Source organism: Amycolatopsis sp. NPDC057786 (genome assembly GCF_042797905.1).
Classification (GTDB): Bacteria; Actinomycetota; Actinomycetes; order Mycobacteriales; family Pseudonocardiaceae; genus Amycolatopsis.
On the sequence record NZ_JBHVKW010000014.1, the window covers coordinates 1 to 86880 of the forward strand.

The 86880-nt window shown below is 70.4% G+C and carries 57 protein-coding genes; 35 read left to right on the forward strand and 22 right to left on the reverse strand.

Annotation, left to right across the window (positions count from 1 at the left end; all coding sequences use genetic code 11):
• The first annotated feature begins 165 nt into the window (after positions 1-165).
• Positions 166-1530: an aspartate aminotransferase family protein gene (locus ACFVM3_RS11395; protein WP_378437807.1), complete on the forward strand. Its 1365-nt coding sequence runs from the start codon at positions 166-168 to the stop codon at positions 1528-1530.
• Positions 1531-1597: 67 nt separating this feature from the next.
• A complete protein-coding gene (locus ACFVM3_RS11400) occupies positions 1598-2590 on the forward strand; it encodes a phosphotransacetylase (RefSeq protein ID WP_378437809.1) in 993 nt (330 codons plus the stop codon).
• On the opposite strand, the gene ACFVM3_RS11405 is transcribed toward ACFVM3_RS11400, so the two are convergent.
• Positions 2568-3563 (reverse strand): YeiH family protein, encoded by a 996-nt coding sequence (locus ACFVM3_RS11405; protein ID WP_378437811.1) that lies wholly within the window; start codon positions 3561-3563, stop codon positions 2568-2570. The two genes, ACFVM3_RS11400 and ACFVM3_RS11405, sit on opposite strands and share 23 nt — an antisense overlap.
• 72 nt (positions 3564-3635) lie before the next feature.
• Between ACFVM3_RS11405 and ACFVM3_RS11410 the strand changes: the two genes are divergently transcribed.
• On the forward strand, positions 3636-4523 hold the full coding sequence (locus tag ACFVM3_RS11410) for a LysR substrate-binding domain-containing protein (protein WP_378437813.1): 888 nt from the start codon (positions 3636-3638) through the stop codon (positions 4521-4523).
• A gap of 194 nt (positions 4524-4717) precedes the next feature.
• Complete coding sequence (locus ACFVM3_RS11415; protein ID WP_378437931.1) at positions 4718-6097, forward strand: amino acid permease; 1380 nt, start codon at positions 4718-4720, stop codon at positions 6095-6097.
• Positions 6098-6343: 246 nt separating this feature from the next.
• Here ACFVM3_RS11415 and ACFVM3_RS11420 read toward each other — a convergent pair whose 3' ends face one another.
• The gene (locus tag ACFVM3_RS11420; protein WP_378437815.1) at positions 6344-7252 is read right to left on the reverse strand and encodes an RNA polymerase sigma-70 factor; all 909 of its coding nucleotides are present in this window, start codon (positions 7250-7252) and stop codon (positions 6344-6346) included.
• Between the two features lie 72 nt (positions 7253-7324).
• Positions 7325-8221 carry an alpha/beta fold hydrolase gene (locus ACFVM3_RS11425; RefSeq protein ID WP_378437816.1) on the reverse strand — a complete coding sequence of 299 codons (897 nt, stop codon included), beginning with the start codon at positions 8219-8221 and terminating at the stop codon, positions 7325-7327.
• 61 nt (positions 8222-8282) lie between these two features.
• Between ACFVM3_RS11425 and ACFVM3_RS11430 the strand changes: the two genes are divergently transcribed.
• The 3 genes from ACFVM3_RS11430 to ACFVM3_RS11440 all read left to right on the forward strand — a co-directional run bounded on the left by ACFVM3_RS11430 (position 8283) and on the right by ACFVM3_RS11440 (position 11374).
• Positions 8283-8924: a winged helix-turn-helix transcriptional regulator gene (locus tag ACFVM3_RS11430; RefSeq protein ID WP_378437818.1), complete on the forward strand. Its 642-nt coding sequence runs from the start codon at positions 8283-8285 to the stop codon at positions 8922-8924.
• Positions 8925-8931: 7 nt separating this feature from the next.
• Positions 8932-10167: an acetyl-CoA hydrolase/transferase family protein gene (locus tag ACFVM3_RS11435; RefSeq protein WP_378437820.1), complete on the forward strand. Its 1236-nt coding sequence runs from the start codon at positions 8932-8934 to the stop codon at positions 10165-10167.
• A 469-nt stretch (positions 10168-10636) separates the two neighbouring features.
• Positions 10637-11374, forward strand: a complete 738-nt coding sequence (locus ACFVM3_RS11440) for an ANTAR domain-containing protein (RefSeq protein ID WP_378437822.1) — start codon at positions 10637-10639, stop codon at positions 11372-11374.
• A gap of 26 nt (positions 11375-11400) precedes the next feature.
• Here ACFVM3_RS11440 and ACFVM3_RS11445 read toward each other — a convergent pair whose 3' ends face one another.
• The 3 genes from ACFVM3_RS11445 to ACFVM3_RS11455 form a co-directional block, all read right to left on the reverse strand.
• Entirely contained in the window at positions 11401-12375 is a 975-nt protein-coding gene (locus ACFVM3_RS11445) for a GAF domain-containing protein (RefSeq protein WP_378437824.1), read from the reverse strand.
• Positions 12376-12395: 20 nt separating this feature from the next.
• A complete protein-coding gene (locus ACFVM3_RS11450; protein ID WP_378437826.1) occupies positions 12396-13112 on the reverse strand; it encodes a GAF and ANTAR domain-containing protein in 717 nt (238 codons plus the stop codon).
• Between the two features lie 289 nt (positions 13113-13401).
• The gene (locus ACFVM3_RS11455; protein WP_378437828.1) at positions 13402-14124 is read right to left on the reverse strand and encodes an SDR family NAD(P)-dependent oxidoreductase; all 723 of its coding nucleotides are present in this window, start codon (positions 14122-14124) and stop codon (positions 13402-13404) included.
• Between the two features lie 61 nt (positions 14125-14185).
• Here ACFVM3_RS11455 and ACFVM3_RS11460 point away from each other — a divergent pair, with 61 nt between their 5' ends.
• On the forward strand, positions 14186-14743 hold the full coding sequence (locus ACFVM3_RS11460) for a MarR family winged helix-turn-helix transcriptional regulator (RefSeq protein ID WP_378437829.1): 558 nt from the start codon (positions 14186-14188) through the stop codon (positions 14741-14743).
• Here ACFVM3_RS11460 and ACFVM3_RS11465 read toward each other — a convergent pair.
• Positions 14654-15517, reverse strand: coding sequence for a MerR family transcriptional regulator (locus tag ACFVM3_RS11465; RefSeq protein WP_378437831.1), 864 nt, complete (start codon positions 15515-15517; stop codon positions 14654-14656). The genes ACFVM3_RS11460 and ACFVM3_RS11465 overlap by 90 nt on opposite strands.
• A 28-nt stretch (positions 15518-15545) precedes the next feature.
• Positions 15546-16325, reverse strand: a complete 780-nt coding sequence (locus ACFVM3_RS11470; RefSeq protein ID WP_378437833.1) for an alpha/beta fold hydrolase — start codon at positions 16323-16325, stop codon at positions 15546-15548.
• Between the two features lie 210 nt (positions 16326-16535).
• On the opposite strand from ACFVM3_RS11470, the gene ACFVM3_RS11475 reads away from it, so the two are divergent.
• The 4 genes from ACFVM3_RS11475 (at position 16536) to ACFVM3_RS11490 (ending at position 19528) form a co-directional block, all read left to right on the forward strand.
• Positions 16536-16802 (forward strand): hypothetical protein, encoded by a 267-nt coding sequence (locus ACFVM3_RS11475; RefSeq protein WP_378437835.1) that lies wholly within the window; start codon positions 16536-16538, stop codon positions 16800-16802.
• A gap of 126 nt (positions 16803-16928) precedes the next feature.
• Positions 16929-17729 carry an SAM-dependent methyltransferase gene (locus ACFVM3_RS11480; RefSeq protein ID WP_378437837.1) on the forward strand — a complete coding sequence of 267 codons (801 nt, stop codon included), beginning with the start codon at positions 16929-16931 and terminating at the stop codon, positions 17727-17729.
• Positions 17730-17790: 61 nt separating this feature from the next.
• Positions 17791-18528: a methyltransferase domain-containing protein gene (locus ACFVM3_RS11485; RefSeq protein WP_378437839.1), complete on the forward strand. Its 738-nt coding sequence runs from the start codon at positions 17791-17793 to the stop codon at positions 18526-18528.
• 49 nt (positions 18529-18577) lie between these two features.
• Positions 18578-19528 (forward strand): DMT family transporter, encoded by a 951-nt coding sequence (locus ACFVM3_RS11490; protein ID WP_378437841.1) that lies wholly within the window; start codon positions 18578-18580, stop codon positions 19526-19528.
• Positions 19529-19564: 36 nt separating this feature from the next.
• Here ACFVM3_RS11490 and ACFVM3_RS11495 read toward each other — a convergent pair whose 3' ends face one another.
• A complete protein-coding gene (locus tag ACFVM3_RS11495; RefSeq protein ID WP_378437843.1) occupies positions 19565-20560 on the reverse strand; it encodes a LacI family DNA-binding transcriptional regulator in 996 nt (331 codons plus the stop codon).
• A gap of 94 nt (positions 20561-20654) precedes the next feature.
• Between ACFVM3_RS11495 and ACFVM3_RS11500 the strand changes: the two genes are divergently transcribed.
• From ACFVM3_RS11500 to ACFVM3_RS11540, 9 genes are all read left to right on the forward strand, one after another.
• Positions 20655-21506, forward strand: a complete 852-nt coding sequence (locus ACFVM3_RS11500; RefSeq protein ID WP_378437845.1) for a phytanoyl-CoA dioxygenase family protein — start codon at positions 20655-20657, stop codon at positions 21504-21506.
• A gap of 787 nt (positions 21507-22293) precedes the next feature.
• Positions 22294-25722 carry an amino acid adenylation domain-containing protein gene (locus ACFVM3_RS11505; RefSeq protein WP_378437847.1) on the forward strand — a complete coding sequence of 1143 codons (3429 nt, stop codon included), beginning with the start codon at positions 22294-22296 and terminating at the stop codon, positions 25720-25722.
• Positions 25719-29177, forward strand: a complete 3459-nt coding sequence (locus tag ACFVM3_RS11510) for an amino acid adenylation domain-containing protein (protein ID WP_378437849.1) — start codon at positions 25719-25721, stop codon at positions 29175-29177. Before ACFVM3_RS11505 ends, ACFVM3_RS11510 begins: the two co-directional genes overlap by 4 nt.
• A gap of 13 nt (positions 29178-29190) precedes the next feature.
• Positions 29191-34506 (forward strand): SDR family NAD(P)-dependent oxidoreductase, encoded by a 5316-nt coding sequence (locus tag ACFVM3_RS11515; RefSeq protein ID WP_378437851.1) that lies wholly within the window; start codon positions 29191-29193, stop codon positions 34504-34506.
• A gap of 112 nt (positions 34507-34618) precedes the next feature.
• Positions 34619-37651 (forward strand): amino acid adenylation domain-containing protein, encoded by a 3033-nt coding sequence (locus ACFVM3_RS11520; RefSeq protein ID WP_378437853.1) that lies wholly within the window; start codon positions 34619-34621, stop codon positions 37649-37651.
• On the forward strand, positions 37648-43077 hold the full coding sequence (locus ACFVM3_RS11525) for an amino acid adenylation domain-containing protein (protein ID WP_378437855.1): 5430 nt from the start codon (positions 37648-37650) through the stop codon (positions 43075-43077). The genes ACFVM3_RS11520 and ACFVM3_RS11525 overlap by 4 nt, the downstream gene beginning before the upstream one ends.
• Positions 43074-44345: an ATP-grasp domain-containing protein gene (locus ACFVM3_RS11530; RefSeq protein ID WP_378437856.1), complete on the forward strand. Its 1272-nt coding sequence runs from the start codon at positions 43074-43076 to the stop codon at positions 44343-44345. The genes ACFVM3_RS11525 and ACFVM3_RS11530 overlap by 4 nt, the downstream gene beginning before the upstream one ends.
• Entirely contained in the window at positions 44342-45619 is a 1278-nt protein-coding gene (locus ACFVM3_RS11535) for an ATP-grasp domain-containing protein (protein WP_378437858.1), read from the forward strand. The genes ACFVM3_RS11530 and ACFVM3_RS11535 overlap by 4 nt, the downstream gene beginning before the upstream one ends.
• Complete coding sequence (locus ACFVM3_RS11540; protein ID WP_378437860.1) at positions 45616-46551, forward strand: TauD/TfdA family dioxygenase; 936 nt, start codon at positions 45616-45618, stop codon at positions 46549-46551. Before ACFVM3_RS11535 ends, ACFVM3_RS11540 begins: the two co-directional genes overlap by 4 nt.
• 4 nt (positions 46552-46555) lie before the next feature.
• Here the strand turns inward: ACFVM3_RS11540 and ACFVM3_RS11545 are convergent, their stop codons facing one another.
• On the reverse strand, positions 46556-46951 hold the full coding sequence (locus ACFVM3_RS11545) for a hypothetical protein (protein WP_378437862.1): 396 nt from the start codon (positions 46949-46951) through the stop codon (positions 46556-46558).
• A gap of 395 nt (positions 46952-47346) precedes the next feature.
• Here ACFVM3_RS11545 and ACFVM3_RS11550 point away from each other — a divergent pair, with 395 nt between their 5' ends.
• Genes ACFVM3_RS11550 through ACFVM3_RS11585 form a run of 8 tightly spaced genes read left to right on the forward strand, consistent with a single transcriptional unit; the run spans position 47347 to position 57720 of the window.
• Positions 47347-49260, forward strand: a complete 1914-nt coding sequence (locus ACFVM3_RS11550; RefSeq protein ID WP_378437864.1) for a Xaa-Pro dipeptidyl-peptidase — start codon at positions 47347-47349, stop codon at positions 49258-49260.
• Between the two features lie 51 nt (positions 49261-49311).
• Positions 49312-50523, forward strand: a complete 1212-nt coding sequence (hemA, locus tag ACFVM3_RS11555) for a 5-aminolevulinate synthase (RefSeq protein ID WP_378437865.1) — start codon at positions 49312-49314, stop codon at positions 50521-50523.
• Between the two features lie 34 nt (positions 50524-50557).
• A complete protein-coding gene (locus ACFVM3_RS11560; RefSeq protein ID WP_378437867.1) occupies positions 50558-51403 on the forward strand; it encodes a TauD/TfdA dioxygenase family protein in 846 nt (281 codons plus the stop codon).
• The gene (locus ACFVM3_RS11565; protein ID WP_378437869.1) at positions 51400-52359 is read left to right on the forward strand and encodes a 3-oxoacyl-ACP synthase III family protein; all 960 of its coding nucleotides are present in this window, start codon (positions 51400-51402) and stop codon (positions 52357-52359) included. Before ACFVM3_RS11560 ends, ACFVM3_RS11565 begins: the two co-directional genes overlap by 4 nt.
• On the forward strand, positions 52356-53543 hold the full coding sequence (locus ACFVM3_RS11570) for an acetyl-CoA carboxylase biotin carboxylase subunit family protein (RefSeq protein WP_378437871.1): 1188 nt from the start codon (positions 52356-52358) through the stop codon (positions 53541-53543). The genes ACFVM3_RS11565 and ACFVM3_RS11570 overlap by 4 nt, the downstream gene beginning before the upstream one ends.
• Positions 53540-55498, forward strand: a complete 1959-nt coding sequence (locus ACFVM3_RS11575) for a phenylacetate--CoA ligase family protein (RefSeq protein WP_378437873.1) — start codon at positions 53540-53542, stop codon at positions 55496-55498. Before ACFVM3_RS11570 ends, ACFVM3_RS11575 begins: the two co-directional genes overlap by 4 nt.
• A complete protein-coding gene (locus ACFVM3_RS11580; RefSeq protein WP_378437875.1) occupies positions 55495-56715 on the forward strand; it encodes an MFS transporter in 1221 nt (406 codons plus the stop codon). The genes ACFVM3_RS11575 and ACFVM3_RS11580 overlap by 4 nt, the downstream gene beginning before the upstream one ends.
• Before the next feature lie 15 nt (positions 56716-56730).
• On the forward strand, positions 56731-57720 hold the full coding sequence (locus ACFVM3_RS11585; RefSeq protein WP_378437877.1) for an NADP-dependent oxidoreductase: 990 nt from the start codon (positions 56731-56733) through the stop codon (positions 57718-57720).
• Between the two features lie 141 nt (positions 57721-57861).
• Here ACFVM3_RS11585 and ACFVM3_RS11590 read toward each other — a convergent pair whose 3' ends face one another.
• Positions 57862-59250, reverse strand: coding sequence for an MFS transporter (locus tag ACFVM3_RS11590; protein WP_378437879.1), 1389 nt, complete (start codon positions 59248-59250; stop codon positions 57862-57864).
• Between ACFVM3_RS11590 and ACFVM3_RS11595 the strand changes: the two genes are divergently transcribed.
• A complete protein-coding gene (locus tag ACFVM3_RS11595; RefSeq protein ID WP_125682962.1) occupies positions 59249-59599 on the forward strand; it encodes a metalloregulator ArsR/SmtB family transcription factor in 351 nt (116 codons plus the stop codon). The two genes, ACFVM3_RS11590 and ACFVM3_RS11595, sit on opposite strands and share 2 nt — an antisense overlap.
• Positions 59600-59622: 23 nt before the next feature.
• Here ACFVM3_RS11595 and ACFVM3_RS11600 read toward each other — a convergent pair whose 3' ends face one another.
• The gene (locus tag ACFVM3_RS11600) at positions 59623-59964 is read right to left on the reverse strand and encodes a metalloregulator ArsR/SmtB family transcription factor (protein ID WP_340681308.1); all 342 of its coding nucleotides are present in this window, start codon (positions 59962-59964) and stop codon (positions 59623-59625) included.
• 135 nt (positions 59965-60099) lie between these two features.
• On the opposite strand from ACFVM3_RS11600, the gene ACFVM3_RS11605 reads away from it, so the two are divergent.
• Positions 60100-62001, forward strand: coding sequence for a heavy metal translocating P-type ATPase (locus tag ACFVM3_RS11605; RefSeq protein ID WP_378437933.1), 1902 nt, complete (start codon positions 60100-60102; stop codon positions 61999-62001).
• 3 nt (positions 62002-62004) lie between these two features.
• On the opposite strand, the gene ACFVM3_RS11610 is transcribed toward ACFVM3_RS11605, so the two are convergent.
• The gene (locus ACFVM3_RS11610) at positions 62005-63093 is read right to left on the reverse strand and encodes a saccharopine dehydrogenase NADP-binding domain-containing protein (RefSeq protein ID WP_378437881.1); all 1089 of its coding nucleotides are present in this window, start codon (positions 63091-63093) and stop codon (positions 62005-62007) included.
• Positions 63094-63184: 91 nt separating this feature from the next.
• Between ACFVM3_RS11610 and ACFVM3_RS11615 the strand changes: the two genes are divergently transcribed.
• Positions 63185-64114: an NAD(P)/FAD-dependent oxidoreductase gene (locus tag ACFVM3_RS11615; RefSeq protein ID WP_378437883.1), complete on the forward strand. Its 930-nt coding sequence runs from the start codon at positions 63185-63187 to the stop codon at positions 64112-64114.
• A gap of 8 nt (positions 64115-64122) precedes the next feature.
• On the opposite strand, the gene ACFVM3_RS11620 is transcribed toward ACFVM3_RS11615, so the two are convergent.
• The 9 genes from ACFVM3_RS11620 to ACFVM3_RS11660 are packed head-to-tail and all read right to left on the reverse strand — an operon-like array spanning position 64123 to position 83323.
• The gene (locus tag ACFVM3_RS11620) at positions 64123-66090 is read right to left on the reverse strand and encodes a condensation domain-containing protein (protein ID WP_378437885.1); all 1968 of its coding nucleotides are present in this window, start codon (positions 66088-66090) and stop codon (positions 64123-64125) included.
• The gene (locus ACFVM3_RS11625; RefSeq protein WP_378437887.1) at positions 66087-67211 is read right to left on the reverse strand and encodes a class I SAM-dependent methyltransferase; all 1125 of its coding nucleotides are present in this window, start codon (positions 67209-67211) and stop codon (positions 66087-66089) included. Before ACFVM3_RS11625 ends, ACFVM3_RS11620 begins: the two co-directional genes overlap by 4 nt.
• Complete coding sequence (locus tag ACFVM3_RS11630) at positions 67208-68575, reverse strand: methyltransferase (RefSeq protein WP_378437889.1); 1368 nt, start codon at positions 68573-68575, stop codon at positions 67208-67210. Before ACFVM3_RS11630 ends, ACFVM3_RS11625 begins: the two co-directional genes overlap by 4 nt.
• Positions 68560-69957, reverse strand: a complete 1398-nt coding sequence (locus tag ACFVM3_RS11635; RefSeq protein WP_378437891.1) for an ABC transporter ATP-binding protein — start codon at positions 69955-69957, stop codon at positions 68560-68562. The genes ACFVM3_RS11630 and ACFVM3_RS11635 overlap by 16 nt, the downstream gene beginning before the upstream one ends.
• Positions 69954-70730 carry an ABC transporter permease subunit gene (locus tag ACFVM3_RS11640; RefSeq protein WP_378437893.1) on the reverse strand — a complete coding sequence of 259 codons (777 nt, stop codon included), beginning with the start codon at positions 70728-70730 and terminating at the stop codon, positions 69954-69956. Before ACFVM3_RS11640 ends, ACFVM3_RS11635 begins: the two co-directional genes overlap by 4 nt.
• On the reverse strand, positions 70727-71686 hold the full coding sequence (locus tag ACFVM3_RS11645) for an ABC transporter permease subunit (protein WP_378437895.1): 960 nt from the start codon (positions 71684-71686) through the stop codon (positions 70727-70729). The genes ACFVM3_RS11640 and ACFVM3_RS11645 overlap by 4 nt, the downstream gene beginning before the upstream one ends.
• Positions 71683-73185 carry an ABC transporter substrate-binding protein gene (locus ACFVM3_RS11650; RefSeq protein ID WP_378437897.1) on the reverse strand — a complete coding sequence of 501 codons (1503 nt, stop codon included), beginning with the start codon at positions 73183-73185 and terminating at the stop codon, positions 71683-71685. The genes ACFVM3_RS11645 and ACFVM3_RS11650 overlap by 4 nt, the downstream gene beginning before the upstream one ends.
• The gene (locus ACFVM3_RS11655; RefSeq protein ID WP_378437899.1) at positions 73182-79523 is read right to left on the reverse strand and encodes an SDR family NAD(P)-dependent oxidoreductase; all 6342 of its coding nucleotides are present in this window, start codon (positions 79521-79523) and stop codon (positions 73182-73184) included. Before ACFVM3_RS11655 ends, ACFVM3_RS11650 begins: the two co-directional genes overlap by 4 nt.
• Positions 79520-83323 (reverse strand): amino acid adenylation domain-containing protein, encoded by a 3804-nt coding sequence (locus tag ACFVM3_RS11660; protein WP_378437901.1) that lies wholly within the window; start codon positions 83321-83323, stop codon positions 79520-79522. The genes ACFVM3_RS11655 and ACFVM3_RS11660 overlap by 4 nt, the downstream gene beginning before the upstream one ends.
• 147 nt (positions 83324-83470) lie before the next feature.
• Here ACFVM3_RS11660 and ACFVM3_RS11665 point away from each other — a divergent pair, with 147 nt between their 5' ends.
• The 3 genes from ACFVM3_RS11665 to ACFVM3_RS11675 all read left to right on the forward strand — a co-directional run bounded on the left by ACFVM3_RS11665 (position 83471) and on the right by ACFVM3_RS11675 (position 86542).
• Positions 83471-84223, forward strand: coding sequence for a thioesterase II family protein (locus ACFVM3_RS11665; protein ID WP_378437903.1), 753 nt, complete (start codon positions 83471-83473; stop codon positions 84221-84223).
• A complete protein-coding gene (locus ACFVM3_RS11670) occupies positions 84220-84948 on the forward strand; it encodes a class I SAM-dependent methyltransferase (protein WP_378437905.1) in 729 nt (242 codons plus the stop codon). The genes ACFVM3_RS11665 and ACFVM3_RS11670 overlap by 4 nt, the downstream gene beginning before the upstream one ends.
• Positions 84949-85126: 178 nt before the next feature.
• Complete coding sequence (locus tag ACFVM3_RS11675; RefSeq protein WP_378437907.1) at positions 85127-86542, forward strand: pentapeptide repeat-containing protein; 1416 nt, start codon at positions 85127-85129, stop codon at positions 86540-86542.
• The last annotated feature ends 338 nt before the right edge of the window (positions 86543-86880 follow it).

Sequence of the window (86880 nt, forward strand, 5' to 3'; positions counted from 1 at the left end):
GTGTCGCGAAAGCCACTTTCGGGACATCAGACGTCGCGAAAGTGGCTTTCGCGACACACCACCCGGCCAACTGGACCCATCGATCGTCGCCGCTCTGGTGCTGGGCCGGTGCCAGCCGGGTTGCGAAAGTCAAAGCACAGACTCGTGTCTCGAAGGAGGTCTCCGGTGGACGTCACCCAGCTGCGAGCGCAGGCTCGACGGCATCTCGGCCCGCACTTCACCCGCAAGGACACCTGGGCCTCGGATTTCCCGGTGTTCGTACGCGGCGAGGGAAGCTACCTGATCGACACCGAAGGGCGCCGCCATCTCGACGGTCTCGCCGGGCTCTTCTGCGTCAACATGGGCCACGGGCGCGCCGACATCGCCAAGGCCGCGGCCGACCAGGTGGGCACCCTGGCGTACGCGAGCAACTGGGGTTCGGCCCACACCCCGGCGATCGAGGCGGCCACGTTGCTGGCCGAGCTCGCGCCCGGCGACCTCGGGACGACGTTCTTCGTCAACTCGGGCTCGGAGGCGGTGGAAACCGCGCTGAAGTTCGCCCGGCAGTATCACCGCAGCCAGGGGCAACCCGAGCGGACGAAGATCATCAGCCGCGACATGGCGTACCACGGCACGACCATCGGCGCCCTCTCGGTGACCGGGCTGGCGAAGATCAAGGAACCTTTCGGTCCGCTCATGCCGGGAGTCCGGCATGTGCCGAACACGTTGGGGCTGCTGGGAGACTGCGGTCCGGCGTCCGAATTGGACTGTGTCACGGCGATCGAGCGGGTCATCCTCGAAGAGGGACCGGAGACGATCGCGGCGCTGTTCGCCGAACCGGTCCAGAACGGCCGCGGCGCGCTGGTGCCGCCGAAGGGATATTGGCCCGCTTTGCGCGCCCTGTGCGACAAGTACGGCATCCTGCTCGTGTCCGACGAGGTCATCTGCTCGTTCGGCAGGCTGGGGCACTGGTTCGGGCACGGGGTCACCGGGGTCGTGCCGGACCTGATCACCTTCGCCAAGGGGTCGACGTCGGGGTACGCGCCGCTCGGCGGGGTGATCGTGCGCGAGAAGCTGGTCACCGAGCTGTACGACTCACCCAAGGGCGGCGTCTTCACCCACGGCGCGACGTGGGGCGGGCACCCGGTCGCCACCGCCGTTGCCGTCGCGAACCTCACCGCGATGCGGGACGAGCGGGTGCTCGACAACGTGCTCACCGAGGGGCCGGAGCTGTTCGCCGCGCTGAACTCGCTCAAGTCCGCGCACCGTTGCGTCAAGGATGTCCGCGGCACCGGCTTCTTCTACGCCATCGAGCTGATGGCCGACCGCCACAGCGGCCGGGAGCTGACCGAGGCCGAGTCGTTGAAGGTGCTTCGCGAGGTGCTCCCGGAGGCGTTCCGGCGCACGGGCGTCATCCTTCGCGGTGACGATCGCGGCGCGACGATGCTGATGATCTCGCCGCCGCTCGTCGCCGATCGCGAGGTGCTCACCGAGCTTCTCCACGGCGTCGACGCGATGCTCAACGACGTCGAGAAGGCCGTCCAGCCCTGATCCTCTTTTCACCATGTGGGGGTCGCCGTCTTCCGGCGGCCCCCACTTCGTCCGTGGAGGTACTTCGATGAGCCTGACCACCGAGGTCACGCCGGACGCCACGCTCGACGGCTGGCGGGAGGCGTTGCGCGGCCGGAATCTCCGCGTCGCCTTGCCGGACGGCGACGACGAGCGCGCCGTCCGCGCCGCGATGAAGCTCCGGGACGAGGGGATCGTGCAGCCGCTGCTTTTCGGTGACGGGGCACGCCTTCGCGCGGCAGGGGCCACTGAGGACGTGAACGTGGACATCTCGGACGCCCTCGCCGACGACGGGATCGAGGCCGCCCTGGCGGCGGGATTCACGCGTCGTCCGGAGAACCTCGACGCCGCCCGGCGCGATCCGGTGTTCGTGGCTGCCGCGGCCTTGCGGGCGGGTGTCGTGGACGCTTGTGTCGCCGGCGCGACCCGGCCGACCGCCGACGTCCTGCGCGCGGGGCTGCGGGTCGTGGGCCTGGCCTCGGGAGTGTCCACTTTGAGCAGTTGCTTCCTGTTGCTGCTCCCGGACGGGCGGCGGCTGACCTTTTCGGACTGTGCCGTGGTCCCCGAGCCGGGCGCGGAGCAGCTGGCGGACATCGCCCTCGCCGCCGCGGCGACCCACCGCGGCCTGACGGGCGAAGACCCCGTGGTCGCGATGCTGTCGTTCAGCACGCAGGGGAGTGCGGCCCATCAGCGCGTCGACGTCGTCCGCGAGGCGACTTCCCTGGTGCGGCAGCGGGAACCCGGCCTTCCGGTGGACGGCGAGTTGCAGTTCGACGCCGCGCTGGTGGCGTCGATCGCGGCGGCCAAGGCACCCGGATCCGCGGTCGCCGGCCGCGCGAACGTCCTCGTCTTCCCGAATCTGGACGCCGGCAACATCGGTTACAAGATCGCCGAGCGGCTCGGCGGGGCCGTCGCGCTCGGCCCGATCCTCCAGGGCCTCGCCGCGCCGCTCAACGATCTCTCCCGCGGTTGCTCGTCCTCCGACATCGAAACGCTCGCCCTGCTGAGCGCGGTCCAAGCTAGCCGAGCAGGGCGAGGGTGACGTAGGCGATGGTGCCGACGAGCACCGTGGAGAGCAGGCCGAGCAGGAGCGCCCGGCCACCGGTGCGGACCAGGGTGCCGATCCGGACCGCGCAACCGAGCCCGAAGAGCGCTCCCGCCAGCAGCAGCGTGCAGACCACCTTGGCGACGTCGAGCGCGACGCCCGGCAGGATCCCGGTGCTGCGCACCACCACCATCGCCAGGAAACCGAGGACGAACAGCGGGACCAGTGGCGCGCGCTTCCCGCCCGCGGACGGGCGGCGACGGCGTTCGTGCACGCTGACCGCGGCGACCATCGGGGCCAGCAGGACGACACGGCTCAGCTTCACCACCACGGCGACCGCGACGGCGGCGGTCCCCGCCGGGGTGGCGGCCGCGACGACCTGCGCGACCTCGTGCACGCCCAACCCGGCCCAGCCGCCGATCCGCAGCGCGTCCATGCCCAGCCAGCCGCCGAGCAGCGGGACCGCCGCGATCGCCAGGCCTCCGTAGAAGGTGACCAGGGCGACCGCGGTCGCGACGTCGGAGTCTTCACGCTCGACGACGCCTTCCATCGCCGCGATCGCCGACGCGCCACAGATGGAGAACCCGGTCGCGACCAGCATCGCGAGACCGCGCGGAACGCCGATCAGCCTCCCGAGCCCGATCGTGCCGAGGAACGTGAGACCGACCGTCAGCACGACCGCGAGCAATGTGCCAGGACCGAGGGAAAGCACCGAAGGGAGCGCGAGTTGCAAGCCGAGAAGGACGACACCGGCGCGCAGGAGCTTCTTCGTCACCTTCGCGATGGCTTGCCGGGTGCCGTCCGAGAGCACCGGGAGCGAGCCGGCGACCACCCCGAGCACGACCGCGAGCGTGAGGGCGCTGAGCACGGGAACGGCGGTGCTCAGCAGGTACGCGACGGCCACACCGAGCGCCGTGATGGCGAGACCGGTCAGATGCGGCTTCGTCCGCCGCGCATACGTGGTGCTCATGCTGACGAGCGTCGTCCGGAGAGGACGGTGCCGGTAGCCGCGAATGCGGCGGGTAGGTCATGCAGTTTGGCTATGACTGCACCGGAGCTGGACTTGTTGCGCCTGCTCGTCCTCGTCAGCGAACTGGGCAGTATCGGGCAGGCCGCCGCCACGCTCGGGCTCGCGCAGGCGTCGGCGAGCAAGCGGCTGTCCTTTGTGGAACGACGGCTCGGGCTGGTGCTGATGGACCGGACTCGCCGCGGATCCGCGCTCACTCCCGACGGTCGCGTGATCGTCGGCTGGGCGCGCCGCGTGCTCACCGAACTCGACGGGCTGCTCGACGGCGCCGAGGCCCTGCGGACCCGCCACGAGGCCGGACTCCGCGTCGCGGCGAGCATGACACTGGCCGAGCATCTGGTCCCGGTCTGGATCGGCGAGCTCAACCGCGCGAACCCCGGCCTCCACCTCGGACTCGAGGTCACGAATTCGGACCAGGTGGCCGTACTGGCCCGCGACGGCAAGGTCGACCTGGGCTTCGTCGAGTCGCCCGGGGCGCTGCCCGGTCTCGCATCGCGGAAAGTCGCCAGGGACCATCTGGTGGTGGTCGTTTCCGGCACTCATCCCTGGGCGCGTGAACGTCGCCCGCTGACCCCGGCGGAGCTGGCGAGCACGCAGCTCGTGGTGCGGGAACACGGCTCCGGAACCAGGGAGACCGTCGACGCCGCCTTGCGCCGGGCCGGGGTAGGGCCGGTGAAACCGTTGCTGGAGCTGGGTTCCGCGTCCGCCGTCCGCAACGCCGTGCTCGCGGGCGCCGGCCCCGCGGTGATCAGCGCACTGGACGTCGCCGGACATGATCTCGTGGTGGTCCCGGTGGAAGGTGTCCACTTCGGCCGCGTTCTGCGCGCGGTCTGGCCCGCCGGACGGCGGCTCGACGGCCCGGCGGCGGAACTGCTGGCCTTGGCGACGCGCAAGAAGTCCTGAGTGGTATCTGGACCCCTTTCCCACATCGTAACTGGCACTCGCTCAGGGCCCGACTTGTTCTTACGGTGACCGGAACCACAATGGAGCTCCCAGCGCCACCGCCCCGGCGGTGCGTGCGAGAAGGAGGAGACGTGACTTCAGCGTCCGACCCGGCACAGAGCAGCGGCCTGAAACCAGGGCTCAAGCAGCGACATATGAACCTGATCGCCCTCGGCGGCGTCATCGGGGCAGGGCTGTTCGTCGGCAGCGGCGTGGTCATCCAGTCGGCCGGTCCGGCCGCGGTGGTCTCGTTCCTCATCGCGGGCCTGATCACCGTGCTGATCATGCGCATGCTCGCGGAGATGACGATCGCCAAACCCGCGCTCGGCTCGTTCTACGTCTACGCGAGGGAAGCGCTCGGCAATCGCGCGGGCTTCGCCGTCGGCTGGATGTACTGGTACTTCTTCGTCATCGTCGTGGCGGTCGAAGCCGTCGCGGGCGGCCGGATCCTGCAGCTGTGGGTACCGGACGTGCCACTGTGGGTGCTCAGTCTCGGCCTGCTCCTGATCCTCACCGGCACCAACATGGTCTCGGCCAGGTCCTACGGCGAGTTCGAGTACTGGTTCTCCTCGATCAAGGTCGTCGCGATCGTCGTCTTCCTGGTCGTCGGTGCCCTGTACCTGTTCGGTTTCTGGCCGGGTGCCCAAGGTGGACTGACGAATCTGGTCTCCCACGGGGGATTCGCGCCACTCGGGATCGGCGCGGTACTCGCGGCGGTGGTCCCGTGCATCGGTTTCTACACCGGCGCGGAGATCGTCACCATCGCCGCCGCCGAGTCCGCGGAACCGAAGAAGGCGATCGCGAAGGCCATGCGGTCGATCGTCTTCCGGGTGGTGCTGTTCTACGTCGGTTCGGTGTTCCTCGTCGTCGCGATCAAGTCCTGGGACGACCCGGCGACCGCGGTGAGCCCGTACGCGGCCGTGCTGGAGGTGCTCGGCATCCCGGCCGTGGCCACGATCATGAACGCGATCGTCCTGACCGCGGTGCTCTCCTGCCTGAACTCGGCGCTGTACACGTCGTCGCGGATGCTGTTCGCGCTCACCAGCAACGGCGACGCGCCGAAGGCCTTCACCAGGCTTTCCCGCAGCGGTGTCCCGCGGCGCGCGATCCTGGCGGGGACCGTGATCGGGTACGTGTCCGTCATCGCCGCCTACACCTCGCCGGACCTGATCTTCCAGTTCCTGGTCAACTCCTACGGCGCCGTCGCGCTGTTCGTGTACCTCTCGATCGCGCTCGCGCAGGTGCGGCTCCGCCGCAGGCTGGAACGAGAGGATCCGGACAAGCTCACGCTCAAGATGTGGCTGTTCCCGTGGCTGAGCTACGCCACCATCGCGCTGATGGCCGCGGTGATCCTGGCGATGGCGCTGCTGCCGTCGACGCGCTCGCAGTTCTGGCTCAGCGCGGTGACGCTCGCGTTGATCCTCGCCGGATTCGAGATCCGCAGGCGGCGGGGGCGGCCGATGGCCAAGGTGCCGTCGGGACCCGTCGATCCCGAACCCGCGCGGGACGCGGCATCGGCCGCCGTCCGGGAGTGACCCGGTGAAGCTCGGCCCGCCCGCGGGTTCCCTTTTCGAGGGGTAAGGCAAAGGTGGCGTGGTCGGTACAGGTGGTCGTGAGTGGCGTTTCGGGTTCTAAGCCGAAACGCCATTCACGACCAGGGCCGAAGGCTCCCATCACCGCATCGGACGCGCCGAAGGGAGCCTTCACCTCGCCGCCGACCCCGCCCACGAGCACGACACGTTCGCCTTGCCACTCAAATCCCGCGGGCGGGCCGTTGCCGTTCACCGGCTCACGGTAATCTCCCTTGTCACGCTGGAAAGTTTCTCGGGATTGCGGACGTGGTACGCGCCGGTGACGTAGCCGTTTTCGACCCGGACCGCCAGTACGCCGTCGATCTCTCCGCCGACGCGGATCAGCAAGCCGGGACCACCGTTGACCTGTACCGGTTCGACGGACCTTTCCGCGTCGCGTTTCCACCAGCCGACGGCGAGGAGACGAGCCACCTTGTCCGCGCCCACGATCGGCCGCAGGAGTGCGTGTTTCACCCCGCCGCCGTCGCTGAGCGCGACGACGTCCGGCGCGAGGATGTCGAGCAGGCCCTGCAGATCCCCGGTTTCCACAGCTCTCTGGAAGGCCTGGAGCGCGGCGCGGTGTTCGGCCGGTGACCCGGTGCCGCGCGGTCTGCGCGCGGCGACGTGGGCCCGCGCCCGGTGGGCGATCTGGCGCACGGCGGCGGGAGTCTTGTCGACGGCCTCGGCGATTTCGTCGTAGCCGACGGCGAAAACCTCCCGCAGCACGAAGACCGCTCGCTCGGTCGGCGCGAGTGTTTCCAGTACCAGCAGCATCGCCATCGAGACGCTGGCGGCCAGCTCCACGTCCTCGGCGACATCGGGCGCGGTCAGCAGCGGTTCGGGCAGCCACGGGCCGACGTAGGACTCCTTGCGCCTGCCGAGCGTCCGTAGTCGTTTGAGTGCCTGCCGGGTGGTGATCCGGACCAGGAACGCGCGCGGGTCCAGCACCGTGCCGAGGTCGACGCCCGCCCAGCGCAACCAGGTCTCCTGCAGGACGTCCTCGGCGTCGGTGGCCGAACCGAGCATCTCGTAGGCCACGGTGAACAGCAGATTGCGATGGGTCACGAACGCTTCGGTCGCCGGGTCCATGGCGCCGCGCGCCTCGTGTCGTTCACTCATCGCTGGTCCTCGCTCAGGTCGTATCGATCGTGCTCTGCCCATACGACCCCGGCCGGCACCGGTTTGTGACAGTCAGCCCGTTTCTGGCCGCGTCCCCAGCCAGTCGCGGACCGCGGCGACGAATTCCTCCGGGGCGTCGGACTCGACGTAAGTGCCGGCGCCCTCGACGATCACGGTCCGATGGTCGGGGAAGGTCGCCTCCAGGCGTTCGCGTTCCTGGGGGCGGAAGGCGATGTCGGCGTCGCCCCACACGATCAGCGCCGGCAGGTGAGCGACGTCGGCTAGTCCCGCCTCGACTTCGGTGAAGAAGGCTCGGCTGGCGAGGGTCCGGCCGGGGAGCACGGCGGACGCCTGCCGCCGCGCGGGGGTGGCCAGCGCCCGGCGGTACTGGGTCATCTCGGCCGAGGTCGGCTTCCGCCTCCGGTGGCCGGTGGGGATGAACCCGTTGACGAGGAGGTTGAACCGCCGGACCAGGAAGCGGACCACGGGCCCGCCGATGACGCGGGAGAAGGCCTCGAAATGCAGGATCCCGTTGACCGGCCAGGCCCAGGTGTTCGCGAGCACGAGCCGGTCGAACGCACCCGGCCGTCGCTGGGCGGCGGCCAGGCCGATCAGGCCGCCCCAGTCCTGCCCGACCAGGGTCGCTCCCTCGATGCCGAGCGCGTCGAGGAACGCGGTGACCACGTCCGCGTGCTCCTCGGGCCAGTAGCGGTAGCCGGGTTTCGGTGTCGACAACCCGAAGCCGGGGTAGTCGAGGGCGACGCACCGGAAGTCTTCGCGCAGCGCGCGGATGACGTCGCGCCAGAGGAACGACCAGGTCGGGTTGCCGTGCAGGAACACCAGCGTGGGACCCGAGCCCTCGTCGATGTAGTGCACGGCGTGCCCGTCGATGTCGACGAAGTGGCTCTCGAACGGGAACAGGTCGTCGTCGACCCAGGAAGGCCGGACGCTCTCGGTGATATCGGCCATCGCGGCCTCCTCCAGGTTCGGTAGGCTTGAGTTTTTCACGGTCACTTGAGAAACTCAAGCGATGCGGAGTTACGGCCAGTACTGCGGGCTCGCCCGTGCGCTCGACGTCGTCGGCGATCGGTGGAACCTGCTCATCGTCCGCCAGCTCCTCATCGCCCCCGCCCGCTATCGGGAGCTGCTCGACGGGCTCCCCGGCGTGGCCACCAATCTGCTCGCCGACCGCCTCCGCGACCTGGAGAACGCCGGCGTGGTCGAACGGCGGCTGGCCGAGGGGACCAACGCCGTCGTCTACGCCCTCACGGAGTGGGGCGCCGGGTTGCGCGAGCCGATCGAGGGTCTCGTCCGCTGGTCCACGCCGCTCATGACGCGCGGACCGGACGGCGACCGCTTCGACGCCGCGTGGCTCGTCGTCGCCCTTCGAGCGTTGCTGCCCGGCGAACCCGCCGGGCGCCGGTCGTCGACGATCGGCATCGAAGTGGACGGCAGCGTGATCCGGCTGCGGACGACACCCGGCGGCACGCAGGTCGAGAAGCACGACGGCGGGGAACTCGACGCCGTCCTCCGAGCGGACGCGGCGATCGTCCTCGGGCTGGCCGCGGGTGCGCTCAAGCTCGACGACGTCGCCGGGCTCGTCGCCATCGAAGGAGACGAAGCCGCGGTGCGGGATATCCTCCGGACCCGCCACCCGGCCCCTCGGGCATGATCGGCTCATGCGCGTCCTGTCGGAGAGTCAGCTCGGTTCCGTCCTGGCGGGCGTTCCCGCGTCACACCCCCGGGTGGTGGTGAGCGGGAACTTCGCCACCCCGATGCGGGCGCTGAACGTGCTGGACGCGGCGCTGGCGGAGTACCGGTTGTTCGCGTTGAACGCGCAGGCCGGAATGCCGGACCGCGAAGGTGTGCTGCTGGAGACGCCGTTCGTGGGGGCGGGGATGCGCGGCCGCGCCGGGCTGCGGTACTTCCCTTCGCGCTTGTCGCTGGTGCCGCAACTGCTCAAGACCGCGTTGCCGCCGGACGTCGTCCTGCTGCACACGTCGGTGCCGGTGGACGGCGTGGTGTCGCTGGGCACGGAGGTGAACATCCTGCCCGCGGCCGTCGAGGCGGTGCGGGCGCGCTGTGGCCTGGTCGTCGCGCAAGTCAACCCCGAGATGCCGTTCGTCCACGGTGACGGACTCCTTCCGGTCAGTGAGATCGACTACGCCCTCGATGTGGCCGAGCCGCTCCTGTCGCCGGTCCCGCGGCCGGTGGGGGACACGGCGCGGACCATCGGTGAGCGGGTGGCGAGCCTGGTCGAGGACGGCGCGACCCTGCAACTGGGCATCGGCGGGATCCCGGACGCGACACTGGCCGCGGTGACCGGAAGACGCGGACTCGCGATCTGGTCGGAGATGTTCAGCGACGGCGTCCTCGCGCTCGACCGCGCCGGTGCACTCGATCCGGCGGTGCCGGTGACGGCGTCGTTCGTGTTCGGTACCGCGGAGCTGTACCGGTGGCTCGACCGCAATCCGCGGATCCGCTTGCTGCGCACGGAAAAGACGAACGATCCCGCCGTGATCGCCCGGCAGCGCGGCCTGGTGTCGGTGAACAGCGCGCTCGAGGTGGACCTGTTCGCGCAGGCCAACGCGAGCCGGGTGCGCGGGGCGATCTACTCGGGCTTCGGCGGGCAGACCGACTTCGTGGTCGGGGCGCTGCATTCACCCGGCGGGCGGGCGATCATCGCGCTGCCGTCGTGGCATCCGAAGGCCGACGTCTCGACGGTGGTGCCGCGGCTGGCCGGGCCGGTGACGTCGTTCCAGCACAGTTTCCTGGTGAGCGAACACGGCGTCGCGACCATCTGGGGCAACGACGCGAGCGAGCAGGCGCAGCAGATCGTCGACCGTGTCGCGCATCCCGCGGCCAGGGACGAATTGGTGACGCGGGGCAAGGAACTGGGCTTCACGCTTTCGTAGCGGTGCCGGATTTGGACGTGTGTGCCGGAGCGTGGCCTGGAGTCTTTGCTGCGAGGGTGAATGTTGTGTCGCGAAAGCCACTTTCGCAACCTTCAGCGTTGCGGAAGTGGCTTTCAGGACGTGTCGGGGGAGTGGCCCCGAATGCCTGATCCGGAAGTCTCTGTTGTGACGTTGAATGTTGTGACAGGTCGCCTGGGTCTTTGTTTGTGTCGCGAAAGCCACTTTCGGGGCATCTGACGTCTCGAAAGAGGCTTTCGCGACATGAGCGCCGGTGCCCGACGCGGGAACCCCAAGTCCCGCAGCCGGACGGCGGAAACGCGCGCAAGGCCAACAGGAGTGTGTGACGTATCGGGTCGAATCGTCACTTCGCGGCAGGCATCGGGCGAGACCGGTGGCCTTGACACACCCCGATCTCCCCATAGCGTCAAAGGCAGGCACTGAACGCAGGTTCAGGGGAAGGGGAACCGCCATGTCCTCGCCTGACGAACCCGCCGTCATCCGCCGCCAGCTGGACGAGGTGACGACGGCGCTGGAAGCGCTGATCCGGTCTCTGGAGGACGATGGCGGGCTGGATACCGCCCTGGAGGTGATCTCCCGTCAACTGCTGCACGTCATTCCCGGAGCCGACATCGTCAGTGTCACCCTGTTGAAGGACGGGACCCCGACCACGGCCGCCTGCACCGATCGCCGCGCCCTGGGCATCGACATCGACCAGTACCGCGCCGGTGCCGGGCCTTGCCTGGAGGCGGCCACGGCGAGACGGGTGGTCCGGGTGGATGTCGAGACCGCCCGCGCCCGCTGGCCCCGGTTCGCCGAGCACGCGACGTCCGCCGGAGTCGCCAGCTTCCTCTCCGCGCCGCTGGCTGTCGACGACGAGCACACCGGATCGCTGAACCTCTACGGATTCCACGTCCACGGCTACCGCGAGGTCGACGCCGTGTTGCTCGAACTCTTCGTCACGGCCGTCGAAGGCGCGATGCGAGCCACCGCCCGGTACCGCATCGCCCGGCGGGAAGCAGACCAGCTGGCCACCGCGCTGGTGTCCCGGGCCGTGATCGACCAGGCCAAAGGCGTCCTCATGGGCGCGCACGGCGTCACCGCTGACGAGGCGTTCCAAGAGCTGGTGGCGCAATCGCAACGGGAGAACGTCAAGCTCCGCGACTGCGCCGAGCGGCTCGTCACCGCGATCGTTCGGCCTCGGTCATGAGGGCCGCCCGTGATCCCGACCCGGAGTCACTCGAGATCGCGGCGCGCCTTCTCCGGGCGCTCGCGGCGCGGGCGGCGGTCAACGAAGCCGTCGGAGTCCTGCAAGGCTGGCAGGGCTGTGACTCCGCCCAGGCGCTCGACGGCTTGAGCGGCGGCGCCGGACGCGAAGCGGAGGCCTCCCGGATCGCGGCGATCGTCGAAGCGCAGGCCGACGGCACCGCCGACCCCGACTACGGAGGCTGGACTTAGGCCCCGGCCACGACGGCGGGGTCGAGGACGCCGCTCGTGATCGCCCCCCGTCACCTCGCGCACCATCCGGCCGTTTTCGGAGACGTAGGCGAGAATCGCGGCTTGGGCCGCCGCGGGCTCGATCCCGAGTGTTCCCGCCACGACGCCGACGGCCTGGCCGAGCTGGGCCCGGTCGTTCACCGCGGTGACCGTGGCCTCCAGGAACCGGTCGGAGCGGCGGCCACCGCGTTCCTGCACCAGCGCGAGCACCGCGAGATCGGACACCACCTGCGCCAGCTCCAGCTGCCACCGCTCCAGTGTCCTTTCGATGTCGTAGAGCAGGTTGAACCCGCCCACCGCCCGTCCGTCCAGCCGCAACGGGATCGCGACCGCCGCGCGGAATCCGGCCGCGAGCGCCGCCGGGACGAACTTCGGCCATCGCGAACCGTCGGCCGCGAGATCGGGTGAGGTGATCACGGCGGCCGTGGCGATGGAATCGACGCACGGTCCCTGATCGATGTCGGTCTGCAGCGATTCCAGGAATCGCATCTTCCCGTCGGAGGCCGCCACCACGTCCAGCCCGCCACCGGGTCGCGACAGGAGCACACCGGCAGCGGACGCCCCGAGCAGTTCGGTACCCACCTCGAGGGTCAGTCGCAGCACGGTGTCGTTGTCCGGCGTGCCGACCAGCCGCGCGGTGATGGCGCCGAGTGCTCCGGTCAGGTCGGACGGCAGCGTGCCGGGATCGCCGCCAGCCCTTCGGTGACGACTCATGTTTCCTCCAGGTCGACGGTTCATTCGGCGAGCTCGTCCAGGACGATGCGCCGTTCCAGCACATCACGGGCGACTTCCAGGATCGACCGGTTCCGCCCGTAGGCATGGGCGCGCAGGCGGGTGAAGGCGTCATCGAGACCGATGTGCAGCTGGGCGGCCAGCATTCCGGTGGCCACATTGACATCCTGGAACGACCGCACCGGGTCCGGGGCGAATTCGTGGCCCTCGACCTCGGCCGACCTCGCCTGCCGCAACAACGCCGCGGCGCCGAGATCCGCCGCCAGCACGGCATCCCTCAGCTCGTCGCTGGGCAGTCCGCCGGGACTGTGGCGAATCAGTTCCAGGGTGCCCAGCCGGATGGCCCCGAGCTGGAGCGGGAACGCGAACATCGCCGTCACCCCGCCGGCGAGGGCCGCCTGCGCGAAACCCGGCCAGCGGACCTGCTCGATGTTCAGATCCGGCACCAGCACCGGTGATCCGCTCGTGAACGCTTCCACGCCGGGCCCCTCGCCGACGGTGTACTGCGCTTCGGCCAGGTCGGCGGCCCACCGGTCGCTGGCACCCAAGACCTCTTCGGCGTGCGAACCACCCCGCAACGCCAGGATCGCCGCGTCCACCTGACCCATGGTTTCCACACAGGCGAGGCAGACGGTCTGTGCCCAGCTGTCACGACGACCCGCCACTTCGGCGGCGGAGGCGATGGCCCGCCACAACGGTCCTCGATGCCGCCCATCCACCGCCGTGCTCCTTGTCCGCCTGGGCAATCCGGGCTGAGGCCCCGGAAATGCAACCCTACGAGATGACACCGGTGACGGCAGCTTCATCCCGGGCGGAACTCGCGCTGAACGGCCGGCTCGCCCCCCGGGAGTTCCACCCTCACCAAGGGAAAGCCGGCCGCCCTGTGACGCGGTGGGGACGTGTGCACGCCACCCACCGCCGTCGTGTGCCTGTCGGCCTGGGCAGTGGCTACCCGCGCGTGAGGCGTTCAAACCGATGGTTACGAGCGGGCCTCACCGTTCTGATCCATCATCTGCTCGGGTGGGCGCCGCCGTTGACTCCAAGGGTCTGTCCGGTGATGTGCCGAGCGCCCGCGGAAGCGAGGAAGTACACCGTTTCGGCGATGTCGGCGGGAATCCCGGCACGGCCGGTGCAGGTCGCGTCGACCAGTTGCTCCGCCCGCTCGGCGGGGAGCCTGTCGCGGAAGAACTCGGTTTCCCGGATGTAGCCGGGCGCGACCACGTTGGTGGTGATCCCGCGTGCGCCGAGCCTGCGGGCCAGGTCGATGTTCCATGACGCCAGCCCGGCCTTGGCCGCGCCGTACGATCCGGCACCCTGGTCGGCGGCGATGGACCCGATGTGGATCACCGATCCGCCTTCGGACAGCCTGCTTTCGGCGGCGGTGGTGGTCAGCACCGCGCTGATCAGATTGGCGTCCAGATTGGCCCGCCACCGCGCGAGGACTCCGGCGAGGCCGTCCCGCTCGGGGAGATCGAAGTCGGTGTTGCCACCGGCGTTGTTGACCAGCACGTCGATCGGTCCGTCGAGCTCGGCCAGCGCGGCGACGACCTGCTCGGGGTCGGTGCTGTCGCAGACGAGTGGCCGGACCGACGAGCCCAGCTCCGCCGCCGTCGCGACCAGTACGTCCTTGCGCCGTCCGGTGATGTGCACGACGGCGTCCGCCGCGAATTTCGCCGCCACGGCCTTGCCGATGCCGGTGCCCCCGCCGGTGACCAGGATTGTCCGAGTCATCTGCCTTCTTTCGTGTTCGTCGATCCCGTCACGTTTAGACCTAAATGATAGGGTGGGGGTCGTGTGGCGACAAGAGGATCCAAGGCCGGACGCGGCGGACGAGATCGAGGCGGCGTGGCAGCGCGAACGGCCGGGAACGTCGACCGAGTCCATCGGCATCGTGACCAGGGTGTGGCAGCTGGCCAAGGTGTTCGGCGAGGACCGTCGCCGCGTCCTCGCCGACTCCGGCGTCGATTCGGCCACGTTGGACCTGCTCAGCGTGCTCCGGCGCAGCTCCCCGCCGTACTCGTTGACGACCAGGGAGCTGGCGAGGTCGACCCTGGTCACGGCGGGCGCGATCTCACAGCGGGTGGCCCGCGCGGAACGTGAGGGGCTGGTCGAGCGGCACACCGAACCGCCCGGCCGCAGCGTGTACGTGACACTGACCCCGGCCGGGCACGCGCTGGTGGAGCAGACCGTCGACCGGGTGCTCGAGCGGGAACTCGACCTGATTTCCGGGCTTGGCGACGAGCAGCGGGCCCAACTCGCCTCACTGTTGCGGGTGCTGCTCGCCGAGGTGCAGAGCCGGTGCGGCGATCACGGCGTTTCCCATGTCGGCGATGTCGGTACGGCCTTCTGAATCCGCCGGGGCCACGCGTTCGAGCTTCGTCCAGCCGGTCCAGCCTCGCGTTCTCATCAGCTCGATCAGGCGGCGGGCCGGCGGGGCGGTGTCGAAGGCCAGTGTGTCCATCAGTTCGGCGAACGGCGGGCTGACCTCGGTGTCGCCGACATAGGCCTCGTTCCGCTCGTCGGCCATCCGCGTGATGTAGACGGCCAGCCTGTCGGCCAGCTCGACCAGTCCGGGATCGTCGCCCTCCCGGTCGAGAGCCTGCCCCAGGGTGAGATAGAAGTCGATGAGCGGTGGATCGGTGATCCGCTCCCTCTTGCGCGCCGCCCATTCCGGGACCCGTTCGGGTGAGTGCGCGGCCAGAAGGATCCAGCCGTCCCGCTCGACCTGGACGATCCGCTCGTCGACGCCGTGCGCCCGCAGCCGGTCGAGGATCTCGACCACCTCCTGGGGCAGCACCAGACTTTCTCCGGCGGTGAGCCGGGCGATCCGCTCGCGATGCCGCTGCCGCTGCCGGATCTCGGCCCGCAGCCGCTTGTCGATGTCGGTGACCGCCGCGGCGAATTCCTCCTCCCCGGCCTGGAGCAGTTCCCGCACCCGCGACAGCGGGACCCCGGCTTCGGCGAGAGTCCTGATCCTGATCAGCTCCACCACGGCACCGGCGTCGTACCTCCGGTAGCCGGAGTGGTCGCGTCCGGGCTCCGGCAACAGACCCTTGGCGTGATAGTGCCGCACCGCGCGCACCGTCACCCCCGCGTACGACGCCAGCTCGCCGATGGTCAACATCTGCCCAGTGTCCTCGACCGCGTGCTGGTCAGAAGGTCGCCTCGCGGATCAACCGGGCGATGTCCCGAGCGTGGGTGACGACGAGCCGGTGGTCGGCGTCGAGCCACGACGTGGTGAGGTGCGGCCGTTCGCGGACGAGCCGTTCGACTCCGGCCCGCCAGTTCTCGTTGCGCCACCGCGTTCGACCGTCTTCGCCGTCCCCGGCCATCGAGGTCGACATGATCAGGTGGATCGGACGGTCGATCTTCCGGTACCGGTCGAGGATTCCGGAGCGCACCGTTTCGATCTCCAGGTTCAGGTCGAGGAAGTCCTGAGGGGCCAGCAGTACCTGACGCTCGGTACCCGCGGCCCGCTCGAATTCGTGCCGCAGTCCTTCCGCCATCGCACGGAACTCCGGCAGCTCGGCCTCGGTGAGGAACGGTTCGGGTACCGGGTTCGCACCGTCGATGAGGACGAGCCCGGATACGGCGTCCGGATGGCCGGCGGCGTAGTGCACGGCCAGATCCGCGCCGAGCGAATGCCCCACGAGCAGCGGCGCGTGGACGTCCAGTTCCGCCAGGACGGCGCCGAAATCACCGAGGAACGCCTCGAAGCTGTACCGGTCGGCGGACGAGGAGAGGCCATGACCTCTGAGGTCGAAGGTCACCACATCGTGGTCGCGGCGCAGCAGCTCGATCAGTTCGCGCAGGTCGGCCTGAGTCGTGAGGAGTCCGGGACACAGGACGAGCGGCCGTCCCCGGCCGCCGCGGGAGACCTGGATCGTGACGCCGTCGCGGTGGATCGTGAAAGGGCTGTCTTCCGTGCTCATGGCGGCCATGCTGACGGGTTGACCCTGCGTCAGGGTCAACCCGCCAGCGGCCGAGCTCGATACGTTGGGCGCCTTGGGAACCACAGCGCGAAAGCAGCAGCAGGATCGGCTCCGCCAAGCGAGCGGCCGCCGCGCCCCTCGCCTCGCCCGCCGTCGCGAGCGCCGCACCCGCCGCGGGGTGCTCGGCGTTCATGAACTCGGCGGTCAGTGGTGGGTGGTTACCAGGCCACACTCACCTGCGACGGTATCGGGCGTTCGTTCATCGACGGCCTCGGCACCACGCTCACCGATGCAGGCGGAGAAGCGCGCGCTCCGGCGCAGATCGCGCTCGGCGGCGGCGACACCTGTAGCGCTTTCCTGCACACCACGGCTCCCGGCGGCTACAAAGTCACGCTTACGTGTGACGGCGCCGGGCTGGTGTCCGGTTTCGGCGCCACCTTGACCGACGCCTCGCGAGCCGCTCTCGCCGCCATCTGAGAGACGCAGTTCGCAGGCGCGGCTCAGCCTCCCGTGTGCGGAACGGTGGTTTCGAGCGAGGTGTCGCTCTCGGTACCGTACTGGCGACGGCGGTGTACGGGGAGTCGAGGCATTGCGAGGTGCGGGGTGTCCGTGGCGGGTGGACGGGTTCCGGAGGGTGTCGACATCCGAGTGCCGAGTGCGGCACGGGTCTACGACTGGCTGCTCGGCGGCAGCCACAATTTCGACGCCGACCGCGCCGTCGGGGAGAAGGTCATGGCGGTCCTGCCAACGGGCCGCCAGGTCGCCGCGTCCAACAGGGCGTTCCTTCGCCGCGCCGTGCAGTACATGGTCGGGCAGGGCATCACCCGGTTCCTCGACCTGGGCTCGGGAATCCCGGCCGTCGGGAACGTGCACGAAATCGCCCAGGACATGGATCCCGGATGCCGGGTGGTCTACGTCGACTACGACAAGGTCGCCGTCGCCCACAGCCGCCTCATCCTGGACGGCAACCCGAACGCCGCCGTCGTGGAGGAAGATCTCTGCGATCCTCAGGCGGTCCTGAATTCGCCCGCGGTGCGGGAACTGCTGGATTCCGGACAGCCGATCGGGCTGCTCATGGTGGCCGTGTTCCACTTCATTCCGGACAGCCTGTACCCCGGCGAGATCGTCGCCCGGTACCGGGAGGCACTGCCGGCAGGCAGCCTCGTCGCGCTGTCGCATCTGACCGCCGACCACGCGCCCCGGGAAATGGCGGCGGTCACCGAGGCGATGAAGAACAGCAGGGATCCCATGTACTTCCGCCCTTACGCCGAGGTCGCCGCGCTCTTCGACGGACTGGAGCTGATCGATCCCGGCGTGGTGAGCGCGCCGCTGTGGCATCCGGAACCCGGCCTCCGCGACATCGAACCGGACGACGTCTACGCCGGCGTCGGACGCAAGGTCTGAGCCCGTTCACGACGCCGGATAACCGATTGTCCGCGCCATCCGGACCTGCCATGGTCTCCGGATGCAGCGTGAACGGATCTCCCGGCTTGCCCATGCGCGTCACCCGGTGGCTTCGCCGTTGGGTGACGAGTCGGTACGACAACTGCTGGAGCGCGGACTGGGAGACGGGGACGGGCACGTCCTCGATCTCGGTTGTGGTGGTGGTGAATGGCTGCTGCGGGCTCTGGTCGCCTATCCGAAGTTGCGGGCCGTGGGCGTCGACGTCTCCGATGGCGCGCTGACGCGTGCTCGGCATGCCGCGCGGGATCTCGGCGTGGCGGACCGGCTCGATCTCCAGCACGCCGACGCCGCGGATTTCACGTCCACACAACGATTCGACCTGATCCTCAGTGTCGGAGCCGCGCATGCCTTCGGTGGTCTGCTCGCCACCCTCGCGGCCGCCCGTGAGCATCTTGCTCCCGGCGGGCGCGTCCTGGTCGGTGACGGTTTCTGGGAACGCGATCCGTCACCGGAGGCGGTGGAGATGCTCGGTGATTTCACCGATCTGGCCACCACGGTCGACCGTGTCGTCGCCGATGGATGGGTGCCCGTCTACGGGCACGTCAGCACTCGCCACGAGCTGGACGCTTACGAATGGGACTGGACGGGGACACTGGCCTCGTGGGCGCTCGACCACCCCGACGATCCGGACAGTCCGTACGCGCTCGCCGCGGCCGCCACCCATCGAGAGGAATGGTTGCGCGTCTACCGGGAATCTTTCGGGTTCGTATGCCTCGTTCTCCGCCCGACCACCGGGTGACGTCGCGGTCGAGGCGACCGTGCTCGGGTCCGTTTGCCATGCTGCCGGTGTGGTGACAAAGGAAACGCAGCCTGTCCAGGCGCCCGCCGGCCGGGGGAGAGCACTGGTTCTGGTGTGCCTGGCCGGCGTGCTCTGGGGCACCATCGGTCCGGTCATCCCGGTCGTCCACGACGCTTCGGGCCTTTCACCACTGGCCATCGGCGGGTACCGCGCCTTGGTCGCGGTCGTCGTCCTGGTGATCGCCGCCGCCGTGCTGCGGCGGTTGCGCGACTGCGTACGGCTCGGCAGGCGGAATTGGCGGCGGGTGGCCGTGGTCGGGGTTTCGACGGCGATCTTCCAGCTGCTCTTCTTCGTGGCCGTCCTGTGGGCGGGAGTGAGCATCACTACCGTGGTGTGTCTCGGGTTCGCGCCGGTGCTGTTGCTGATCACCGGAAGCGTCCGGCGTCGCCGACGGCCTTCCGCCGCCCAGTTCCTCACGGTCACAGTCGCGCTCGCGGGGCTTCTCCTGGTCAGCGTTGTCGGCAGCCCTGACGGCGAAGCGCCGTACCCGGTGCTGGGTGTGCTTACCGCACTGGCGTCCGGCGCCGCCTACGCCCTCTCCGCCGAAGCAGCCGGGCCGTTGTCTCTACGGCTCGACACGCTGACCATGACCACGACGACGACCTGCGTCGCGGCGATGGTCCTCGTTCCCGCCGGACTGATCGTGCCGTTGGCGAACGGAGGCGGGGTGTGGACCGGCGACATCGGGTCGTGGGCGCTGATCGGCTACCTCGGGGCCGTGACGATGGCGCTCGCCTACGCGCTGCTGTTCACCGGCCTGCGGACCACACCCAGCGGCGCGGCGGTGGTGGCGACCCTGCTGGAGCCGGTCACCGCTGTCGTGATCGCCGTCGTCTTCCTCGGCGAGCGGCTGACGGTGGCAGGCGTCGTGGGAATCGTGCTGGTCATGACCGCGATCGGCAGCCTCGGACGTCACTCGAAGGAACCGGCACCGCAGTGATCCACCTGTTGTTCGCCGGAACGACGAGCGACCGGCTCAGCTCGTTTCCCGGACGATCAGCCGGTGCGGGGCGACGATCGAGCGCGGCGACCGCGGGCTCGCCATCTGTTCGGCCAGCCGGTCGAGGGCGAGTTCGGCGATGCGATCCTTGTCCGGGGAGACGGTGGTGAGCGCCGGGACCGCGAACCTGCCGTCTTCGATGTCGTCGAAGCCGATCAGTGCCAAGGAATCCGGTACCGCGACGCCGCGGTCGGCGGCGGCTCTCAACGCTCCCAGCGCGAGTTCGTCGGTGAAGCAGAAGACCGCGTCGGGCGGCAGGGGAGAGTCGAGCAGCCGCAGCATCGCCCGATGGCCGTCGGCGCGGTGCAGGCGTTGCACGGGCACTTCGAGTCCGGGGTCGGCCGGTAGTCCGGCCTCGGCGAGCGCTTCCCGGTAGCCTGCCAGCCGCTGGCGGGCGGTCGCGTTGAGCGAGCGCGGCTGGCTGCCGACCGCGGCGATCCGCCGCCGTCCGCGCGCCAGCAGGTGCGCGGTGGCCTCGCGTGCGGCCGCGATGTTGTCGATCGCGACGTGGTCGACGCCGGCGGTACCGTCGTGCTCGCCGAGAAGCACGAGAGGGGCGGTGTCGGTCCGGGAGGCCAGTTCCGCCGGGGCCACCGCCCACGGACTGAACAACACGCCGTCGACCAGTTGGCTGCGTTGTCCGTGCAGCAGTTGCGTTTCCCGTTCGGCGTCGCCGTCGGTCTGGTCGATGAGCACCGTCAGTCCCCGCGCGTCGGCGATACGCACCGTCCGCGCGGCGAGCTCGGAGAAGTAGGGCGAATCGATCTCCGGGATCACCAGCGCGACCAGCCCGGTCCGGCCCTGCCGGAGCGTCCGGGCGGCCATGTTGGGCCGGTAGCCGAGGGCATCGATACTCGCCTGCACCCGCTCCCTGGTCGCCGGAGCGACGTACCGGAAGCCGTTGACCACGTTCGACACCGTCCGCACGGACACCCCGGCGTGCTCGGCCACATCCCGCAGCTTCGGGTTCATCCTCTTCCTCTCGCTCCCCGCGAGGATAGCTCTTGCAACGTGGCATGCCACGTTGCAAACTGGAGAGACGCTGCCGTGTCGCCCGGAGGTCGAGATGCCTGTCCACCACACCGCTCCCGCCCCGCTGCCCGCCGACGAACTCGAATCCCTGACCGCCCGCCTGTACCGGGAGGGCATCATCGGTCTCCCGCAGGCGTTCACTCGTGACTGGGTCGGACGCCTGGGCGAAGACATCGAGACCGCGTTCGCCGAAGCGCGCGGGCGCGAAAACGGCGCGGTCGGTCGCGGGCCCAACCGGTTCTACGTCGAAATCCATCCCGAACAGCTGCGCGGGTTCGCCGAGTTGGTGTCCCATCCGTGGATCACCGCCGTCGCCGAGGCCGTGCTGGGGCCGGACTACCGGATCGTCGAGGTCGGTTTCGATGTCCCGCTGGCAGGCGCGATCGACCAGCCGTGGCACCGCGACTTCCCGATGCCCGAGGAGACCGCACTCCATCGCAGGCTGAACTCGTTGGCCGTCAACGTGACCGCCGTCGACACCGAACCGGATATGGGACCTTTCGAGATCGCGCCCGGCACGCATTGGGACGACGGCGGCGCGTTCGAGCACGGGATGTTCCCGCCACGGGCGGCGTACCCGCGCTACCGGGAACTGGCCGTACGCAAATTCCCGCGCATGGGCGACATTTCGATCCGGTCGGCGCTGACCGTCCACAGAGGAACCGCGAACCACTCGGCCAAAAGCCGTCCTGTCCTGGTCCTCGGTCTCGACGCGCCGGGAGCGGGCAACGACGCCCGGCACGACACCGCCGTGACCCGCGAATTCTGGGCTACCCTGCCGGATTCGGTGCGCGCCCACCTTGATTGCCCGATCGTCGATTCCCTGCGGCCCATTACTCAGAAGCACACCATCGAAGGTCTTGTGATGGGCGAATCCGACTCCTGAGCCGCTTTCGAGCGGGAGAAAATCGCATCGAAGTAATTGTCTCCTCCGGATCGCGAATTCGCCTGAATGGATACGCGCCGATTCGCTGTGGGCGTCCTGCGAGTCTGTGTCTTCCCTCAAATGTCCACAAGGATGCGTTTTGTCGACTGGATGTTCATAGGTACGGTTTTCACGTGGGGGCGTGAGTCGGCGGGGTGAAGGCTCCCTTCGTCGCGTCTGGCGCGGTGATGGGAGCCTTCACCCCCCCTGGTCGTGCGCTGGTCGTGCCACCTTGCTCAAACCGGCCTGATCGGGCGCCGCCCTCCCGAAGAGAGGCCTTCGTGGACAGTCGGGTCCGCGGGCATCTGCGTGCCGACCCATGTCGGCTGTCTGCTTGACGCCGCTGCCGCAGGCTTGGCGGGGTTCACTCGTGCGACCGGATCCGCATTTCTGAATCGATTGCGGAAATCGGTCGACCGGTTGCCGGTAAACGTGGCTCATGACATGGTGTCGGTTAATATCCGACGTGTCACCGAAAGTGATCAACCGAGTGTCGTTGGTGTCCGAACGATGGTCGCCAAGTGCTGCTCAGGATGCGGATTCCAGCGTAAGCCGTGGAAAATTGCGACGTATGGTCCAATATGGATGGATCGTTCGGACTAAATCCACGGAAATCGTATTCCTCCGCGCGGCAGGTCGTCTTAACCTTGCGTGATTCTTCACCTGAATCTGCACTGGGGAGCAAGATGAAGTCCACGCCGTTGTTGTCGCGCGCCCGAAAAACCTCGGAGCGACTGCTCGACGCCCGATGACGGAACCCGGCTGCGTCAGCCGATTCGACAGGCACGTCCGGCGAACGCCCGACCACGTCGCGGTCTTCGAGCACGGCACAGGGCTCACCTACACCCGGCTCGCCGGGCTCGCGGGCGGCCGCGCGCTGCGGCTACGCGACGCCGGTGTCCGGCCGGGGGAGCGGGTCGGGCTCGTCACCGGGCACGGCAGCGCCGCGATCGCGGCGATCTTCGGCACCCTCGCCGCGGGTTGCACCTATGTCCCCTTGGACCCGACCTTCCCCCAGGAGCGTCTCGAGTACCAGCTCACGGCCGCGCGGGTGACCGCCGTGCTCGCGGATCCGGAGTACGTCGAGCTGGCAGAGTCCTTGTGCGGCAACGGATCCGTGCGGCTCGTGCGCACGGGCACGGAGACCGCGCCGCTCCCCGTGCCGGAAGCCGATCCGGACGACTTGGCGTATGTACTGTTCACCTCCGGGTCCACCGGCCGTCCGAAGGCCGTCGCGCAGACCCACCGCAACCTCCTGCACGTCGTCGACAACCAGATCGCCGCGCTCGGCATCACCGCGGCCGACCGGCTCAGCCTGCTCGCGTCGTTCGGCTTCGACGCGGCGATTCCGGACCTCTACCCGGCACTGCTCACCGGCGCCGCGCTCGTGCCGGTCGACCTGCGCGCGCACGGTCTCGCCCACGCCGCGCGCGAGCTGGCCCGGCACGAGGTGACCGTCTACCACTCGACGCCCACGGTCTACCGGCACTTGCTCGACATCCTCGGCGAGACCGGCCTCCCGTCCGTGCGGACCGTGCTGCTCGGCGGCGAACAGGCGACCCACGCCGACGTCCGCCGCGGCCGGTTCGCGCCGGAATGCGTGTTCGTCAACGGCTACGGCGCCACCGAGGTGACGTTCGCCGCGCACTACCGGACGACCGCCGCCGAGCTGAGCCCGAACGCCGAGGGACCGCTGCCGATCGGGCGCCCGCTGCCAGGGTTCACGCTCACCGTGCTGGACAGCGGCGAACTCGAAGTGAGCGGGCGGCATCTCGTCGACGGCTACCTCGACCAGCCGAGTCCGGCGTTCGAGGTGACCGCCGACGGCGACCGTCGCTATCGGACCGGCGACCTCGGCAGGCTGCTGCCGGACGGGAACCTCGTCTGCCTCGGACGGCTCGACCGGCAGGTCAAGGTCCGCGGCTTCCGGGTGGAGCTGACCGAGATCGAAGCCAAGCTCGCCGAACAGCCTGACGTCGCCGAAGCCCGCGCGATCGTGCGTGACGGCGACTTGCTCGCCTACGTGACCGCGGCGGGCCCGCGTCCGGACGGCCGAGTGCTCCGAGCCGCGCTGGCGGACGCCCTGCCCGGCTACTCGGTGCCCGCAGCCGTCGCGGTGCTGGACCGCTTTCCGCTGACAGTCACCGGAAAGCTCGACGAACTGGCGCTTCCGGACCCGCGGGTGGCCGCGACCGTCCCGGCCGAGCGGCTGACCCCGGCCGAGGAACGTGTGCACCGGATCTGGTGCGCGGTGCTGGGTCGTGACCGGATCGGGCGTACCGAGGCGTTCTTCGACGCCGGCGGTGACTCACTGCGGCTGGGCCGGGTGCAGGCTCGGCTGGCCGACGAGTTCGGGGTGGACGTCCCGCTGCTCGTCCTGTTCGAGCGCACGACGATCGCCGGACAGGCCGCCTGGTTCACGGAATCCACTTCGGACACTCAACCGCCGCCTGCCGCGGAGGAGCAGGCCGGGGATCTCATCGCCGTCGTCGGGCTGGCCTGCCGGTTCCCCGGCGCGCCGGACGCCGCCTCGTTCTGGTGGAACCTCTGCGCGGGTGTCGATTCGATCCACGACTACACCGACGAAGAGCTGGCAGCGCTGGGCATCGGGCCGGGTCTGCGTGCCGACCCGGCGTACGTGCGGGCAGGCGGCCGGATCGAGGGCGTCGAGGAGTTCGACGCCGGGTTCTTCGGATTCACCGCCGACGAGGCCGCGCGGACCGACCCGCAGCATCGGCTGTTTCTCGAAACGGCCTGGCAGGCACTCGAAGACGCGGGACGCGACCCCGCCGCCGAGACCGGGCCGGTCGGGGTGTTCACGGCCGCCTCGGTGAACCGCTACTTCCTGTTCCACCTGTTCGGCAACCCGGCGGTGACCGGCGACGTCGACCCGGACGACTGGGAGGGGCGGCTGACCGGCCGCCAGCTCACCGACCACCTGCCCGGCCAGGTCGCCTACCGGCTCGGGCTGACCGGGCCGGCGGTGGCCGTGCAGAGCGCGTGCTCCAGTTCGCTCGCGGCGGTGGCGCTGGCCGCGCAGAGCCTCGCGGACTACCGGTGCGACGTCGCGCTGGCCGGCGGGACGAGCGTGACTTGGCCGCGGTACCGCAGTGGCGGGCTCGCCTCACCGGACGGCCGGTGCCGCGCGTTCGATGTCGCCGCGGAGGGCGCCGGGTTCAGCTCGGGCGCCGGGGTGGTCGTGCTGCGGCGGCTGGCGGACGCACTCGCCGACCGCGACCACGTCTACGCCGTGCTGCCCGGCTGGGCGATCACCAACGACGGCCCGGACCGCGCGGGTTACGCCGTGCCGGGACCGGCCGGGCAGGCGGCCGCGGTGGCCGAGGCGCTGGCCGTCGCGGAGGTCGCGCCGGACGAGGTCGCGCTGCTCGAAGCCCACGGCAGCGGCACTCCCCTGGGTGACGCGATCGAGGTGGCCGCGCTCAACCGCGTCTACGGGGACACGCTGCCGGAAACGTGTGCGCTGGGTTCGGTGAAGACGAACATCGGGCATCTCGACGCGGCGGCGGGTATCGCCGGGCTGATCAAGGCCGTGCTGTCCGTACGGCACGGCGTCATCCCGCCGAGCCTGCACTTCACGGCCCCGCATCCGGAGGTCGACCTGGCGGGCGGCCCTTGGTACGTCCCGGCGAAGGCCACCGACTGGCCCGTCCGCGAGCGGCGGGTGGCCGGGGTCAGCTCGTTCGGCATGGGCGGCACGAACGTGCACGTGATCGTGGAGGAGGCACCTGCCGTCCCACCGCGGCAAGCGGCGAACGGTCCGTTCGTACTGCCGGTGTCCGCGCGTGACCCGAAGGCCTTGCGCGAGGCGGTTTCCCGGCTGCGTGACCGGCTCGCCACGGACACGCCGGACCTCGGGGACGTGGCGTACACGCTTTCGGCGCGGCGGGCTTTCGTGTGCCGGGCCGCCGTGGTGGCGGACTCGGTCACGTCGGCGGTCGCCGCGCTCGATGCGGTGCTGGCGAACGGAACCGACGTCGAGGGCCCGGCAGGGGCGGAGCGAGACCTGGCTGCCCATTGGGCCGCAGGCGGCGAGATCGGATGGGTGGCGGACGGCGATCCCGGCCGCGTCCCCTTGCCGGGTTATCCGTTCCAGCGGGAGCGGCACTGGATCGACCCACCACATCACCACACAACCGACCAGGAGACCCCTCGGTGACCGACACCTTGCCCGTCGTGGGAGGCCACGGACCGCCACTGTCCTATCCGGACACCACGATCACCGGGCTGATCCTCGCCCAGGCCGCGCGCACCCCCGATGCCGTCGCCGTCCGGCAGGGTGACGTCCGGCTCACCTACCGAGAACTGGTCGCGTCGGCGACCGGGGTCGCGCGGTTGCTGTGGGCCAGGGGTGCCGGGCCCGGCACCCGCGTCGGCGTTTGTGCCGACCGCCGGCCGGAGCTGATCTCGACCGTCGTGGGTGTACTGCTGTCCGGAGCCGCCTACGTGCCGCTCGAACCCGGCGGCCCGAAGGCACGGCTGGCCGAAATCGCCGCGGACGCCGGGATCTCCCTCGTCGTCGGTGACCGCGCGCGGGCCGAATTCGGTGCCGCGGAAGGCATCGAGGCGCTCGACGTGCCTCCGCCCGCGGACGGGCCCGTCGAGTGCCCCGCCGGGCCGGACGACCTCGTCCACCTCCTCTACACCTCCGGCTCCACTGGCAGGCCCAAGGGCGTGCTGACCAGTCACCGCAACGTGGTCGCGTTCGTGACCGGGTTCGCCGCCGCCCTCGGGATCCGGCCCGGTGCCCGGGTGTTCGGCATCTCCTCGCCTGCCTTCGACGCCTTCACCATGGACGTGTTCGTCCCGCTGGCCCACGGCGGATCGGTCCAGCTCGCCGGCACCGCCGATCGGGCCGACCCCGAACGGCTGCGGCGATTCCTCGTCGAGCACGACGTCGAGTGGGGTTTCGTCACGCCGACGCTGCTGTCCATGGTGGACCCCGCGGCCGTACCCGGCTGGCGCGTCATCGCCTGCGGTGGCGAGCCGGTGCCCGCCGAGCTCGCCGCGCGCTGGCTGCCGGGCCGTCGGTTCTTCAACGCCTACGGGCCGACCGAGACCACCGTCGTGGTCGTCACCGACGAGGTCACCGGTATCCCCGCAGACCCGCTGCCGCTCGGCCGCCCGACGCCGAACCACCGGGCGTATGTCGTGGACGCCGAGCTGCGGCCGGTCGCGCCAGGCGAGATCGGCGAGTTGCTCATCGGCGGCCCGGGCCTCGCGCACGGCTACCTCGGCAGCCCCGAGCTGACCGCCGCGAAGTTCGTCGACGACCCGATGACGCCGGGGGAACGGCTCTACCGCACCGGCGACCTGGCCCGTGAGCTCCCCGACGGCCGTCTCGAGTTCGCCGGCCGTGCCGACCGCCAGGTGAAGGTCCGCGGCCAGCGGATCGAACTGGGCGAGGTGGAGGCCGCGCTCGCGACCCATCCCGACGTCGACGTCGCTGCCGTGGAGGCCGTCCCCTGGCAGACAGGCACCCGGCTGGTGGCCTTCCTGACGCCGGCGTCCGCACCGTCCGATGTGGACGAACTCGGCCGGGACCGGCTCACCGCGGCGATGCGCCCGGCCGCGGTCCGGGTGCTCGACCGCCTGCCGGTCAACCCCGTCACCGGCAAGATCGACCGGCCTGCGCTGCGAGACCTGGCCGAAGCGGTGCTGGCGGGACAACGGGGGGAGGACCTCGGCCCGCTCGGCACCCCGGCCGAGCGGGCGGTCGCGGCCATCTGGCGGCGAGTGCTCGGCGGCGGCGCGGGGACGGATTTCCTGGCCTCCGGCGGCAACTCGATCGCCGCGATGCGCCTGGTCGCGGCGTTGCGGGCGGAGCTGGCCGCGGACGTCGCCACGGAGGACGTGCTCGCGAGCGGCACTCTCGACGGGCTCACCCGGCGGGTCGCGGCCGCAGCGCCGCTGACCGGGCCGGGGCTGACCACCGGGCACGCGCCCGCGCTGTCCCCGCAGCAGCGGCGGCTGTGGTTCCTCGACCAGCTCGCCCCGGACGCCGCGCCGTACAACATCGCGATGGCCTTCCGGCTGACCGGTGCGCTGGACGTCGACGCCCTGCGCCGTGCCTTGCGCGCGGTCGCCGAGCGGCACGACGTACTCCGCTGGCGGATCCGGGCCGTCGACGGCGCGCCGGTGGCGGATTGCCTGCCGTCGTCGGACGTTCCGTTGCCGGTGGCGCCGGTGACCGAAGACGCTCTGCGGGCACGGCTGGCCGCCGACGCCGCCACGCCGGTGCGTCTCGACCGCGAGGCTCCCTGGCGCGTAAGGCTTTACCGGATCGGCGAGTCGGAACACGTGCTCGGCTTCACCCTGCATCACGCGGTGTTCGACGGCTGGTCGCAGGACCTGCTGTGTGCCGATCTGTCGGCGGCCTACCGGGGCGAGCCGCTGCCGCCGCCGGGGGCGTCCTATGCGGACTACGCGGTGTGGCGGGCCGGCCGCGACGAACGGCGGGAGGCAGTGGACGTCGCTTGGTGGACCGGACATCTCACCGGCGCACCGACCATAGTGGACCTTCCGAGGGACCGGCCGCGCCCTGCCGTGCAGACCTACCGGGGCGCGAGCCTGCGTCAGTCCTTTTCGGACGGTGTCGCCGATTCGGTCCGGGCACTGGCCGCCCGCACCGGCACGACCCGCGCCGGAGTGCTGCTCGCCGCGTTCGGACAGCTGCTGCGGCGGCTCACCGGCGCCACCGACCATCTGGTCGCGACGGTCGTCGCGGACCGGCAGCTCGCCGAGTGCCAGGAGATCGCGGGCTTCTTCGTCGACATCGTGCCGGTGCGGCTGCGGGCCGACGACGCCGCGGACTTCGCGACGCACGTCCGTGACGGCGGAGCGGAACTCCTTGCCGCGACCGCACATCCGGCCGCGCCGGTCGAGCGGCTCGTCGAGGCGCTCGGTGTGCCCCGCGATCCCGCGCACGCCCCGCTCGTGCAGGTGATGTTCAACGTCCTGAACTTCAGCGAGCCGCGGCTTGACCTGCCCGGCGTGGCCTCGGCGTGGCTGCCGGTCGACAAGCCGGGTTCGCCGTTCGACCTCACGGTGTACGTCCACGACGACGGCGTCGAACTGCTGTACAACCCGGACCTGTTCGACCACTCCCGGATGGCCGGGTTCGCCGAGGACTACGTCGCTCTGCTCGGCGCGCTGGCCGCGGCGCCGGACGCGCCGGTCGGGACGAGCGTGCCGGAGCTGCCGCGGGCGGACGTCCGCACGGCCGCGCCCGCCGCGACGACCCGCTCCAGGGCACGGCCGCCGTCGGTGGCCGCGGACCCGGCGGCGGCCGCCGCGACCGAAGCCGTGATCGCCCGTGCGTGGTGCGACGTCCTCGGCGTCGCGGAAGTCGGGCACACCGAGAACTTCTTCGACGTCGGCGGGAATTCCCTCGCCTTGGCCAGGGTGCACGCCCAGCTCACCACCCGGCTCGGCCGCCGGATCCCGATGGTCGACCTGTTCACCCACCCCACCGTCCGTGCCCTCGCCGCGCATCTGCACTCCGGTGGAGCCGCCGTCCCGGAACTGGCCCGCGCCGCCGAGCGCGTCGCCGCCCGCCGAGGCCGGACCCAGACCAGAAGACCCCGTCGCACCGCCGGCCCGGCCGGCCCCTGATAGGAGCACCACCGTGAACCACCTCCCCGAAACCGGCACCGGCGATCCCGGAGCCGAACCGATCGCGATCGTCGGACTCGACATTCGCGTGCCCGGCGCGCGTGACGCGCGGCAGTTCTGGCGCAACCTCGTCGACGGCGTCGAGTCGATCCTGCCGGCCACGCGCGAGGAGATGATCGCCCGCGGCGCCGCACCGGACACAGTGGACGATCCGAGTTGGGTGAACGCCACCGCCGTGGTCGACGGCTTCGACGAGTTCGACGCCGAACTGTTCGGTATGACCAGCCGCGAGGCCGAGATCACCGACCCGCAACATCGGCTGTTCCTCCAGTCGTGTCACGCCGCGCTGACCGACGCGGGCTACGACCCGGCGCGCTTCGACGGCGCGATCGGTGTCTACGGCGGGTCCGGGGGCACCGGATACCTGACCGAGAACCTGATGCGCAACGAGCGGCTCCTCGCCTCGCAGCACGGCGGTATCGGCATCTCGACCGGCAACCAGCCGAGCTACCTGACGACCTCGGTGTCGTACAAGCTCAACCTGCGCGGCCCGAGCCTCGCGGTGTTCACCGCCTGCTCGACGTCACTGGTCGCGGTACACCTGGCCTGCGAGGCACTGCGCAACGGCGAGTGCGACATGGCGCTGGCAGGCGGGGTCAACGTGGAGATGCCGCACGGCGTCGGCTACATGGGCGTCGACGGGTTCACCTCGCCCGACGGCCACGTGCGCGCGTTCGACGCCGGCGCCAACGGCACGGTGTGGAGCAGCGGCGTCGGAGTCGTGCTGGTGAAGCGGCTGTCGCAGGCGATCGAGGACGGCGACCACATCCGGGCCGTCGTGCTGGGCAACGCGATCAACAACGACGGCGCCACCAAGGTCGGCTTCTCCGCGCCCAGCGTGTCCGGGCAGACCGAGGCGGTCGCGCAGGCCGTCGGCATGGCCGGTGTCGACCCGCGCACCATCGGCTACGTCGAGGCGCACGGCACCGGCACCGCGCTGGGCGACCCGATCGAGATCACCGCACTGTCCACTGTGTACGGAGACAGGGTCGCGGACACCGGCTGGTGCGCGATCGGCTCGGTGAAGTCCAATATCGGCCACCTGTCGCAGGCGGCGGGCGTGGTCTCGTTGATCAAGGCCGTGCTCGTCATGGAGCACGGGCTCATCCCGCCGACCATCAACTACCACGAACCCAACCCGGGTATCGACTTCCCGGCGACGCCGTTCTACCCGGCGCGCGAGGTGACGAAGTGGGAGGCGGGCCAGGCACCGAGGCGGGCGGGCGTCAGCTCGTTCGGCGTCGGCGGCACCAACGCGCACGTCGTGCTTGAGGAAGCGCCGGTCGTCGAGCGATCCCGGACGCCGCATCCGGCGCACCTGCTACGGGTGTCGGCCAACACCCCGGAAGCGCTTTCGACCGCGGTCGACCGGCTGGCCGAGCGGCTGGCCGGGGATGTCGACCTCGACCTCGCCGACGTGGCGCACACCCTGGCCGCCGGGCGCACCGAGTACCCGCACCGCGCGGTCGTCGTCGCCCGCGACGCGGAGGACGCGGTCGACGGGCTGCGGGATCCCCGGCGTCTCGTGTCCGCACAGGCGGGGGAGACGAACGTGGCGTTCCTCTTCCCCGGCCAGGGTTCCCAGTACGCCGGGATGGGCGCGGAGCTGTACGAGGCCGAGCCGGTGTTCGCCGCGGCCGTCGACGAGTGCCTGCGGCTGCTCGAATCCGAGCTGCCGGAGCTGCGCGAGCTGATCTTCGGACGCGGTGGCGAGCAGGCACTGCGGGAAACCCGTGTGACCCAGCCCGCGCTGTTCGTCGTCGAGTACGCGCTGGCGAAGCTGTGGCAGAGCTGGGGCGTGCGGCCCGCGGCGATGATCGGCCACTCGGTCGGCGAATATGTCGCCGCCACCGTCGCCGGGGTCTTCACCCTGCCGGACGCGCTGAACCTGGTCGCCACGCGTGGCCGCCTGATGCAGTCGATGCCCGCCGGGGCGATGCTGGCCGTCCAGCTCGACGAGGAGAGCGTCACCACGCGGCTGCCGGGCACCCTCGCGATCGCCGGGGTGAACGGGCCCGGCACGTGCGTCGTGGCCGGGCCGTCCGACGCGATCGCGGACTTCGCGGCGACACTCAAGGCCAGCGGCGTGCAGTGCCGCGAGCTGGTGACTTCGCACGCGTTCCACTCGCCGATGATGGACCCGATCCTCGCCGAGTTCACCGAGGCCGTCGCCGCCGTCACCCGCACCGCGCCCGCGCTGCCGTTCCTGTCGAACGTCACCGGCGACTGGATCACCGACGCCCAGGCCACCGACCCCGCCTACTGGGCTTCGCACCTCCGTCAGGCCGTCCGGTTCGGCGACTGCGTCAAGAATCTGTTCGCGCGGGGCGGCCGCTGGGCGCTCGTCGAATGCGGCCCGGGGCATCAGCTGTCCGGGCTTGCCCGCGGCCAGGTCCCGAAGGGGATGCCAGCGCCGCAGCCGAGCCTGCCGGGCCGGACCGAGCGCATCGGCGACGTCGAAACGCTGTACGGCGCGGCCGGTCTCTTGTGGACGAACGGCGTTTCCCTGGAACCGCGCATGTTCGGCGCGCCCGGCCACCGGGTGCCACTGCCCGGCTACCCGTACGCGCGCAAGCGGTACTGGGTCGATCCGGACCCGGTCACGGCCGCCCAGCCGGTGCGGCGGACTGGTCCGCTGCCGCTGTCCGAGTGGTTCGCGGTCCCGGCGTGGCGGCAAGCGGAACCGGACCTGAGACGCGAGCCTTTCGCGGACGCGCTCGTCTTCGCCGCAGACGACTTCCTGCCCGGCCTCTTGCGCGACGCGGGTGTGACGGTCACAGAGGTGCGACCCGGCGACGGGTTCTCCGCGACAGAGACCGGATTCACCGTCCGGCCGGGGGTGCGCGAGGACTACGACGCGCTCGTGGCCGCGTTGTCCGCCCGGCCCGAGCGGGTCGTGCACGCCTGGACGCTGGCCGGGGATGAGCGCGGCATGGCCGCCCAGGAGCACGGTTTCTTCAGCGTGCTCAACCTCGTCCAGGCCTGGGGCGAGCCGGTGCGGATCGACGTGGTGAGCACCGGTACCGCCGACGTCACCGGCACCGACCTGACCCGCCCCGAGCACGCGACCCTCGCCGGTATCGCCAGGGTGGTGCCGCTGGAGGTCGCGGGCACGGTGGTACGGCGGATCGACGTAATCGACGTCATGGACGCCGTCGCCGAGCTGTTCCGCCCGGCCGACGCGGCGGCCGAGGTCGCGTTGCGTTCCGGCCGTCGCTGGGTGCTGGACTACAGCCAGCTCGAACTGTCCGCGAACACGGAGCCGGTGCTGCGGGACGGCGGCCGGTACCTGATCACGGGCGGGACCGGCGGTATCGGCATCACGCTCGCCGAGGACCTCGCCCGCCGGGTGCGCGCGAAGCTCGTGCTGCTCACCCGCGCCGGGCTGCCGCCGCGGGCGGAGTGGGACGCGCACCTCGCCGCGCACGGCGGCACCGACCGCGCCGGACGGGCGATGCTCGCCGTGCGGCGGATGGAGGCCGCGGGCGCGGAGGTGCACGTCGTCGCCGCCGACGTCACCGACGCCGCGCGCCTGCGCGAGGTGCGTGAGCTGGCCGAGCGCGAGTTCGGCGGTCTCGACGGGATCGTGCACGCCGCCGGGCTGCCCGGCGGCGGCGTCGCCGAGGTGAAGGAACGAGCGGCGGCCGAGGCCGTGCTGGCCCCGAAGATCGCCGGGACACTCGCGCTGGCCGAGGCGTTCGCCGACCTGCCGATGGACTTCGTCGCGCTGTGCTCGTCGATCACCGCGGTGGCGGGCGGCATCGGGCAGGTCGACTACTGCGCCGCCAACAACTTCCTCGACGCCTACGCTCGGGGCGGTCACGGCTGGCGGGCGCGGCTCGTGTCGCACGCCTGGGGTGGCTGGGAAGAGGTCGGTATGGCCGCGGAAGTGGCCGCGCCGACCGCGATCCGCACCGCCCGGTCACGGGCCCTCGGCGCGGTCGAGCATCCCGTGGTCACCACGCGCACCGAGGACGGCGCGCACGGGCTCGTCTCGGCGGCCACGCATTGGCTGCTCGACGAGCACCGGATCGCCGGGGTGCCGGTGGTCCCGGGAACGGGACACCTGGAGACCGTCCGCGCGGCCGTGGTCGCGGCGCTGCCGAAGCCCGGGGACGGGCACGTCGTCGAGCTACGGGACGTCGCGTTCCTGGAGCCGTTCGGCGTCCCGGACGGCGCCACCGCGGAGTACCGCGTGGAGTTCGACGGCGACGACTTCACCGTGACCAGCCACGTCGCCGGCGCGAGCCGGACCCACGTGCGCGGATCCGCCGGATGGATCGAGCCCGGCTCGGCGTCCACTGTGGACATCGAGGCGGTGACCGGGCGGACCGAGCCGATCGACGACGGAAACGGCTTCGGCACCGGCCGCACCAGCATGGTCACCTTCGGCCCGCGCTGGGCGGCACTGCGCGAACACCGCATCGGCGCACAGGAAGAGCTGGCCACGATCACGGCTCCCGACGCGGCGGCGGGTGACGTCGGCGCGTGGGGGCTGCACCCGGCACTGCTCGACGTCGCGACCGCGTTCGGCCGCGGCCGGGGGAGCGGCACCTACCTGCCGATGAGCTACGGCCGGATCGTCGTGCACGACGCGCTCCCGGCGAGTTTTCGCAGCCACCTGCGCTACCGCGACTCCGACGGCGATCAGGTGGTGGCGGCCGACCTCTCACTGTGCGACGACACCGGCCGCGTGCTCGTCACGATCGAGGACTTCGTGCTGCGCCAGGTGGATCAGGACGCCGTCGGCGGCGGCCTGGCTTCCGCGTCCACTGTGGACACTGCTGGGACGTCGACCGGGATCCGGCCGGTGGACGGCGCCGAGGCGTTCGTCCGGGCGCTGGCCCCCGGCCTCGGCGGGCAGGTGGTGATCAGCACCCTCCCGGTGCGGGAGCTGATCGAGCACCAGGTCACCGTCGAGGAGCTGGACGAACCCGACGAAGCGGCGGTGAAGGTGTCGGAGGACGACTACGTCGCCCCGCGTACCGAACTGGAGGCCGAGATCGCCCGCCAGTGGACCGAGTTGCTCGGTGTGGAGAAGATCGGCATCCACGACGACTTCTTCGCCCTCGGCGGCAACTCGCTGGTCGCCATCCAGCTCATCGCCCAGGTGCGCAAGGCCACCGGCACGCGGCTGGCGATGAAGACGCTGTTCGAAGCGTCCACAGTGGCCACTCTGGTCGAGCGGATCGAGGAGCTGCGCGCCGGCAAGGCCGAGGCGCCCGCCGAAGAACCCGCCCGGACCACCATCCCGAAGCTCGAGCGCTGAGCCGTGGGTCAGGCCTCGTGAGTGTTGAGGACGGTTCTAACCGTCCTCAACACTCACGACCACCTGTACCCACGACGCCACGTTCGCTTGACCTCTCACTGAACAGGAAATCATGAGCGACACGAAGGAATGGACGTTCCCGGCCTCGTTCGGCCAGGAGCGGATCTGGCTGTCCGGCCAGCTCGACCCGGCGTCCCCGGTGTACAACCTGCACTGCCAGGCCCGGCTGGACCGCCCGCTGACCGCGGAGCAGTGGCGCGCCGCGCTCGGCGTCATCGTCGGGCGGCATGAGGCACTGCGCACGTCGTTCCGCATGGACGGCGGCGCGCTCATGCAGGTGGTGCACGCCGAGGTGCCGATCGAACCCGAGGTGCACGACCTGCGGAACCTGCCCGACGGCGCCCGTGACGACCGGCTCGCCGAACTCGTCGGCGCCGTGACGAGCGGGGCCATCCCGCTCGACTCGCCGCCGCCGTGGCGGGCCCAGGTGTGCCGGATGGCCGACGACGAGTGGGTGCTCACGTTCGTCGTGCACCACACCGTGTTCGACGCCGGCTCGGTGCTGGTGCTGGGGACCGAACTCGGCGAGGCGTGCGACGCCGTGTTCGAGGGCCGCGAGCCGAAGCTGCCCGAGCTGTCCATCCAGTACGCGGACTTCTCGGCCTGGCAGCGCGGGCAGCTCGAAACGTCCAGCGAGCAGCTGGACTATTGGCGGACGCAGCTCGCCGGGTTGCCGCCGGTGCACGGCCTGCCCACCGACCGCCCGCGGCCGCCGGAGCTGACGTTCGCCGGTGACCAGGTGGACTTCGCCCTCCCGGACGGACTGATCGACCGCGTCGGCGAGCTGGGCCGGGAGCTGTCGGCGTCGCCGTTCATGGTGCTGCTGGCCGGTTACGCGGCGCTCCTGTCGCGACTGTCCAGAGTGGACGACATCGTCGTCGGCGTTCCGGTGGCGGGCCGTGACCTGCCCGAGCTGGCCGACCTGATCGGCATGTTCGTCAACCAGATGGCCGTGCGGGTCGACTGCTCCGGCGCGCCCGCGTTCACCGAACTGGTCGGGCGGGTCCGGAGCACGCTGCTGGAGGCGATCGACCACAGCCAGGTGCCGTTCCAGGCGGTCGCGGAGGCGGTCGGGGCCGAACGCGACCCCGGCGTGCAGGCGCTGTACCAGCTCGGGTTCAACTTCCTGCCCGACTCGGGGCTGGAGCCGATCCGCTCGGCCACCGCGAAGGACGACATCGCGATCGACCTGACCGCCGTGAACGGCAGGCTCGTCTACCGCACCGACCTGTTCGACCGCGAGACCGCCGAAGCCGTGGCCGAGCGATACGTGCGGCTGCTGAGCGCGGCGGTCGCCGACCCGGCTCGGCCGGTCGCGGATCTGCCGCTGCTGTCGGACGACGAACGCGAGCTGGTCCTGACCGGCTGGAACCCGGCAGTGTCCACTTCGGACACGACGACCGTGCACGCCCGATTCGAGGACCAGGCGCGGCGAACCCCGGACGCGCCCGCCGTCGACTTCGGCGGGGTCCGCCTGACGTACGCCGAGCTGAACACGCGAGCCAACCGTGTCGCCCACCGGCTGCGCGAGCTGGGCGCGGGCCCCGGCACCGTCGTCGGCGTCTGCGTGCCGAACTCGGCGGACCTGCTGACCGGCGTGCTGGGGGTGCTGAAGAGCGGTGCGGCCTACGTCCCGCTCGACCCGGACAACCCTGTTCCGCGGCAGGCGCTGATCCTCGCCGACGCGGGTGTCCCGTTCGTGCTGGTCACCGGAGAGTCCACACTGGACACCAAGACGCTGGCGCTGGACGATCCGGCCGCATGGTCCGCCGCGGCCGAGGACCCGGAACCGGCGGCCGGACCGGGCGACGTCGCCTATGTGATCTACACGTCGGGCTCGACCGGGCGGCCCAAGGGCGTAGAGGTCGAGCACCGGGCCGTCGACACGTACCTGGCGTGGGCGCGTGAGGCATATCCCGGCCTGGCCGGACGGGCGTTGCTGCGCACATCGCCGTCGTTCGACCTGACCGTGACGACCCTGCTCGGCACTCTCACGGCCGGGGGAGCGGTGGTCGACGGCGGTCGCCCGACGTTCGTCAAGGCCACGCCGACCCACCTCGCCATCCTCGCCGAAGAGCTGTTCCCGACCGGTGAGCTGGTGCTCGGCGGTGAAGCGCTGACGGCCGAGGCCGTCCAGCCTTGGCGGGAACGGCACCCCGGCACGCTCGTCGTCAACGAGTACGGCCCGACCGAGGCCACGGTCGGCTGCGTCGTGCACCGGGTCGAACCCGGGGACGAGCTGCCGTCCGGCCCTGTCGCGATCGGCCGTCCGGTGCCCGGCAGCCGCGTGTACGTCCTCGACGAGCGTCGCCAGCCGGTGCCGCCGGGTGTCCCGGGCGAGCTGTACGTCGCCGGGTCGCAGCTCGCCCGCGGCTACCTCGGGCTACCGGACCTGACCGCGGAGAAGTTCATCGAGGGACCGTATGGCCGGATGTACGCCACCGGCGACCTCGTCCGCTGGCGCCGCGACGGCACGCTCGACTATCTCGGCCGTATCGACGAGCAGGTGAAGCTGCGCGGCTACCGCATCGAGCCCGGCGAGGTCGAATCCGCGCTGCGCGAGCTGCCGGAGGTGCGGGACGCGGCCGTGGCGGTCCGCGGCGACGCGCTCGTCGGCTACGTCGTCGGCAGCACCGAAGGAGCGGCCGAAGAACTGCGGAAGACGCTGCCGGAGTACCTGGTGCCGACCCGGTTCGTGTCGCTCGACGCGCTGCCGATGGCGGCCAGCGGCAAACTCGACCGGGCCGCACTGCCGGATCCCGAACCCGATGAGGCACCGGCGTACGTCGCACCCCGGACCGCGGCCGAAGAGCTCGTCGCCGAGGTGCTCGGCGAGCTGCTCGGCGTCGACGACCTCGGCGCGCACGACGACTTCTTCGCCCGTGGCGGCAACTCGCTGCTGGCGATCCGTGCGATGGCCCGGATCCGCAAACAGGTCGAAGTCGACATCCCGGTGCGGGGGCTGTTCACCCTCACCACCGTCGCCGGGCTCGCCGCCGAGATCGAGCGGCGGCTCGAGGAGGACCTCGACCAGCTCAGCGACGAAGAGGTCCAGCGTCAGCTGGCCGAAGGCGAGCTCTCATGACCGCGATCGACGAAACCAGCAGCGCGGCCGCGCGCCGAGCCCTGCTCGAACAGCGGCTGCGGCGGCGCACGGAGCGGACCGCGACCATCACGCCGCGCCCGGCCGACGCCGTCGTCCCGCTGTCCTATCAGCAGGAACGCGTCTGGTTCATGGAGCAGTTCGCGCCGGGCACCGGGTCGTACCACATCCCGGTGCCGATCCGGCTGACCGGAAGGCTCGACGTCACCGCGCTCCAGTCCGCTTTGGACACCCTGCCCGCGCGGCACGAGGCGCTGCGGATGCGGTTCCCGGCAGGGGAAGACGGACAGCCGACCGTCCACATCGAACCGTCGGTCACGGTCAGTCTGACCATTGTGGACGCCGGGAGCGAGGACGCGGCCCGTGCCGCCGTCGACGCCGCCGCGGCCGAGACGTTCGACCTGGCCACGGGCCCGCTGCTGCGCGCGACCCTGGCCAAGGTGTCCGACGAGGAGCACCTGCTCGTCCTGTGCACGCACCACATCGTGGGCGACGGCTGGTCGGTCGACCTGCTGCTGCGTGACCTCGCCGCGCAGTACCACGCCCTGAGCACCGGCGGCACGGCCGAGCTGCCCGCGTTGAGCATCGGGTACGGCGACTTCGCGCACTGGCAGCGCCGCACGCTCACCGGTGGCGAACTCGACCGGCAGCTGGAGCACTGGAAGGCGCAGCTCAGCGGGGTGGAGCCGCTGGAACTGCCCACCGACCGGCCCCGGCCCGCCAAGCAGAGCTTCGACGGCGCGATCCACGAGTTCTTCGTCGAGCGCGAACTCGCCGGCGCCCTTGGCGAGCTGAGCCGCGGGCACGGAGTCACGCTCTTCATGACCCTGCTGGCCGCCTACCAGGTGCTGCTTTCGCGGTACTCGGGCCAAGAGGACTTCGCGATCGGCTCGTCGTCGGCCGGGCGCGGTCTGCCCGAGCTGGAGGGCGTGGCGGGCATGTTCATCAACATGCTGCCCCTGCGTGCCCAGCTCGCGGGCGACCCGACGTTCGCCGAGCTGCTCGAACGCACCCGGCGGCACGTGCTGGACGCGTTCGAGCACGCCGACGTCCCGTTCGAGCGGCTGGTGAACGCGCTCGGCGTGCCCCGTGACGTCAGCCGCTCGCCGGTGTTCCAGGCGATGTTCGTGCTGCAGAACTACGAGATGGGCCGGATGGGCGCGGCCGGAGAGTCCGAAGTGGACTTCCGCTGGCTGCCGATGGACCTGCCCGCGACCCGGTTCGACTTCGAGTTCCACGCGATCGAGGTCGAACGCGGGCTGATCGGCAAGTTCGTGCACAACACCGCGCTGTTCACCGAGGACACGGTAGCCGGGATGGCAGGCAGGCTGGTCACGCTGCTGCGCTCGATCGTCGCCGACCCGGACCGGCGACTGTCCGAACTGGACATCCTCGACGCCGGGCAGCGCGAACTCGTCCTGGAGCGCTGGAACGCCACGACGGCCGAGTTCCCGCAGACCACGCTGCACGCGCTCGTCGAGGAGCAGGCCGCTCGGACGCCGGACGCGCCCGCGGTCACCTTCCGCGGCACGTCGCTGACCTACCGCGAGCTGGACGAGCGGGCCAACCGGCTCGCGCACCGGCTGCGTGGCCTCGGCGTCGGGCCGGGCGTGCTCACCGGTGTGTTCGCGGAGCGGTCGTTCGAGCTGGTCGTCGCGCTCCTCGCCGTGCTGAAAGCCGGTGGCGCGTATGTCCCGCTCGACCCGGAGTACCCGGCCGACCGGCTGGCGTTCATGCTGCGGGACGCGGCCGCTCCCGTCGTGCTGACGCAGGCGGCGTTGCGCGAAACGTTGCCGCCGGGTGACGCGACCGTCGTTGTCGTAGATGACGCTGCCGATCTCGCCGAGACGACAGAGCCGCCCGAGCCGCTCGCCGGACCGGAAGACCCGGCGTACGTCATCTACACCTCGGGCTCGACGGGCCAGCCGAAAGGCGTGCCCAACGGACACCGCGGCATCGTCAACCGGCTCGACTGGATGCAGCGCGCGTACCGCCTCGACGGCACCGATTCGGTGCTGCAGAAGACCCCGGCCGGCTTCGACGTGTCGGTCTGGGAGTTCTTCTGGCCGCTGATCACCGGCGCGCGGCTCGTGCTCGCCGAACCCGGCGGCCACAAGGACGCCGCGTACCTGCGCGAGCTGCTCGCGTCCGAAAGCATCACCACCGCGCACTTCGTGCCGTCGATGCTCACACTGTTCCTTGCCGAACAAGGCGTCGAGACGTGCACGGCGCTGCGACGGGTCGTGTGCAGCGGCGAGGAGTTGCCGCTCGACGCGGCCCGCGAGTTCGTCCGGCGGCTGCCGGACTGCGAGCTGCACAACCTCTACGGGCCGACCGAAGCCGCCATCGACGTCACCTCCTGGCATTGCACGCCCGCCGCGCTCGCCGACGTCGCGTCGGTGCCGATCGGGGCGCCGATCCAGAACATCCGGATCTACGTCCTCGACCGTGCCGGGCGGCCGTGCCCGGTCGGCGTACCCGGCGAACTGCACATCGCCGGTGTCGGCCTCGCCCTGGGATACCACAACCGCCCGGAGCTCACGGCCGAGCGGTTCGTGCCCGACCCGTTCCACAGTGGACGGATGTACCGCACCGGCGACCTCGCGCATTGGCGCCCGGACGGGACGATCGCGTTCCTCGGCCGGATCGACCACCAGGTCAAGCTGCGCGGCCTCCGTATCGAACTGGGGGAGATCGAGACGACCTTGCGTGCCCAGCCGGGTGTGCGCGACGCCGCCGTGATCGTCCGCGAGGACACGCCGGGGGACAAGCGGCTGGTCGGGTACGTCGTCGGCGACGCCGAGCCCGGCGCGCTGCGGGCGGCGCTCAAACAGAGCCTCCCGGACTACATGGTCCCGCCGTCGTTCGTCGCGCTCGACGAACTGCCGCTCACCCCGAACGGCAAACTCGACCGCAAGGCGCTGCCCGCGCCGGTCGCGTCCCGTGACGCGACCAAGGAACTGGTCGCGCCGTCGACCCCGGTCGAGATCCTGCTGGCCGAAATCTGGCGGGACGTGCTCAAGGTGGACGAGCTTGGCGTCGACGACGACTTCTTCGACCTCGGCGGGCACTCGATGCTGGCCACCCAGGTGGTGGCGCGGATCGGCAAGGCGGGCGCCGGGCAGGTCGGCGTCATGGATCTGTTCCAGCATCGCACGATCGGCGAGCTGGCGTCCTTCATGGACGGTGACGACACCGACCGGCCGCGCCACCTGCTGTACGAGCTGACCAAGCCGGCCAAGCAGCGGACGCTGACCTACGTCTGCTTCCCCTACGGCGGTGGCAGCGCGATCGTCTACCAGCCACTGGCAGACGCGCTCCCCGAGGGCTACTCGCTCTATTCGGTCGCCATTCCCGGCCACGACGTCGGACTGTCCGAAGAGGCACTGCCCTTCGACGACCTGGTCGAACGGCTGGCCGACGAGATCCTCGACCGCGTCGACGGCCCGCTGGCGATCTACGGTCACTGCGGTGTCGGCAACGCGCTCGCCGTCGCCGTCGCCCGGCTGCTCGAAGAGCGCGGCCGCGAGCTGGAGGTCGTCTACATCGGCGCGATCTTCCCGTTCGCCCGCATGAAGGGCCCGGTGGGCTCGCTGCGCACCCGGCTGGAGAAGCTGCGCAGCAACCGGTACTACTCGAACTGGCTCAAGGGCATGGGCGTCGACACCGACGACCTCGACCCGGCGCAGGCCGACCGGATCATCACGAACATGCGTGCCGACAGCCGCGCCGCCGAGGAGTACTTCAGCGGCCTGCTCGACGCCCGCGTGGCCAAGCTGCGCGCGCCGATCGTGTCGGTGGTCGGCTCCGAGGACCCGGTCACCGACTTCTACGCCGAGCGGTACCGGGAATGGGAGTTCCTCACGGACACCACCGGGCTCGTGGTGCTCGACCAGGCAGGGCACTTCTTCCTGCGCTACCGGGCCGAAGAACTCGCGGAGATCGTCACGCGCGTGCACCCGGCGCTGGACGATCCCGGCGAACTCGACGTCCGGGTCCGCGGCGAGGACGCGGGCTGGGCGGTGCACGAAACCCATCGGTCCACTGTGGACGACAAACCCGCGGTGCGACCGAGTATGGCCCGATTCGTCACCATCACGGTCGGGCAGCTGGTGTCCTCGACCGGCTCCGCGCTTACGTCGTTCGCGGTGCCGATCTGGCTCTACACCCGCACGGGCTCGGTCGCCGACCTCGGTCTGCTGTGGGCGCTCGCGCTGCTGTTCGGCGTGCTCGTCCTGCCGGTGGCGGGCGCACTGGTCGACCGCGGCGACCGGCGGCGGATCATGATCGCCGCCAGCGGCACCGCCGGCGGGATCCAGCTGATCCTGGCGTTGCTGCTGATCACCGGGAACGTCCAGCTGTGGTTGTTCTACGTGCTGATCCCGCTCGGGTCGGTGGCCGCGTCGTTCCAGCGCATCGCCTATCAGTCGTCGGTGGCGCAACTGGTGCCGAAGCAGTATCTCGGCCACGCGATGGGCCTCGCGCAGCTGTCCACCGGTTTCGCCCAGCTGCTGATGCCGGTGCTCGCGGCCGGGCTGCTGGCGACGATCCAGCTGTCCGGCATCCTGATCCTGGACATGGCGAGCTACGCGTTCGCGATCGTGGGCCTGCTGCTGGTGCGGTTCCCCGACATGATGGGCTGGCGCCCGCGCGAACCGCTGCTGACGGCGATCGCCGGCGGGTTGCGGTACTCGTGGAACCACCGCGGTTTCCGCACGATGCTGCTGTACTTCGCGCTGGCGAACGTCTTCCTCGCCCCCGCTCTCGTGCTGCTGTCGCCGCTCGTGCTGTCGTTCGGCTCGGTCACCGACGTCGCGAAGGTGGCGCTGGCCGAGGCCGTCGGCGCGGTGGCGGGCGGGATCGGGATGGCGCTGTGGGGTGGCCCGCGGAACCGGCGGATGATCGGCGTGCTCGTCGGCAACGTCGGGATCGCGCTCGGCTGCCTGGTGATGGGCCTGCGGCCGTCGCTGATCGTCGTCGCGGCCGGGGTGTTCCTCCTGGCCGCCGCGATGTCCGTGTCGCAGGGCATCTACGCGACGCTGGTGCAGGTCAAGGTGCCGCAGCGGTTCCACGGCCGGGTGTTCGCGATCAACCAGACGATCACGTGGTCGACACTGCCGATCGGGTTCGCCGTCCTGGCGCCGCTGGCCGTCGGCTGGTTCTCGCCGCTGCTGGCACCGGGCGGGGCGCTGACCGGGTCGGTCGGCGCCGTGCTCGGAACGGGGGAGACCCGGGGGATCGGGCTCGCCTACGTCGTCTTCGCACTGATCCTGCTGCTGATCAACGTGGGCGGGTTCTCGCTGCGGCGGCTGCGCCGGTTCGACACCGAGGTGCCCGATTCACTGCCCGACGACCTGGTCGGGGCGCAGGAACGGGAGCGCAAGCTCGCGGGGAAGGAAGCCGCATGAGTACGGCGGTGCTGGTCAGGGAGGCCCGAGGGCACTGGGTCGGCGAGGTCGCGCCGTCGATGCGGGCCGCCGGGCACCGCGTGGTGCTGCTCGCCCCGCCGATGGACGAGGCCGAGCGGGCCGCGCTGGCAGGCGTGGTGGACGACGTCGTCGCGCTCGACGACGTCCACGACCCGGAAGCCGTCGCGGCGAAGGTCCGGGAGATCGACGGCGGCGCGTTGGCCGGTCTCTTCACCGGCTCGGACGGTGCCATCGCGAGCACCGCCCGCGCCGCCGAGCTGCTCGGGGTGGCACGCTGCCCGGCGTCGGTGTTCGCCTTGTGCGCGAACAAGTTCGCGGTCCGGGAGGCGCTCGCCGCGGCCGGGCTTCCCGGACCGGCGCACGCGCTGATCTCGTCGGCAGCCGAGGCGGCGTCGGTCGCTTCCGCGGTCGGGCTCCCGGCGATCGTCAAACCGGTCAACGGGGCGGGCAGCAATCTGATCCGCACGGTGTCCACCGTGGACGAACTGGCGGCCGCCTACGAGCTGCTGGCCACGCGTCTGCCCGAGTCCGCCGATCCGCGCTATCACCGTCCACTGGGGACACTGGACCCTTCGGCGACGTTCCTCGTCGAAGGATTGCTGTCCGGTCCGGAGTACGCGGTGGACGTGCTGGTCCGTGACGGGGTGGCCGAACCGGTCGAGATCCTCGACAAGCCACTGATCGACGAGCGGAAGTTCGAGCTGGCGCTGTCGTGCCCGCCCGCCGGGCTCACCGCCGACCGGGCCGAGCTGGTCACGGCCGCGGCGGTCGCCGCCGTCCGCGCGCTGGGCCTCGACAACACCTGTGCCCATGTCGAAGTGATCGACGACGCCGACCGCGGTCCGACGATCGTCGAGGTCAACGCGGGCAGGCCCGCCGGGTCGATCATGCCGCTGCTGGCGAAACTGCGCACCGGCATCGACGTGTTCGCCGAACTGGCGGCGCTCGCGGTCGGCGCTCCACCGCCGGTGCGGGAACCCGCCAAACTGCCGATCCCGCTGGGCATGCTGATCCTTTACGCGGCCGGTTCCGGCCGGTTGACCGGTATCGGCGGGCTCGACGAGATCGCCGAGCTGCCCGAGGTGATCGACGTCGTCACCACCGTCTCGCCGGGGCAGGTGCTCACCGACGAACAGGAGACCTACGCGGTCAACCTCGTCGTGGCCGGGTTCGCCGATCACGACGACCTCGCCGATCTGCACGCGGAGGCGAGCAAACTCGTCCGGCTGGAACTGGAGGAAGTGTGAAGACCGCGTTCGTGGTCTGCGAGACCTCAGGGCAGTGGATCGCCGACTTCGTGGCCGCCATACGCGCGGCCGGGCTGGGGGCCGAACTGGTCACGCAGCCACTGGAACCGGCCGAACAGGCACAGCTGACGGAAGTGGTGGACGGCTTCGTCTTCGTCGACGACGTCCGTGACGCCGAATCCGTGGCCGAGGCGATCCGGGCGCGGAACACGCGTCCGGCAGGGTTGGTGACCGCCGCCGAGGGGATCATCGCGAGCGTCGCGCGCGCGGCCGAGCTGCTCGGCGTCGCGCGCTGCCCGGCGTCGGTGTTCACCGTGACGCACAACAAGTTCGCGGTCCGGCAGATGCTGGCCGCCGCCGGATTGCCGGGGCCGCGCTCCGCGCTGATCTCCGCCGAGTCCGAGGCGGCGTCGGTGGCCGCGGCGGTCGGGCTCCCGGCGATCATCAAGCCGGTGAACGGCGCCGCGAGCAACCTCGTGCGCACCGTGTCCACTGTGGACGACCTGGCGGCGGCATACCGGCTGCTGGCCGAGCGGTTGCCGCTGTCGGAGGACGCCCGGTACCACCGGCTCGTCGGCGGCGGACCGTCGCCGATCGACCCGCTGCGGGTGTTCCTCGTGGAAGGTCTGCTGCGTGGCCCGGAGTACGCGGTCGACGTCCTCGTGCGCGACGGTGTCGCGGAGCCGGTGGCCGTGGTGGAGAAGCCGCTGATCGACGAGCGCAAGTTCGAGCTGGGCATGGTCTGCCCGTCGCTCGAACTGTCCGAAAAGGACAACGAACGGCTGTTCGCGGCGGCGACGGCCGCCGCGCTCGCCCTTGGCCTGGACAACACCTGCGCTCACCTGGAGCTGATCGACGACGCCGAGCTGGGTCCGACGATCGTCGAGGTGAACGCGGGCCGCCCGGCCGGCGGCGCCCAGCCGGTTCTGCTCAAGCTCGCGACCGGCATCGACGTCATCGCCGAAGCGGTGTCACTCGCACTGGGCACGCCGCGACCCGCGCGAGGTGCTGGCCTGCCGGTGCCGGTCGGCTACCTGATCTTCTACGCCGAGGGTACCGGGCGGCTGGTCCGCGTCGAGGGCACCGACGAGGTCGCCGACCTGCCCGAGGTCCTGGAGGTCGTCACGATCGTGCGCCCCGGCCAGCTGCTCACCGACGACCAGGAGATCTACGCGGTGAACGTCCTCGCCGCGGGGTTCGCCGACACCGAAGACCTCGCCGCGCTGCACGCCGAGGCCGCCAAGCTGATCCGATTCGAACTGGAGGAGTCATGACCGCCGAACTCGCGGCGAACCTAGGTCACGTCGAGGGCAACGAACACACGAAACTCACCGTGTACGCAGCCACGGGACTGGACTGGGTCCGCGCGCACCGCGAAGTACTGCAGGACCGGCTGCGCGAGCACGGCGCGATCCTGCTGCGCGGGATGCCTGCCGATCTCGCGGTGTTCAACCAGGTCACCGAGGAGATCGGCGGCGCGCTGCTGACGTATACGGAACGGTCGACACCGCGGTCGACGGTCTCGGGCAACATCTACACCTCGACGGAATACCCGCCCGCCGAGTCGATCCCGATGCACAACGAGAACTCGTACTCGGCGCACTGGCCGGACCGCCTGTTCTTCCTGTGTGACACCGCGGCCGAAACCGGTGGCGCGACGCCGATCGCCGACAGCCGCGCGATGTACCGCCTGCTGCCGGAGGACCTGCGCGAGCGGTTCGCGGGAGGCGTCACCTACACCCGGGCGTTCCGTGAAGGGCTCGGGCTGACCTGGCAGGAGGCGTTCCAGACCGACGACCGCCAGACGGTGGAGGACTACTGCACCGGCAACGGGCAGACCTACGAGTGGACCGACGAGGGCCTGCGCACCCGGCACGTGCGGCCGTCGTTCGTCGCGGAACCGCACACCGGCGCGACGGTGTGGTTCAACCAGGCCAATCTGTTCCACGTCTCGAGCCTGGGGGAGGAGGTCAGCGAGGCGCTGCTGGAGCTGTACCCGGAGGAAGACCTGCCCCGCAACGCGTTCTTCGCCGACGGCTCACCGATCCCGCAGGCGGACCTTGCCACGATCAAGGCGACGTACGACAAGGTCAGCTACGCGTTCCCGTGGCAGCCGGGTGACATCATGGTGATCAACAACATGCTGATGGCGCACGGACGCGAGCCGTTCACGGGCAAGCGGCGGACCCTGGTCGCCATGACCTGAGGCGTCAAATCCGATAGGGGCAGACGGCGACGCTGTCTGCCCCTACGTCTATCTCCACCCAGGTACCGTCGGCATCGGCAGGAATCGGTGCCGCGAGATCGAACAGGATCGGCGAGTCGCCCAGCTGAAGATACGCGGCGCCGTCGTCGGTCAGCTGAAGCCGCCCGCGCATGACCAGTCGGCCGCCCTCATGGCGAAGTCCCGGCTCGGCACGCGGAACCGGCCGCGTGTTGTGCGCCCAGAGGATGTCCTCATCGACCGTCCACTCGATGAGATGGTGGCCGTCGGCTTCTCCGGGGTCACCCCGCCAGAGCACCTCGGCGACGCCGACGGGGGTGTGAACCCGAACCTTCGCCGGCTGCCGCGAAGTCCGTGGCAGCCTCTCCGTGCGCACCAACATCCCCCCATCATCCAGTATCACCGCGACGCTTTCTCACTTCGTGCGCACCTCGCGATACCGTCCAGGCGGACGGTATTCCTGCAAATGGACGCATCGATTCGGGCTGATGGACGAGATTCGCTCGGTCGACGAACCGGAAAACCGGGCCGTGCCCATGCGCGGCCGGAGTCGGTCTGCATGGTGGGATTCGTTCCCGGCTCAGGGCGATGTCACCTGAATCGGCATGATCCACGGGTCTTGAACGATTTTATCGGTGGAAAAAGAATGATCGAACTGTCGGTGGTGCAGGTCGGGCGTTCGAAAAGTTGCCCTTAAGGGTCTGCTGGTTGGAAAGTCTTGCGCCCCCGTTGGCCGTCGGTCATAGTCGTCTCGCAACTGGCGATGGGGGAAGTTCGATGATGAATCATGCCTGGTCAAGGTGGTCGACGACGACCCTGTGGAATGTCCGAAGTGGACTGATCGTCGGTGTCTGCCTTGCCTTGGGAGCCACGCTCACGCACGCGACGGCTGAAGCCGCGACCGAAGTGATCGTGCGTGAAGGTAAAACCCAACCCGTCTTTTCGTACGCCGACGCAATACGTGAAACGGTGTACGTCGAGACGCCTGTGGACAGTGACGCCGACGGCCGCAAAGATCGTGTCGCCGCTTATGTGACCCGGCCCAAGGAAACGCGGCAAGGCCTCAAGGTCGCGTCGATAGTGGAAGCCAGCCCCTATTTCGGCGGACTGGTCGACGCGCCGTATCACCCGGTGGACGTCACCGATGTGCCCCGGTTGTCCCCGTGGTCGCCGCCGTCCGGGCCATGGCCCGGAGTCGACTACGCACGCACCAACTACGACAACTACTTCGTCTCTCGTGGCTACGCGGTCCTCTCCGTGAGCGGTTTGGGAACCGGCGAGTCGGACGGCTGCCCGGGTGTCGTCGGTACCGACGAGAAGCTCGCCGTGAAATCGGTGATCGAGTGGCTGACCGGTCGTGCCAGTGCGTTCTCGGCGGACGGCACGGCGGTCGGCGCGGACTGGTCCACGAAGAACGTCGCGATGGCGGGTGGCGCCTATAACGCTTCTCTCGCGCTGGCCGTCGCCGGAACCGGCGTGGCCGGTCTGAAAACCGTCGTGGCCACCGGTTCGGTGTCCAGTTGGTACGAGTACTACCGGGCGAACGGCGGCGTCGTCGCACCGGGCGGGTACGGCGGTGAGGACGCGGATCTGCACGCCAAGGTGGTGCTCACCCGCAAGAATCCGGGTGTTTGCGCCCAGGCCGTCCATCGGATCGAACGCGAGATGAACAGGGCGAGCGGCGACTACAACGCCTTCTGGCACGAACGCAACTTCGTCAAGGACGTTCCGCGGTTCAAGGCCAGTGTGTTCCAGGTGGGCAGTGTCGGCGACTGGAACGTCAAGCCGAAGCAGTTCGCCGAATTGTGGAAAGCGCTGGAGCGCAACGATGTCCCGCGGCGGCTATGGCTGGCGCGCACGCCGCATGTGGACATCCTCCATTCCAGGCGGCAGGTGTGGACCGACGCCGTCCACCAGTGGTTCGACCACTGGCTCTACGGTGTGCGCAACGGTGCTCTCAGTGAGCCGAAGGTCCAGGTGGAGACCGAGCCCACGGTCTGGCAGGGGTACCGGAACTGGCCCGATCCGGCCGCGCGTCCGGTGACCTTCCGCTTCGGAGCGGGGGATTCCCGGGCGCAGCCGGGCGAACTGGCGCAGTGGCCGTCAGGCTTCGGACAGCGCCAGGAATTCGTCGACGCGCCCGGGCGGACCGCCGACGAACTCGTCGCCGATACGGGCGACGCCGACCCCAACCGGCTCGTTTACCTGACCGGGCCGTTGCCGAAGGACGTGCGGATTTCCGGGGTTCCCGAAGTGACTTTGCGGGCTTCGGTGACCGGGCCGTCGCCGTACCTGACCGCGCTCCTCGTCGACTACGGCACCGATACCCGGCCGACCGGATTCGGGCCCACCGACGAATCCTGGTGTTTCGGTGACAGCGTTCCCGGCAATTCCGGCTGCCGGGCGATCTACCGGTACACCACCGCGCAGACGCCTTACCAGGTGGTCAGCCGCGGCTGGCTCGACGTGCGCAACCGGCATTCGGCGAGTGTCACCGAACCGCTGAGCCCGGACCGGACCTACACGTTGCGATGGGATCTGCAACCGCAGGAATACCGCTTCAAGGCGGGGCACCGCCTGGGGGTCGTCCTGATCTCCACCGATCGCGACTTCACGTTGCGTTATCCGGCGGGAACCCGGATTTCCGCGCAGCTCGGCTTCAGTGAGCTCACCTTGCCGGTAGCCGGTTGACCTCGGCTCGGCCACTCGTACCCGCAATCACCGAGAACAATGGGGACAAGCATGCCCACGATATCCGCCACGCGAAGTACCGAATCCACTTTGGACATACTCAGGGCGAAGGTCGAAGACCTGAAACTGAGCGGCCTCTACCGGCACTACATCCCGTGCAGTTACCTGGCCGCCGAACAGGGGCACGCGCTGCACTCCGGCCGGAAGATCCAGGTCTGGTGCACCAACGACTACCTCGGCATGAGCCAGCATCCGGACGTGATCCAGGCGCAGATCGACTCCGCGGAACTGCACGGTGTCGGCAACGGCGGTTCGCGCAACATCGCGGGAACCAGTGAAGCGCACGTTCAGCTGGAAGCCGAACTCGCGACGTGGCACGGGAAAGAGCGCGCACTCGTCTTCACGAGCGGCTACGTCGCGAACTTCGAGACGCTCACGACGCTGGCGGCGGGCATCCCGGACCTGGTGATCTTCTCGGACTCGCTCAACCACCGGTCGCTCATCGAGGGGATCCGGCGCTCGGGAAGCCGCAAGCACATTTTCCCGCACAACGATCTGGCGGCGCTCGAACAGGCGCTGGGCGAGTACGAACCCGAGGAGCCGAAACTCATCGTGTTCGAGTCCGTGTACTCGATGGACGGTGACACCGCCCCGGTGACGGCCATCTGCGATCTGGCCGAGAAGTACAACGCGCTGACCTTCATCGACGAGACACATGCCATCGGGCCCAACGGGCCGACGGGCGCGGGTATCTGCGAAGAGGTCGGCGAGCACCGTGCGACGTTCATCCAGGGGGTGTTCGGCAAGGCCGTCGGCACCACCGGCGGGTACGTGGCAGGCCCGGACAGCGCCTTGGACTACGTCCGCTCCCACGCGCCGGGGTTCATCTTCACCACCACCATTCCCAGAGCCGTGCTGGACGGGACGCTCAAGAGCCTCGAAGTCATCCGGCGTGACGAGGGTCTGCGGCGCGACCTGCGGGCGAACGTCGCCTACCTGAAGAACGCCCTCCGCGCGGCGGGTATCGAGTTCCTCGACGCCGAGAGCCATCTGGTCCCGGTGCTCGTGCCGGGCAGTGATCGAGTCAAGAAGGTGTCGAAGCGGCTGCTCGACGAGCACGACATCTACGTGCAGCCGGTCAACTTCCCTTCCGTTCCCAAGGGCGGTGAGCGATTCCGGATCACCGTCGCTCCCTATCGGACGCCTGAGCAGATCGACGGCTTCGTCAGCGCGCTCGGGCAGTGCCTGTCCATCGAGGAATGAACCACCGAAGACCGACCCTATTCCAGGAGAAGAAATGCGGATCAACGAACTCACCTCCTTCATCGGTTCGGAGATGCTGGACCTCACCTACGAGGAACTGGCCACGGACGAGGTGTTCGGCAAGTTCACCGAGATCCTTCACCAGCGGGAGCTCGTGGTCGTCCGCGGTATCGAGCTGAAGCCGCGACAGCAGCTGGAACTGGCCCAGCGGCTCGGCAGGCCGGTGCCGTTCCTGATGGCCAAGTACCGCCATCCCGAGATCGAGGAGATCATGATCTCCTCGAACGAGGTGAAGAACGACAAGCCGATCGGGGTCGCGAGGGTCGGGAACTTCTGGCACCAGGATTCGTCCTATATCGGCAACCCCGCGCCGTACACGATGCTCCACGGGGTCAATGTCCCGGGAACCAGCGGCCACACCCTTTACGCCAACGCGGCCGACGTCTACGACCGGCTGCCCGAGGAATGGAAGGCCAAGGTCGCCGGGCGCACAGCGCTGCACACGGTGAACAAGCGGTTCCGGGTCCGCGCCGAGGACGTCGGCCTGTCCATCGCCGAGCTGAGGGCGAAGGTCGACCTCGAACACCCGAAGGTGGAACACCCGCTGGTCCGGGTGGATCCGGACAACGGCCGCGAGTACGTCTACGGCGCACCGGAGTACATGGACTCGGTGAACGGGTTCGACGCCAATGAGAACGAGGCCTTCTTCACGCTCCTGGACCAGCTGATCCAGGACGAAGCCCACGTCTACACCCACCGGTGGACACCGAACGACCTCGTGGTGTGGAAGACCGCGACGACGTACCACGCGGCGACCGCCGTCGAGCCCGGTGTGTCCCGCACGGTGCACCGGATCAGTATCGCGTCGGACGAACGGTGAGCGGGATCCTCGACTTCGAGGTGGTGTTCCCGCGGTCCAGTGCGAAAGTCCAGGACATGCACGCCGAGTCCGGTGTGGACATGGCGGAGATCCTGGCGATCACGCATTGCGAGGAGTTCCCCGCGCTGGGAGAAGGGGAACAAGCGTGGGAACTCGCGCTCGCCGCCGCCGTCGCGGTGCTCGGCCGCGCGGGGGTGCCCCGTTCCGCCATCGGGCAGGTGATCTACGCCGGCTCTGGCGAATGGGACATCCCGTTCTGGTCGCCCGCGGCCAAGGTGGCGCATGAACTGGGCATCGATCGGGCGCACTGCTTCGAAGTGGTGAACTTCTGCAACGCGCTGACGGCGGCCGTCCGGGTCGCCTGCGACGACCTCGACCTCGGCCGCAGCGAGTACACCCTGGTGCTCACCGGGGACCGGTTGAGCCGCCTCGTCGACTACGGCGACCCGGATTCCAAGGCACTCTTCAATTTCGGGGACGCGGGTGCCGCGGTGCTGCTCGGCCGCGGCGCGCCGGTGTTCAAGATGCTGCACTCGGCGATGCGCACCGATCCAGGCTGGTCCGACTACTACGCGGGGGAAAGACGGCCGGACCGGGTCACCATCCGGCGGCAAAGCCATCGCGAAGGACTCGCGGCGGCTTACGTCGAGAACTTCGCTGCTCTGGTGGCGGAGACACTGTCCGCATTGGACAGGGGGCCGGAGGACATCGCCTGGTTCCTGATCAACCACGGTGACCGGAGCATGCACGAGAAGCTGCTCCGCGGCATCGGCATCCCGGTGGGCAAGAGCGTCTTCAACTACGACCGGCTCGGCCATATGGGCTGCGCCGACACGCTGATCGCCTTGCAGGGGCTGATGGCGGAGGAAAGGCTGCGGCCCGGCGACCTGATCCTGCTCGCGACCAGCGCCATGGGCTTCAGCTGGGGGATCACGGCCTTGGAGTGTCAGGAATGAAGATCTTGGTCATTCATCAGGTGCCCGACGCCAAAATCGACTATCGCGCCGCGCTCGACCACCAGTGTCACGAGGTGACCTACATCGGTCTTCCGCGCCGGATGGCGGATCTGCCGGACGATCTTCGCTGCGTCCGCATCGAACTCGATGACGGTCAGGACCTGGTGGAGGGGATCACGTCCCGTGTCTCGCGCGCGGACGGTTTCGAAAAGGTGCTCTCGCTTTCGGAGTTCGGGCAGCTGGAGGCCTGGCACGTGCGGAACCACCTGGGGCTGCCGGGCACCTCGCTGTCGCGACTGGAACGGATCCGGGACAAGGTGAGCATGAAGGAGGCGCTCGCCGAATCGGGACTGCGGTATCCCCGGTTCGTCGCGGCTCCGATGAGTTGCCGCCCTTTGCCGTGGCGGGACAAGACCGTCCTCAAGCCACGTCGAGGCGCTTCCAGCGAGGACGTCCACGTCTACGCGACCGCGATGGAAGCCCTGGCTGCCTACTGGAAGCTGGACGAGCGACACGACTACCAGCTCGAGGAGTACGTCGAAGGTGAGATCCTGCACGCCGACGGTCTGGTGAGCGCCGGCGCGCTGGTCGAGCTCGTGGTCAGCCGCTACGTCAACAAGCCCATCGACTTCGTGGACGGCCTGCCGCTCGGGTCGCACCAGATCCCGTTCGACCCCCGGCACCGGACGTTCGCGGAGCAGGTGGTCAAAGCTCTGGAGATCGAGGAAGGCTCTCTGCATCTCGAGATGTTCGAGACGCCGCAAGGAGAACTGGTCTTCCTGGAGGCCGCCAACCGGGTCGGTGGCGCAGGCGTGATCACGGCGCACCAGCGCCATCGCGGCGTGCACCTGCCCGCGCACGAGATCGCGATCCGGCTCGGCCTGGACCGGCCGGAGCCCGCCGCGGCCAGCGGCCGGTACCACGGCTGGCTCGTGTTCCCCGGCCACCACCTGGAAGGCGGACGCGGGCATACGATCACGATCCCCGATCACCTGCGCGCACATTCCTGTGTGGACCAGGTTCACCAGCTGGCACCCACGGATCCCTTGCCCGACCACGTCACGTACCACGAGTGGCTGGCGCCGGTCTTCATCGAGGCTTCCCATCGCGACGCCCGTGTGCTGAGGGGATTCCTCATCGAGTGCGCGCGATCCATTTCGGTCGATGCTGGAGGAACGGAATGAGGTACTACCCGACCGACCTGGTGCTGACGGTCGACCATGCGGCGGCCGCGCTGTCCGGAGACCCGGACGGTGAGCTGAACACGTTCCTGGCGGAAGCCGGCCTGTCCCGGCTGGCGGCGATCTTCGCCGGAGGTGGCCTGGCCCGAGCGCTCGACGAGCTTTTCGGCGGTTTGGACCAGTACCCCTGGCGGGTGCTGGTCGACACCAACGACGTCGAGGAGTTCCGGCCGATCGGGACGCTGGTCTTGGACGATCGGCGTGCGGGCAACACTTTGCGGGGGCTTCTGCTCGGCTGGGCGGCGGGCGACTCCGTGGTCATCCGCACAGCGAGGCGGCCGTTCTGGGAAGGGCTGATCAAACTGCTGCGGCAGCCCGGTTTCCCGGTGCCGGAGGCACGAATGGCCGACGAACGCGAGGTCGTCCCGGACGGGGTGGTCGTCCACGTCCCGGACCTGGTCCCGATCCGGCCGGGCGGTCCGTCGGTGGAGTGGGGCGACGAGGAGTTGTTCGGCACTGCCGGGCAAGCGAATTCGGGGGACCTCCGGATCCACGTCGATCCGGGGAGAGCCGGCGAGGTGGCGAGGGCCGCGGGTTCGGCGCTGGAGCTGGACTGCCGGTCGGACTGGGTCCGGCGGCTGTTCCACCGGGACTACCTGATGGGCACCCGGCTTTCGGTCGTCCGGAGCCTCGACGACACGCGGGGGAGCGGGCGGCTGGACGCCAAACTCCGGTACGTCGTCGAACGGGCCCGGCGCACCGCCTTCTACCGTGACCTTCCGGTCGTCGACGGGCTGGCGGACCTGGCGCGGCTGCCCGTGCTGGAGAAGACCGACCTGGACGCGCATTCGCTGCCCGCGGCCAGGGACATGCTCACCGACGACCTTCCCAGCGGCGAGGTGCTGCGCAGCGGAGGCTCGTCCGGGCAGCCGCGTTATGTCGTGTATTCGCGCACCGATTGGGAGAACATGGTGCGCGAGGCCGTGCCGCTCTTCTACGAGCTCGGGTTGCGCGCGGGCGACCGCGTGATCAACACCCTCTACGGCGGCAAGATGTACGGCGGGCTCACCACCACGCTCAGCGAGTTCGCCAGGATGCCGGTGGAGTGCTACACGATGGGCCAGGCCATCTCGGTCGAGGATCTGGTGACACTGACCGACATCTTCGCCCCCAACGTGCTCGTCGGGCAGCCCGCGCTGATCATGCCCTTGCTGCGCGAGGCGAAGGCACGCCGTCCCCGACTACGCCTTCAGAAGGTCATCTACGGCGGCTTGCCGATGAGCGAGACCGACAAGGTCTGGTTGCGGGGGAACCTCGGCACTGAGGTCATCTCCAGCATCCTCGCCGCGAACGACGGGGCCCAGCTCGGCTATCAATGCGGCGAGCTGAGCGGGACGACGCACCACCTGTGTGAGGACTACAACCTCATCGAGGTCGTCGGCGAGGATGGCGAGCCCATGCCGGACGGTGAACCCGGCGATCTGCTGATCACGAGCCTGCAGAAGTTCGAAGGGCCGCTGATCAGGTACCGGATCGGGGACAGTGGCCGCGTCTACCACCACGAGTGCGGCTGCGGGGTTTCGGGCAAGGTGCTGGAGTACCTCGGCCGTTCCGACGGGCTGATCAAGATCATGGCGAGCCGGAGCCGACTGGGCTACCGGGAGGTGATGGCCGCGCTGGCGAAGTTCCAGGTGTCCCAGCTGCAGGTCGAAATCATCTCGCACGGCGGCACGGAGACCCTGGTCATGCGGATGGAGTCGCCGTCGTCGCCGGATCCCGCGGAGGTACGCGCTCACCTGCTGGAGTGGTTCGAACTCGACGAGGATCTCGACGACTTCGACAACACCCTGGACGTTTTCGACCTCGTCGTCGAATGCCATGCCGAGGGCGGGCTCGACCGTGATCCGGTGAGCGGCAAGATCAAGCCGATCATCGACCGACGGCTGGAGCGGCGATGATCTGGCGGGACCCCAAGTCGCGCACGGTCCTCGGCTCGATCCTGCTGTCGAGCGTGGGGGTGGGGGTCTATGTCCTCGCGTTGGGACAGCTGTTGTTCACCATCACCGGCACGCCGCTGGCGTTCGCGGTGGTGGTCACCGCGCAGGGAATCGGCGCGATCGCCGTCCTGCCGTTCGCCGGCCCGCTGGTCGACGGCCTCAGATCGCAACGGGTGTACGCGATCTGCAGTTTCTCGCGAGCGATCGTGGTGCTGGCGATCGCCGTGGCCGGGGCGGGGGCGGTCCCGCACGCGGTCCCGTTGATCACGGTCGCCGCGCTGGTGCTGGCGATGCTCGACAACGTCCAGCGAACGGCCTTGTTCAAGTTCATCGCCCATCACGTGAGCGAGGAGAACAAGGTCAAGGTCAACGGACTGAGTGGCGCGGCGATCCAGGTCGGTGTCCTGGGCGGGATGGCGCTCCTCGGCCTGGTGCTGACCGTGGGCACCGCCGCCCACGCGCTGCTGCTGACCGCGGCGGGATCGGCGGGCGCCGCGGTGTGGATGTCCACGGTGAGGCTGGACAAGGCTGAAGGCCGGGGCGCGCTTTCGTCGGTACCGCTCCGCGCGGCACTGCCCGCCGCCGTCCGTGACTGGCGGCAGATGCTCCGTCAGTACCGCGGCGAGCTGGTGGTCTTCGGGATGCTCGTGCTGTGCGCGGCGGATTTCGTCGCGGCGCACAGCTTGAGCACGCTGGTCGTGCCGCTGGTCGCCGACCACTACGGCGGCCAAAGCTGGTTCATCGCCGCGCTGGAGGCGACGTTCGGCATCGGAATGCTCGCCGCGAGCGTCGTCACCCGCTACACCGTCACCCAGCGGTTGCTGCCGGTGTGGGTGGGCGTGCAGGCCGCGATGGCCTTGCTCCTGTCGGCGTCGAGCCAGCCGGTGGTGCACTTTCTGGGCTACTTCGTCGTCGGCTTCGCCAATTTCAACAGCCTCACCTGGCTGATCACCACCCTGCAGCAGCACGCCGGCGACGCGGACAAGGCGAAAATGGCTTCGTTGCGACTTTTGTCGATCGGTTTGGGCACCGCGTTGCTGATGCCGCTGATCGGCGGCGCTTCGCAGGTCTCGCTCGGTTCCGCCTTCGTCGGTCTCGCGGCGGTTCTGGCGGCCTTCACCTTGTGCGGGTTGTGGGTGGCGCTCGGATTCCGGCCGAAGGTGCCGGTGACTCGATGAGACGAGGGAGAAACGATGGCTGACCGGTCACGGGCCGTGCATCAGGTGAGGCGCCCGCGGGGGTTGCCGGTGCCGGAGGACTTCGCCTTCGTGGAGGGTGCCGTCCCGAAACCGTCGGCCGGAATGGCGTTGGTGGAGAACCTCTATCTCTCCGTCGACCCGTACATGCGCGAATCCATGGACGAGCTCTGGGAGCTGAACGTTCCGCTGGAAGGCAGGTCGATCGGCCGCGTCGTCTACTCGCGCGCCGACGGGCTGGCCGAGGGCGACCTGGTGTTCCATCGGCAGGCCTGGCGTACGCACGCCCTGGTGGAGAAGGGCGACGCGCGGGTGCTGCCGTCGGTGGTGGGCGTGCCGGTCAGTGCCTACCTGGGCATCCTCGGCGGAACGGGGCTCAGTGCCTACGTCGGGCTGACCGAGATCGCGCGGTTGCGCGAAGGGGAGTCCGTGTTCATCTCGGCGGCTGCCGGTGGCGTCGGAAGCTCGGCGGGTCAGCTCGCGCGTCTGCTCGGTGCCGGGAGGGTGATCGGAAGCACCGGTTCCGCGGCCAAGGTCAAGCATCTCGTCGACGATCTAGGGTTCGACAGTGCCTTCGACTACCACGACGGGCCGGTCCGCGATCAACTCGCCGCGGCCGCCCCCGACGGGATCGACGTGTACTTCGACAATGTCGGCGGGGACCACCTCGAGGCGGCCATCAGCGCCCTGCGCGAACGCGGCCGGATCGCGTGGTGCGGTGCGATCAGTCAGTACAACAACACCGAACCTCCGCCGGGTCCGCGCAATCTCTTCGACATCGTCGACAAAAGCCTGCGGCTGGAAGGGTTCCTGGTCCGCGATCACCGGCATCGCCAAGGCGAGCTGGAGGAATTCCTCGTTCCGCACCTGCAAAGCGGTGAGGTCAAAGTGGACGAGACGGTGGTCGTGGGTTTCGACCACGTCGTCGACGCCTTCATCGGCATGCTCCAGGGGGAGAACGTGGGGAAGATGATCGTCCGCGTCTGACGCGTACCGGTGACTTTCATGTACTCGCGCTCACGAGAGTTTCGCGGTCGTGGGATGTCATGAAGGGCACCTTTAAGACGATGAAGGTCTCAAAGGGACCCTTCACGACATACGAGTTCGACGCCGGGCCAGCGGGATCACTCACGAGGCCACGGGCCAGCGGCGGTGGTGCCGGTCGATGACGAACTCGTGGCTGTGCCGCCACGTGCCGTCGTCGACCTGGACGGCGTCGGCGAGGTGAGCGGGGTCGACAGGCCCGTGGTGGGTGTGTTCGAGAAACAGGGGATCGCGGCGTGGCCATGACTGGACGGCGACGGCGAGCCCGAGGAGTCCGAGTCCGCCGAGGACGAGCCAGGTCACGGTGAATCCGGCGGTGGTGGCGAGCCGGCCGGCGATGGGGTAGGCGAGCAGCCAGCAGGCGTGCGACAGCGAGAACTGGGCGGCGAAGATCGCGGGCCGGTCGCTGGGGTGGCCGGATTTGCGCAGGACCCGGCCGACGGGGGTGAGCACCAGTCCGGCGCCGAGGCCGATGATCGCCCAGACCGTCAGTGCCGCACCCCATCGCCAGCCGCCGGTGTCCGCTGTGGACAGTGCGATCGCGGCGGTCATTCCGGCGAGGAGGGTTCCGCCGCCGGAAAGCATGACGGTGCGTTCGGGGATCCGGTCGAGGGCGCGGGGGAGCAGGAGCGCGACCAGGATGGTGCCGATACCGTTGCCTGCCAGGAGAAGCGCGACGTCGGCCTGGGATCGGCCGAGGGTGTCCTGGACGTAGTTGACCGTGTTGACCATGACGACCGAGCCGACCGCGGCGACCACCAGGTCGAGGCCGAGGGCTCCGCGCAGGCGCGGGGTCGCGGTGAAGATCTTGATCCCGGCGAGGGTGCGGTCCCGGACTCCGCCGCGGTCGCTGCGGGTCGCGTCGGGGATGCGGGTGCTCAGCACCAGGGCGGCGGAGGCGACGAACCCGATCGAGGTGCCGGTGAACAGCCAGTGGAAGGACACGAGGCTGAGCACGGCCGCGGCCAGCAGGGGACTGAGCAGGCTCTCCATCGTCGACGCCAGCTGCGACAGCGAGAGCGCCTTCGTGTAGTCGCGTTCGTCGGGCAGGATGTCCGGGAGGACGGCCTGGAAGGTGGGGGTGAACGACGCCGACGCGGACTGCAGGACCACGATCAGAACGTAGATCTGCCAGACCTGGTCAACGAAGGGCAGCGCGAGGACGACGAGCGCGCGGACGGCGTCCAGTGAAACGAGGAAGAGCCGTCGTGGCACCCGGTCGGCGTAGGCCCCGGCGAGCGGCGCGACCGTGACGTAGGTGATCATCTTGATCGCCAGCGCGGTTCCCAGCACCGCACCGGCACTGGCGCCCGCCAAGTCGTAGGCCAGCAGCCCGAGCGCTACGGTCGTCAATCCAGTGCCGAACAGCGCGACCAGCTGCGCCCCGAACAGATGCCGGTAGTCCCGATGGCCGAACAACGACACGCTCCACCACTCCAGCCGCTCGATGCTCCTTCCATGATAGGTGCTCATGTACGCACATGACGAATCAGGCGACCAGTGGACCCGGCTGCCTCCCGATGACCAGGTCGAGGTCGCGTCCACGGCGTTGCGGATGCTGGCCGATCCGACCCGGATGCGGATGCTGTGGTTGCTCAGCGGCGAGGAGTACGACGTCGCGTCGCTGGCGGCCGCGGTGACGATCGCGCGTCCGGCGGTGTCCCAGCATCTGGCCAAGCTCAAGCTGGCCGGGCTGGTCACGCAGCGCAGGGACGGCAGGCGGATCCTTTACCGCGCCCGCGGCGGGCACGTCCGGCGCCTGCTGGCGGAGGTCATGAACGCGGCCGACCATCATCTGCACGGGATCCCCGACCACGATTGAGCCGCTGGCCCCGGCGGATCAGATCAACGCGCGGCCGCCCTGGGCTCGGCGTCGATGTGGTCGGCGTGGAAGAGGGCCTGTTTGAGCAGCCTGCCGACGTGCTCGTTCGCGGCGGAGTAGTAGACGAAGGTGCCTTCGCGGCGGCCTTTGACCAAGCCGGCGAGCCGGAGTTTCGCCAGGTGCTGACTGACCGCGGTGGGGGCGGCGCCGGCGAGTTCGGCGAGGCAGGCGACGGAGGATTCGCCCTGCAACAGCGCCCACAGGACCTTGATCCGGGTCGGGTCGGCCAGCAGGCGGAAGGACTCGGCGGCCAGGTGTACCTGCTCCTCGTTGGGCATGTCGAAGTCCGGCAGCGACGTGTGCATGCGGCGAGCATACCTGGCTGCCCAGCTTCTTGCGTATCTGCGTGACTGCGTATATATGCTATCTGCGTGACTACGGATGTGCGTGAGCGCGCGAGCCTTGCCGATCGGACCGTGCCCCGGCGGCGCAGGGCGGGGATGTGGGTGCTGCCGGAAGTGCGGTGGGCGTCCGCCGCGACGGTCCTGTTCCTGGTGGGAGCACTGGTCCAGGTCACCGATGGGCCGTCTTGGCTGTGGTGGGGCCTGTACCTGGCCTGCTATGTCACCGGTGGCTGGGAGCCGGGCTGGGCTGGCCTGCAGGCGTTGTGGGAGCGCAAACTCGACGTCGACCTGCTGATGGTCCTCGCGGCGATCGGTGCCGCGGCGATCGGGCAGGTTTTCGACGGCGGGCTGCTGATCGTCATCTTCGCCATCTCCGGGGCGTTGGAGGCGATCGCGACGAAACGCACCGAGGACTCGGTGCGCGGGCTGCTCGACCTCGCCCCCGAGCGGGCGGCTCGGCTCACCGACGTGGGCGAGGAGATCGTCGACACGGCCGTGCTGCGGGTGGGCGATCTGATCGTCGTGCGGCCGGGTGAGCGGATCGGCGGTGACGGCGAGGTCGTCGAGGGCTCGAGCGACGTCGACCAGGCGAGTATCACCGGTGAGTCGCTGCCGGTCGACAAGACGGCCGGGGACGAGGTGTTCGCCGGCACCCTCAACGGAACCGGCGTGCTGCGGGTGCGGATCACGCGGCCCGCCGAGGACACGGTGATCGCGCGGATCGTCGCGATGGTCGCGGAGGCCAGTGCCACGAAGGCGCGCACGCAGTTGTTCATCGAGAAGATCGAGCAGCGGTACTCGATCGGCATGGTCGCCGCCACGGTGGCGCTGTTCGTGATCCCGTTGCTGTTCGGTGCCGCGCTCGAACCGACGTTGCTGCGGGCGATGACGTTCATGATCGTGGCGTCGCCGTGCGCGGTGGTGCTCGCGACGATGCCTCCGCTGCTGTCGGCGATCGCGAACGCCGGGCGGCACGGCGTGCTGGTCAAATCCGCCGTCGTGCTCGAACGGCTCGGCGCGATCACCCACGTGGCCTTCGACAAGACCGGCACTCTCACCGAAGGCACGCCGCGGGTGGCCGAGATCCGCGCCCTGCCCGGCGCCGGAATCGCCGACACCGAACTGCTCGCGCTGGCCGCCGCCGCGGAACATCCCTCCGAACACCCGTTGGGCCGGGCTGTCGTGGCGGCCGCTCGCGATGCCGGGATCGCGCTGCGTCCGGCCGAGGACTTCACTTCAGCGCCGGGACGAGGCGTGTCGGCTCGCGTGGATGGACACAGGATCGAGGTCGGCAGCCCGCTGCGGCTGCTCGAAGACGATCACGACCATGCTCGCGCCACCGTCGCCGAACTGGAGGAAACCGGGAACACGGCCGTCGTCGTTCTCGTCGACGGCCGCCCGGCGGGTGTCCTGGGGCTGTCCGATCGCGTGCGTCCTGCGGCGGCCGCGACGGTGACCCGGCTGACGGCGCTGACCGGTTCCGAGCCGGTGCTGCTCACGGGTGACAACCGGCGCGCGGCCGCTCGCCTCGCCGTCGAGGTCGGCATCATCGACGTCCGTGCGGGCCTGCTGCCCCAGGACAAGGTGGCCGCGGTGCGCGAACTGGAAGCGCGGGGCGCCAAGGTGATGGTGGTCGGTGACGGCGTCAACGACGCTCCCGCGCTGGCCGCGGCCCATACCGGCGTCGCGATGGGCCGGGGAGGATCCGACCTCGCGCTCGATACCGCCGACGCGGTCGTCACCCGGGACGAACTCGCGGCCATCCCCGCCGTGATCGGCCTCGCCCGTCGCGCCCGGCGGCTCGTCATCGCCAACCTGGTCATCGCCGCCACCTTCATCGGCGTGCTGGTCGTCTGGGACCTGGTGGGCCATCTGCCCCTGCCTCTCGGCGTGGCCGGGCACGAAGGCTCCACGATCATCGTCGGCCTCAACGGGCTGCGGCTGCTGCGCAAGTCGGCCTGGCGGCGCGCCGCCTCGTCCACCGGAGGAAAGTCCTGATCGTCAGGCCTTGAGTTGTGGCGCAGGGGAAGCCGGTCCGTGCGTTTCGGTGTGACAGAGCGGATCGCCGGATAAGGCGGCCCAAGTCTCGTGCGGGTCGAGGAATCGCCACGCCGAGTGGAGTCCGGTCGCCTCGCTCGCGAGGACGGCTTGGGCGGTGAGCGCGGCGACGACACCGCTCAAGCGGTATGGGTCGGTGGTCTGGAGCAGCCGCCAGGCCGGCGGGTTCCGCTCGTCGAGGTCGCGCCGTCGCACGAAGATCGTGTAGCGGGGCGCGTGCTCGGAGAGGTCTTCGGTCGCGGCCTTGGCGAGCTCTCCGGCCCAGGCCGTGGGGTCGTCGGGAGATTCGGCCCAGGCGGTGGCCAGCGTGGTCGGGATCCGTTCGGACACGTACACCGAGTAGCTCCGGACCTCACCGATGCCGTGGTGACGCGCGAAATCCGCGGATTCGGTGGTCAGGTACGGCAGGGCGTGCACGGCGGGGCCGAAGTGAGGAAGGCTGACATTCCATTGTGGACTCACGGATCCCTGGACGACTTCGCCGTCGCGCCACGACGCCAGCGGCGTGCCGAAGTCGGGTCCGGTGGCCAGCAGGATGTCCTGAGCCGAGACCGGTGTGATCCGGACGGGCCCACCGACGTACAGGTCGACGCCGGTGCGCGCGGGGTCGTCGCCGAGCAGCCCCCGGGGCAGGATCGCGGTCAGGCCGGGCATGACACCGGCCGAGATGACGGCGAGCCGGTCGGACGGCGGCAAGGCGCCGAGCCGTCGGAACAGAGGCTGGTCTCCGGCGACGTCGACGTAGTGGGCGCCCACGGCGCGGGCGGCGAGTGCGACGGTGTCGAGGACGCGGTACGAGGGCCCGGCGCAGTTGAGGACGACGGCGGCTCCGGCGCAGAAGGTGGCCAGGGAACGGCCGTCGGTCAGATCGACGGCGTGCGCGGAAGCGTTGTCGCCGAGTTCTTCGCACAACGCGGACGCGGACCGAGGATTCCGGCCGCCGACACGGACCGGGTTGCCGCCGTGGGCGGCGAGCCGCCGGGCCGCGGTGGCGCCGACGGCGCCGTAGCCGCCGAGGATCGCGATGGTCATTGCCAGGACCTTTCCGAGTGGGGACATCGACCGGTCAGGTGATTTCTGATAGTGATAGTCATTATCAGGACCTGGTCGAGGGAGTGTGATCGTGTTCGACGTCATCGTGATCGGCGGCGGGGCCGCGGGGCTGAGCGCCGCGCAAGTACTGGGCAGGCAACGGCGTTCGACGCTGGTGTTCGACGCGGGGCAGCCGCGCAACGCTCCTTCCGACGGCGTGCACATGTTCCTGAGCCGGGACGGGTTCTCCCCGGCGGAGCTGCTGCGCGTCGGCCGGGACGAACTGTCCGGCTACGAAACGGTCCGGCTGGAAACCGCGCGGGTGACGGCGGTTTCCGGGGAACTGGACGATTTCCGTGTGGAGCTGGCGGACGGCCGCGTCGAGCGGGCGCGGCGGCTCGTGCTCGCCACCGGGCAGGTGGACGAGCCTTGGGACATCCCTGGACTGGCCGAGCGGTTCGGAAAATGCGTGTTCCACTGCCCGTTCTGCCACGGTTACGAGACCACCGGCAAAACCCTCGCCGTACTCGGCCGTGACGTGCCGCAGGTGATGCTCGGGCTCTACGTCGCCGACCGGTTCGGCAAGGACGTCGTGGTCCTGACCGACGGCGAGCACGAGCTGCCCGCCGAAGCACTGGCCCGGTTGGACAAGGCGGGGATCCCGGTGCGGACGGACCGCGTCGAGCGGGTCGCCGGTGAGCTGGACGCGGTGGAGGTCCACCTGGCCGGTGGTGAGGTGGTGCGGCGCGAGGCGCTGTTCCACCGGGCCCCGACGCGCCAGGGCGCGCCGTTCGCCGCCGACCTCGGTTGCGAAATCCTCGCGGACGGCTGTGTCCGGGTCGACGAGTTCCAGGCCACCACGGTGCCAGGGGTGGCCGCGGCGGGAGACCTCGCGAGGCTGCCCGTGCTGCCCGACGCGTTGACGCTGGTCAGCCAGGCCGCCGCCGACGGGGTGCGCGCGGCGGTCTGGCTGGAGCAGGGCCTGTTCCGCGCCGGATTGGCCGGCGCGGAACAGGCTTAGCGGCCCGCTCACGTCGAATGTGGCCGCGCGGCGCGGATCCGGGCGGCCACACTCGCGAGGGTCGGTGAGGCGAGGAAGTCACGGACGCTCACCGCGGTGCCGGTCTCGCGCGCGACGCGGGCCAGTGCGCGCACGGCGAGCAGCGAATCCCCGCCCATCGTGAAGAAGTTCCCGGCCCGGTCGACTTCCGCGACGTCGAGGATCTCCTGCCACAGCGCGGCGATCCGGCGTTCCACGTCGTCGCGCGGCGGGCCGGATTCCTCGGCCTCGGCCGTGTCGGATCGCGCATACCTGCCCAGTACCAGGGTGTCCGGGGCCGGATCGGGATGTTCCCGGCCGGGCAGCGGTACGGGCGAGTCCCAGGCGCCCGGCTCGGCGAGCGTCCGGACGTGGTCGAGCAGTTCGGCGAACATGCCGGTGATGAGGCCGGGTTCGAAGATCTCCTCCACGTAGGAGAACACCGCGGTCATGGTGTCGTCGAGTTCGAACAGCCGGACTTCGAGCGCGACCTGCGGAGTGCGGAGCTGCTGGTGGTGGTCGTGCATGTCGATCACCCCGAGCGGCCCGGCGTCCCCTGGCAGCCGCTGGCCCATCGCCGCGTCCATGCCGAGGGTGCTTTGGAAGACCACAGGCGCCACCGGCCGGTGCGTGCCGCGGTGCCTGCCCAGCTCACGGGACACCTCGACACCGCTGACGAGGTTGTGCGCGGCGGCGTCGCCGAACTGACGCTGGCACGCCAGCGCCAGGTCGGCGAAAGAAGCGGAAGCGTCCAGCTCGACGGGGATCAGCATGGTCGACGCGAACGCGCCGATGATGCGGTGCACGTCCTGATGCAGGGGCAACCGGTTGAGCTGCAAGGAGTTCAGCAGCATGACGCGATGCCCGGCGGCACGGGCGAGAACGCACGCGTAGGCGGTGAACACGGCCGCGGAAGGGGTGACACCGTGTGCGGCGCACTGTGCGCGCACGGCGGCCCAGGTCGCCGCGTCCAGGGTCCGCTGCGTCGTGGCCATGAGATCCGGGCGCGCCTCTGCGGGGTCGAGACGCAGCGGCAGCGCGGGCGGCTGCCCGAAGCCGGGGAGCCGGTCGAACCACCAGTCGCGGTCGGCCTCCCACGCCGCGGTGCCGGGCAGCCGCCGAACCGACGTCACGTAGTCGCCGTAGTCGACCTCCAGCGGCGCGAGGGTGGCGTTCCAGTCGGCGACCAGCGCGAACAGGTCGCGATAGAACACATTGGACGACCAGCCGTCGATGATGAGCAGGCTCACCGCGCAGTGCAGCCGCGCGTTGCCGTCGTCGAGCAGTGTCAGCCGGATGTCGATCCCCGGGCCTTCGCCGGGATTGGGGCCGTTCGTGCTCATCTCGTGCCGCAGGGAAGCCAGTGAGCGCGCGACGTCGTCGGCCGGGACGCCGCGAAGGTCGTTGACGACGAGGCCGGGCACGGTGGCCGGATCGTCGGCGGGAAGGATGCGCTGCCGTCCGTCGGGCAGCACGCGGGCTCGCAGCGTCGGCTGGTGCACGACCAGCCTGCGCAGCGCGTCCTGGAGCGCTTCCGGCGCGTCGTCGGGGTCCACTTCGGACAGTCCGATGTCGACGTAGTGGTGCGCCGACGGGTATGACAGTTCCCAGCCGTCCTGCTGGCCGACGAAATACCCCTGCTGCAAGGGAAGCAGGGGGAACGGCTCGTCCGGGTCGGCGCGTTTGGCGACCTCCACGGGCAGCGCCCGGCCACCGCCGGTGGCGCGGCGGGCGATCAGCTCGGCGAGTTCGGTGAGAGTGATCTCGACGCGGATGTCGGACAGCGCGAGTACGACGCCGAGCTGCTTGCGGACCTGCGCGGACATGCGGACGGCGAGCACGGAATCGCCGCCGAGGGTGAGGAAACCCGCGTCGTGCGGGACCTCGGCTGGGGCGAGCCCGAGCAGCTTGCCCCAGATCTCGGCCAGGAGCTCCCGGTGGTCAAGGGTGGTGGTCATGAAAGTTCTCCAGGTTCCGAAGGGGTGGCGGCCAGCAGCGACTGGCCGAGGGTGCTGAGCGGGTGGTCGCGACGGGGCAGGTCCAGCAGCGGCCGCAGGCCCGCGTGGCGGAATTCGCCGAGCCATTCGTCGCGGGTGAGGAAGATCCGGTCGCTCCCGGCGCGCAGATCCGCCGAGCCCGCCGCGGGACGACCGGCGGCCGGGGACATCAGGAACTGCATGGAGACCGCGGCCTGGAGGAGGTCGCCGCACGACTCGACGACCAGCAGCAACCCGCCCGGCCGCAGCCAGGACCGCGCCGTTTCGAGAACGGCACGGACGTCGACGGCGTTGTGCAGGACGTTCGCCGCGATCACGGCGTCGCAGGATTCCGGCTCGACCGAGTGCGTGCCGGGGTCGTTGATGTCGAGTTCGCCGAACCGCACCCGATCGTCGTGCGCCAGGATCTTCTTCGCCGTGTCGAGGAAATAGCGGGACACGTCGGTGAACAGGTAGTCGAGGTCGCCGGTCAGTCCACTCAGGACGGGGATCGCGGTGGCCCCGACACCCGCGCCGAGTTCCAGGAAGCGCGGCGTCGCGGGCGATGCCGTACGAAGGACGTCCACGAGAGCGGCGTTGAGGTAGCCGTTGATCACGTTCTCGCGGTAGACGCCGTCCGCGGTCGCCGTGCTGTCGGTCCCGAACAGCACGGACTGCAGGGTGACTTCGTCGCGTAGCAGCTCGGGCAGCCGCGCCGCCGTAGCGTCGAAGAACCCGCTCACCTCAGGCGGATAACCCAGCCGCGCGCACAATTCGGCCAGTGGCGCGGGATGCGCGGGCGCCGGGGCGAGGTCACGCAGTACGGTGCCGTCGTCCGACGCGCGCAGCTTCCCGTGTCCGATCAGGGCGCGCAGCCAGCCGCGGACGATCCAGCGGTGCCGTTCGGCGACCCGCAGCCGCTGGAGGACCTGCTCGGGGCGGTGGCTGACGCCGGGGCGGAACAGTCCGGCCCGGCGAAGCGTGGCCGCCATGGTGTCCGTCGCCGCGTCGTCCAGCCCGCGCATCGCCTCGGGCAGGGCCGCGAGGTCGACGCCGTCGATGGCGGCCAGACCGGCCTGGTGGCACGGTTCCGCGGCGATCACGACGTGCTCGCCGGATGCGGAGCGGGGTCGACCTCCACCGTGACACCGCGGGCGCCGGGCAGGTCGCGCAAACAGGCGCGGGCCGTGGCACGCAACCGCTGCAGGGCGAAGCGCCGCAAGGGTTCGTGGGTGTTCCCGCCGGGCAGCGCGGCGACCTCGGCGGCCGGGCGCCAAGCCGCCGACGCGGGGGACACCACCTCTAGCAGCCGGGGATCGTGGGCGGCCAGCGTCACGCTCGCGTCGTTCCGTGCCACCAGCGTGGCCAACCGGGCGGCCGTGATCGACGACCCCGGCGCATCGGGGAGAGCGCCGTTGGGGATGTCCGGGATCCGGACGCCGGAGCCGTCGAGCACGGTGTCCAGCCGGTCTGCGACGTCCGGCCAGCGCAGCGGGCGGGGATCGGCCGTCGGAAAGGCCGGATCGACCGCGAGAACGCAGTCGAAGCGGTAGCGGGTCAGCTCGGAATCCGCGTCGAGGAGCTTGGGGAACGTCGCGATCCTGATCTCGCGCCCGGCGCCGGCACCGGCCTTGGCGGCGATCCGCGCCAGCGCGACGGGGTCGAACAGCAGTTCCTCGTCCCGCGCGGCCCTGGCCTCGGCGCGATCGGCCAGATCGGGGCCGGTGCCGCGCCGCCGCTCGACCCACGTGCTGAACTCGGTGTGCAGCCCCGCGTGCCGGTTGTCGCCGATCACCACATATCCGCCCGGGGCCACCGTGCGTACGGCCGCGCGCACGACCGCGTCCAGATAGCCGGTGTCGGGGAAGCACTGGGTGACGGAGTTGAGCACGACGCAGTCGGGCCCGGCGGCGGGAAAGCCGGCGGCGGCCATGGCGGAGGACACCACGGGAGCGTCCGTTTCGTGGGCGGCCGCGCGCACGGTCTTCAACGTGCCCGGTACGGAGGGGAGCGGGTGGACGGAGTCGGCGACGACGTCGGTGCCGACATAGCCCTGGACGAGGGGAGCGAGCCGGTGCAGGAGCATGCCGGTGCCGCAACCCAGCTCCAGTATCCACTCCGGCCGCAGGCCCGCGATGAGGTCGACGGTCCGCTCCACCCACTGTCGCATGTGGACGGTGGACAGCGGTTCGCCGGTGTCGGACGCCCGCCAGCCGCTGAGGTCTAGGTCCCCGGCGACGTCGCGGGGAGCGGCGCCATAGGTCAGCTGGTAGACCTCGCTCCAGTGCTCGAGGTATTCGGTGACGAGCGCACCCGGTACGGGCGCCGTCGCGAGCAAGTGCGCGGCGGGATGGATCCGTACGCCCGCGTCCGTGGGCTCGGCATGGCCGATCCACGGGTGGGCGCGCAGCTTCGCCGCCACTGTGGCGAAGAGTGTGGTGTCGGGCCTGGTCAGCGGTTCGGGCACAGGGTGATTCCTCCTTCGTCGCGCGGGTTCACCGCGGTTTCGGCGAGCAGGCTGTCGTGCAGCCGCAGGACTCGGTCCGCGTGGCGGACGACGCGGGGGTCGTGGGTGACGGCCAGGACGGCCATCCCGTCGACGCGGTGACGGGCCAGCATCCCGAGTACGGCCTCGGCGGTCTCGTCGTCGAGTGCCGAAGTCGGTTCGTCGGCGAGCAGCAGCCGCGGCCGGGTGGCGAGCGCGCGGGCGAGGACGACACGTTGCCGCTGGCCGCCGGACAGCGCGCCGGGACGACGTCGTCCGGTCGCGGGGTCGAGCCCGACGGCGGTCAGGAGCTCCTCCGCCGCCGAACGGGCCTGGTGACGGGAAAATCCGCGCAGGACCCGGGCGGGACGGGCGACCGCGGTGATCGCCCGGTGCGCGGGGTTGAGGGCGTCGAGCGGATCTTGCGCCAGATACTGGATCGCGCGCAGCTGGTCCCGGTCACGGGTCCGGAGCGACGGCAGCGGACGGCCGTCCAAGGTGATCAGTCCGGAGTGGACCTCGTGAAGTCCCGCCAGCGCGCGTAACAACGTCGTCTTCCCGCTACCGGACGCGCCGACGAGCACGACCGATTCGCCACCGTGCACGGTGAAGGTCGCGTCGCGGACCAAGGCCACGGGCCGCTCGATGCTCATTCCTGACACCGTGAGGACGGCTTCGGTGGTCGGCGGCCGGGGCGGCGACGGAGGCAGGACGATCGGCGGGGAGCCGAGGCCGACCACGCGATCGGCCAGTGCGGCCACGAACTCGCGGTCGTGGGAGATGATCAGGGTGGCGCCGGTACCTTCGTCGCGACGTCGGCGGACCACGTCGGCGACGCGGCGGACGGCGTCCGTGTCCAGTGCGCTGGTCGGCTCGTCGAGCAGCAGGAGCGGGGGACGACCGGCGATGGCCCGGGCGAGGGCGACTCGCTGGGCTTGTCCGCCGGAGAGCTGGTGCGGCCGTTTCCCCCGGACCGTGGCGGGGTCCAGTCCAGCGGTGCGCAGCGCGTCGTCGACCTGGCTCCCGCCCGATTCGGAGACAAGGCGTTCGACCGTCCACAGAGGATTCAGCGTGCCCGCCGGGTCCTGGCCGAGAAGCCCGATGGCCCGGCTTCGCCAGGCGGCCGACGGTCGGCCTGGTGACACCGGTGTCCCGGCCCACGTGATTTCGCCGCCCACCCTGCGCAGCCCTGGGGGTAGGACGTCGAGGATCGTCCGCAGCAGCGTCGTCTTCCCGCTGCCGGACGGGCCGGTCACGGCCACCACGGTGTTCGCGGGTACGTCCAGGCCGACGTCGTCGAGCACGGGATGACCCAGTCCGTCGTGGACGGTCAGGCCGCGCACGGTCAGCTCCGCCGGGGTCATGCCGTCACCGGTTCCCGGCGGCGGGCCCGCAGCGCCCACGTGACCAGACAGGCCAGCGCCCCGAGCAGGAGCGCCGGCGTGGCCACGGCCGCGGGGTTGTCCGCGGCCCCTGGCAGGTTTTCGCGCAACATCAGCGCCCAGTCCGGCTCGGGCGGCTGGGCACCGAACCCGAGCAGCGTCATCGTGCAGGCCAGTTGCAGCCCGAGCACGAACCTCAGCCCCGCCTCGGCCACGATCAGCCCGGCCATGGCCGGGGCCATCTCCCGCACCAGCAGGACCGCGGTGTTCTCGCCCCGGCCGCGGGCGGCGTCGGCCCAGCCCGCCGCACGGGTCCGTCGGGTGGTGTCGCGGACGATTTGGGTCGTCAGCGGCGCTCCGCCGCACACCGTGGCCACGACGACCGCGACCGGACCGGGTACGGCCACCGCGAGCACGAGCGCGACCAGCAGCAGCGGCAGCGCCACGAGGACATCGGCGAGTCCGGTGATCAGCCTCCCCGGCAGGCCGTCGTTCCAGCCCGCGACCAGTCCACCGGCGACACCCACCACGCAGGTGATCGCCCCAGCAGCGGCCGCGAGCAGTACCAGGCCCGCCCCGCCCGCCAGCGACCGCGACAGCACGTCCCGGCCCAGCACGTCGGTGCCCAGCAGGTGGCCGAGCCCAGGCGGCGTGAACGGCGTACCCGAGACGGCCGCCGGATCCCGTGGAGCCAGCAGGCCTCCGGCGAGTGTGACGACCGCGAGCGCCGCCGCGGTGAACCAGCCGGTCTTCATCGCCGTTCCTGCCGGGCGTCGGCGGCCGTGGCCGCGAGATCGGCCAGTGCGGTGCCCGCGACGACGATCAGCGCGCCGATCAACCCGACCGCCGCGACGATCGGCGTGTCCCGGCCTGCGACCGCGGTGACGAGCAATTCGCCCAGCCCCTGGTAGCCGAGCATGGTTTCGACGACGGCCGCCGCGGTGACGGTGCCGGCGGTCAGCGTCGCGGCCGCGCGGATCGCGGGGGACAGCACGAACGGCAGCACGTGCCGGACGTGCAGGCGCAGGCCGGTGACGCCCCGCGCCACGGCGTCACGGACGTGGGGTGCCGCGCAGGCGTCCGCGACGGCGCCACCGAGCAGTCCGCCGCCCCAGGCCGCGGCAGGCAGGGCGAGCGCGAGCGACGGCAGCACCAACAGATCCGGCCGGTCCAGCGGCGACCCGCCGGGCAACAGCAATGAAACCGGCGGCAGCCACCCGAGCAGCGCGCTGAGGACGAGGACGAGAGCGGCGACCACGACGACCTGCGGGATCGACGAGACGGTCGTGCTCAGCGCGGCCCACCGCCGTGCCCAGCCGGGCCTGCTGCCGCCGATGGCCCAGCCGAGCGCGAACATGAGCGGCAGCGCGATCAGCACCGCCGCCGCCGTGAGCACGGCCGTCGCTTCGAGCCGGGGCAGCAGCAGATCGGCGACCGGCCGGTCGGTGACGAGTGAACGTCCCCAATCACCACGCAGGATCGCCGCGGTCCACTGTCCCCAGCGCTGCCACAGCGGCGCGTCCAAGCCGAGGGTTTCCCGCAGCTGCCGCAGGGTTTCCTCGTCCGCGCGGCTCCCGGTCCGGGTCTCGGCCGCGTCCGAAGGCAGGGCACTGACCGCGGCGAACACCACGGCCGAGACCACGACGGCGGTCGCGGCGGCCCGCACCAGCACGAGGCTCCCCGTGCGGGCCAACGACGAACGAGCGCTCACGCGGTGATCCGCACCTGGTCGATGAACAGCCGCGCGAACCCGGGCCCCGTCGGCAAGCCGCCGACACCGGGACGGGACAGGTCGAGCCCGTCCCCGACTCCCCACACGAGGTAGCCGCCCTCGTCCCGGAGTTTCCCTTGCAGGGCACCGAAAGACTGGGTACGTCGCGCGGTGTCGGGGTCGGCGAGCGCGGCGTCGAGGTCGCGTTCCCAGTCAGGGCGGTTCCACGCGGTCTCGTTGGTGGGCGAGGCCGCGCGCAGCGCGATGCGGGAGACGTCGAGGAAGCCGATCCCGCCGAGGTAGCTGACGTAGAAATCGGCCAGCGCGTAGGTCTTCGTCCAGAAACTCTCCGGCGGATCGACCTTCACGGTGACCTTGAGGCCGATCGGTGCGAGCTGCTGGGCGAGCAGTGTCGCGGTGGAGTCCATCCCGGGATACGCCGTCGTGGTGTGCAAAGTGACGTCCACACCGCCCTGGTATCCGGCTTCGGCCATCAGCGCGCGGGCCCGATCGAGATCACGAACCCGCTGGGGGAGCTGAGGACTGCTGGGATCGGCCGGGGTGAGCAGGTCGTTGCCGACCTTGCCGTACGCGCCGAACACGGTGCCGGTGAGTTGCTGCCGGTCGGTGGCGAGCTTGACGGCTTCGCGGACCTGGGGCTTGTCGAACGGTGCCCGGTCGAGCCGCATCACCACGGGATAGGTGGTGACCGCGGGACGGCGGACCACCTGCGTGCCGGCGCGTTCGGCCTGCGCGGCCGCGGCCGGGCTGACGCTGCCCGCGACGTCGGCCTGCCCCGAGCGGACCGCGTCCGCGCGTGCCTGCGGGTCGGCCAGCGCGCGGATCTCGATCCGTTTCGTCGGCGGTTTCGTTCCCCACCAGCCGTCGTTGCGTTCGAGGACGGCGTTGGCGGGATCACCGCCGGTCATCCGGTACGGCCCGGACCCCGGCGCGGGCGTGCTGAAATCCGTCGTGCCTTCAGGCACCACGAAGGTCGCCGACTGCAGGGCTTCCGGCACCGCCGCGAACGCCGTCCGCGTGCGCAGTTCCAGCGTCGACGCGTCGATCGCGCGGGAGCCGTCCAGATCGAACATCGCCATCCGGCCGTAGTTCTCGGCCGCCTTGGCCTGCATCCGGCGCAGCGAGTACAACGCGTCGGCGGCGGTCACCTTCCGGCCGTCGCTGAACGTGGCGTCCGCGCGCAGGGTGATCTTCCATCGGGTCTGCGAGGCGTCCGGTTCCCAAGCAGTGGCCAGGCGGGGCCCTGTGGTGCCGTCGGGGCCCGCGACGGTGAGCACGTCGTAGAGCAGGGCGAACCGCAATGCGTCGGATTCGTTGCCGAGTCCGCCGTGCGGGTCGTTGCTCGCGGTGGCCGCCGAGCCGACCGCCGCGTAGCGCAGGAGATCCTCCGAGGCCGGGGTGGCGTTGCCCGAGGTGCAGGCGGTGGCCGTCAGGGTGGCCGCGACCAGGAGGGCGATGCGGCGGGGAACGCGGGTCACGAGGTCGGCCTTTCGGGGTGGGAGAGTTCGTCGTTGATCAGCGCCGCGATCGCGGCGACCGTTTCGCCGCGGAGCAGGGCGTAGTGGTGCGCGTCCACTGTGGACGTTTTGGGTGGCCGGCTGAGGAGAGGTGTCCAGCCGAGGTCGGCGGGATCGCCGGGGACGTCGTCGACGCCCATGCCGATACCGGAGTTGACCGGAGAACGTTGCCCCGCCTTGACGATCAGGGTGCGGGTTCCCGGATCGGCGAGCCGCGGTGGCCGATAGGCGGCCAGCCCCCGCAGGTGCCGCGCGAACACCTCGACGCGTGCGGCGGCGCTGGTGCCCGCGCGAAGCAATCCGTGCTCCCGCAACACAGTGTCCACTTCGGACTGGGTGGGCTCCTGGGCGGCGGCGAGTTCCGTGTCGAGGTAGCCCGCCAGCGACGCGAGGTAGCGGCGGCGGATCTCGGCGTCGCCGCCAGGGACGTCGGTGATGTGACTCGGCTCGTTGGAATCCAGCAGTACCAGCAGTTCGGTGTGCTCCCCGGACTCGTGCAGCAGACAGGCCACCCGCTGGGCCAGATCGCCGCCCATCGACCAGCCGCCCAGCAGATACGGGCCGGTGGGCTGGTGGCGGCGGAGGACACCGAGATAGAGCGCGGCCAGCGCGTCCACGCTGTCGGGCGCGTCGCCACCGGACAGGCCGGGGTCGGTCAGTGCGACGACGGTGGTCTCCCGGTCGATCAGCCGGGACAGCTCCGTGTAGCACAGCACGTCCCCGCCCGAGGGGTGCAGCAGGAACAGGGTCCTGCCGTCCGGAACGCCCTCCCGCAGCAGCAACGCGATGTCGTCGTCCTCCACCGACGCCTGCGCTCCGCCGGTCCACGACACCGGATCGTCGGCGAGCCGCCTGACCCTGGCGACGTGGTCGGCGATCGCGGTGGCGACCTGGCCGGGCGGCACCACGGGGTCGAGGACATCCCACTGAAGCAGCAGTTCGCCGCCCTCTTCGAGGACCTGGTGGTCGAGCAGGGTCTGCGGGGTCTGGCTCAGCGCGGCGACCTTCCGGCCGATCCAACGCGGGTCGTGGTCGGCGCCGATGACCTCGGTCAGCCCGAGCGCGCTGGTGAACACGACGGGCACGGCGGCGACCTCACCCTGTGCGCTGGACTTCTCCGCGAGCACGTCCAGCGCCGAGAACTCGCGATGGTCGAGGTCGTCGAACAGCCGCCGCTGGGTGCGACGGGCCCGCTCGGCGAAGGTGCCGACGTCCGCCTCCTCGGTCGCGTGCAGGACGAGGGAGGTGAAGTCGCCGACGACGTTCGGGACGTCCGGGTGGATGTCCGGCCGGTCGAACAGCGTGAGCATCACACTGAACGCGGACCGGCCCGACCAGGCCGCGAGCACGTCGGTGTACACGGTGAGCAGAACGGCGGTGGGGGTGACGCGGTGCTCGGCGGCGAGCCGCCGCAGCCGTTCCCAGCTCGCGGCGTCGAGCGTCGCGGCGTGCCGGACGAAGCGGCCCGCGGCGGCGTCGTCGTCGACGGGGATGGGCGGTGCCTCGGGAATCGCCGTCAGCCGGGCCCGCCAGTACTCGGCGGCACGGGCACCGTCCGCTCCGTCGCGTCGAGCTTCGAGCGCCCGGACGCAGTCGGCGGGGTGGATCCCGACCGGTTCGAGCACACGGGTGGGATCGGTGTAGCAGGCGTGCAGGTCGCGATCGACGATCCACCAGCTCGCGGCGTCGCAGATCAGGACGTCCACGCCGAGGAACAAACGGGTCCGGCCGCCGGGCAGCCTGGCCGCTTGGACGGTGAACAGTGGCCAGCGGTCGGCCGGGCCGGGTTTGAGACCGACGCGGCCGCGAAGGGACGAAAGACGGCGATCGCGGTCCACTTCGGACAGTTCACGCAGATCGTGGGTGCGGATCCGGTACCGCGGCAGGTCGCGCAGCACTCTCGCCTGCCCCTGTGAGTCCACTATGGACCGCAGCATCGGATGCCGGGCGATCACCTTGTTCCACGCGTCCTCGTAGCGCGCCAGGTCCAGCTCGGCGCAGTCGTACTCGAGGAAGAAGTGACACGGCACGTCACCCCAGCGGTAGCCGCCGTCGCGGCCGATCCAGTACGCGTGCTGGACCCGGGTCAGCGGAAAGGATTCGGGCTCGGCCGCGGTCACGGGGGCCGGCGTCCGGGGCGATGGGGGAGTGGCGTCGCGTGCTCGCAGCAGGCTCGCCAGCCCGGCCACGGTCGGGGCGGCGAGCAGATCGGCCAGCCGGAGCCGGACGCCGTGGTCCTGGGTGAGGGTGGCGAGCATGCCGGTCGCGAGCAGGGAATGGCCACCCAGCGCGAAGAAATCCGCGTCCGGCGAGGTGATCGCGACGCCGAAGAGGTCGCTCCACAGCCGTGCGATCCGCTCCTGCAGGGCGTCGGCGAACACACCGGCCTCACCCTGCTCACCCGGTGCGGTGTACGCGGCGGCGGCCATGCGTTCGGTGAGGTCGGTGCGGGACACCGCGACGACCGGCGGCACGGATCCGGCGACATGCCGGTCGAGTACCAGGTCGAAGGCCCGGCCGCCGGTCGCGGCGTCGAGCGCGTCGCGCAGGGCAACTTCCCGGTCCGCGCCGCCGGGCCCGACGCTCCAGCCGTCCCAGACGACGCTCGTCCAGCCGGTGTTGGCGGTCGCCAGCGCGTCGAGCGCGGCGTTGGCCGCCGCGTACGGGCCGGTGCCGATCCCGCCGACCAGCGTGGCGGCCGAAGACATCAGGACCACCAGGCCGGGCCGGGACGCTTCGGGTAGTGCGTCGATGGCCGCCTGGAGCGCCCGCGCACCATCGACCTTGCCCAGCAGCTGCGCGGTGACCTGGTCCGGCGTGACGTCGCGAAGTGGAACTGCCCGGGTGGTGGCGGCCGCTCCGGCGGCGTGCACGATCACGTCGGGCTCGTGTTCGGCGAGCAGCCCGCGCCAACCGTCCACATCGGACGCGTCGAGCGTACGGGTGCGGATGTCGAGGCCGTCGGCCTTCAGCGCGTCGAGGGTCCGGGCCGCGTCGGGCACGTCGGAGGCAGGGCGCCGCGAGGTGATCACGACCGCGGCGCCACGCCGGGCGAGGCGTTCCGCGACGACGAGCCCGACGTCACCGAGCCCACCGGACACGACGGCTCGCCGCGGTCCCTGGACGGTCGTGGTCGGCGGGGTGAGCGGCCAGACCTCGATGTCGCGCTGCCAGCGGACGCCGGATCGCCAGGCGATCTGCCCGCCGCGTTCATCCGGCGACCGGACGAGATCCGCGAGTTCGTCCACTATCGCTTTCGCCGCACGTTCCGGATCGGTGGCCGGCGGGAGATCCACCGTGCGCCACCGGATCCCGCGATGTTCCTGGGCCAGGACCCGGCTGAGCGCACGGGCCGCGGCGGCGCCGGTCGTCACCGCGTCGAGGCGTTCGACCCGGTCCGCGCCGAACGTGACCGCAAGCAGCTTCGGCACGGTCGTCCCGCTGAGCTTCCTCGCGAGGTCCGCGTGGGCCAGGACGACCTCGCTCACGTCCAGCCCGGGAGCGGTCAGCACGACGACGCCGTCGATGGAAGTCCCCGGTTCGTGATCCTCCACTGTGGACATACCGAGCGCTTCGGCGATCGGTGACGGGGAATCGGCGGCCAGCAGGAAATGGCCAACCGGCGTCGTACCGGAGAGCGGGGGAAGCTGACGCCACCGGGGCAGCCGGAGTAGCCCGGGAGCACGGGCAGGCGTCACCGGTTCGGCAGGTGGGTCGATCCAGAGCCGGCGGGGCTGGAAGGCGTACCCGGGCGCCGCGACCCGCGCACGCTGACCGCGACGTTGCGCGCCGAGCCCGATTTCCCCGCCGTGGGCCCACAAGCGGGCGACGGCGGCGCGAACGGATTCGGTTTCGAGGCCGGCGCGGTCGTGGTCGAGCGTGATGGCCGAATCGAGCAGCGCCGGGTCGCCGTGCGCACGGGCCAGCGTCACCAGGCTGCTGCCCGGGCCGACCTGGACCAGCACGGCAGGCGCCGGATCGAGCGCGACCCGCAGGGCCGGGGAGAACACGACGGGATCCCGCAGCTGCCGCGCCCAGTGTTCGGCCGTACCGAGTTCATCGGTGACCGTGGTACCGGTGAGCGTGCTGACCATCGGGATTTCCGGCGTGGTGGCGGCGAGGTTCGCCGCGGCGGCACGGACGGCGGGGATCGCGGGGTCGACGAGCCGGGAATGCAGGGCCGTGTCCACGTGCAGCCGCCGACACCGGATTCCCGCGGCGGTCGCCTCGGCCTCCAGCGCAGAAATGGCGTCGGCCGGACCGGACACCACGGATCCGGCGGGCCCGTTCAGCGCGGCGAGGTCGACATCCGGATGCGCCGCCAGCAGACCGGAGACGTCGGCGAGGTCCAGCGACAGCATCGCCCCGCCGCCGGCGGCACGCGACACCTCGGTGCAGCGCACCGCCACCAGCCGGGCGGCGTCCGGCAGGGCGAGTCCTCCTGACACCACGGCGGCGGTGTACTCGCCGAGGCTGTGCCCCAGCACGACGTCCGGCCGGACGTCCCACGACTCCAGCAACCGCGCGGTGGCCAGCGACACCGCGAACAACGCGGGGAGCCCGACCGCCGCGTCCCGCACCCGGTCCTCACGACCGTCGAGCACGTGCCGGATGTCGTGTCCGGTCAGGGGAATCAGCAGCTCGGCGCAGGTGTCGACGGTCCGGGCGAACACCGGTTCGCTCGCGTACAGAGCCGATCCCATACCCGGGTATTGACTGCCCGCTCCTGGGAAGGCGAAGATCACGCGGGGGCGGGAAGCGGGCACGGGCCCTGCTTCACGCAGTGCGGCCGCGGCGGCGTCGATCCGGGCAGGCGCGCAGACGACGGCGATGCGCCTGCTGTGCTGGGTCCGGCCCTCGTCCAGGGTGTACGCCAGGTCCGCGAGGTCGGCGGAGTCCTTGAGGCTGGGGAGGTGGTCACTCAGATCGCGGGCCGCCTGGCGGGTGGCGGCGTCGGTCTGCCCGGACACGACGAGGATCTGCGGCCGTTCGTCCGGTGTGGACGGTGGCCGCGCCGGTGCGGGGCCGAGCACGACGTGGCAGTTGGTCCCGCCGATACCGAAGGAGCTGACTCCCGCGAACTCCGCGTCCGCGGGCCACGGCCGGGCATCGCCGGAGAGCGCGAAGGCGGACCCCTCCAGCCCGAGCCGCGGGTTGACCGGTTCCGAATGCGGTGCCGGGGGCAGCACACCGTGAGACCGCGCGAGCACGGTCTTGATCAGCGACGCGACCCCGGCGGCGGTGTTGGCGTGACCGATGTTCGCCTTGACCGAGCCGAGCCCGCACCACGGCCGTTCGGACTGCCCGAACACGGTGCGCAGGGCCGAGACCTCGATGGGGTCACCGAGCGCCGTCGCGGTGCCGTGGCCCTCGACGTAACCGACCTGGCGTGGCGCGACGCCCGCGACCGTCTGTGCTTCCGCGATGACCCTCGCCTGACCACGTGGCGACGGCGCGGTGAATCCCGCCTTGACCGCCCCGTCGTTGTTGACCGCCGAGCCGTGCAGGACCGCGAGTACGGGGTCGCCATCGGCCAGCGCGTCGGCCAGCCGTCGCAGCACGACCGCGCCGACGCCCTGGGTGTAGACGATTCCGGTGCCGTCCGCGCTGTAGGGCCGGACGACGCCGTCCGCGGCGTAGATCCCGTCCGGCACGTGGAGATAGCCGTGCCCCTGCGGAACGATGAGCGAAGCCCCGCCCGCGAGCGCGGTGTCGCATTCCTCGGCCAGCAGCGCCTGGGCCGCGGTGTGCACCGCGACCAGCGAGCTCGAACAGGTGCTGGTGATCGACATCGCGGGCCCGGTCAGGTTCAACCGGTACGCGACCTGCAGGGGCAGGTAGTCGCCGTGGGTGGCCATCGCCGCGCGCAGACTCCCGACCGGGTCGGCTCCACCACCGGTCGGATCCCAGCGCCTGCCGAGATTGCTGGCCAGGTAGGCGCTTTGCGACGCACCCGCGTAGACGCCGACGGTGCCCGCGCCGACGCCGCCGCCATGGCCCGCCTGCTCCAGCGCCTGCCAGGACATCTGAAGGAACAGCCGTTGCTGCGGGTCCATCAGCGCGGCTTCGGCGTCGGTGAGCCCGAACGGCTCGGGATCGAACAGGTCCTGGCCGTCGATGAGCCCGCCCACGGGGACGTAGCCGGGCGCGGTGGCCAGGTCCTCGGGCACCCCGGCCGCACGCAGTTCGTCCTGGCCGAACCGGGTAAGGCCGCTACGGCCCGCCAGCAGCAGGTCCCAGAACGCGGCGGCGTCCACCGCGCCGGGGAAACGGCAGGCGAGTCCGGTGATCGCGATCATCGGGCGACCTGCTCTGCCTGCTGCCGGGCGGCGCGGCGTCCCCGCGGCGCCGGTGTTGCCGGTGTCGCGGCGGCGGGCGGGCTCTGGCGCGGTGCCAGGAACGCCGCGAGCGCGCGGACGGAGGGGTGGCCGAACAGGTCGACCACGGTCAGCGTGTCGAATCCGTGTGCGACGAGCTGCCGGTGCGCCAGCACGAGGGTCAGGGAAGTGGCACCGAGCTCGAAGAACGCGGTCGTGGCGTCGACGCCGGAGCCGAGCAGGGAGCGGAACACCCCCAGCACGGTTTCCTCCAGCTCGGGGCTGGCCGTCGCCTGCTCTGGTTCTCGTCGTTCGGGTTCGGGTTGTGCCACCACGACACTCCTGGCAGGCACGGCGTCCTTTGTGGACGAGGGGAGGGCGAGGTTCAAGAGGCCGTCCGCGCTGAGCCGTTCCTCGAGGTCGATGCCGTGGGCCGCGGAAGCCGCCCTGGTACGGCGGCTCCATTCCGCGGCCGAGGCCAGCGCGTCGGCCGGGGTGAGCGTGCCGGGGGAGACGGTCAGGGACACCTCCAGACCCAGATCCGCCGCGCGCGTCAAGGCCTCGGCGAGCCAGTTCTGCGGGGCGGCGGGTTCCTTTTCGTCCACTGTGGACGGTTCCGTGGCGGCGGGGGTCTCGGTGCGCCGGTACGGGTTGGGCAGGGCGGCGTAGTCGATCTTCCCGTTCGCTGTCACTGGGAACCCGTCCAGCACCGTGAACCGCGAAGGCACCATGAACTCGGGGACCCTGGTCCGCAGGTGTGCCGCGAGTTCCGCGGTGTCCGGGGTCCGCCCGGTGTCCGCCGGGACGAGGAAGGCGACCAGCCGCGGCCGGTCGTCGGGACCGGGAACGGACATCGCCACGGATTTGCGGACGCCGTCCGCGCGGTCGAGCACGGACTCGATCTCGCCGAGTTCGATACGGTGGCCGCGGATCTTGACCTGCCGGTCGACGCGGCCGAGGAACTCGATCGTGCCGTCGTGCCGCCACCGCCCGAGATCCCCGGTCCGGTACAGCCTGCGGTCCAGCACCGGATGCCGCACGAACCGGTGCGCGGTCTGCTCGGGGTCTCCGATGTAGCCGCGGGCAAGGCCGTCGCCGCCGATGTGCAGCTCGCCCGGCACACCGACCGGCACCGGCAGGCCCGCCGGGTCGAGGATGTCGAAGCTCTGCCCGCGTAGCGCGCGGCCGTAGGGAATGCTGCGCCAGGCCGGGTCGACGTCTCCGATCGGATGGCAGATCGACCAGATCGACGCCTCGGTCGCGCCGCCGAGGCTGACGATCTCGGCGTGCGGTGCGAGTGCGCGCAACCGGTCGGGCAGCGTCACGGGAATCCAGTCGGCGGAAAGGAAGACCAGCCGCAGCGACCGCAGCGCGCGGTCGGCGAGGCCGGGGTCGATCTCGGCGTATTCGACGAGCATTTCCAGCAGCGCGGGGGCGGTGTTCCACAACGTCACGCGGTGCCGGGCCATGAGTTCGAGCCAGTGCCCGGGGTCGCGCTGGTGGTCGGCGCTCGGCAGGACGAGTGCTCCGCCGACGCCGAGGACGCCGAACACGTCGTGCACGGACAGGTCGAAGCTGAACGCCGACAGGGCGAGCATCCGATCGTCGCGGGTGAGGGGGAACCGGTCGACAAGGTCGTCGATCGTGGTGCGGGCCGCGCGGTGTTCGATGGCCACGCCCTTCGGCTTTCCCGTGGAACCGGAGGTGAAGATCACGTACGCGAGGTCGTCCGGCGCGGGACGGTTCGGCCGCTCGGCGGTGCCGGCCGTGGCGTCGAGGACGACGGGGTGGACGGTGACGGTGCCGGGCCAGCTCAGCTCGACGTCGTCGGTGACGAGCGCGTGGCCGATCCCGGCCTGGGCGCACACCGAGGCGACGCGCTCGGCGGGCCAGGCCGGCTCGACCGGGACGTAGCCCGCGCCGCTCGCGGACACCCCGAGCATCGCCACGATCTGGGCCGGGCCCTTGGGCACCGACACCGCGACGAGGTCTCCCGGGCCGACGCCTGCCTTGGTGAGCCCATGCCCGATCGCCTCGGCCGCGCGGAGGAGTTCGCCGTGGCTGAACGCGGATTCTGCACCCAAGAGCGCCGGCGCGTCCGGAACCTCCCGTGCCGCGGCGCGTAGCGGGTCGTCCAGCAGCGGGCCCGCCTCGCCGAACGGTGCGGCGTCCAAAATGGCGTGCGGCGCGAAAGTGGGGATCCAGCCCAGCGTGGGGTCCGACCAGCGGTCCGGGTGATCGGCGAGTGTGCTCAACAGCCGCAGATGCGCGTCGGCCATGCCGTCGACAAGACCTTCGGGATAGGCGCCGTCGACGCTGTCCCAGCACACGCGAAGGCGGCCGCCCTCCTCGTAGACGATGTGGTCGAGCAGGACCTGAGGTGTCTGCGAGATGCCGAAAACCTCGGTGCCGAGCCAGCCTGCCGGGTCGTCGCCGCCGGGTGAAAGGCCGAGCCCGCTGGTGAACACCACGGGATGCGCCGGCGCGCCGAGCGAGGCAGGACCCCGGCGGGCGGCCTGCATGCCGTCCACCTCGCGATTGTCCATATCGGACCAGAATTGCTCGTTGACCGCGCGCACGTACGCACCGAAGCCGGATTCCGGTTCCCAGACAGGCATCTGCACGAGCACCGTCGAGGTGAAGTCGCCGACCACATGCGCCAGCTCGGGGTCATCCGGCCGGTCGAACAGGGTGGTGTTGAGACAGAAGGCCGCGGTGGCACCCCAACGGGTGAGAGTGAGTCCGTACGCGGCCAGCAGCAACGCCGTCGGGCTGACCCCGTGCGACGAGGCCGTCTTCTTGACCGCCGCCCAGTGAGCGGCGTCCAGCTCGGTGGCGCGCCTGCTGAACCGGTGCGCGCCGATCGTGGCGACGTCCGTGGCCGTGGGCAGGGCAGGCCCCGGCGGCAGGGCGCGGTCGGCCCAGTAGCGGGCGGCACGTTCGGTCTCCGGCCCGGGCGTGCGCGCGGCCCGGCGGCGCGCCAGCTCGGCGAACGTGGTGCCGGGTTCGGGCAGCGTGGCGCCGGGGTCGGCCACCAGGGCACCCCATTCCGTCATGATCTGCATCCAGCCCGCGAGATCGAGCGCCAGCACGTCCACCCCGACACACACCCGGGTGCGCTGACCGGGCAGTAGCACGACATGGAGATCGAACAGCGGCCAGCAGCCGGTGGGCCGGGTCTGGTGGGACCACTCGGCGCGCAGCTCGTCGGCGACCCGCGCGGCGTCGGTGCCGGGCAGTGTCCTCAGATCCGTCACCGGGATCCGGTAGGGCGGCACCTTGGCCAGCACCCGGCCGGTGGCGTCCGCGTCGACGACCATGCGCAGCGCGGAATGGCGCTCCACCAACCTGTTCCAGGCGGCGCCGAGCACAGCGGCCTCGTCCTCACCGGGCGGCGTGTCGCGCTCGAACTCCCGGTAGTAAAAGGTGGCCACGCCGCCGAGCGGGAACGCCGGATCGCGTCCCACCCAGTACGCGGTCTGGATGGGCGTGAGCGGGAAGGTCTCGTCGCGCGGTTCCGGATCGTCCTGCCGTGCCCGGTCACCGAGGGCGGTGGCGACGGTCCGGGCCGTGGCCTGGTCGAGGAAGTCGGTCAGCGCGAGGGTGACCCCGGTGGTGTCCAGCAGCAGCCGCCGCAACCGCACCGCGGTGAACGACTCCAAGCCCAGCGCCATCAGCGGGATGTCCGCGCCGACCGTCGCGGGCGCGATGTCGAGTGTTTCGGCGACCGCCTCGATCACGTCGTCGAGGGGGGTTGCTGCCTCTGCCGGGACCGCGCTCACCCAGTTCTCCTTCACGGTCGAGGGAACGAAACGGCGGAAACCGTCACGCGCTGTCCTTCATACACGAAAACGGCTATCGTTTTCATCTGATGGAGCAGTATTGCTCCGTGTGGACGAACACCCTGTGTGTCGAATGAAGGGAGACGCATGAATCGCGCCGAGCCGGCGAACCGGGCGTGGCGATGTCCAGCGCCGAACCCCGGTGCCCGGGTGCGGCTGCTGTGCTTCGCCCACGCGGGCGCCGCGGCGAGCGCGTTCCGGCCGTGGACGGAACTGCTGCCGCCGTGGATCGAACTGCACGCCGCCCAGCTCCCCGGCCGCGAGGACCGCTGGGGCGAACCGGCGCGGACCACGATGTCCGGTGTCGTCGCGGATCTCCTGCCGGGGCTGACCGCGTTGGCCGATCGGCCGACCGTCCTCTTCGGACACAGCCTTGGCGCGACCATCGCCTACGAAGCCGCCTGCGCGCTGAGGACCGCGGCGCATCTGGTCGTCTCGGGCAAGGAACCGCCGCATCAGCATCAGCGCGACAGCTTCCACACCGCGCCGGACGCCGAACTGGCCGCCGAGATCGCGCGGCTGCGAGGCGAGCGGCCGACGTCGATGGCCGCGCTCGGCGGCGACTACCTGCTGCCCATCCTGCGCGCCGATTACGCCGTCAACGAGACCTACCGGCCGGTCATGGACCGGGAACGGCTGGCGTGTCCCGTCACCGCTCTGACCGGCGTCGACGACGGCGAGCTGACGTCCGCGCACGCGCACGCCTGGGCGGCGTACACCCGAGCCGATTTCCGGGCGGTGTTCGTGCCCGGCGACCACTTCCACCTCTTCGACCACCCCGCGGCCACGATCGCCGCGATCACCACGGCCGCAGGCCCACTCGCGGAAGGAACCACATGACCGAGGACTTCTACCACCGGACCGCCGAGTACGTCGCCGTGCTGCTCCGGCAGGCATGGACCGGCCTCGGTCCGGCGCTCGCGAAGGCACTGTCCGATGTGGACACCAGCGACGGGCCGGTCGTCGACGTCGGCGCCGGGACCGGGATCGGCACCGCCGTCCTCGCCGCCGCGCTGCCCGGCGCGGACATCATCGCCATCGAACCGAACCCGGCCCTGCGGACGGCGCTGCTCACCCGGTGCGTCGAAGACGACGACCTCGCCCGCCGCGTCACCGTCCTCGGCACCGACGCGCTCGCCGCCCCACTTCCGGACCGGCTTTCCGTCGTCCTCGCGATGAACGTGCTCGGCCACTTCGGCCCCGGGGAACGCCGCGCCTTGTGGAAGCTGCTCGCCGACCGCCTCTCTCCCGGCGGACGGGCGATCCTCAACCTGCAGCCACCCACGACGGCCGTCGCCGTTCCCTCGACCCCCATGGCGCAGGTGCGCATCGGCGACCGGGAGTACCTCGGCGTCGCCGCCGCCGAACCCGCCGGTCCGGACGCCATCACCTGGACCATGACCTACCGGGTCGAGCAGGGAGGAAGTGTCGTCACCGAGCTGACCGCATCCGATCTGTGGCAGGTGATCACCGCGTCGGCGCTGGCGGACGAAGTCGCCGAGTATGGTCTCCGGCTCACGGTCGCCGACCCGGAGCACGACCTGTACACGATCACCCGAACCTGATTCTTTCCATGTCGTCGCGCGAGCGGCCTGGCGCGTCCAGGCCTGGATAGCCACGACGAGCTGTTCGACAGGCCTCCTCGCGCACGCACGGCGCCGCTCAACGACGAAAGCGACGAGTGGCAACCCGGGGTGACGGCCGTCCGGAACGCTCCCGCCGCGTTCCGCGACGATGGAGGTCATGACCGACGACCCGCGGCCCCCAACCGTCACTGCCCCGTCGCCGAACATGACGTCGCCGTCGGTACGACGACTCCCGGAGCTGACCAGGACCGCGATGTGGAGCACCGCGCTGGCGATCGCCGTGCTGACCGCCGCGGTGGTGGTGGCGTTGTGGTGGCCGGCCACCGCCGGACTCAACGGCCCCGACCTGGTCAAAGCCCGCCTCGACGCGCTCAAGGTCGGCCTGAGTGTCGGCGTCGGCAGCGGTGGCGTGGTCGCCCTGTATCTCGCCTGGCGCCGCCAGCACTCCACCGAAGTCGCTCTCTCCCAGCAGGAGCGAACCGCCGACGACCTCCGCGCGGACGCCGTGGAACGGCGGATCACCGAGCTCTACCTGAAAGCCGCAGAGCTACTCGGCTCGGAGAAGGCTCCGGTTCGTCTCAGTGGCCTTTACGCGCTGGAACGTCTCGCCCAAGACAACGGATCGCAGCGGCAGACCATCGTCAATGTCCTCTGCGCCTACCTCCGCATGCCCTACGAAGCCCCCGGACCGCGACCAGGCGACGCCGAGCAACGCGAACAGCACCGTGCCGTCATACAGGAACGCGAGGTCCGGCTCACCGCACAACGCCTCCTCTGCGACCACCTCAAACCCGGCCGCGACATCGCCTACTGGGGCCGTCTTGACCTCGATCTCACCGGCGCACACCTCATCGACTTCAACCTCGACGACGCGCTCATCGGAACCGGCATCCTCAGAAACGTGACCTTCGCCGGTCGCACCGACTTCACCAGGGCGGTCTTCAGTGGTCATACAGACCTCATGGGCGCATGTTTCACCGGGAAAGCCCTCTTCGTCAGAACCACCTTCACCAAAGGGGCCTGGCTCAGCGACACAACTTTCCAGGGCCCGGCCACGTTCGCCTCGACCACTTTCAAAGAACATGCGGATTTTCGAGAGGCAACCTTCAAGCAATCCTCAAAATTCACCGAAATGGTCTTCACTCAGAGCGCTGCGTTCAGCAAAGCAACCTTCGGTGGCGAAACGTACTTCCACGGCACAACCTTCACCCAGGACACGGCCTTCACCGGCGCGACCTTCGCCGACTCGATCCTCTTCGTCGAAGCGGACTTCAACGGACGCGCAGCCTTCGACAACACGCATTTCCGCGGCGATGCCTTCTTCACCCGCGCCACCTTCACCCGCAACGCGCTGTTCGGCGAGGCGACCTTCACCCGCGAGGCCCACTTCGCCAACACGACGTTCCTCAGGGAGGTCTCCTTCGGCAAAGCCACCTTCACCAAGGACCCCATCGTCGCCGGCGCGAACTTCGCCCGACCACCCGTCTTCACCGAAGCAACACTTGGCGGGAAACCATACTCAGCCGCAGAAAAAACCTCAACCTATAGCCCGAAACCAAGCCAGCCAGACTGAGCCGCCCGCACGCCGCTACTCGTCGATACCCACGACGCGCCGAACAACCTGTGGGTTCCAGAACGGGGAAGGACATAATCGCCCGCCATGTCGTTGCGTCTGCTCGGTCTGATCTTCTCCCGGCCGGCGGGCCTGGTGGTGTTGGCCGGCCGCTCGTCAGCGTCTGAGAACGTCGAGTCGTTGTCAGCCGAGGCAGGCGCGGACGGCTTTGGCGAGGTTCGCGGTCCTGGGGGCGTTGGGTCGGCGGTGGTGGTGTCCCGCAAGTGGTCGTGCGGCCGGAGCGTGTCGCGGAAAACCCATAACGCGCCGCGACTGTACCCACAAAGGCGATAGACCAA

What these genes read in the sequence shown, in the direction of transcription:
- ACFVM3_RS11400 (WP_378437809.1), top strand. Translation starts at nt 1,598, where the DNA reads ATGAGCCTGACCACCGAGGTCACGCCGGACGCCACGCTCGACGGCTGG.
- ACFVM3_RS11405 (WP_378437811.1), bottom strand. Translation starts at nt 3,563, where the DNA reads ATGAGCACCACGTATGCGCGGCGGACGAAGCCGCATCTGACCGGTCTC.
- ACFVM3_RS11410 (WP_378437813.1), top strand. Translation starts at nt 3,636, where the DNA reads ATGACTGCACCGGAGCTGGACTTGTTGCGCCTGCTCGTCCTCGTCAGC.
- ACFVM3_RS11415 (WP_378437931.1), top strand. Translation starts at nt 4,718, where the DNA reads ATGAACCTGATCGCCCTCGGCGGCGTCATCGGGGCAGGGCTGTTCGTC.
- ACFVM3_RS11420 (WP_378437815.1), bottom strand. Translation starts at nt 7,252, where the DNA reads ATGAGTGAACGACACGAGGCGCGCGGCGCCATGGACCCGGCGACCGAA.
- ACFVM3_RS11425 (WP_378437816.1), bottom strand. Translation starts at nt 8,221, where the DNA reads ATGGCCGATATCACCGAGAGCGTCCGGCCTTCCTGGGTCGACGACGAC.
- ACFVM3_RS11430 (WP_378437818.1), top strand. Translation starts at nt 8,283, where the DNA reads ATGCGGAGTTACGGCCAGTACTGCGGGCTCGCCCGTGCGCTCGACGTC.
- ACFVM3_RS11435 (WP_378437820.1), top strand. Translation starts at nt 8,932, where the DNA reads ATGCGCGTCCTGTCGGAGAGTCAGCTCGGTTCCGTCCTGGCGGGCGTT.
- ACFVM3_RS11440 (WP_378437822.1), top strand. Translation starts at nt 10,637, where the DNA reads ATGTCCTCGCCTGACGAACCCGCCGTCATCCGCCGCCAGCTGGACGAG.
- ACFVM3_RS11445 (WP_378437824.1), bottom strand. Translation starts at nt 12,375, where the DNA reads ATGAGTCGTCACCGAAGGGCTGGCGGCGATCCCGGCACGCTGCCGTCC.
- ACFVM3_RS11455 (WP_378437828.1), bottom strand. Translation starts at nt 14,124, where the DNA reads ATGACTCGGACAATCCTGGTCACCGGCGGGGGCACCGGCATCGGCAAG.
- ACFVM3_RS11465 (WP_378437831.1), bottom strand. Translation starts at nt 15,517, where the DNA reads ATGTTGACCATCGGCGAGCTGGCGTCGTACGCGGGGGTGACGGTGCGC.
- ACFVM3_RS11470 (WP_378437833.1), bottom strand. Translation starts at nt 16,325, where the DNA reads ATGAGCACGGAAGACAGCCCTTTCACGATCCACCGCGACGGCGTCACG.
- ACFVM3_RS11485 (WP_378437839.1), top strand. Translation starts at nt 17,791, where the DNA reads ATGCAGCGTGAACGGATCTCCCGGCTTGCCCATGCGCGTCACCCGGTG.
- ACFVM3_RS11495 (WP_378437843.1), bottom strand. Translation starts at nt 20,560, where the DNA reads ATGAACCCGAAGCTGCGGGATGTGGCCGAGCACGCCGGGGTGTCCGTG.
- ACFVM3_RS11500 (WP_378437845.1), top strand. Translation starts at nt 20,655, where the DNA reads ATGCCTGTCCACCACACCGCTCCCGCCCCGCTGCCCGCCGACGAACTC.
- ACFVM3_RS11505 (WP_378437847.1), top strand. Translation starts at nt 22,294, where the DNA reads ATGACGGAACCCGGCTGCGTCAGCCGATTCGACAGGCACGTCCGGCGA.
- ACFVM3_RS11520 (WP_378437853.1), top strand. Translation starts at nt 34,619, where the DNA reads ATGAGCGACACGAAGGAATGGACGTTCCCGGCCTCGTTCGGCCAGGAG.
- ACFVM3_RS11525 (WP_378437855.1), top strand. Translation starts at nt 37,648, where the DNA reads ATGACCGCGATCGACGAAACCAGCAGCGCGGCCGCGCGCCGAGCCCTG.
- ACFVM3_RS11530 (WP_378437856.1), top strand. Translation starts at nt 43,074, where the DNA reads ATGAGTACGGCGGTGCTGGTCAGGGAGGCCCGAGGGCACTGGGTCGGC.
- ACFVM3_RS11540 (WP_378437860.1), top strand. Translation starts at nt 45,616, where the DNA reads ATGACCGCCGAACTCGCGGCGAACCTAGGTCACGTCGAGGGCAACGAA.
- ACFVM3_RS11545 (WP_378437862.1), bottom strand. Translation starts at nt 46,951, where the DNA reads ATGTTGGTGCGCACGGAGAGGCTGCCACGGACTTCGCGGCAGCCGGCG.
- ACFVM3_RS11550 (WP_378437864.1), top strand. Translation starts at nt 47,347, where the DNA reads ATGATGAATCATGCCTGGTCAAGGTGGTCGACGACGACCCTGTGGAAT.
- hemA (WP_378437865.1), top strand. Translation starts at nt 49,312, where the DNA reads ATGCCCACGATATCCGCCACGCGAAGTACCGAATCCACTTTGGACATA.
- ACFVM3_RS11560 (WP_378437867.1), top strand. Translation starts at nt 50,558, where the DNA reads ATGCGGATCAACGAACTCACCTCCTTCATCGGTTCGGAGATGCTGGAC.
- ACFVM3_RS11570 (WP_378437871.1), top strand. Translation starts at nt 52,356, where the DNA reads ATGAAGATCTTGGTCATTCATCAGGTGCCCGACGCCAAAATCGACTAT.
- ACFVM3_RS11575 (WP_378437873.1), top strand. Translation starts at nt 53,540, where the DNA reads ATGAGGTACTACCCGACCGACCTGGTGCTGACGGTCGACCATGCGGCG.
- ACFVM3_RS11580 (WP_378437875.1), top strand. Translation starts at nt 55,495, where the DNA reads ATGATCTGGCGGGACCCCAAGTCGCGCACGGTCCTCGGCTCGATCCTG.
- ACFVM3_RS11585 (WP_378437877.1), top strand. Translation starts at nt 56,731, where the DNA reads ATGGCTGACCGGTCACGGGCCGTGCATCAGGTGAGGCGCCCGCGGGGG.
- ACFVM3_RS11595 (WP_125682962.1), top strand. Translation starts at nt 59,249, where the DNA reads ATGTACGCACATGACGAATCAGGCGACCAGTGGACCCGGCTGCCTCCC.
- ACFVM3_RS11590 (WP_378437879.1), bottom strand. Translation starts at nt 59,250, where the DNA reads ATGAGCACCTATCATGGAAGGAGCATCGAGCGGCTGGAGTGGTGGAGC.
- ACFVM3_RS11600 (WP_340681308.1), bottom strand. Translation starts at nt 59,964, where the DNA reads ATGCACACGTCGCTGCCGGACTTCGACATGCCCAACGAGGAGCAGGTA.
- ACFVM3_RS11605 (WP_378437933.1), top strand. Translation starts at nt 60,100, where the DNA reads ATGTGGGTGCTGCCGGAAGTGCGGTGGGCGTCCGCCGCGACGGTCCTG.
- ACFVM3_RS11610 (WP_378437881.1), bottom strand. Translation starts at nt 63,093, where the DNA reads ATGACCATCGCGATCCTCGGCGGCTACGGCGCCGTCGGCGCCACCGCG.
- ACFVM3_RS11620 (WP_378437885.1), bottom strand. Translation starts at nt 66,090, where the DNA reads ATGACCACCACCCTTGACCACCGGGAGCTCCTGGCCGAGATCTGGGGC.
- ACFVM3_RS11635 (WP_378437891.1), bottom strand. Translation starts at nt 69,957, where the DNA reads ATGACCCCGGCGGAGCTGACCGTGCGCGGCCTGACCGTCCACGACGGA.
- ACFVM3_RS11640 (WP_378437893.1), bottom strand. Translation starts at nt 70,730, where the DNA reads ATGAAGACCGGCTGGTTCACCGCGGCGGCGCTCGCGGTCGTCACACTC.
- ACFVM3_RS11655 (WP_378437899.1), bottom strand. Translation starts at nt 79,523, where the DNA reads ATGATCGCGATCACCGGACTCGCCTGCCGTTTCCCCGGCGCGGTGGAC.
- ACFVM3_RS11665 (WP_378437903.1), top strand. Translation starts at nt 83,471, where the DNA reads ATGAATCGCGCCGAGCCGGCGAACCGGGCGTGGCGATGTCCAGCGCCG.
- ACFVM3_RS11670 (WP_378437905.1), top strand. Translation starts at nt 84,220, where the DNA reads ATGACCGAGGACTTCTACCACCGGACCGCCGAGTACGTCGCCGTGCTG.
- ACFVM3_RS11675 (WP_378437907.1), top strand. Translation starts at nt 85,127, where the DNA reads ATGACCGACGACCCGCGGCCCCCAACCGTCACTGCCCCGTCGCCGAAC.